118 protein-coding genes (1 of these 118 only partly in view) are annotated in these 115,343 nt (G+C 39.3%); 44 read left to right on the plus strand and 74 right to left on the minus strand.

Features of this window, described 5'->3' with window-relative positions:
- Positions 1-53 precede the first annotated feature (53 nt).
- Positions 54-773 (plus strand): TerC family protein, encoded by a 720-nt coding sequence (locus T8I65_RS14650; protein ID WP_322301295.1) that lies wholly within the window; start codon positions 54-56, stop codon positions 771-773.
- Here the strand turns inward: T8I65_RS14650 and T8I65_RS14655 are convergent.
- Genes T8I65_RS14655 through T8I65_RS14670 form a run of 4 tightly spaced genes read right to left on the minus strand, consistent with a single transcriptional unit; the run spans position 770 to position 3,192 of the window.
- Complete coding sequence (locus tag T8I65_RS14655) at positions 770-1,351, minus strand: urea carboxylase-associated family protein (protein ID WP_322301296.1); 582 nt, start codon at positions 1,349-1,351, stop codon at positions 770-772. The two genes, T8I65_RS14650 and T8I65_RS14655, sit on opposite strands and share 4 nt — an antisense overlap.
- Positions 1,348-1,968, minus strand: coding sequence for an FMN-binding negative transcriptional regulator (locus tag T8I65_RS14660; RefSeq protein ID WP_322301297.1), 621 nt, complete (start codon positions 1,966-1,968; stop codon positions 1,348-1,350). The genes T8I65_RS14655 and T8I65_RS14660 overlap by 4 nt, the downstream gene beginning before the upstream one ends.
- Before the next feature lie 11 nt (positions 1,969-1,979).
- Positions 1,980-2,663: a guanitoxin biosynthesis heme-dependent pre-guanitoxin N-hydroxylase GntA gene (gntA, locus tag T8I65_RS14665; protein WP_322301298.1), complete on the minus strand. Its 684-nt coding sequence runs from the start codon at positions 2,661-2,663 to the stop codon at positions 1,980-1,982.
- A gap of 7 nt (positions 2,664-2,670) precedes the next feature.
- Positions 2,671-3,192 carry a DUF421 domain-containing protein gene (locus tag T8I65_RS14670; protein WP_322301299.1) on the minus strand — a complete coding sequence of 174 codons (522 nt, stop codon included), beginning with the start codon at positions 3,190-3,192 and terminating at the stop codon, positions 2,671-2,673.
- A 202-nt stretch (positions 3,193-3,394) separates the two neighbouring features.
- Here T8I65_RS14670 and T8I65_RS14675 point away from each other — a divergent pair, with 202 nt between their 5' ends.
- Positions 3,395-4,108 (plus strand): glycerophosphodiester phosphodiesterase, encoded by a 714-nt coding sequence (locus T8I65_RS14675; protein WP_322301300.1) that lies wholly within the window; start codon positions 3,395-3,397, stop codon positions 4,106-4,108.
- Positions 4,109-4,150: 42 nt separating this feature from the next.
- On the plus strand, positions 4,151-5,362 hold the full coding sequence (locus T8I65_RS14680; RefSeq protein ID WP_322302807.1) for an NAD(P)/FAD-dependent oxidoreductase: 1,212 nt from the start codon (positions 4,151-4,153) through the stop codon (positions 5,360-5,362).
- On the opposite strand, the gene T8I65_RS14685 is transcribed toward T8I65_RS14680, so the two are convergent.
- Positions 5,352-5,831: a TspO/MBR family protein gene (locus tag T8I65_RS14685; RefSeq protein ID WP_322301301.1), complete on the minus strand. Its 480-nt coding sequence runs from the start codon at positions 5,829-5,831 to the stop codon at positions 5,352-5,354. The two genes, T8I65_RS14680 and T8I65_RS14685, sit on opposite strands and share 11 nt — an antisense overlap.
- Positions 5,832-5,927: 96 nt before the next feature.
- Between T8I65_RS14685 and T8I65_RS14690 the strand changes: the two genes are divergently transcribed.
- The 9 genes from T8I65_RS14690 to T8I65_RS14730 all read left to right on the plus strand — a co-directional run bounded on the left by T8I65_RS14690 (position 5,928) and on the right by T8I65_RS14730 (position 14,707).
- Entirely contained in the window at positions 5,928-7,010 is a 1,083-nt protein-coding gene (locus T8I65_RS14690) for a diphosphomevalonate decarboxylase (protein WP_322301302.1), read from the plus strand.
- A gap of 48 nt (positions 7,011-7,058) precedes the next feature.
- Positions 7,059-7,997, plus strand: coding sequence for a mevalonate kinase (locus T8I65_RS14695; protein ID WP_322301303.1), 939 nt, complete (start codon positions 7,059-7,061; stop codon positions 7,995-7,997).
- Positions 7,998-8,007: 10 nt separating this feature from the next.
- Positions 8,008-8,913: a geranylgeranylglycerol-phosphate geranylgeranyltransferase gene (locus T8I65_RS14700; RefSeq protein ID WP_322301304.1), complete on the plus strand. Its 906-nt coding sequence runs from the start codon at positions 8,008-8,010 to the stop codon at positions 8,911-8,913.
- An 80-nt stretch (positions 8,914-8,993) separates the two neighbouring features.
- The gene (locus tag T8I65_RS14705) at positions 8,994-9,833 is read left to right on the plus strand and encodes a pseudouridine synthase (protein WP_322301305.1); all 840 of its coding nucleotides are present in this window, start codon (positions 8,994-8,996) and stop codon (positions 9,831-9,833) included.
- Between the two features lie 277 nt (positions 9,834-10,110).
- Positions 10,111-11,514 carry an arginine decarboxylase gene (locus T8I65_RS14710; RefSeq protein WP_322301306.1) on the plus strand — a complete coding sequence of 468 codons (1,404 nt, stop codon included), beginning with the start codon at positions 10,111-10,113 and terminating at the stop codon, positions 11,512-11,514.
- A 52-nt stretch (positions 11,515-11,566) separates the two neighbouring features.
- A complete protein-coding gene (speB, locus tag T8I65_RS14715; RefSeq protein WP_322301307.1) occupies positions 11,567-12,442 on the plus strand; it encodes an agmatinase in 876 nt (291 codons plus the stop codon).
- The gene (locus tag T8I65_RS14720) at positions 12,435-13,406 is read left to right on the plus strand and encodes a deoxyhypusine synthase family protein (protein ID WP_141878965.1); all 972 of its coding nucleotides are present in this window, start codon (positions 12,435-12,437) and stop codon (positions 13,404-13,406) included. Before speB ends, T8I65_RS14720 begins: the two co-directional genes overlap by 8 nt.
- A gap of 82 nt (positions 13,407-13,488) precedes the next feature.
- Positions 13,489-14,067, plus strand: coding sequence for a hypothetical protein (locus T8I65_RS14725; protein WP_322301308.1), 579 nt, complete (start codon positions 13,489-13,491; stop codon positions 14,065-14,067).
- A 1-nt stretch (position 14,068) separates the two neighbouring features.
- Complete coding sequence (locus T8I65_RS14730; protein ID WP_322301309.1) at positions 14,069-14,707, plus strand: lipid-A-disaccharide synthase N-terminal domain-containing protein; 639 nt, start codon at positions 14,069-14,071, stop codon at positions 14,705-14,707.
- Here the strand turns inward: T8I65_RS14730 and T8I65_RS14735 are convergent.
- The 5 genes from T8I65_RS14735 to T8I65_RS14755 are packed head-to-tail and all read right to left on the minus strand — an operon-like array spanning position 14,682 to position 21,171.
- Positions 14,682-16,040: a mannosyltransferase gene (locus T8I65_RS14735; protein ID WP_322301310.1), complete on the minus strand. Its 1,359-nt coding sequence runs from the start codon at positions 16,038-16,040 to the stop codon at positions 14,682-14,684. The two genes, T8I65_RS14730 and T8I65_RS14735, sit on opposite strands and share 26 nt — an antisense overlap.
- A gap of 29 nt (positions 16,041-16,069) precedes the next feature.
- On the minus strand, positions 16,070-17,545 hold the full coding sequence (locus T8I65_RS14740) for a cellulose synthase family protein (RefSeq protein ID WP_322301311.1): 1,476 nt from the start codon (positions 17,543-17,545) through the stop codon (positions 16,070-16,072).
- Complete coding sequence (locus T8I65_RS14745; protein ID WP_322301312.1) at positions 17,542-18,234, minus strand: glycosyltransferase family 2 protein; 693 nt, start codon at positions 18,232-18,234, stop codon at positions 17,542-17,544. The genes T8I65_RS14740 and T8I65_RS14745 overlap by 4 nt, the downstream gene beginning before the upstream one ends.
- A gap of 55 nt (positions 18,235-18,289) precedes the next feature.
- Entirely contained in the window at positions 18,290-19,885 is a 1,596-nt protein-coding gene (locus T8I65_RS14750) for a 4Fe-4S binding protein (RefSeq protein WP_322301313.1), read from the minus strand.
- Complete coding sequence (locus T8I65_RS14755) at positions 19,885-21,171, minus strand: FAD/NAD(P)-binding oxidoreductase (RefSeq protein WP_322301314.1); 1,287 nt, start codon at positions 21,169-21,171, stop codon at positions 19,885-19,887. The genes T8I65_RS14750 and T8I65_RS14755 overlap by 1 nt, the downstream gene beginning before the upstream one ends.
- 137 nt (positions 21,172-21,308) lie before the next feature.
- Between T8I65_RS14755 and T8I65_RS14760 the strand changes: the two genes are divergently transcribed.
- Positions 21,309-22,295: a glycoside hydrolase family 113 gene (locus tag T8I65_RS14760; RefSeq protein ID WP_322301315.1), complete on the plus strand. Its 987-nt coding sequence runs from the start codon at positions 21,309-21,311 to the stop codon at positions 22,293-22,295.
- Here the strand turns inward: T8I65_RS14760 and T8I65_RS14765 are convergent.
- The 9 genes from T8I65_RS14765 to T8I65_RS14805 form a co-directional block, all read right to left on the minus strand.
- Complete coding sequence (locus T8I65_RS14765; protein ID WP_322301316.1) at positions 22,285-22,971, minus strand: TIGR04283 family arsenosugar biosynthesis glycosyltransferase; 687 nt, start codon at positions 22,969-22,971, stop codon at positions 22,285-22,287. The genes T8I65_RS14760 and T8I65_RS14765 overlap by 11 nt on opposite strands.
- Before the next feature lie 5 nt (positions 22,972-22,976).
- Complete coding sequence (locus T8I65_RS14770; RefSeq protein ID WP_322301317.1) at positions 22,977-23,765, minus strand: DUF547 domain-containing protein; 789 nt, start codon at positions 23,763-23,765, stop codon at positions 22,977-22,979.
- A gap of 16 nt (positions 23,766-23,781) precedes the next feature.
- Positions 23,782-24,750, minus strand: a complete 969-nt coding sequence (gene arsM, locus T8I65_RS14775) for an arsenosugar biosynthesis arsenite methyltransferase ArsM (protein WP_322301318.1) — start codon at positions 24,748-24,750, stop codon at positions 23,782-23,784.
- On the minus strand, positions 24,751-25,563 hold the full coding sequence (locus T8I65_RS14780; protein WP_322301319.1) for a purine-nucleoside phosphorylase: 813 nt from the start codon (positions 25,561-25,563) through the stop codon (positions 24,751-24,753).
- A complete protein-coding gene (locus T8I65_RS14785; protein ID WP_322301320.1) occupies positions 25,553-26,167 on the minus strand; it encodes a TIGR04282 family arsenosugar biosynthesis glycosyltransferase in 615 nt (204 codons plus the stop codon). The genes T8I65_RS14780 and T8I65_RS14785 overlap by 11 nt, the downstream gene beginning before the upstream one ends.
- Positions 26,168-26,665 (minus strand): rhodanese-like domain-containing protein, encoded by a 498-nt coding sequence (locus T8I65_RS14790; protein ID WP_322301321.1) that lies wholly within the window; start codon positions 26,663-26,665, stop codon positions 26,168-26,170.
- A 1-nt stretch (position 26,666) separates the two neighbouring features.
- A complete protein-coding gene (gene arsS, locus T8I65_RS14795; RefSeq protein WP_322301322.1) occupies positions 26,667-27,722 on the minus strand; it encodes an arsenosugar biosynthesis radical SAM (seleno)protein ArsS in 1,056 nt (351 codons plus the stop codon).
- Positions 27,723-27,766: 44 nt separating this feature from the next.
- Positions 27,767-28,102: an arsenosugar biosynthesis-associated peroxidase-like protein gene (locus T8I65_RS14800; protein ID WP_141878980.1), complete on the minus strand. Its 336-nt coding sequence runs from the start codon at positions 28,100-28,102 to the stop codon at positions 27,767-27,769.
- A gap of 63 nt (positions 28,103-28,165) precedes the next feature.
- A complete protein-coding gene (locus tag T8I65_RS14805; RefSeq protein ID WP_322301323.1) occupies positions 28,166-28,342 on the minus strand; it encodes a hypothetical protein in 177 nt (58 codons plus the stop codon).
- A 294-nt stretch (positions 28,343-28,636) separates the two neighbouring features.
- On the opposite strand from T8I65_RS14805, the gene T8I65_RS14810 reads away from it, so the two are divergent.
- Complete coding sequence (locus tag T8I65_RS14810) at positions 28,637-29,677, plus strand: AraC family transcriptional regulator (protein WP_322301324.1); 1,041 nt, start codon at positions 28,637-28,639, stop codon at positions 29,675-29,677.
- On the opposite strand, the gene T8I65_RS14815 is transcribed toward T8I65_RS14810, so the two are convergent.
- Positions 29,674-31,155 carry an SLC13 family permease gene (locus T8I65_RS14815; RefSeq protein ID WP_322301325.1) on the minus strand — a complete coding sequence of 494 codons (1,482 nt, stop codon included), beginning with the start codon at positions 31,153-31,155 and terminating at the stop codon, positions 29,674-29,676. The two genes, T8I65_RS14810 and T8I65_RS14815, sit on opposite strands and share 4 nt — an antisense overlap.
- A gap of 73 nt (positions 31,156-31,228) precedes the next feature.
- Between T8I65_RS14815 and T8I65_RS14820 the strand changes: the two genes are divergently transcribed.
- The gene (locus tag T8I65_RS14820) at positions 31,229-31,705 is read left to right on the plus strand and encodes an SRPBCC domain-containing protein (RefSeq protein ID WP_322301326.1); all 477 of its coding nucleotides are present in this window, start codon (positions 31,229-31,231) and stop codon (positions 31,703-31,705) included.
- 50 nt (positions 31,706-31,755) lie between these two features.
- Here the strand turns inward: T8I65_RS14820 and groL are convergent, their stop codons facing one another.
- The 7 genes from groL to miaB form a co-directional block, all read right to left on the minus strand.
- Positions 31,756-33,393, minus strand: coding sequence for a chaperonin GroEL (gene groL, locus T8I65_RS14825; protein WP_141878984.1), 1,638 nt, complete (start codon positions 33,391-33,393; stop codon positions 31,756-31,758).
- A 100-nt stretch (positions 33,394-33,493) separates the two neighbouring features.
- Positions 33,494-33,769, minus strand: coding sequence for a co-chaperone GroES (locus T8I65_RS14830; RefSeq protein ID WP_026913982.1), 276 nt, complete (start codon positions 33,767-33,769; stop codon positions 33,494-33,496).
- A gap of 150 nt (positions 33,770-33,919) precedes the next feature.
- The gene (gene secG / locus T8I65_RS14835; protein WP_141878986.1) at positions 33,920-34,252 is read right to left on the minus strand and encodes a preprotein translocase subunit SecG; all 333 of its coding nucleotides are present in this window, start codon (positions 34,250-34,252) and stop codon (positions 33,920-33,922) included.
- A gap of 2 nt (positions 34,253-34,254) precedes the next feature.
- The gene (locus tag T8I65_RS14840) at positions 34,255-35,130 is read right to left on the minus strand and encodes a hypothetical protein (protein WP_322301327.1); all 876 of its coding nucleotides are present in this window, start codon (positions 35,128-35,130) and stop codon (positions 34,255-34,257) included.
- The gene (locus T8I65_RS14845; protein ID WP_322301328.1) at positions 35,130-35,636 is read right to left on the minus strand and encodes an LptE family protein; all 507 of its coding nucleotides are present in this window, start codon (positions 35,634-35,636) and stop codon (positions 35,130-35,132) included. Before T8I65_RS14845 ends, T8I65_RS14840 begins: the two co-directional genes overlap by 1 nt.
- A 3-nt stretch (positions 35,637-35,639) precedes the next feature.
- Positions 35,640-36,905 carry a sigma-54 dependent transcriptional regulator gene (locus T8I65_RS14850; protein ID WP_322301329.1) on the minus strand — a complete coding sequence of 422 codons (1,266 nt, stop codon included), beginning with the start codon at positions 36,903-36,905 and terminating at the stop codon, positions 35,640-35,642.
- A 61-nt stretch (positions 36,906-36,966) separates the two neighbouring features.
- Positions 36,967-38,412 (minus strand): tRNA (N6-isopentenyl adenosine(37)-C2)-methylthiotransferase MiaB, encoded by a 1,446-nt coding sequence (gene miaB / locus T8I65_RS14855; RefSeq protein ID WP_322301330.1) that lies wholly within the window; start codon positions 38,410-38,412, stop codon positions 36,967-36,969.
- Between the two features lie 144 nt (positions 38,413-38,556).
- Between miaB and T8I65_RS14860 the strand changes: the two genes are divergently transcribed.
- A complete protein-coding gene (locus T8I65_RS14860) occupies positions 38,557-39,783 on the plus strand; it encodes a hypothetical protein (RefSeq protein WP_322301331.1) in 1,227 nt (408 codons plus the stop codon).
- A 67-nt stretch (positions 39,784-39,850) separates the two neighbouring features.
- On the opposite strand, the gene T8I65_RS14865 is transcribed toward T8I65_RS14860, so the two are convergent.
- The 4 genes from T8I65_RS14865 to T8I65_RS14880 form a co-directional block, all read right to left on the minus strand.
- On the minus strand, positions 39,851-40,144 hold the full coding sequence (locus T8I65_RS14865; RefSeq protein WP_322301332.1) for a TIGR03643 family protein: 294 nt from the start codon (positions 40,142-40,144) through the stop codon (positions 39,851-39,853).
- Positions 40,145-40,246: 102 nt separating this feature from the next.
- On the minus strand, positions 40,247-40,507 hold the full coding sequence (gene rpmA, locus T8I65_RS14870; protein WP_141878995.1) for a 50S ribosomal protein L27: 261 nt from the start codon (positions 40,505-40,507) through the stop codon (positions 40,247-40,249).
- A gap of 25 nt (positions 40,508-40,532) precedes the next feature.
- The gene (gene rplU / locus T8I65_RS14875; protein WP_322301333.1) at positions 40,533-41,024 is read right to left on the minus strand and encodes a 50S ribosomal protein L21; all 492 of its coding nucleotides are present in this window, start codon (positions 41,022-41,024) and stop codon (positions 40,533-40,535) included.
- 116 nt (positions 41,025-41,140) lie between these two features.
- Positions 41,141-41,605 carry a DUF4199 domain-containing protein gene (locus T8I65_RS14880; RefSeq protein WP_141878997.1) on the minus strand — a complete coding sequence of 155 codons (465 nt, stop codon included), beginning with the start codon at positions 41,603-41,605 and terminating at the stop codon, positions 41,141-41,143.
- Between the two features lie 166 nt (positions 41,606-41,771).
- Between T8I65_RS14880 and T8I65_RS14885 the strand changes: the two genes are divergently transcribed.
- Together T8I65_RS14885 and T8I65_RS14890 are read left to right on the plus strand one after the other, a co-directional pair.
- Positions 41,772-43,094 (plus strand): pitrilysin family protein, encoded by a 1,323-nt coding sequence (locus T8I65_RS14885; protein WP_322301334.1) that lies wholly within the window; start codon positions 41,772-41,774, stop codon positions 43,092-43,094.
- Between the two features lie 20 nt (positions 43,095-43,114).
- A complete protein-coding gene (locus tag T8I65_RS14890; protein WP_322301335.1) occupies positions 43,115-45,181 on the plus strand; it encodes a pitrilysin family protein in 2,067 nt (688 codons plus the stop codon).
- A 45-nt stretch (positions 45,182-45,226) separates the two neighbouring features.
- Here the strand turns inward: T8I65_RS14890 and T8I65_RS14895 are convergent, their stop codons facing one another.
- The 8 genes from T8I65_RS14895 to mutY form a co-directional block, all read right to left on the minus strand.
- Positions 45,227-46,123 (minus strand): DMT family transporter, encoded by an 897-nt coding sequence (locus T8I65_RS14895; protein WP_322301336.1) that lies wholly within the window; start codon positions 46,121-46,123, stop codon positions 45,227-45,229.
- A gap of 100 nt (positions 46,124-46,223) precedes the next feature.
- A complete protein-coding gene (locus tag T8I65_RS15775) occupies positions 46,224-46,670 on the minus strand; it encodes a RagB/SusD family nutrient uptake outer membrane protein (RefSeq protein WP_416173220.1) in 447 nt (148 codons plus the stop codon).
- Positions 46,592-47,005, minus strand: coding sequence for a pyocin activator PrtN family protein (locus tag T8I65_RS15780; protein ID WP_416173221.1), 414 nt, complete (start codon positions 47,003-47,005; stop codon positions 46,592-46,594). Before T8I65_RS15780 ends, T8I65_RS15775 begins: the two co-directional genes overlap by 79 nt.
- A 554-nt stretch (positions 47,006-47,559) precedes the next feature.
- The gene (locus T8I65_RS14905; protein WP_322301338.1) at positions 47,560-50,538 is read right to left on the minus strand and encodes a SusC/RagA family TonB-linked outer membrane protein; all 2,979 of its coding nucleotides are present in this window, start codon (positions 50,536-50,538) and stop codon (positions 47,560-47,562) included.
- Between the two features lie 87 nt (positions 50,539-50,625).
- Complete coding sequence (gene gldD / locus T8I65_RS14910) at positions 50,626-51,186, minus strand: gliding motility lipoprotein GldD (RefSeq protein WP_322301339.1); 561 nt, start codon at positions 51,184-51,186, stop codon at positions 50,626-50,628.
- Entirely contained in the window at positions 51,183-52,505 is a 1,323-nt protein-coding gene (locus tag T8I65_RS14915) for a gliding motility-associated protein GldE (protein ID WP_322301340.1), read from the minus strand. Before T8I65_RS14915 ends, gldD begins: the two co-directional genes overlap by 4 nt.
- Positions 52,506-52,526: 21 nt before the next feature.
- Positions 52,527-53,006 carry a single-stranded DNA-binding protein gene (locus T8I65_RS14920; RefSeq protein WP_322301341.1) on the minus strand — a complete coding sequence of 160 codons (480 nt, stop codon included), beginning with the start codon at positions 53,004-53,006 and terminating at the stop codon, positions 52,527-52,529.
- Between the two features lie 109 nt (positions 53,007-53,115).
- Entirely contained in the window at positions 53,116-54,168 is a 1,053-nt protein-coding gene (gene mutY / locus T8I65_RS14925) for an A/G-specific adenine glycosylase (RefSeq protein WP_322301342.1), read from the minus strand.
- Positions 54,169-54,308: 140 nt separating this feature from the next.
- On the opposite strand from mutY, the gene T8I65_RS14930 reads away from it, so the two are divergent.
- The 5 genes from T8I65_RS14930 to T8I65_RS14950 all read left to right on the plus strand — a co-directional run bounded on the left by T8I65_RS14930 (position 54,309) and on the right by T8I65_RS14950 (position 57,860).
- Positions 54,309-54,599, plus strand: coding sequence for an HU family DNA-binding protein (locus T8I65_RS14930; protein WP_026913962.1), 291 nt, complete (start codon positions 54,309-54,311; stop codon positions 54,597-54,599).
- A 320-nt stretch (positions 54,600-54,919) separates the two neighbouring features.
- Entirely contained in the window at positions 54,920-56,458 is a 1,539-nt protein-coding gene (locus T8I65_RS14935) for an Rne/Rng family ribonuclease (protein WP_141879263.1), read from the plus strand.
- A gap of 153 nt (positions 56,459-56,611) precedes the next feature.
- Positions 56,612-57,094 (plus strand): ferritin-like domain-containing protein, encoded by a 483-nt coding sequence (locus T8I65_RS14940; protein WP_322301343.1) that lies wholly within the window; start codon positions 56,612-56,614, stop codon positions 57,092-57,094.
- A gap of 102 nt (positions 57,095-57,196) precedes the next feature.
- On the plus strand, positions 57,197-57,397 hold the full coding sequence (locus T8I65_RS14945; protein WP_322301344.1) for a hypothetical protein: 201 nt from the start codon (positions 57,197-57,199) through the stop codon (positions 57,395-57,397).
- The gene (locus T8I65_RS14950; protein WP_322301345.1) at positions 57,387-57,860 is read left to right on the plus strand and encodes a regulatory protein RecX; all 474 of its coding nucleotides are present in this window, start codon (positions 57,387-57,389) and stop codon (positions 57,858-57,860) included. Before T8I65_RS14945 ends, T8I65_RS14950 begins: the two co-directional genes overlap by 11 nt.
- On the opposite strand, the gene T8I65_RS14955 is transcribed toward T8I65_RS14950, so the two are convergent.
- The 7 genes from T8I65_RS14955 to T8I65_RS14985 form a co-directional block, all read right to left on the minus strand.
- Positions 57,857-58,720: a cupin-like domain-containing protein gene (locus tag T8I65_RS14955; RefSeq protein ID WP_322301346.1), complete on the minus strand. Its 864-nt coding sequence runs from the start codon at positions 58,718-58,720 to the stop codon at positions 57,857-57,859. The genes T8I65_RS14950 and T8I65_RS14955 overlap by 4 nt on opposite strands.
- An 11-nt stretch (positions 58,721-58,731) precedes the next feature.
- Positions 58,732-59,601: a cupin-like domain-containing protein gene (locus T8I65_RS14960; RefSeq protein ID WP_322301347.1), complete on the minus strand. Its 870-nt coding sequence runs from the start codon at positions 59,599-59,601 to the stop codon at positions 58,732-58,734.
- Positions 59,602-59,615: 14 nt separating this feature from the next.
- Positions 59,616-60,707, minus strand: a complete 1,092-nt coding sequence (bioB, locus tag T8I65_RS14965; RefSeq protein WP_295177879.1) for a biotin synthase BioB — start codon at positions 60,705-60,707, stop codon at positions 59,616-59,618.
- 88 nt (positions 60,708-60,795) lie between these two features.
- Positions 60,796-61,947 carry a beta-ketoacyl synthase N-terminal-like domain-containing protein gene (locus T8I65_RS14970; protein WP_322301348.1) on the minus strand — a complete coding sequence of 384 codons (1,152 nt, stop codon included), beginning with the start codon at positions 61,945-61,947 and terminating at the stop codon, positions 60,796-60,798.
- 62 nt (positions 61,948-62,009) lie between these two features.
- Complete coding sequence (gene bioA / locus T8I65_RS14975) at positions 62,010-63,302, minus strand: adenosylmethionine--8-amino-7-oxononanoate transaminase (protein WP_322301349.1); 1,293 nt, start codon at positions 63,300-63,302, stop codon at positions 62,010-62,012.
- The gene (gene bioD, locus T8I65_RS14980; protein ID WP_322301350.1) at positions 63,290-63,913 is read right to left on the minus strand and encodes a dethiobiotin synthase; all 624 of its coding nucleotides are present in this window, start codon (positions 63,911-63,913) and stop codon (positions 63,290-63,292) included. Before bioD ends, bioA begins: the two co-directional genes overlap by 13 nt.
- Positions 63,913-65,070: an 8-amino-7-oxononanoate synthase gene (locus tag T8I65_RS14985; protein ID WP_322301351.1), complete on the minus strand. Its 1,158-nt coding sequence runs from the start codon at positions 65,068-65,070 to the stop codon at positions 63,913-63,915. The genes bioD and T8I65_RS14985 overlap by 1 nt, the downstream gene beginning before the upstream one ends.
- Positions 65,071-65,102: 32 nt before the next feature.
- Between T8I65_RS14985 and T8I65_RS14990 the strand changes: the two genes are divergently transcribed.
- Entirely contained in the window at positions 65,103-65,546 is a 444-nt protein-coding gene (locus tag T8I65_RS14990) for an MgtC/SapB family protein (protein WP_322301352.1), read from the plus strand.
- Between the two features lie 7 nt (positions 65,547-65,553).
- Here T8I65_RS14990 and mnhG read toward each other — a convergent pair whose 3' ends face one another.
- From mnhG to T8I65_RS15025, 7 genes are read right to left on the minus strand one after another with little or no spacing between them, the layout of a single operon-like run.
- A complete protein-coding gene (gene mnhG / locus T8I65_RS14995) occupies positions 65,554-65,964 on the minus strand; it encodes a monovalent cation/H(+) antiporter subunit G (protein ID WP_026913951.1) in 411 nt (136 codons plus the stop codon).
- Entirely contained in the window at positions 65,961-66,233 is a 273-nt protein-coding gene (locus T8I65_RS15000) for a monovalent cation/H+ antiporter complex subunit F (RefSeq protein WP_322301353.1), read from the minus strand. Before T8I65_RS15000 ends, mnhG begins: the two co-directional genes overlap by 4 nt.
- Positions 66,230-66,706 carry a Na+/H+ antiporter subunit E gene (locus T8I65_RS15005; RefSeq protein ID WP_322301354.1) on the minus strand — a complete coding sequence of 159 codons (477 nt, stop codon included), beginning with the start codon at positions 66,704-66,706 and terminating at the stop codon, positions 66,230-66,232. Before T8I65_RS15005 ends, T8I65_RS15000 begins: the two co-directional genes overlap by 4 nt.
- Positions 66,707-66,710: 4 nt before the next feature.
- Positions 66,711-68,225, minus strand: a complete 1,515-nt coding sequence (locus tag T8I65_RS15010) for a proton-conducting transporter membrane subunit (RefSeq protein ID WP_322301355.1) — start codon at positions 68,223-68,225, stop codon at positions 66,711-66,713.
- Positions 68,222-68,575 carry a Na+/H+ antiporter subunit C gene (locus T8I65_RS15015; RefSeq protein ID WP_141879020.1) on the minus strand — a complete coding sequence of 118 codons (354 nt, stop codon included), beginning with the start codon at positions 68,573-68,575 and terminating at the stop codon, positions 68,222-68,224. The genes T8I65_RS15010 and T8I65_RS15015 overlap by 4 nt, the downstream gene beginning before the upstream one ends.
- Position 68,576: 1 nt before the next feature.
- A complete protein-coding gene (locus T8I65_RS15020; RefSeq protein WP_322301356.1) occupies positions 68,577-68,993 on the minus strand; it encodes a Na+/H+ antiporter subunit B in 417 nt (138 codons plus the stop codon).
- Between the two features lies 1 nt (position 68,994).
- Positions 68,995-71,343: a putative monovalent cation/H+ antiporter subunit A gene (locus T8I65_RS15025; RefSeq protein ID WP_322301357.1), complete on the minus strand. Its 2,349-nt coding sequence runs from the start codon at positions 71,341-71,343 to the stop codon at positions 68,995-68,997.
- Positions 71,344-71,569: 226 nt separating this feature from the next.
- On the opposite strand from T8I65_RS15025, the gene T8I65_RS15030 reads away from it, so the two are divergent.
- The 5 genes from T8I65_RS15030 (at position 71,570) to T8I65_RS15050 (ending at position 75,182) form a co-directional block, all read left to right on the plus strand.
- Positions 71,570-71,887 carry a hypothetical protein gene (locus T8I65_RS15030; RefSeq protein ID WP_322301358.1) on the plus strand — a complete coding sequence of 106 codons (318 nt, stop codon included), beginning with the start codon at positions 71,570-71,572 and terminating at the stop codon, positions 71,885-71,887.
- 197 nt (positions 71,888-72,084) lie between these two features.
- On the plus strand, positions 72,085-72,621 hold the full coding sequence (locus T8I65_RS15035; RefSeq protein WP_322301359.1) for a DUF2975 domain-containing protein: 537 nt from the start codon (positions 72,085-72,087) through the stop codon (positions 72,619-72,621).
- Positions 72,622-72,632: 11 nt separating this feature from the next.
- The gene (locus tag T8I65_RS15040) at positions 72,633-73,148 is read left to right on the plus strand and encodes a DUF2975 domain-containing protein (RefSeq protein WP_322301360.1); all 516 of its coding nucleotides are present in this window, start codon (positions 72,633-72,635) and stop codon (positions 73,146-73,148) included.
- 2 nt (positions 73,149-73,150) lie between these two features.
- Positions 73,151-73,357: a helix-turn-helix transcriptional regulator gene (locus tag T8I65_RS15045; RefSeq protein WP_322301361.1), complete on the plus strand. Its 207-nt coding sequence runs from the start codon at positions 73,151-73,153 to the stop codon at positions 73,355-73,357.
- Positions 73,358-73,406: 49 nt separating this feature from the next.
- Positions 73,407-75,182, plus strand: coding sequence for a M61 family metallopeptidase (locus tag T8I65_RS15050; protein ID WP_322301362.1), 1,776 nt, complete (start codon positions 73,407-73,409; stop codon positions 75,180-75,182).
- 74 nt (positions 75,183-75,256) lie between these two features.
- On the opposite strand, the gene T8I65_RS15055 is transcribed toward T8I65_RS15050, so the two are convergent.
- The 5 genes from T8I65_RS15055 to T8I65_RS15075 form a co-directional block, all read right to left on the minus strand.
- Positions 75,257-75,553 carry a FoF1 ATP synthase subunit delta/epsilon gene (locus tag T8I65_RS15055; protein ID WP_322301363.1) on the minus strand — a complete coding sequence of 99 codons (297 nt, stop codon included), beginning with the start codon at positions 75,551-75,553 and terminating at the stop codon, positions 75,257-75,259.
- Positions 75,554-75,563: 10 nt separating this feature from the next.
- Entirely contained in the window at positions 75,564-77,075 is a 1,512-nt protein-coding gene (gene atpD / locus T8I65_RS15060) for a F0F1 ATP synthase subunit beta (protein ID WP_322301364.1), read from the minus strand.
- Positions 77,076-77,329: 254 nt separating this feature from the next.
- Positions 77,330-79,177 (minus strand): glutamine--fructose-6-phosphate transaminase (isomerizing), encoded by a 1,848-nt coding sequence (gene glmS, locus T8I65_RS15065; protein ID WP_322301365.1) that lies wholly within the window; start codon positions 79,175-79,177, stop codon positions 77,330-77,332.
- Positions 79,178-79,182: 5 nt separating this feature from the next.
- Positions 79,183-80,718 carry a DUF4270 domain-containing protein gene (locus T8I65_RS15070; protein ID WP_322301366.1) on the minus strand — a complete coding sequence of 512 codons (1,536 nt, stop codon included), beginning with the start codon at positions 80,716-80,718 and terminating at the stop codon, positions 79,183-79,185.
- Positions 80,719-80,765: 47 nt separating this feature from the next.
- Positions 80,766-81,581 carry a glycogen/starch synthase gene (locus tag T8I65_RS15075; protein ID WP_141879031.1) on the minus strand — a complete coding sequence of 272 codons (816 nt, stop codon included), beginning with the start codon at positions 81,579-81,581 and terminating at the stop codon, positions 80,766-80,768.
- Between the two features lie 110 nt (positions 81,582-81,691).
- Here T8I65_RS15075 and panC point away from each other — a divergent pair, with 110 nt between their 5' ends.
- From panC to T8I65_RS15105, 6 genes are read left to right on the plus strand one after another with little or no spacing between them, the layout of a single operon-like run.
- Positions 81,692-82,543 carry a pantoate--beta-alanine ligase gene (gene panC, locus T8I65_RS15080; protein WP_322301367.1) on the plus strand — a complete coding sequence of 284 codons (852 nt, stop codon included), beginning with the start codon at positions 81,692-81,694 and terminating at the stop codon, positions 82,541-82,543.
- Positions 82,544-82,549: 6 nt separating this feature from the next.
- On the plus strand, positions 82,550-82,900 hold the full coding sequence (gene panD, locus T8I65_RS15085; RefSeq protein WP_141879264.1) for an aspartate 1-decarboxylase: 351 nt from the start codon (positions 82,550-82,552) through the stop codon (positions 82,898-82,900).
- Between the two features lie 4 nt (positions 82,901-82,904).
- Positions 82,905-83,870, plus strand: a complete 966-nt coding sequence (locus T8I65_RS15090) for a lysylphosphatidylglycerol synthase transmembrane domain-containing protein (protein WP_322301368.1) — start codon at positions 82,905-82,907, stop codon at positions 83,868-83,870.
- A gap of 35 nt (positions 83,871-83,905) precedes the next feature.
- Positions 83,906-85,051 (plus strand): alpha/beta hydrolase, encoded by a 1,146-nt coding sequence (locus T8I65_RS15095; RefSeq protein WP_322301369.1) that lies wholly within the window; start codon positions 83,906-83,908, stop codon positions 85,049-85,051.
- 18 nt (positions 85,052-85,069) lie between these two features.
- A complete protein-coding gene (radA, locus tag T8I65_RS15100; RefSeq protein WP_322301370.1) occupies positions 85,070-86,434 on the plus strand; it encodes a DNA repair protein RadA in 1,365 nt (454 codons plus the stop codon).
- 42 nt (positions 86,435-86,476) lie between these two features.
- A complete protein-coding gene (locus T8I65_RS15105) occupies positions 86,477-87,601 on the plus strand; it encodes a peptidoglycan DD-metalloendopeptidase family protein (protein WP_322301371.1) in 1,125 nt (374 codons plus the stop codon).
- Here the strand turns inward: T8I65_RS15105 and T8I65_RS15110 are convergent.
- From T8I65_RS15110 to T8I65_RS15135, 6 genes are all read right to left on the minus strand, one after another.
- Positions 87,598-88,632, minus strand: a complete 1,035-nt coding sequence (locus T8I65_RS15110; RefSeq protein ID WP_322301372.1) for an NADP(H)-dependent aldo-keto reductase — start codon at positions 88,630-88,632, stop codon at positions 87,598-87,600. The two genes, T8I65_RS15105 and T8I65_RS15110, sit on opposite strands and share 4 nt — an antisense overlap.
- Before the next feature lie 4 nt (positions 88,633-88,636).
- The gene (locus T8I65_RS15115) at positions 88,637-89,599 is read right to left on the minus strand and encodes an OmpA/MotB family protein (RefSeq protein WP_322301373.1); all 963 of its coding nucleotides are present in this window, start codon (positions 89,597-89,599) and stop codon (positions 88,637-88,639) included.
- A 5-nt stretch (positions 89,600-89,604) separates the two neighbouring features.
- Entirely contained in the window at positions 89,605-90,369 is a 765-nt protein-coding gene (locus T8I65_RS15120; RefSeq protein ID WP_322301374.1) for an exodeoxyribonuclease III, read from the minus strand.
- Between the two features lie 81 nt (positions 90,370-90,450).
- Positions 90,451-93,447, minus strand: a complete 2,997-nt coding sequence (locus T8I65_RS15125) for a GEVED domain-containing protein (protein WP_322301375.1) — start codon at positions 93,445-93,447, stop codon at positions 90,451-90,453.
- A 120-nt stretch (positions 93,448-93,567) separates the two neighbouring features.
- Positions 93,568-95,112 carry a glycine--tRNA ligase gene (locus T8I65_RS15130; protein WP_322301376.1) on the minus strand — a complete coding sequence of 515 codons (1,545 nt, stop codon included), beginning with the start codon at positions 95,110-95,112 and terminating at the stop codon, positions 93,568-93,570.
- A 66-nt stretch (positions 95,113-95,178) separates the two neighbouring features.
- On the minus strand, positions 95,179-96,060 hold the full coding sequence (locus T8I65_RS15135) for a hypothetical protein (protein WP_322301377.1): 882 nt from the start codon (positions 96,058-96,060) through the stop codon (positions 95,179-95,181).
- Positions 96,061-96,122: 62 nt separating this feature from the next.
- Between T8I65_RS15135 and T8I65_RS15140 the strand changes: the two genes are divergently transcribed.
- Entirely contained in the window at positions 96,123-96,803 is a 681-nt protein-coding gene (locus tag T8I65_RS15140; protein WP_322301378.1) for a ComF family protein, read from the plus strand.
- A 57-nt stretch (positions 96,804-96,860) separates the two neighbouring features.
- Entirely contained in the window at positions 96,861-98,465 is a 1,605-nt protein-coding gene (locus T8I65_RS15145) for an Ig-like domain-containing protein (RefSeq protein ID WP_322301379.1), read from the plus strand.
- On the opposite strand, the gene T8I65_RS15150 is transcribed toward T8I65_RS15145, so the two are convergent.
- Complete coding sequence (locus T8I65_RS15150) at positions 98,452-99,231, minus strand: amidohydrolase (protein WP_322301380.1); 780 nt, start codon at positions 99,229-99,231, stop codon at positions 98,452-98,454. The genes T8I65_RS15145 and T8I65_RS15150 overlap by 14 nt on opposite strands.
- Before the next feature lie 103 nt (positions 99,232-99,334).
- Between T8I65_RS15150 and T8I65_RS15155 the strand changes: the two genes are divergently transcribed.
- Positions 99,335-99,844, plus strand: a complete 510-nt coding sequence (locus T8I65_RS15155; protein WP_141879046.1) for a DUF1440 domain-containing protein — start codon at positions 99,335-99,337, stop codon at positions 99,842-99,844.
- On the opposite strand, the gene T8I65_RS15160 is transcribed toward T8I65_RS15155, so the two are convergent.
- The 3 genes from T8I65_RS15160 to T8I65_RS15170 are packed head-to-tail and all read right to left on the minus strand — an operon-like array spanning position 99,841 to position 104,920.
- A complete protein-coding gene (locus T8I65_RS15160) occupies positions 99,841-102,309 on the minus strand; it encodes a ligase-associated DNA damage response DEXH box helicase (protein WP_322301381.1) in 2,469 nt (822 codons plus the stop codon). The two genes, T8I65_RS15155 and T8I65_RS15160, sit on opposite strands and share 4 nt — an antisense overlap.
- Positions 102,309-103,901, minus strand: coding sequence for an ATP-dependent DNA ligase (locus T8I65_RS15165; RefSeq protein ID WP_322301382.1), 1,593 nt, complete (start codon positions 103,899-103,901; stop codon positions 102,309-102,311). The genes T8I65_RS15160 and T8I65_RS15165 overlap by 1 nt, the downstream gene beginning before the upstream one ends.
- A complete protein-coding gene (locus T8I65_RS15170; RefSeq protein ID WP_322301383.1) occupies positions 103,898-104,920 on the minus strand; it encodes a ligase-associated DNA damage response exonuclease in 1,023 nt (340 codons plus the stop codon). Before T8I65_RS15170 ends, T8I65_RS15165 begins: the two co-directional genes overlap by 4 nt.
- Before the next feature lie 150 nt (positions 104,921-105,070).
- On the opposite strand from T8I65_RS15170, the gene T8I65_RS15175 reads away from it, so the two are divergent.
- The gene (locus T8I65_RS15175) at positions 105,071-105,502 is read left to right on the plus strand and encodes a TerB family tellurite resistance protein (protein ID WP_322301384.1); all 432 of its coding nucleotides are present in this window, start codon (positions 105,071-105,073) and stop codon (positions 105,500-105,502) included.
- On the opposite strand, the gene fbp is transcribed toward T8I65_RS15175, so the two are convergent.
- Positions 105,475-106,521, minus strand: coding sequence for a class 1 fructose-bisphosphatase (gene fbp, locus T8I65_RS15180; RefSeq protein WP_322301385.1), 1,047 nt, complete (start codon positions 106,519-106,521; stop codon positions 105,475-105,477). The two genes, T8I65_RS15175 and fbp, sit on opposite strands and share 28 nt — an antisense overlap.
- A 100-nt stretch (positions 106,522-106,621) precedes the next feature.
- Between fbp and T8I65_RS15185 the strand changes: the two genes are divergently transcribed.
- From T8I65_RS15185 to T8I65_RS15205, 5 genes are all read left to right on the plus strand, one after another.
- Positions 106,622-107,110 carry a GNAT family N-acetyltransferase gene (locus T8I65_RS15185; RefSeq protein WP_322301386.1) on the plus strand — a complete coding sequence of 163 codons (489 nt, stop codon included), beginning with the start codon at positions 106,622-106,624 and terminating at the stop codon, positions 107,108-107,110.
- A 55-nt stretch (positions 107,111-107,165) separates the two neighbouring features.
- Positions 107,166-107,639 (plus strand): GNAT family N-acetyltransferase, encoded by a 474-nt coding sequence (locus T8I65_RS15190; protein WP_322301387.1) that lies wholly within the window; start codon positions 107,166-107,168, stop codon positions 107,637-107,639.
- A gap of 2 nt (positions 107,640-107,641) precedes the next feature.
- Entirely contained in the window at positions 107,642-108,892 is a 1,251-nt protein-coding gene (locus tag T8I65_RS15195; RefSeq protein ID WP_322302808.1) for an aspartate kinase, read from the plus strand.
- A gap of 33 nt (positions 108,893-108,925) precedes the next feature.
- On the plus strand, positions 108,926-110,737 hold the full coding sequence (locus tag T8I65_RS15200; protein ID WP_322301388.1) for a lysophospholipid acyltransferase family protein: 1,812 nt from the start codon (positions 108,926-108,928) through the stop codon (positions 110,735-110,737).
- Positions 110,738-110,823: 86 nt separating this feature from the next.
- Positions 110,824-111,477 carry an SDR family oxidoreductase gene (locus T8I65_RS15205; protein WP_322301389.1) on the plus strand — a complete coding sequence of 218 codons (654 nt, stop codon included), beginning with the start codon at positions 110,824-110,826 and terminating at the stop codon, positions 111,475-111,477.
- A 47-nt stretch (positions 111,478-111,524) separates the two neighbouring features.
- Here the strand turns inward: T8I65_RS15205 and T8I65_RS15210 are convergent, their stop codons facing one another.
- The 5 genes from T8I65_RS15210 to T8I65_RS15230 form a co-directional block, all read right to left on the minus strand.
- Complete coding sequence (locus T8I65_RS15210; protein WP_322301390.1) at positions 111,525-111,935, minus strand: VOC family protein; 411 nt, start codon at positions 111,933-111,935, stop codon at positions 111,525-111,527.
- 75 nt (positions 111,936-112,010) lie between these two features.
- Positions 112,011-112,988, minus strand: a complete 978-nt coding sequence (locus T8I65_RS15215; protein ID WP_322301391.1) for a 2-hydroxyacid dehydrogenase — start codon at positions 112,986-112,988, stop codon at positions 112,011-112,013.
- A 101-nt stretch (positions 112,989-113,089) separates the two neighbouring features.
- Positions 113,090-114,442, minus strand: coding sequence for a magnesium transporter (gene mgtE / locus T8I65_RS15220; protein ID WP_322301392.1), 1,353 nt, complete (start codon positions 114,440-114,442; stop codon positions 113,090-113,092).
- Complete coding sequence (gene rsmA, locus T8I65_RS15225) at positions 114,423-115,244, minus strand: 16S rRNA (adenine(1518)-N(6)/adenine(1519)-N(6))-dimethyltransferase RsmA (protein WP_322301393.1); 822 nt, start codon at positions 115,242-115,244, stop codon at positions 114,423-114,425. Before rsmA ends, mgtE begins: the two co-directional genes overlap by 20 nt.
- Before the next feature lie 5 nt (positions 115,245-115,249).
- Positions 115,250-115,343 carry the 3' end of a DUF4286 family protein gene (locus T8I65_RS15230; RefSeq protein ID WP_322301394.1) on the minus strand. 227 nt of this gene lie beyond the right edge of the window, so 94 of the gene's 321 nt are visible here — the last part of the coding sequence; its start codon lies beyond the right edge, outside the window — the gene reads right to left on this strand; its stop codon occupies positions 115,250-115,252.

The raw sequence follows: 115,343 nt of genomic DNA on the forward strand, positions 1-115,343 counted from the left end.
ACTATGAGTAATTCATTTTTATCTAATTTTGACGCTGTACCAACCAATTGATCATGGAAATATTCTTGCAACCAGATACCTGGGTAGCTCTTCTAACTCTTACTTTCCTGGAAATCGTCCTGGGAATAGACAATATTATATTTATTTCTATAGTAGCGGGTAAAGTTCCCGAAGAGAGTCAGAAAAAAGCCAGAATTGGCGGCTTGTCCATTGCATTGATCATGCGAATTTTGTTGCTTTTGAGTATCACATGGATCATTGGGCTTACCGAACCGGTACTCACCGTGGCAGATTTTGAATTAAGCTGGCGTGATATTATTCTGGTCGCCGGTGGTATATTTCTACTTATTAAAAGTACACTTGAAATTCATCATAAGGTAGAAGGACAGGAGGAAAATAATACGACCGAAAAAGGTAAAAAGCCAACGATAAGTTTTAGCTCCGCGATCGTACAGATCGTACTTCTGGACATCGTTTTCTCCTTTGATTCCATATTAACTGCTGTAGGTTTAACAAATCAAATCATCCTCATGGTGATAGCGGTAATTGTTTCCATCATAGTGATGATGATCTTCGCCAAACCTGTAGGAGAATTTGTAAATAATCATCCAACAATTCAGATCCTGGCTTTATCATTCCTAATACTAATTGGAGTGATGCTTATCGTTGAAGGTGCACATTATCATGTTCCAAAAGGCTACATCTATTTTGCAGTATTCTTCTCTTTAGCGATAGAAATGTTGAATATGCGTTACCGTAGAAAGAATACTTAATCGATAATTTCGTAGTGAATTGGCTTAAAGCTTCCACCATTACTATCTTCAGCAGAGCATGCTGTTAAACCAACTATAAGGTCCATTTTAGCTTCGAATAAAACATAATCACCGGCTTTGCTTAAAGGCGGATCTACACTAAGTTTTCCATTAGTGTCGAATTGGACGTTCATAAAAATATTGAATGCGGTAGGAATGTCATCTGGCTGAATTTCGAACTTTTCCAGGTTGGTATAAAGATTCTCGAAACAACTCGGGTGATACTCGTTATTATTATACATGATCTGGAACGTTTCAGGACTGCACGGTGCAAGTAAAAAATCATTTCGACCGTTCGTATCTTCCAGGATCTCCATCATTTGATTGCTTCTGTTACTCCAAAGATGGTCACCCTGACTAATCAAAATACTTTCTTCAAAATCCAGAGTTTTCCCGGAAGAAATTTTTTCCCGGGTATCCTTCGCATTGAAAAGAACCATATCACTTACCTGTTCACCATTTGGATCGATTACTTTCAATTTCTGACCTTTTTTCAGTCTGAATGCAGCACCCGTTTGTCTTTTAATTACTTCGATCATTGTAGATTATGTTCGTTTTTAATGTCTTCTGAAATTTGATTTTTTATGGGATCTTCTGAAGCATCTAATTTGCTTACTACCCTTTTCACATCTTTAGAATGGTAAGACTGATGCAATTTTGCGATGCCTTCAACTTTCACCGGTTCGATCCAGAAACCCGTGATCTGTGGAAGGTGATCTTCCAGCATTTTCTTCGGAATATTATCGTAGTAAAGAGGATTTTCCTGCTCCTTTTCGAAATTAGCTACCAATTTTAAAAGAGATTCTCTTAGTTCTGACTCCGACTGAAGTTTAATTTTTCCATTTACATGCACCGCAGAATAATCCCAGGTGCTAATATCTGCTTCTTCGTACCAGGAAGAGGAAATATAAGAATGAGCACCCTGAAATATCAATAATACCTCAACATCTTCCTTCAGAAATTCTTTCTGTTCGTTATGGTTTGCGATATGAGAAAATAATCTCCACTTACCATCTTCAGATTCATCGATAAGTACAGGAATATGCGTAGCTAGAAGATGATCTCCCTTGAGAACAAATGTCCCAAATGGAAATTTCCGAAGAAATGGGAGAATAAATTCATCCTCATCTTTCCGGTATTTTTTTGGTCTGTACATTTCTTATTTTCCTAATGGAATGGGCATTTCCATTCCTTATCTACTTTACGCCCACTGTATTGTTTGGCTTCGCTGTTATTTCCAAAATCTTCCAGCATAGGGTTAATCGAGCCCTGCAAAGCTACGTCCCGATCACGAATTCTATCACGAACTTTTTGATAGGTTCCCATTTCCCTGAGTTTTTCGAACTGCCAGTGCAAGTTGAAGGTCAGGGTAGTATATGGACTCTGTCTCGCCTTTCTCGAAGAATTTGGATGTAAGCCCACTACATAGAAAGCCTTTCCTGCAATACTAAAACTAAAATTTTCATCCTTGGGATCATCACTTACCGTGGGATCCCATTGCTCACTATCCAGTTTATGAATATTGGATAATTGCTTCCATAGTAATTCTTCGAAGCTAATTTCAGAATATTCTGGAGAATTTGGAAATACTGCCAGGAATGTTTTAAAGTCATTGGACTCAAAATCGTAAGCTTCAATATATTCTTTTAGATCCTTTAATAATCTGGCAGAAGCCTCCATACTACCAAAGTCTTCATAAGTTTTGAGAGTAAACTGGTCCATGGCAAAAATTGTCTTGGCCATAATACACGGATGTTCATTCTCAAGAATAAATTCGGCATATTCTGCCTTTATCTGTTCATCTGAAACAGCTTTTAAGCTCTTCCGTTTTGTTCTTTCCTTTACCTGCATCTTCTTTCTATTTTGAAACGTCTTTGTATAAATAATCTTCCAGTTCCTCGTCGTCCTTATCGGTATGTAAAACCGAAATATCCCCGGTTGCTTCGAAAACCACAGCTCTAACTTCTTTCAGCCTGATCACATTCGCTTCTCTTAACTTAGAACGAAGATCTGCTTCAGTCACCCGAGCCTTTTTCAAATTTTTATGTAGAATTGTTTGTCCATCCATAAGCATCAAAGGACCATTATCTACAACATTCTGAACGATCTTAAACCTACGCAGGATCGCCACAAAGAGCTGTAGTACATAGATTGCTGCAATCCCAACTACACCTTCCCATAAACTCACGCTTTTACTTAGAACGGTAGTTGCAACCATGGACCCAAGAGCAACGGTCATGGCAAAGTCAAAACTGGACATTTTTGAAAAACTTCTTTTCCCGGCGATTCGGGTAAAGATGATAATTGCGATATAGATCCCTATTGCTGTTAGTATAATTGCAACAAAGGACGGAATGTCAAATGCGAACCACTTGTCCATTTAATTTAGATTTTTAAACCCGATGAATAAATTATAACCAAAATAATTACCTTGGAATACACCCGATTTTTGGTTGAAATTCAATTTACCCCGGCTTTTAATTAATTAAATGTTAAGCTGTCATAATCATTTCTAAATTCCCGAGTTTTGTAGTGAAACCGTTAAACTTTCAGGGAAAGTCATTAATTTCTAAATTCGAATAATGGAAAAGATCAATAAAATCGGCCACCGTGGTGCTAAAGCTCATCTCGCTGAAAATACACTGGAAAGTATAGAAAAAGCGATTAGTCTTGGAGTGGATATGATCGAGATCGATGTGCATCGATGTGCCACTGGCGAATTGTTCGTGATTCATGATTTTACCCTGGACAGAACTACTAATGCCAGCGGAGAAATCGCTAAAAAAAGCAGTACAGAAATGCAGTCATTTTTGATCGAAGAGCAGTTCAAAATTCCTACGCTAAACGAGGTGCTTGATCTTATCGAGAATAAATGCCAGATCAACATTGAGCTTAAGGGTCGGAATACTGCGAGAGCGGTTTCAGAAATCATTCAACATAAAGCTGAAAAGGAAAATTGGGAATATGGCAACTTTCTGGTTTCCAGTTTTCAGAAGAACGAATTGTTCGAAGTCAAAAAGATCAATTCCAGGATCCCGCTGGCAGTCCTAAGTAAAGCGAGTGTACCTGAAGCTATAGAACTTGGCAAGAAACTGGATGCGGTAGCGATTCACCCTTCCGTAGGAATTATTACAAGAGATAACACAAAACTCTGCCAGGATCATGGTTTTAAAGTAAACGTGTGGACCGTAAATGAAGCGAATGATATAATGAGAATGATCGATTTCGGGGTTGATGGTATTATCTCAGATTACCCGGATCGATTACAGAATCCTGTTAAATTGTTGCAAAACTAGATACTAGCTCTTAGTTGTTTACTTTTGCCATCAAAGAGCTCAATTTTGGAATATTTCGACAGGATCATAGTAGGTGGCGGTGCAGCAGGATTTTTTACAGCGATCAATATTGCTGAAAATAACAGGTCGCTGAAAGTCCTTATTCTTGAAAGAGGTAAAGACGTTTTGAACAAGGTTCGCATCTCAGGTGGTGGCCGGTGTAATGTCACTCATGCTGAATTTATTCCTGCCGAACTGGTTCGTAAATATCCCCGCGGAAGCAAAGAACTTCGAGGACCCTTTCACAAATTTATGACCGTAGACACCATTGGCTGGTTTGAAGACAGAGGAGTTTCCCTTAAAACTGAAGATGACGGACGAATGTTTCCCATAACAGATTCTTCGGAAACCATTATTGACTGCTTCAGGAAGGAATGTGATAAATTGAAGATCGAGGTCCGCACTGGTGAAAGTTTAAAAAATTTTTCTTCTGAAGGTGATTACTGGAAAATTGAAGTAGGCTCCAAAGAATATTCCTGTGAGAAACTGATGCTTGCAACCGGCAGCAATTCGAAGATCTGGAATCTTTTGAAAAGTAGCGGACATTCCATCGTTGAAGCCGTTCCATCCCTTTTCACGTTTAATATTGAAGATGACAGGATCAAGGATCTTCCCGGCATCGCGATGGATGCAGAAGTAGAGATTCCTGGAGCTAAACTTAGTAGCGATGGTCCATTACTTATAACCCACTGGGGTTTCAGTGGCCCTGCTATTTTAAAGCTTTCAGCATGGGGAGCCAGGGCTTTAAATGAACTTCAGTATAAATTCAGCATAAAAGTGAACTGGATTCCTGGTGAAAATGAACTGTCGATCCTCGAAACTTTAAAAGAGTTGAAACAGGAACATTCCAAACAACAGGTTTACAAAAGAGCTCAGTTCGATCTACCAAAAAGATTATGGCACAGCCTTGTTCTCGCTTCTGGCATTTCTCAGGATAATAAATGGGCAGACCTCAACAAACAGCAATTGTCGAATTTGGGTGTACAGCTTACAGCGGCCGAGTTTGAGGTAAATGGAAAAAGTACTTTTAAAGAAGAATTTGTAACCGCTGGAGGAATTGATCTAAAAGAAGTAGATTTTCAAACATTTGAAAGCAAACTTCACCCAAATCTATATTTTGCTGGAGAGATTTTGAATATTGACGCGATCACTGGAGGCTTTAATTTTCAAAATGCGTGGACAGGTGGATTTCTGGCTGCAAAAGCTATGAGTTAAGGCGCCAGATCTCAAAATTAAAAGCGAAGGCCAGAAGAATCCATACAGCATAAGGAATTAGCATATAAGCAGCTGTGTTACTTACTATCTTAAACCATTTTATGGTGAAAAGAGTAATAACGAACAGCAGTGCCAGATCAATTAAAGCCAGGACCGGTTTTTCAAGAGCAAAGAATAGCAGGAACCAGAAACCATTCAGCAATAACTGGAAACCAAAGTGGTAAAGTGCTGTTTTTACCCATTTGTGATAGAAACCTTTACTCCAAACGATACCAGCAGCGACTCCAAGTAGCACGTACATAAAAAGCCAGATGGAGCTTAAAATATCATCCTTTATGTAAAACCATGGTTTTTGCAGGCCTGTATACCAATCTGCCATTCCTGTTTGAATAGCGATCGCACCAAGAAGACCGAAGACAAGACAAATGCCTACCGCAAAAGTGCTTCTTATGAGAAGTTTTGTGGTCATATCTGGTTGGTTACTCTCACTAAAATAGCAATTTATTTAAAAGGAAACCTCTCGAGATCTTTACATAAAGTTTAACTTTGACAAAAATTTTTCAGAATGACGCATCAGGAATTTGTTCCCTCCATGTATTCCAATGAAATAAAGTCTGGCAAGGTAAGCTGGCAATCCCCAAGTAATATAGCACTGGTCAAATACTGGGGTAAAAAGGAACATCAAATCCCTGCAAATCCGTCTATTAGTTTTACGCTAAATCATTGCAGGTCAACTACTAGTCTGGAATTTCAGAAAAAAGAGGATAAATCTGACAGTTTTGAGTTCGATTTCTATTTCGAGGATAAACCTAAAGAAGATTTCAAACCCAAGATTCAGAAGTTTTTTGAGCGCATTCAGGAATATTGCCCATATCTAATTGATTACAAGTTTATTATAAGAAGTGAAAACAGCTTTCCTCACAGTAGCGGCATAGCGTCTTCTGCTTCAGGGATGAGCGCACTTGCCCTTTGTATTATGGATCTTGAAAGTCAGCTAAATCCTGATATAAGCGAAGAACACTTCCAGAGAAAAGCATCTTTCCTCGCAAGACTTGGTTCCGGGAGTGCCTCCAGAAGTATTCAGGGCGATCTTATGATCTGGGGAAAACATAATGATTTTGAGAGTTCATCAGATCTTTTTGCCATCAGTTATGAAGATAAATTACATGAGAACTTTCAGAATTTTCAAGATACTATTCTACTTGTGGATAAAGGTGAAAAGCAGGTTAGCAGCACGGTTGGCCATGATCTAATGCATGGGCATCCTTTTGCTGATGAGCGTTTTAAACAAGCTCATGACAATCTTAGCAAGCTTATTCCCGCATTAAAATCTGGTGATTATTCAGAATTCATAAAAATTGTGGAAAGCGAGGCATTGACACTTCACGCCATGATGATGAGTAGTCAGCCATATTTTATTCTTATGAAACCGAACACGCTTGAAATCATCAACAAGATCTGGAAGTTTAGAGAAGATACTGGTATACCCGCTTGTTTCACACTGGATGCTGGCGCCAACGTACATCTGCTATATCCTGAAGATCACGCTCCTAAAGTTTTAGAGTTCATTAAGAATGAGTTAGTTGCGTATTGTGAGAATGGACACTATATTTGCGACCAGGTTGGGAATGGCGCAAAAAAATTGTAATTTTAACAAGTTTGCAGCTACATTTCTGCCTATTGAACCTGAATGCTTATGAAAGGACCTTTATTTTACTCAAAAATTCTTCTCTTTGGAGAATACGGGATCATTAAAGATTCCAAGGGTTTATCGATTCCATATAACTTTTATAATGGTGCTTTGAAGTTGTCTGATAATGACACTGAACAGGCGAAAAAATCGAATACCAACCTGCGTAAATTTGCTGCTTACCTTGAAGCACTTCAGGAAAACAATCCAGAACTTGTAAAGTTTGATATCGAAGCTCTTAAGGCAGATATTTCCAGCGGAATGTATTTTGATTCAAGTATTCCTCAAGGTTATGGTGTTGGTAGTAGTGGTGCATTAGTTGCCGCAATTTACGATAAATATGCAAATGATAAGATCACCGTTCTTGAGAACCTTACCCGGGACAAATTATTAAAGCTGAAAAAGATCTTCGGAGAAATGGAATCATTTTTCCACGGAAAATCTTCAGGACTGGATCCGCTTAATTCATATTTGAGCATTCCTATTTTAATTAATTCCAAAGAAAATATTGAACCTGCAGGAATTCCTTCTCAAACCGAAAATGGAACCGGAGCAGTATTCTTGCTTGACAGCGGAATTACTGGAGATACTGCCCCAATGGTTAGTATTTTTATGGAAAATATGAAACAGGAGCCTTTCAGAAAAATGCTGAAGGACCAGTTCGTGACTCAAACAGATGCTTGTGTGGATGACTTTTTGAAAGGAGATGTAAAATCGCTTTTCAAGAACGTAAAGAAACTTTCTCATACCGTTCTGGATAACTTCAAACCAATGATTCCTGCGCAGTTCCATAAATTGTGGCAGAAAGGGATCGAAACCAATGATTACTACCTGAAACTTTGTGGGTCTGGTGGCGGAGGTTACATTCTTGGTTTTACCGAAGATATCGAAAAAGCAAGAAAATCACTTAAAGGATATAACCTGGAAGTAGTTTACAACTTCTAAACTCAATTTTATGCCAGGGATCGCGAAAAAGCGCCTGCTACTGAAAATACTCAGTTTATTTTCTGTAGTTAGGGGATACAATATATTGGTGGTCGTCCTAGCGCAGTATTTAACTTCAGCTTTTATACTTGCCCCAGATAAACCATTGCGGGAAGTATTTTTTGATGCGAACCTGTTTTTTTTGATCCTTGCTTCCTCTACCGTGATCGCTTCAGGTTATATTATCAACAACTTTTACGATAGCGAAAAAGATCTTATCAATCGTCCTAAGAAAACCATGCTCGACCGCGTGGTTAGTCAGCGTACAAAATTATCAGTTTATTTTATTCTGAATTTTGCCGCTATCTTTTTTGCCAGCTATGTATCATTTAAAGCAGTAGTGTTTTTCAGTATATATATTTTCGTAATCTGGCTATACTCACATCGCCTTAAAAAGATTTTGTTTCTCGGTAATCTTGTCGCTTCCGTTCTTGCGATCACTCCTTTTTTCGTGATCTTCGTTTATTATAGAAATTTTGAGACGGTCATATTTATTCATGCTGTATTTCTCTATTTGATGATCCTTATGCGGGAACTTGTCAAGGACCTGGAAAATATGCAGGGTGACCTCGCTCAGAATTATAGAACCATACCACTTGTTTTCGGTGAGCGGTGGAGTAAATTCTGTCTTGCTGTATGTGCCGTAGTTGCCATCATGCCCATTTACTTATTGATCACTCGATTTCAGACAGGTTACATGAATTATTATTTCTACACTTCACTGCTTTTACTCGGTGTTTTTCTTCTACTCTTATACTTCAGCAAAGCCAAGTGGCAATATCTCTTATTGCATAATATTTTGAAACTGATCATTGTCGTAGGCGTATTCAGCATTCTGCTTATTGATCTACAGGAAGTACTGAACCGGGTTTTTTAGGTAATCCCCTCATCTTAAAAGTTTTCTCAAATACTTAGCATCCTCATGCGGGATAACGTATCTTTGCAAAAATTTTGGCAATGAGCAGAAACGATAGATCTTCAGGCGGTAAGAATAGTGGCAGACAAGGTGGTGGTACCAGGAAAAAATCTCACGCACGTGGGAATGCACCGGTAAAACCTAAAATGGAGAAGAGTCCGCTTTCTAATTCCGAAGGTATTCGTCTTAATAAGTATATCGCAAACTCTGGAATTTGTTCACGGAGAGATGCAGATATGTACATTGCTGCTGGTAATGTTACTGTAAACGGGAAGTCTGTTACAGAGATGGGTTATAAAGTAAAACTTGAAGACGATGTTCGTTTTGATGGTCGCCGAATCAACCCGGAGAAACCACAATATATACTTCTGAATAAACCAGCTGGATTTTTTGTAACTGGAAATCCTGAAAAAGGTGGTAAAACTGTGATGGAGCTTGTTTCCAAAGTGACCGACGCCAGAGTAAGTCCTGTTGGGAAACTAGACAACCAGGCCAAGGGTCTGTTGCTATTTACCAATGATGGAACTCTTGCTAAGAAACTGGCCAAACCTAAGAATGGAATTCGCCAGATCTACCACGTAACGTTAAGTAAAGCTCTTTCTAAGGAAGATCTTGAATCTATCGAAAAAGGAGTTTTCCTTGAAGGCTCTAAAGTGATCGTGACGAGCATTAGCTTTATTGACGACAAACCTCATACTGAAGTTGGGATTGAACTTTACAGTATCAAGGAACATATTGTAACCAGGATCTTTAAGAGCATGGGCTACGATGTAGAAAGCCTGGATCGCGTTGTATTTGGAGGTCTAACCAAGAAAGATCTGTCTCGCGGGCGCACCAGAAACCTTACCGAACAGGAGGTTATCAACCTTGGGATGCACTAATTCATTTTTTAGCTTTTCCATTTTAATTTTTTAAATACATTTACCGCGTCAAAAGTCGGAGGATTTTCCCTGGCTTCCTGTCGATCAATAGGTAATTGAATAGAAACATCTTTTTATTAGCTGAAAAGCCTTCAGCATTGCAACTCCATGACGATCAGATAACTATCGTTACACAATGGAGCGAGTCAAACTCTTTTCTTAACATTAATTTATTAGTCGATCTTTTTGACCCTATCAATTATTATCTAATTTTTAGCCTTAAAATCATTTACGCAAATTGAATACAAAGTACAGCGATCTCATAGACCAGACTTATTACTTTCCACAGGAAGAATTTTCACTGGAAGGAACACAATTAAAATTTCATGATATTGACCTTATGAAGCTTGTGGAGCAGTATGGCGCTCCCCTCAAGTTTACATATTTGCCTAAAATATCACAGAACATCAACAGAGCAAAAGGCTGGTTTCAAGCCGCCTTGGAAAAACATGATTACAAAGGTTCCTATAATTACTGTTATTGCACTAAAAGCTCCCATTTTGAACATGTCCTCAAGGAAGCTTTAAGGAATGACATTCACATTGAAACTTCTTCAGCTTTTGATATCAATATTGTCGAAAAGCTTAAAGCTGCAGGAAAGATCTCCAACGATCATTGGGTAATTTGTAATGGCTTCAAAAGAGATCAATACGTTGAAAATATAAGCAGACTTATCAATAGCGGACACGAAAAGTGTATCCCGGTGATCGATAATTACGAAGAACTGGATCTACTTTCAGAAAAAGTGGACGGGAAATTCCAGGTAGGGATAAGAATTGCTTCGGAAGAAGAGCCAAAATTCGAATTTTATACTTCAAGGTTGGGGATTGGATACCAGAACATCGTTCCGTTTTTTCATAAACAACTGAAGGATAACGAGCAGGTAGACCTTAAAATGCTACATTTTTTCATTAACACCGGGATTCGCGATACAGCCTACTACTGGAACGAATTGAACAAGTGTTTGAAAGTATATACCAGTTTAAAGAAATTATGTCCAAGCCTGGATAGCTTGAACATTGGTGGTGGATTCCCTATCAAGAACTCACTGGCTTTTGATTATGACTATGCTTACATGGTAGATGAGATCATCAACCAGATCAAACTAACCTGTGAAGAAGCCGGAGTAGATGTTCCAAATATCTTTACGGAGTTTGGAAGTTTTACAGTTGGTGAAAGTGGCGGTGCGATCTACGAGGTTTTATACCAGAAACAGCAGAATGATCGTGAAAAATGGAATATGATCAACTCTTCGTTCATTACTACATTGCCAGATACCTGGGCGATCAGTAAAAAATTCGTTATGCTGGCAATAAACAGGTGGAATGATGAGTATGAAAGAGTTTTGCTGGGAGGTCTAACCTGCGACAGTGATGATTATTATAATTCTGAACAACATACTAACGCGATCTATCTTCCGAAGTTTAAAAAGGAAAAGCCTTTATATATTGGGTTCTTTAATACCGGTGCTTATCAGGATACCATTGGAGGTTTTGGCGGATTACAGCATTGTCTTATTCCGCAGCCCAAACATATTTTAATTGACCGGGACGAAGATGATAAGATCTCAACGAAACTTTTCAGCGAACAACAGAACTCTGAAGACATGTTAAGTATTCTTGGCTATGACAGAAATAATTAAAACGATACCTTTAACCAACTAATAAACAACTAACTAAATAATTCAATTAGCCATGAGCAAAAAGAATTACGCCGGGATACCCGATAAATATGCTCGTATAGACGAAGCAAAAGTGGTATTGATTCCTGTGCCGTATGATGGAACCAGTACCTGGCAGAAAGGTGCCGATAAAGGACCGGATGCATTTTTAGACGCTTCAGAAAATATGGAGCTGTATGATATCGAAACAAATACTGAGGTTTACAAAAAAGGAATTTATCTGGCACCACCGGTGACCGAGGATTCTTCTCCCGAAAAAATGGTTGAAGCGGTTTACAAAACCACGAAAAACTATATTAAACAGGAGAAATTCGTAACCCTTTTTGGAGGTGAACATTCAGTTTCTATTGGTAGCATCAAAGCTTTTAATGAATCTTTCTCAGACCTTACGGTAGTACAACTGGATGCTCATGCAGATCTAAGACCTGAATACGAAGGATCAACCTGTAATCATGCCTGTGCGCTTCATGAAGCCAGTAAGACCACGAATCTTGTTCAGGTAGGAATACGCTCCATGGACATTTCAGAAAAAGATCATATGGATGAAAACCAGGTGTATTTCGCCCATGATCTTTACGAAGACTGGCAGGAAGATGCGATTGGACAAATGACTCCAAACGTATTTATCACCATAGATCTTGACGCTTTTGACCCTAGCATCATGCCTTCAACCGGTACTCCGGAGCCAGGCGGATTATTCTGGTACGAGACATTGGAATTTCTCAAAATGATGTTCAAGAAAAAGAATGTGGTTGGCTTTGATATTGTAGAGCTTTGCCCGGATAAGAATGAAAAATCTTCAGACTTCCTGGCAGCAAAACTTTATTACAAAATGCTGAGCTACAAATTTAAATATCAAAATTTTACTGAAGAAGACGAAGATGAGTAAAGGACATATTTCCCAATTTATAGAAAAATATTATTTACATTTTAATGCTGCTGCACTAGTTGACGCTGCAAAAGATTACGAAAAGCAGCTTCAAGGCGGTTCAAAAATGCTTGTTTCCCTTGCTGGGGCAATGAGTACCGCAGAGATAGGAAAGATCTTTGCCGAAATGATTCGCCAGGATAAGGTGCATATCGTTTCCTGTACCGGGGCAAACCTGGAAGAGGACGTGATGAATCTTGTAGCGCATTCACATTACAAACGAGTTCCAAATTATCGTGACCTTACCGCTCAGGATGAGTGGGATCTATTAGAGAAAGGTTTAAACCGGGTTACAGATACCTGTATTCCTGAAGAAGAGGCTTTCCGTAGAATTCAGGATCATATTTTCAAGATCTGGAAAGATGCTGAAGAAAAAGGAGAACGTTATTTCCCGCATGAATTTCTGCATAAGTTATTGCTAAGTGGAGTTATGGAGGAGCATTACGAGATCGACTTAAAAGATTCCTGGATGTATGCCGCTGCGGAAAAGAACTTGCCAATGGTGGTACCTGGATGGGAAGATTCTACCTTGGGGAATATCTTCGCTTCATACGTGCTTAAAGGTGAACTGAAGGCCAGTACAATGAAATCTGGAATTGAATATATGACCTTCCTTGCCGACTGGTATACTGAAAATTCCAAAGATGGAATTGGATTTTTCCAGATTGGTGGTGGTATTGCCGGGGATTTCCCAATTTGTGTAGTACCAATGCTTTATCAGGATATGGAGCGTACAGATACTCCTTTCTGGAGCTATTTTTGTCAGATATCAGATTCTACAACCAGTTACGGTTCGTACTCCGGAGCTGTTCCAAATGAAAAGATCACTTGGGGGAAACTGGATATCAACACTCCTAAACATATTATTGAAAGTGATGCGACCATCGTTGCACCGCTGATCTTTGCTTATCTCCTGGATATGTAATTAACAAATAATTACCTTACATTGAAGCTGCTCAACAGGCGAAATTGCCTAATATTGAGCAGCTTTTTTGTTTTTATCATCCATGCAGAAACTTTTACTCTTTCTCCTCATCGCCATATCAATACAATCCTGTAATACACCCAGTTATATGTTTTCCAGTGTATCGCAAAAAACTTACAGTTTTCCTGAAGGCACCCACTTACTAAATATTATTGATGCCCCTGAAAGCGTTCGGCTTGAGTTGCGAGAGATGGTTTTTGACAAATTAGACGATTGTATCCCCAATGGCAAACTTGTGAGTATACAGGATACGCCGGTAACCTTAATAAACTCACGGCCTAGTTTCAATAGTTCAGCTGAAGATCTTGAGCAATTGGCTTCAAGAGCAAAAGGCTACGACTATTTCATTAATATCAAAGCTGAAAAACCTGCAGACGACCTTGGATCTATACAGATAGGGAATATCGATCCCAACGAAGCAAATGTGACTAAGGTATCTCTGGAGATCATTAATTTAAATGATAAAGTTAGTATCTATTACAGCCATGTAAAATCTGAATTAAAAGTTGATGATGATAGTAAGGATTTTGCATTCTCTGTCAGTGCGCAATCTATGATGAAAAACAGTTTAAAGAAGATCCTCAAAAGAATGAATAACTAAGATGGAGAACTGGCCAATATTCGCAATAGGTTTCTTAGCGCAGCTATTATTTAGTGCTAGATTGATAAGTCAATGGTTTCTTTCTGAAAAATCCAAGGAGGTTGAAACTCCAGTATTGTTCTGGAAACTCAGTTTACTGGCATCTATCCTATTATTTACCTATGGATACTTGCGGGATGATTTCGCCATCATGCTAGGACAATTTTTGATCTACGGAGTATACTGGAGAAATCTTTACTTAATGAATGAATGGAAAAATAGAAATATTTTTTTTAAAGCTCTGGTGATTATTTTCCCTTTTGCCATTGCGGCCTATATCACCTTTTTTGGAACTCAAACCTGGGATGATGTGTTTAGGTCTGAGAATATCGCTGGCTGGATTATTGCCTTGGGATTGGTTGCTCAAATCGTATATACCTCAAGATTTTTTTACCAGTGGTATTATTCTGAAGTAAATCAGGAATCTTCATTACCGCTGGGTTTCTGGATCCTTAGTTTAATTGGTTCCAGCTTGCTTTTTACCTACGGAATATTCCGTGAAGACCCGGTTCTCATGGCTGCACATTTCTTTGGCGCACTCATTTATATGCGTGATATCTATCTTCTGCGGAATTCTAATAAACCCGATCCAAAGGCTTAGAACTTTTCTGAAGGAATAGCTCATACAGAAAGTACCCAATTACTACCATATATTCTAAGGCTACCAGCCACAGGTTTTCATCATATTGAGCATTGGAATAAGCCGAATAACTTAGGATGACCAGCAATGACCAGAGAAGCACAAATCTGAATCTTGTAAACACACTTAGAAAAAGAGGAATTGCCAGATACCAGGGATGCACTGTTGTAGACAGAAGTAGATAAACAGAAATACCAAATAGCATACTCTTTATTAAGCTCTGAATTGCCCCATTCTTCCGTAGAAAAGTCAGAAGTAGAACCGCAACAAATGTGACTACGGGTAAGATCTTGCCAGCGGTCTCAATGATGTTATATCCTTTCACTTGGAAACCTATCCACCTCACCAGGTAATATACCGAAGCATTAAATTCAAACTTGCCAAACCATAATCCAACACTTGCCATAAAATTCGCCATTACCTCTTCGGAATAAAATGGAACAAACGAGATCAACAGCGTTAGGATTACCAGGCAGTGAAAACCGAGCAATTTCATGAAAGAAAGCTTTGGACTATTCAGAAAAAAACCAAGGAAGAGTGGCAGGAATAGCAGTGGTAAAAGCTTGACAGAAATGGACAAGCCAAGTACTATTGCAGAAGCTATCCAGCGTTTCTGTTGTAATAAATAAAGAGACCAAACCAGGAAAAACACCATGACCGACTCAAAATGCAGATTTCCTGTCATTTCTATGATGATGAAAGGATTGAGGATATAGAGAAAGATCCTGTCTCTGGATAGTCCAAGATTTGAAAGCAAACGCGCACCAAAAAAGAGTGTCCCGAGATCAGCGAGAATAATTAGTGATCTTAGAAACATCACATTAAGCAAATGGCTGGAATTTGCTAGAAACGAGGAAGCTGCAAATAGCAACTGATTAACCGGAGGATAGTTTGAATAATGTCCTGCGCTCAGGCTTCCCATTCCTTTTAATAAAACTTTGGTATTAGAAAAATCGAGCTCATTGGAAATTTCAGTAGGGATAAATTGATAAGGATTAATACCAGCATTAATGAGCTGGCCATCCCAAATAAATCTAAAGTAATCTTGTGAAAGTTCTGGAAGTGCGAACAGGAAGATCAATCTAAATATGATCGCGAGTATGACCAGGATTTTGAAATTGTGACGCAGTAACTGATAAAGCTTATAACTTAGGAAGCATAAGGCTGTATAAATCATCACCAGCCGACCAAAATCTTCCCGGGCTAATCCATATGCAAAACTCCAGTAAAAGGCTACACAGGAGAGCGCTATGAGAATTGGGAATTTGTAAAGCCTGAGCAGTTTTAGATCCATTCCGGTATAAGGATTTCCGACTAAGTTAGTTAAACTTCAGACTTTAAGCTTTGCACGAAAACGAAACCAAATCCGGCGAATAACATAAGGTGGAAAATGATGAGTCCAAATTCCTGAAGTCGGAAAGCGCTAAAAATGGCAAAGCCAAAATAAAGAAATAGTATCCCTTCAATGATGATATTTCTTGAAAACTTGCCAGATAGATATTTATTACCCTTCCATTTGTCACCACTCTCATTAATATTGAATTTTGGTGTTCTTATAAATTCTGAGCGTTTCCCGAGATGGCCTTCCAGAACAGCCAACGAATTATGAACTGAAAAGCCCATCGCTATTGAAAAAAAGGTTAAGAACATTCCAATAAACTTGAGAAATGATCTTAATCCTTTTCCATGAATTCTTGCCCAGGCGACATAGTAACACAGGAAAAAGATGAGCGTACTTAGAGCAAATACTGCTACCAGATTAAAATACCAGTTGAAAGCCGGATTGGAATTCTTGATGTAAAGCACCGGCAAACTGAGCACTGCAAGAAATAAAACGATCAAAAACATACTGGAGTTCAAAAGATGAAAGAACCCATGAAACTTGGTACTGAAGGACGCCGATTTATCTCTTAATAATTTACCGTAGTTCTTCCTGAAATTTTCGGCAGCGCCTTTGTTCCATCGAAATTGCTGGCTCCTTGCTGCACTAATCACCACGGGTAATTCGGCTGGAGTTTCTACGTTTTCAAGGTACTTGAATTCCCATTTTTTCATCTGGGCCCGGTAACTGAGATCAAGATCTTCTGTAAGCGTATCGCCACTCCAGTTCCCGGCATCAAGAATACATTCCTTTCGCCAGATTCCTGCTGTACCATTGAAATTAATAAAATTACGGCCAAAATTTCTTCCAGTTTGTTCAAGGATAAAATGAAAATCAAGCGCGAAAGCCTGAATCCTGGTAAGTAGCGAATAATCACGATTTAGATGTCCCCAACGGGTTTGCACCACACCAATTCTGGGGTTTTTAAAATATGGCAATGTTTGTTTCAGCCAATTTTTGCCAGGCACAAAATCTGAATCAAATACTGCGATAAACTCGCCACGAGCGATCTTCAAACCTTCCTTCAAAGCTCCGGCCTTATAACCAGTCCGTGTTTCTCTGCAAATGTGCTGTATATCCAATCCTTCCAGCCTCAGACTTTTAATAAGTTTAGAAGTAATATTTACAGAATCATCTGTAGAATCATCCAGGACCTGGATCTCAAGTTTTTCCCTTGGATATTCTATTCTGGCAATATTTTTCAGCAAACGCTCAACAACATATTCCTCGTTATAAAGCGGCAATTGTATGGTGACAAATGGATAATCATCGTTCGCTTCGAAGTTAAATTTTTCCGCAGTATCGGTAGTTTTTAAAGCTTTGAAGTAATTGATTAAAAGATGTAGCTGCGAGAGGCTGTAGATGAAGATAACCAGCAACGCAAGCGTGTATAGTATGATCACCAGCAGGTCTATCATTTAAAACTGTATTTGAAGATCCATCCTAATATTTTCACACCTGCAAAGATAGCACCTTTAAGGGTTCCTGAAACTTTGGAAACCCCTATCCGGTTTCGATAATGCACCGGGATCTCTGAATATTTTAACTTTTTCCGAAGTGCTTTTAATTGCATTTCTACCGTCCAGCCATAAGTTTTATCCTGCATCTCCAGCTGAAGTAATTTTTCATACTTGATCGCTCGAAAAGGTCCCAAATCTGTAAAAGTGGAGTTGAAAAATAATTTCATCAAACTTGTAGCCAGCCAGTTTCCAAAGATCTGCGGAAAGGTCATCGAACCAGTTTCCCGCCATTCCTTTACCCTCGCTCCTACAACGAAATCCTTGTTATCTTCAATGATAGGCTGAACGATCCTGACCAACTCTGAAGGATAATCTGAATAATCTCCATCTAGAAAAACTATGATATCTGGTTTATTAGACTGTTCAGAGATGTATTGCATTCCCTTTAGACAGGCATAGCCATAACCTTTTCTATTTTCCTGCAGTACAGTAGCACCGGCAGCAGCAGCATTTGCTTCCGTAGTATCTGTAGAATTATTGCTAACCACAATAACTTCTTCTACAATATCAGGAATAGCTGCGATCACCAAACCAATCGAATCTGCTTCGTTGTAGGCCGGAATGATCACTTTTATGGAAGATTGCATGGGCAGTTATTCGGTTCAGCTTAAGAAGTGCGAAAATAAGCGAACTCCTTACAATTTATAAGCTTTTCTGCTTCAGAAGATCCAAAAGATCTACATTATCTCCCACAACACCATCTTCTGCTGTGATCCGGTTATTGGTAGAACCATTCTCCAGTTTGAGTACACCTCTTGGACACACCGCTGAGCAGATTCCGCAGCCAACACAACTGGATCGCACGATATTTTCACCTTTTTGTGCGTATGCCCGTACATCGATACCCATTTCGCAATAGGTAGAACAATTTCCACAGGAAATACACTGGCCGCCGTTGGTCGTGATTCTGAATTTTGAGAATAGACGCTGCTGCATTCCTAAAATTGCCGCCATTGGGCACCCGAATCTACACCATACGCGATTCCCGAAAATGGGATAAAAACCGGTTCCAATGACACCGCTAAATATTGCGCCTATCAGGAAACCATAGGCCTGGCGAAGGCTTTCCGCATTAAATAAGAATAAGTTCTGCCCGCTGAAATAGTGAAAAGCGATTAATCCCAGGATGATTACGAGATATCCAATCGCACCATATTTCGCATCCTTCTGTAATTCTTCTCTTTTAAAATACCAGATCGCTGCAAACAGCAAGGTAAGAAATGTCCCAACACCAATCAGAAAGACATCGCGTGTAAGCCAGTATTTTGAAGAATCATAGCCAAGGTAACTGTAGATGACAGCGGTAGTCATTAAAACGACAAAAACAAGTACACTATGCACCACCCATCGCTCAACTTTCCAGGCAAAAAGACTCTTATCTGAAAGTTGGCGGTATGGATCACCAGCAGTTTCAGCGAGACCACCACAGCCACAAACCCAGCTGCAATACCATCTTTTCCCGTATTTATAAGTCAGAATCGGGGTGATCACGAAAATTGAAACTACACCGAAAATGAGCAATGCCAGGCCTATATTACCTGATGATAGAAAACCATCCACCCTGTATTGTTCAAAATTATAATAATTAAGCGGCCAGATATTCTTAAGATCGTAATATGGCAGGTTCATCCCATCGTCGTTAAGCCTGGACATAAATTCAGGAATAAGAAATGCGAATGTCAGCTGAAAGAACATCACACTAAAAGTTCTCAGTTTTTCATACCGATTATGCCGGTATTTCCACAGGAATTTCACTCCGAAGGCCAGAATAGCGATGGTATACAAAGTTCCATATACGAACCACTGGCTCGCAGGATTACCGCTTAAAAAATAACTCAGAGGATCAAAAAGAGCGATCAATCCAACGTTATCCCCTTCTGCCCTTAAACCAAGATATTGGGGATAGAAATAGAGTAATATATAGAATCCGGTCAATCCAACACCGGTAAGATAAGCAACGTAACCGCGGCTGGTCATGCTCTTAAACCATACTCCGTCATTTTTAATGCCTGCATGCGTTCCCGAATAGGTAGCCTGAGCGAACCACACAATTCCTGCAGTGATCGATCCTAGAGCAATACTTAGCCAAAGAACCTTGTTGGGGAAATTTAGATTGAAAGCAGCGAGACAAAGAATGATAAGTCCAGACATCCCAAGCAAGGTCGATATTTTCTGTCCTGTATTGAGAGATGCTGCAGCTTCGCCGGTTACCGACATATTTTGTTCAATTCTACTCATTAGGTGCTTTGTAAATTGTTTTTAAAACTTTTAAAGATCTCAGCTTCGTGATGCTCATAAAATTCGGGATCAAAATTGGCTGCTTTGAGGTTTGATAAAACATGGTTTATTGTTTTTCCTTCATTCAGCCATTTATCGAAAACCTCCTGTCGCATTCGTATTCCGAAGGTATTGATGCCCTTGAATTTTCCTGACTCAGTATCAAAAGCGATCGTGATCGCCTTTTCTCCACTTTCGTGCTGCCAGTGAAAATGCTGCTCATTTACACCAGGTTTATTAAACACCCAACCATAGGTTTGATATTCTATATCGAAGAATTTAGCCGAATTAAACCAGTTACCCGGTTGGTAGGGGGTTCGGTTTCCAGTAATCGTTCTGGCTACAGTTTCGCCCATGATCCTGCCGGTGTACCATACAGCCTCCACCGATTTTCGTTCTCCTATGGCTTTTCTCTGTTGTGCACAATCACCAATCGCGTAGACATCTGGAATACTGGTTTCGAGAAATTTGTTCACGAGAATGCCTTTTTCGGTTTCAATTTCCAGGTTTTCAAGAAAGTTGATATTAGGTTTTACACCTGCGCAAAGACCAACAAATTCGCAATTGATCTCTTCCCCAGATTTGGTTCTAATAGCGCGAACGTTGCCATGTTCATCCCCAAGAATTTCCTCAAGTTCTGTTTCGTGCCGAAGGTCTATTCCATGCGCCAGGATATGCTGAGATATCATCTTTGCATCCTGTGGTGGCAATACGCCGCTCCAAAAGCCTTTTTCTCTCACCAGTAAAGTCACCGGAATCTTTCGTGTATGCAGCATTTCTGCCAGTTCCACGCCAATGAGTCCGCCACCAATAACAACCGCCTGTTTGATACTGGAGGTTCTTTCCTCCAGTTTTTCCAGGTCTTGTTTGGTGACCATTCCCTGCACGCCATTGAGATTTTCTCCGAGCCAGCCAAAGCGGTTTGGTAAGGAACCGGTAGCCAGAATAAGCTTGTCGTAGTGCAATGTTTCTCCGGAAGAAAAAGTGAGTTCTTTATTTTGAAAATCGATGTGATCAACCCAGGCTTTCTTAAGTTCTATTCGATTCTTTTCCCAGAACCAGTCTTCATAAGGCTTTAGATGGCCCCATTTCATATGTCCCATATAGACATACATTAAAGCGGTACGTGAGAAAAAATAGTCAGATTCCCCGGAAATTACGGTGATCTTGCAGTCTGAAGCTTTTCTAATATGCCGGGCAGCAGTGATACCAGCAATTCCATTTCCAATGATAACGATATGCTCCATTTATTTTTATAATTTGCTACAGGCCAGAATATACTTAGTAAAGTAAGCTGAAAATAACTACAAACCCAATTATACTACTCAATAATCGCTCAATCATGCAGTGGAAATCGGCACTCCTCATAATTCAGATCTTTCTAATGGTCGGTTTACTAACAGCGTCCTGTCAAACAAATCAACGATCACCTAAAATGAATGGTATTAGCCTGGTGGCTTCACGAGACTCTATTCTTGATACTGAAGTTAACTATGTCGTTGAAACTGAAGCCAATTACATTGCCCTCATGCCCTTTGGTTTTCTACCGGACAGCCAAGAACCTCAACTAAAATTTAACATTAATCGGCAGTGGTTTGGAGAACGCAAGGAAGGTATTGAGCATACTATCTCAAAATTAAAAGAACGTAAGCTAAAGATCATGGTTAAGCCACAGATCTGGATTAGGAATGGTGCATTCACCGGGGATCTTGAATTTGAAACTGAAGAAGACTGGAAGCAATTTGAAGATTCTTATGCTAAATTTATTCTTTTATATGCTGAAATTTCAGAAGAACTCGATGTGGAGTTATTCTGTATTGGAACCGAACTTTTCAATTTTGTAAGCAACAGACCCGACTTCTGGAAAAACCTGATTTCCGAAGTAAGAAAAATATATAGCGGGCAGATCACTTATGCTGAAAACTGGGATAAATTTGATCAAACTACGATATGGGATGAACTGGATTATATTGGCGTGGACGCTTACTTTCCTCTAAGTGACGAAGCTTCACCCGATATTGATCAAATAAAAGAAGGCTGGGAACCTCATCTTAGTTCACTCGAATCTGTGTCTGATAAATTTCAGAAGCAGATAATTTTTACAGAATTTGGATATAGAAGTATTGACCATGCCTTAAAAACGCCATGGAATCCTGAACGGGAACATCCCGGTCTTAATTTAAAGTTACAGGCGAACGCATATAAAGTCCTTTTTGAACAGGTATGGTCTAGAGAATGGTTCGCAGGTGGTTTTCTTTGGAAATGGCATCAGTCCACGAAGAGTGGCGGACTCGAAAATTCCAGGTTTACACCGCAAAATAAACCGGCAGAAAAGGAGCTGAAAAGCTTTTATGGCAGCTTCAGGAATTAATCCGTTTGCAATAATGAGAGCGTAGATCTTCAGCAGTAGCACCAAATCTTCTTTTCCAGTAGATCTCGAGGAATAGCTTTTGTGTTTTCCAGACACCCATGCGCTCGTATAAACGTGCAGAAGTTGTAAGCCACTTCCGTATCACGGTAAATGATCCATGCGCATACAGGCGTTTTATAAATTCGTTGTCCTCGTAAACCGTATAACTTTCATCAAAACCGCTAAGGGAATAAAACAGATCTTTGGTTACGAACAGGGATTGATCTCCACCTCTACAGGATAGATGATTAAATTTTGTGAAATGCCCCATCAAGTTCAACCACCAGTGATCCTTGTCAAATCGCATTTGAAAACAACCACAATCAAATCCTTTCCGGACCACTTTCATTATATATTCATCAAAATTTTCTGGGGGGTAACTATCGGCATGCAGGAAATACAGCAGTTCACCATTTGCATTTTTTGCACCATAATTCATTTGAACTGCCCGGCCTTTATCAGAAAGATAATAGATAACCTTTGGGTTTTCGATGGCAAGACGGGAAGTTTCATCTGTACTTCCACCATCGACAACAAGAATTTCCCGTATATAAGTAGAAGAAGCAGTTTCCAGGTATTTTAGCAAAGCTGGAAGCTGCTTCTCTTCATTATAGACCGGGATAATTATACTTATCACAGAACTTATTTTGCTTCATTCAGGTTCCAGTCGTAGTTCTTATAGTCTACCTGGGCATTCGAGTTGATCTTTACTTCCGAATATTGATTTATGTATTCGATCAAAGATCCGTTTTCCATAAAATCATTCTTGTACCAATCAAAGATCGATGAAAGCTTCAGGCTGGAAGCGGAGATATCATTCTTATCTGAATTGATAAATTCATTTGTAGCCTTCTCCAGTTGTTTTTCAATATTCTCACTGGTATAAGCTTCATTGATAAGTTTTGGACAGCTTATAGACGCACAATTGATTGCAAAGTGTATCCTTGGCTCATCCATTTTTCGTAACAGACTATTTTCAATTCCACCCAATGAAATTTCCTTGTCTCCAATTTTGACAAACTCTTTTGTCCATGCTCCGGAAATATCCTTAATACTCTTCGTGGGATAATTCCGAAGAATAAGATCGACTGTATATGCATTATATAGATTTATATAATATGCCAGAAGTTGATCACGATTCCAGGTATCATCTGGCTGCATGGAAGAAAGCATCTTTAAATATTTATCAAGTGCTGGCCGGTCTTTCTGAAAACCTTTATAATCTACCATTCCGTCTTCATCCACATGTCTTTTCAATAGTTGATCCCAGCCAGAATGATCTACTTTGTCCTCTGCAGCTGCAGAAGTATTTGCAGAATCTGGTGTAGGCAATCCTTTACTATTGAAGCCTGCACTCGAAATAAGGTTACAGGATTGACAAATAAATGCCCCTGAGACCAGGATCAAAAAACTTAAAAATACCTTCTTCATAATTTTGTTTTTTTAACTAGCAACAGCCACCACCATCGTAATGCCAGGTGGACTCACTTATGTAAATATCATCTCTTTGAAGATCTGCCAGTGCACCTGCAGTTTTATCACAAATTGCAATTGGCTGATTCTTCAATAAAATATGCCCTTTTTGATCATCAAAATGATCTTCATCTCCATAATAGATCGCAGCTTTTCCAGTAAAGATGCACGGCCCATCTTCAGGCATAGGATCTTTGATCGCCGCTACTTCAATAGATTCGATATAGATCAATTCATCTGTAGGATAATTTTTGGGATCCAGAATTCTGTAAGGCTTTCTGGCTCTGATCTCGATAGTTCCAAAGCCGGCATCGGTTAATGCTTTTACGTAATCCTTGATGCTCAAGCTTCCGGAAAGACAAAGCGCTCTTAAGCGTTCGTCATTTCTTAGCTCATCGTTCATTTCCTGTTCACAGGTTGGATCACTCATTACAAGTCTTCCATGTGGCTTCAGTACCCGGTACATTTCCTTCAAAGCCTGAGTAAGCTCTTCAGTTTTAAAAATATTGAAAAGACAGTTCTGTGCGGCAACATCTATAGAGTTATCTTCAACCGGCAATGCCGTAGCATCTCCTTTTCTCAAATCAACAAATTCAGATTTGAACCATGGGTTCTGTACTTCTGCCTCCACGAAGTTCTTGCGGCTTGCTTCCAGCATTTCATCCACCACGTCTACTCCAACCACACCCGATTTCATTCGGGAAAAATAAGCGAACTGTAAAAGTTCCATTCCGCCACCTACACCCACATAGAGCGTACGCGGATTATTAGTCAGATCCCTGGCATGCACTGTGGAACCACAACCGTAATTCATCTCCTGCATGATCTTCGGAATCTTTAATCCCGGAAGTTCCCAGATCGGGTTCGTGGTGCAGCAAAGTCCCACATCTGGTGTAAGTGCAGCCTCACGGTAAACATCTTTAGTAATCTCTAGATAACTCATTTATAATTTCTTAAGTAATTCTTTAAATAGTTTGACCATGTCAGGTTCTGCTTTGGCAGCCATTGCCAGAATTTCCTGAATATCTACCTTATCAAGATTATCCGGATCTCCTTTATCGGTGATCACAGAAATTGCTGAAACAGGGATTCCTAAATGATTGGCAACGATCACTTCAGGCACTGTGCTCATTCCAACAGCATCTGCACCGATCGTCTTTAAATAACGGTACTCTGCTCTTGTTTCCAGCTGAGGCCCCAGTACCGAAGCATAAACTCCCTTATGTAAAGTAATATTTAGCTCTTTAGCAGTATTCTCGAATTGCTCGTTCATGGATCTGTCATAAGGTTCGCTCATGTCCACAAAACGTTCCCCTAGGTGTTCAACGCCATGAAAAGCCAGTGGCGAACCACCCTGAAGATTAATATGATCATCGATAAGCATTAACTCACCTTTATCGTAATCCAGATTGATCGCTCCGGAAGCATTGGAAACCAGCAAACGCTTCATCCCTAAACGCTTCATTACTCTTACCGGGAATGTAACATCAAAAAGACTGTAACCTTCGTACAGGTGGAATCTCCCCTGCATGATGACCACTTTCTTTCCTGCCAGGGTTCCAAAAATTAGTTTCCCCTTGTGAAATTCCACCGTGGCAGTTGGAAAATATGGGATATGATTATAACTGGCGGTTACTTCAATTTCTACATCGTCCAGCAGTTTACCTAAACCAGTACCCAGTATGATCCCAACCTCTGGTTCTCCGAATCCTTTGGATTTTAAATAATCTACCGATTCGTTTATTCTATCTGTCATTATTTATTATTTTTTGAAAAGCCGGATGATCTTGACTATCCTCCAGTGTATCTATATCGTTTTTTAATGGTAGCGCTTTATAAGTTCCCTCTTGCATATCCTGCACACTTTGCTCGAAAACACTTGATGTACTCCATGCTTTGTTAATGAATAAAGCCGAATTTAATGATTTCATTCCCAAGAGGTAATATCCACCATCTTCAGCGGGTCCAATTACATAATCGTGGGTTTCAAGTTCTTTGAAAGCTTCTTCAAGATCTGTTTCATTAAGATCGTAAAGATCACTACCAATGATGATAATTTTCTTGTAACCTTCGTCGAATCCAGCTTTAAAAGCAGCTTCCATCTTCTCTCCCAGATCTCCTTCTACCTGCAATCTTTTCTGAAAACCTCCATTATCCCAGATGTCATTTTCAGCAATATTCCAGGCGTAATAAACCTGCTTGTTTACCTTAAGCTTACTGGTTACATCCTTAGTATGCTTCAGCAGAAATTTATAAATCTCAAGAGCTTTTTTATCTCCTATTCCTTTCGCCAGCCTGGTTTTGACCTTTCCCTGAACAGGATTTTTTGTAAATATTATTAGTAAATTTTCTTTTGACACCTAGTAAATTTTTTCTCCGTTCTCAAGATATTTCGACCAGTGTTTTGAAAAAGTATGAACCTTTTCAGTTTCATTGCCTTTATTGTCATAAACAGGATAGCCGTTATTTTTCCATTCAAAAATACCTCCGTACAGATTTTTTACATTTATAAAACCCAGATCCTGAACCTTAAGAGCAATTTTCTCTGATCTAATCCCTACGGAACAGTATACTACGATCAGTTTATCCCTGGAAATTGAATCCAGAACAGTCAGATCAAGATTGTTATATCCTATAAATTTTGAATCCTTAAGATGGCTGGTTTTATATTCATTGATTTCCCTTGCATCCAGAATGATCACCTCATCATTTAACTGATTCATGCGCAATTGCTCTACGGAAGTGTATGCAACATCGCCAGAATTATATTTTTTTAATAGATCATCCAGCGCATTCTGACTGAACCCGGAAGTTCCAATAAATAAAATTAAGCTAAATATGACTCCCTTTAATTTCATCTTAAGTTACAGATCCCTGGCAACTACTCCCTGCTCCTGCAGTACAACCATAGCAATGTTGAGAAATGATAATATTTCGATCATTAAGAATGTCCTCATTATATTCACTAATATGCTGCACTTTTGAATTCACTTTTAATTCCAGCATCTGGTTGAAATCACAATCGTACAACCAGCCATCCCAACTAATGGAGATCGTATTGGTACACATCACGTTTTCAACGGCTGCAGGATTATAAGCTTCTACCAGCGCATACATATAATCTTCATAATTTTCAGAAGCTATAAGGTATTCCAGGAATCGGCTTATAGGTAAATTCGTAATTGCGAACAGACTGCCAAAATCGATATTAAAATCTTCTTTTAAAGCTTTTTTAAAATCCTGCTCCATCGCCTGTTGATCTGTAGGTAAAAATGCACCGGAAGGATTATAGACCAGATCCAGTTTTAATCCTGTGCCTTCCTGCGCGTAACCTACGGTGTTTAACATTTGAAGTGCCTTGATGGACTTGTCAAAAACACCACTACCTCGTTGCTTATCGGTTTTCTCTCTTTTGTAGAATGGCAGTGACGAAACTACGTGGACGTTATGTTTCTTAAAGAATTCCGGTAGGTCGTGATACTTCTTATTTGCGAGAATGATCGTTAGATTAGATCTAACAATGAAATCCTTTATCCCGGCCTTAGCTGCCTCTTCCACAAACCATCTAAAATTCGGATTCATTTCAGGGGCACCACCAGTAAGGTCCAGCGTATGGGCTCCGGTATTCTTGATGACTTCCAGACATTGCTTCATGGTTTCTACCGTCATGATCTCCTTACGATCGGGACCAGCATCTACATGGCAATGAGAACAAACCTGATTACACATGTAACCAAGATTCAGCTGTAAGATTTCGAGTTTTTTGGGTTTAAATGGCAGGTTGTGAGTTTCTGCGATCTTATCCCTGAAATAGGGGAGTTCGCCTTCTTCAAATATGCCTTCGCTTAAAAATTCTAACTGGTTCTTAGGGCTTGAAAGATCGTCCTTACGCGCCTTCAGGGATTTTGTGATCATATAGTTGTTTCTACGTATGTTTAGTTCTTTAATTCAGTAAAAACTTACATACTTAGCTTTTTGTATTTATTCATCATCTGCACACCATGTACAAGGGTAGCTCCACTTTCAATAGCTGCACCAGCATGAACGGCTTCCATCATCTCTTCCTTGGTAATACCACGTTGTAATCCATCCTTGGTATATGCATCGATACAATAAGGACATTTTACAACATGCGCTACTGCGAGCGCGATCAATGACTTTTCACGGGCAGAGAGAGCTCCTTCTTCGAACACTTTACCGTAGTAGTCAAAAAACTTGTTTCCAAGCTCTTCGCTCCATTCAGTAATCTCTCCAAATTTTCTAAGGTCTGCAGGATCATAATAGTTTTTAGCCATTTACTATTTTCTTATATGTGTTAATACTAATAATTACGAAAAAACCGAAGCTACAGTTTTAAACTATAGCACCCCGGTTATAGAAAGAATAATAAGTAAAAATAGGGCTACTATCGCGATTACTATCCATAACTTTGAACTGGAATTCTGAGTTCTGGTTTCTGTTGATTGATTTACTTTTTGTTCACTGTTACGATCTTCCTTAGGTACAGGCGATGATCTGTCTTTATCTTTATTCATATTGATAGTTTTACTGAAAAATAAAGCAAATTCTTAGCCTATTGAATCAGGCTTATATTTTTAACAAAGTTTTTCAATTTAACCAATTTCGCAAAATTAGTTTTGGTTTTACACTTTGCTTCTGGAACTACCTAGAACACTAACGTTTTTCGCATAACCATTATCTCTATTGACAGTTTCTCTATTCCAAATTCTTAATTTTTTCACACAAGCATTAATTTTACGAACGAAAATTTTAAGATTTTTATTTGTAAAAAGCTTATCTTATTAGGCGAAAAAATAAGTTGTATTAATATGAGAATTGATGTTCAAACGCTGCCAGTTAATGAGATTGTGCAAAATATAGCGCAATCGCTGGATGCAGATGTACAAAATCGTAGCGGCGAACTTCTAGTTGAAATCCCCTCAGACATCGGTGAAGGAATTATTCGAGGTATTAGTTTTGACTCCGGGATGGGCTATATTACCTACAATTGTAAATTTTCGCAGGATGTTGAAATTCATTTTTCTCTAAATACCGTACACCCTTTAAAATTTATTTTTTGTTCTGAAGGGAGTATTAGCCATTGCTTTCAACATAGCGATGATGAACATAGTATTGACACGTACCAGAATATCGTTGTGAGTAGCAGTGGTTATGACGGACATATATTATATTTCAAAAAAGATGTCCAAACTCATGTTTCAAGTCTGGAGATCATTAGATCTGTCTTTGCACATCGTTCCAATTATGATTTTAAAGATCTTGATCCAACCTTAAAGGAGCTATTTAAAGATGCAGTTTCGAAAAAGCAATTTTTCTACCAGGGGAATTATAGTATTAAGTCGGCAGACTTAATGGATGAGATTAATACTAAGGATTTTACCGGATTTCTTCGTAACCTGTTTCTGGAAGCCAAAGCATTTGAAATGCTTACCATACAGATAGACCAGTACCAGGATGACGAGAATGGCGAGAACCTGCCAAAAATCTTAAGAAAATCTGATATTGAAAAAGTGAACTATGTTGCTAAAAGAATACAGGGTGATCTTAGCACAAATCTTTCCGTAGAAACCCTTGCGAAAGAGGCTGGAACTAATGTGAATAAACTTCAGGAAGGCTTTAAGTATGTTTACGATCTTACGGTAAATAAATATATGCAGCATATTAAGTTAGAAGCTGCCAAAGAAATGCTGAAACTTTCAGAAAAGAACATCTCAGAAATTGTAACCTCCATCGGACTCAACAATCGTAGTTATTTCTCTAAAATCTTCAAAGAGAAGTATGGAGTGAGTCCTAAGTATTTCCTGCAAACAAAGGCAAGTATCAAAGAAGAAGAATTCGAAGAAAACTAAGATCTATCTCCTAAAAATTTCTGCGGAATCACCTCGGGATCAAAGTTCCATAAATACGGTAGTAGAAAATAGACTATCAGGCTTAGCAATACTATGCTGCCTATATTCATCCATATACCTGTTTTCATCATATCTGGAATCCTAAGATAACCTGACCCAAAAACCACGGCATTCGGGGGAGTTGCAACTGGTAGCATAAATGCACAGGAGGCAGACAGAGTAGCTCCAACCATCAAGAAATAGGGATGTAGTTCCAGCGCTATAGCCATAGATGCTAGAATGGGTAAAAGCATGGCAGTTGTCGCCAGGTTAGAAGTCACCTCGGTCAGAAAATTTACAGCAGCGATCAATACTACCACAAGTAACAATAATGGTAAATTTTCTAGATTCGTTAATTGCTCCCCTATCCAGATTGCAAGACCGCTTTGCCCAAAACCCTTTGCGAGTGCCATTCCTCCTCCAAATAATAAAATAATTCCCCAAGGAACTTTAACCGCTTCTTCCCATGTCACCAGTTTTCTACCACTTTTACCTGCAGGAATTAGAAACAGAGCTACTGCCGCGATCATCGCAATAATAGTGTCGTCTATAAATGGCAAAAAGGGCTGAATGATATAACTCCTGGTTATCCAGCAAAATGCGGTAATGGCAAAAACTGCTAAAACTCTTTTCTCCTGTATACTCATACTACCTAACTGGGCTTTGAGACGGTCGATCTCAGCCTTTCCTCCTGGAAACTCACTTTGTGTAAAACTAAAAGCTTTACTGGTAAGGTACTTCCAACAGATAAATAGCAAAATGATAGAAATAGGTAAGCCCAGAATGATCCATTTGGTAAAGCTAATTTCTATCCCATATATTTCTTCCACGATCCCGGCAAAAACCAGATTGGGTGGTGTACCAATTAATGTTGCAATTCCGCCAATAGAAGCACTGTAAGCAATAGCTAACATGAGCGCTTTTCCAAAAATCGTATTTTCATTTTCCTCACTTAATGGATTGTCTTTTAACTGGCTAATAATTGCAGTTCCAATGGGCAGCATCATTACAGATGTAGCAGTATTGCTGATCCACATGGAAAGAAATGCCGTAGCCACCATAAACCCCAAAATGATCATTTTAATATCTGCACCTATCAACTGAATGATACTTAGTGCGATCCTTCTATGTAAATCCCATCTTTCGATAGCTACCGCGAGTATGAATCCACCTAAATAAAGGAAGACATATTTATGGCCAAATGCCGCAGTTGTATCTTCTATACTCACTGCTCCGGTAAGTGGAAATAGGATAATTGGCAATAGAGCAGTTACCGCAATGGGAATTGCTTCAGAGACCCACCAGATCGCCATCCACAAAGTTATACATAGAACATCAAATGCTGCTTCGGGCATAGAATCGGGTCTACCTAACAGCTGCAGAATAAGAAAAAGAAGTGGCCCGGCTACGAGCGCTATTAATTTTAGTCTGGAATTCATATATTTCAAAAAGCTGAAGATATAGAATAATTCCTTTTAGCGAAATTCAAATAAGAAAGCCATTAATCAGTTTATGAAGAATCCAGAGAAGCTTAGAATTAGCACAAAGATCCAGGTCGCAAAAAGCAGGGAAGATGTATTCCAGACAATAACAGACAGGAAGAAATTGAACAAATTTTTTATTTCTGAAGCAAGTTCAGATCTCGAAGCTGGTAAGCGGACCACCTGGAAATTCCCGGAATTCAAATTCGTTGAGTTTTCTGTTGATGTGCTCAAAGTGGAATATCCCGAAATTATTGTACTAACATGGGAAGGTGCGGAAAATCATATTACCACGGTAACTTTTGAACTTACTGAAATTGAAAAAAATCAAACATTGGTTTCAATTGTAGAAGAAGGAATGCAAAATGACGATGAAGGTATTGCCTGGCTCGGCAGAAACTCGGAAGGTTGGGCAAATTTTCTGGCCTGTCTCAAAGCCTATCTTGAATATGGAATCAATCTAAGGGAAGGCGCTTTTGAATTCTTACGAAATGATCAAAAATCCTAAATAAAAAAACCCGGCAAATTGCCGGGTTTTCTAATTATATGAGTTGATGATTACATCATTCCTGGCATACCTCCGCCCATTCCTTGTGGCATTCCACCTCCAGCATTGTCTTCTGGAAGATCGATAAGCGCACACTCGGTTGTAAGGATCATACCAGCAACTGAAGCTGCATTTTCCAATGCTACTCTTGTTACTTTCTTAGGATCAATAATACCAGCTTTCAGCATATCTACGTAAGTATCTGTTTTGGCATCATAACCGAAGTCATTCTTACCTTCAAGTACTTTGTTAATCACTACTGAACCTTCACCACCAGCATTTTGCACGATAGTTCTCAATGGAGATTCGATAGCTTTAGAAACGATCTGTACTCCAGTTGCTTCATCAGCATTTTCAGTCTTGATCTTGCTTAGTACAGCCTGAGCTCTAACTAATGCAACACCACCACCAGCAACGATACCTTCTTCTACAGCCGCTCTGGTTGCGTGAAGTGCATCATCTACTCTGTCTTTCTTCTCTTTCATTTCAACTTCTGAAGCTGCACCTACATAAAGTACGGCAACACCACCAGCTAATTTAGCCAGACGCTCCTGAAGCTTTTCTCTATCATAATCTGAAGTAGTAGACTCGATCTGAGATTTGATCTGGTTCACTCTGCTCTGGATATCATCATTGTTTCCAGCGCCGTTTACGATCGTAGTATTATCCTTGTCTATCGCTACTTTTTCAGCAGTACCTAACATATCGATAGTAGCATTTTCTAAAGTGAATCCTCTTTCTTCAGAAATTACAGTACCACCAGTAAGGATAGCGATATCTTCTAACATTGCTTTTCTACGGTCACCAAATCCTGGAGCTTTCACTGCAGCGATCTTCAATGATCCACGAAGTTTATTAACTACCAGTGTAGCAAGAGCTTCACCATCAACATCTTCAGCAATAATCAATAAAGGCTTTCCAGACTGAGCAACTGGCTCTAATACAGGAAGTAGATCTTTCATTGAAGAGATCTTCTTGTCAAAAAGAAGAATATATGGATCTTCAAGATCTGCCGTCATTTTCTCAGAATTTGTCACGAAATAAGGAGATAAGTATCCTCTATCGAACTGCATTCCTTCCACAACATCAACATAAGTCTCTGTTCCTTTAGCTTCTTCTACAGTGATCACACCTTCTTTACCAACTTTTCCGAATGCCTGAGCGATCAAATCACCAATAACATCGTCATTGTTCGCAGAAATAGATGCAACCTGCTTGATTTTTTCTGAAGAGTCACCTACTTCTTTAGTTTGCTTAGCAAGATCTGCAGTAAGAGATTCAACAGCTTTATCGATACCACGTTTCAGATCCATTGGATTTGCACCAGCAGCAACGTTCTTCAAACCTTCCTGTACGATAGCCTGAGCAAGAACTGTAGCGGTAGTAGTACCGTCACCAGCAAGATCATTGGTTTTGGAAGCAACTTCCTTCACCATCTGAGCTCCCATATTTTCTAAAGGATCCTCAAGTTCAATTTCTTTTGCTACAGTTACACCATCTTTAGTTACAGTTGGTGCCCCAAAAGATTTACTAATAATTACGTTACGACCTTTAGGTCCTAAAGTTACTTTTACAGCGTTCGCTAATGCATCAACTCCACGTTTGATCCCATTACGAGCCTGAATGTCAAATTTTATATCTTTTGCCATCTTTATAATTTTTAATCTTCTATAGTAAGACTACAGAATAATTGGTTAATTAATTTTTCGATTATAAATTCCAGCGGCTGCTGGAAAATTGAAGTGAAACTTATACTATCGCTAGTATATCATCTTCCCGCATGATCAGGTAATCTGTTCCTTCCAGCTTTAGCTCTGTTCCGGCATATTTACCGTAAAGAACTGTATCACCTTCTTTAACTGTCATCTCATGATCTTTGGTACCTCCACCAACAGCTACAACTTTACCTTTTTGAGGTTTTTCTTTAGCTGTTTCAGGAATAATAATACCAGAAGCAGTTTTGTTTTCTGCAGCAACAGGCTCAATTACAACCCTGTCTGAAAGTGGCTTAATGTTTAGTCCCATTTTATTAATTTTTATTATTAGGTTAATTAATTTTTCAAATACGGGAGACATATTTCTAAAATTATGCCAGCTCTAATTCTCTGCCATAAGACAAAAAAAAATGCCAGCTTGTCATAAGCTGGCATTTTCAAATGTTGTTGAGTATCTTAACTACTGCTCATTGTCAGTTTGAGTTGCTGGTTGAGCTGCAGGCATTTCAGTATTTACAGGTTCGTCACTTTCGAAAACCCTTGTTCCAGCTTCGGCTGGTTTGTCCATAATAGCTACGTTAGAAAGCAGGATCAAAACAAGCAATAAAGTTGCAAGTGTCCAGGTACTTTTATCTAAAAAGTCTCCAGTTTTTTTAACCCCTCCAACTTGCTGACCTCCGCCACCAAAAGAAGAAGATAGTCCTCCACCCTTAGGGTTTTGAACCATGATCACAACTACCAGCAAAAATGCTACGATAATTATTAAAGCTAAAAATATAGTGAATGTGCTCATTCTTAATCGTTATTAGTGTCTTGTAATTTTTCTATTGCCCGAATTTGGTCTGCAAAGAAACCACTTTTTTCGGGATTTTTCAAAATTAATATTTTATATGCCTGAATGGCTTTTTTATAGTTCTTTTGTTCAAGGTAAACGCGCGCTAAAGTCTCTGTCATCAGCGACTCCTGGCTGGTCATAGAATCTTCAGCAAGATTATTTTTGGAAACAGATTTTACCGGTTTGATCTTAGGATTTTTAGCAATAAACTCTTCAATAAGATCAAATTTTCTCTGGCGATCTTCGTTTTCAGGTTCTTCTTCCTCGTTTTCTCTTTCTACAGGTTCTGCCTTGGTTAATTTTAACCATTCAGAAAATGAATGAGATTCCTTTTGGTCAAAGTCTAAAGGTTTTCCAATTTCCAGGTTATCTTCTTCGGAAGCTCCACTGGTATTCGCAGACCCTGAAGAATTATCTTTCAACTGCGCCCGTTCGAACAGTGCAGGATCCATTACACGTTCAGATTCAGACTGCTTCATTTTGATCGCATCATCCAGATCTATACTTCGCCTTCCATGAACTTCTTCATGTTCGTAGACCGTCATTTCCTTCAGTCGGTCTTCCTGCTGCCTGATTTGTCTGGCGATCGTGTTTTGATTAAATTCTTCAGAAGTAATAAAATCAAAAAGAATATCACGGTCTGTGGTATATGCGGCGGTTTTTTTTAATGCTGAATTGTAACTGAATTCCTGATGTTCTTTCAGTCCCTTCAGTCTTATAGCGCGAGCCGCCTGAAAATAAGGTGCTTTCTCCAGCAAAATTTCCAGTTCCCGCGTTTGTTCTTTAGTGATTTCCGCAGGAGAGTTCAGTAAGTCAATGAGTGCTTTCTTTTCCATTACCAGTCGGTAAGCGCCGCGTTAAAAATATCCTGCGTAATTCTCGTATAGATCTCATCCAGCGCGGTCTCCAGGTTTGCCCCTATCAATTGTTGCTGTGCCGGATAATCATAATAGAAAGAAAAACGCTTTTCAAAATCCTTTTCTGGTTCCAGTGTATTGTAATAACGAACGTTTACTGCAATGGTCAGTCTACTTTGAGCAGCGGTATCCTCAGCAGTGGCAGACATTGGCGATACGTAGAACTGCGTAATTTCACCTTCAAAGATCAAATCTCCATTGGTATTGGTAAGACTTAAACTTGTTTGATTTTGAATAAGGTCCTGCAAAGAGATCGTGAATGAACGGTCTATACCAGGTTCCACAAGATCTGCATTATTCTGGAAGAAATTTACCTGAAATGTTTCGGCATCTCCCGTATCTGCTCCCGTAAACGAATAGGACATACAGGAAGATAAACTCAAACTAACCAGTAATACCGTAATAATGCTAAGAATTCTCGTCATTTATTATAGATTGTATTGTTTGATCTTACGATATAAAGTTCGTTCACTTATTCCTAATTCTTCCGCCGCCGCCTTGCGCTTTCCACTGTGTCTTTCCAGCGACTTTTTGATAAGCTCCAACTCTTTATCCTGAAGCGAAAGTGTTTCTTCCTCTTCGATCTCTTCAGCAAAATAATACTTATCCTTTTCTTCCTGACTTGGTGATGAAGAATTTTGTTGCGGAATTTGAAGTACGTTCAACTCATCTTCATCAATATCTGCTTCATCAATATCATCACCGCTATTTCCGTAGATCTTTTCAATAAGACCTTCATTCTCATCCTGAACCTGTTGACTATCTCCTTCCTGCATTAACTTCAGTGTTAATTTCTTCAAATCGTTCAGGTCACTTTTCATATCGAATAAGACCTTATAAAGGATCTCTCTCTCATTGCTGAAATCTCCTTCTTTCTTTTTATCTGAAATTACTGCTGGTAAATTGCTGCCAATATCCGGAAGATATTGTCTTAATTCATCGCCGCTAATATTTCTCTTCTGTTCCAGAACGGAAACCTGCTCTGCAATATTTCGTAACTGCCGAATGTTTCCTCCCCAACGATATTTTAACAACAAAGCAACTGCTTCATCATCAAGCTTTATCGTAGGCATCTTATATTTTAATCCGAAATCTGACGCAAATTTCCTGAAAAGCAGATGAATATCACCTTTTCTTTCCCTTAATGGCGGCAATGCAATTTCCACCGTGCTCAAACGGTAATAAAGATCTTCCCGGAATTTATCCTTTTTGATGTTTTCGAACATATTAATATTCGTAGCAGCTACGATACGAACATCGGTTTTCTGAACTTTTGAAGAACCTACTTTTATAAATTCACCATTCTCAAGCACACGAAGCAGTCTTACCTGCGTTGGCAACGGTAACTCCCCTACCTCATCAAGAAATATGGTCCCACCATCGGCTACCTCGAAATAACCACTTCTGGTTTGAGTAGCACCGGTAAAAGCACCTTTTTCGTGTCCGAACAATTCACTATCGATAGTTCCTTCAGGAATTGCTCCACAGTTCACTGCGATGTACTTCCCATGTTTACGATGAGAAAGCGCGTGTATGATCTTCGGAATACTTTCCTTACCAACTCCACTTTCACCGGTAACAAGTACTGAAATATCTGTGGGCGCAACCTGAATTGCCTTTTCTACTGCACGATTAAGCTTTGGATCATCTCCAATAATTCCAAATCGCTGTTTAATTGCCTGAACTGATTCCATTTAAAACTTCAGTATTATTAGACATTCTTCAGTACAAGTGAGAAGAACGTCATTATTCTTGTTAATTATTATCACTATATCCTACTGGTTCTCCTATGAGAGTAGCACTGGTGCAGTCATTTATTTTTACGTTTACAAAATCACCTATCTTATAATCTTCCTTATCAAAAACCACAACGGTATTTTGTGAATTTCTACCACTCCAGTGTTTATCAGATTTTTTTGATTCTCTTTCGATCAGGACTTCGGTGATTTCACCTAAGAAACGTTTTGTTCGTTGTTTACTATGCTTCTGCTGAAGATCAACGATTTCCTGTAGGCGTCTTTTCTTCACCTCATGAGGCACATCATCTGCCAGCTTTCTCTCAGCCATAGTTCCGGGTCTTTCAGAATAGGCATACATATAACCGAAATCGTAAACAACTTTCTCCATTAAGGACAAGGTATCCTGGTGATCCTCTTCAGTTTCTGTTGGAAAGCCGGTGATCATATCCTGAGAAATCCCGCAGTTAGGAATCATCTCCCTGATATTTCGAATAAGCTCAAAATATTCTTCGCGGGTGTGCAACCTGTTCATCGCTTTTAAAATTCGGTTACTTCCAGATTGAACCGGCAAATGTATATAGTTACAGATATTAGGATATTTAGCCACCATTTTGATTACATCAAGCGTCATGTCCTGTGGATTGGAAGTTGAGAATCTTATTCTCATTTTAGGATGTGCTTCTGCAACAAGTTTCAGAAGCTGAGAGAAATCTGTCGCCGTCGCCTTCTGAATTTCAGTAGCATTTTTAAAGTCTTTTTTTAGTCCGCCACCGTACCATAGATAACTATCTACATTCTGACCTAATAAGGTGATCTCTTTAAAACCTTTATTTGCCAGATCGTTCACCTCTTCTAAAATACTTTGAGGATCACGACTGCGTTCACGACCGCGGGTAAACGGAACCACGCAAAAAGTACACATATTATCACAACCTCGGGTAATGGATACAAATGCTGAAACGCCATTACTTTGCAGGCGTACCGGAGAAATATCTCCGTAAGTCTCCTCCTTGCTTAGAAGTACGTTCATGGCACTTCTTCCTTCTTCTATTTCACTCACAAGGTTTGGAAGATCTTTATAAGCATCTGGCCCCACAACCATATCCACGATCTTCTCTTCTTCCAGGAATTTACTTTTAAGACGCTCTGCCATACAACCGAGCACTCCCACTTTCATTCCCGGGTTTATTCTTTTAACAGCATTATATTTTTCAAGTCTTTTTCTAACAGTTTGCTCCGCTTTATCACGAATCGAGCAGGTATTTACCAGAACAAGATCTGCCTCTTCTAACTTTTGCGTAGTATTAAAACCCTCTTTACTAAGAATGGAAGCAACTATTTCTGAATCACTGAAGTTCATTGCGCATCCAAAACTTTCAATAAAAAGTTTCCGGGTATTTTCAGCTTTAGGCTCCATGACTAAAGAGTTCCCTTGCTTTTTTTCGTCTATTGTCTTCTCCATAAATCTATACTAACCTCCGGGTTTTTAGAATCGCAAAGATAGAACTAAACAGGGTTCTGACAAAGTGACAGAAAAAATTTTCTTAAATCTTACGCAACCTTTTCGAAAGTATAGCATCTAACAGATACCTAACCACAATTACACATGAAAAATTTAATTTTTGTGTTACTACTATCACCACTTTTCCTCTTCACCTCTTGTGAGGAGGATAGTGATGATGAGTTCACTACAGTTGCAGTTCCCGTAACTCAGTCCATCGCTGATTTTCGTGCTTCCGTAGAAATTCAGGCTCCCCGGGAAATCAAGGAATCGGGAAAGATCTACGCCTGGCAGAATTATATATTCATCAACGACAAAAACGAAGGTGTTCACATCATCAACAATACCGACCCATTCAATCCCGTAAAAGTTCAGTTTTTAAAGATCCCACGAAATACAGATGTGGCCATTAGAAATAATATGCTATACGCAAATAATGGGATGGACCTGGTCGTTTTCGATCTTAGGGACATGAATGCTATTAAGGAGGCTGGCAGAGTCAAAGATATTTTTCCTAATTACTATCGCAATCCACCAGGACAGGTAAGTTTCGTCGACTTTGAAAATTTTGATCATACTACTGAAGTTATTATAGGCTATATAACTGAATCCAGGAAAATAGAGTATGCTAGAGGCGATCTGGTCAACGAGCCATTCTTTTCTGAAGCAGATGGAGGTGGATCTGGTACTGGTGGAAGTATGGCCAGGTTCACAATCAATGACGAATTATTATATATAGCTGAAGAAAGCGAACTCTCTGTAGTGGATATTAGTAATCCCTCTAATCCAGTTGAGCTAAGCAGCGAATATGCAGGATGGAACATAGAAACAATTTTCTATTATCAGGATCATCTATATCTGGGTAGTGCTACTGGAATGTATATCTATGACCTGAAGAATCCGCAGTCTCCCCAGCAGGTTTCTTTCCTTCAACATGTATTGGGCTGTGATCCTGTGGTTGTAAAAGATAACTACGCATACGTGACGATTCGTGGTGGGAACAATTGCGGACAAAATTTTAATCAATTGGATGTTGTGGATGTTTCAGACAAGAACAATCCAAGAATTGTAAATTCCTACGAAATGAATAATCCCTTTGGCTTAGGCGTAAAGGATGACTGGCTTTTTGTTTGCGACGGTGATGAAGGGCTGAAAATATTTGATACTAAAAACACCCCCGATCTTAGTCTTGTAGATCAATTTACAAACATTAACACCTATGATGTCATTCCTCTTGATGAGAAGCTGCTAATGATCGGGGATAATACACTATCCCAATATTCCTATAAGGGTAACGAGGTTAATTTAATTAGTACATTCTCTTTGAATTGATGACCCTTTTTTTGTTTGGTTTTTTGAAAAATCCCCGCTGCCCCGGGGATTTTTTGTTTCCTGTATTTTAATATTTCTTCTTGCTAATTCTATTACCAGTAATTTGACGCTGAGCTTTACTTTTGAATCTGCTTACATCATCACTTCTTAGCTTCTCATGTTTTGTCTTTCTACCCTGAACCCTCGCTCTCCATTTTCTCCAGTTTCTTGGATGCATTTGCTCACGCATGAACCTGATAACCTCCACCTCTTTTAAACCAAATTGAAATTCGATAGCTTCGAAGGTAGTTCTGTCCTCCCAGGCCATGGCGATTATTCGATCTATCTGCCTCTCGTCTAATTCATATTCTTCTGCGATCATAATTATGTTTATTGTTTACACTTCAAAGTTAAACAATTTATTTGCAGGAAATAAAAAACCCTCTACATTTCTGAAGAGGGTTCTTATATAATTTGAATCTAACTATGCCTGAAATGGCTCGATAGAAACATAAGATTTATCATCTTTCTTCTTAGTGAATTTCACTAGTCCGTCAACTTTAGCATGTAAAGTATGATCTTTTCCAGCGTATACGTTATCACCTGGACGGTGAGCAGTACCTCTTTGTCTTACGATAATATTTCCCGCAACAGCAGCTTGTCCACCAAAGATCTTCACGCCTAAACGTTTCGATTCTGATTCTCTACCGTTCTTGGAACTACCAACTCCTTTTTTATGTGCCATCTTATTTCGTTTTTAGTAGTTTAAACTAGCTTAATGCAGCAATTAATTCTGCTTTTTTCATTGAAGAATATCCTTCAACGCCTTTTTCTTTAGCCATTTCTCTCAGTTCTGCAACTGTATTCTGACTTAGATCGTTTGAAGATTCTTCTTTTTTAGTTTCCTTCTTAGGCTCTTCTTTCTTAGCTGAAGTGGATTTTGATCCACCTTTAAGATCGATACCTTCGATAAGAATTTCAGTAAGTGCCTGTCTGTGACCATTTTTGGTTCTGTAACCCTTACGTCTTTTCTTCTTGAAAACGATTACTTTGTCTCCTTTAAGGTGACGGTTGATCTTTGCTCCAACCAAAGCTCCTTCTATAGCCGGGGCGCCAACAGTAATGCTATCTCCATCTGCAGTAAGAAGTACCTTATCGAAAGAGATACTGTCTCCTTCTTTACCTGCTAGGCGATTAACATAAACTCTCTGGTCTTTTGCAACTTTAAATTGCTGCCCTGCTATCTCTACAATTGCGTACATAGCGTATAATTAGTTATATAAATACTTAATAAAATCACTTCCGTTTTCACGCAAGCGGGTGCAAATATAATTCTAATTAATTAATTGACAAAGGTTTTTGTCTATTTCAGAATTGATTATAGCGTGTGCTTCTTCGCTTCCTTCGTATTCCATGAATCTTTGAACAATTGCATGTATGCCAGGGTTAGAACCAAACTCGTAGCAAATCCCATTACAGCTACAACAAATAACACCACACCAATACTGGTGTTGTAATCTGTAATCCAAACCGTAATTAGATCATCTAAAAAACCGGGATTAATTTCCGTAGAATAAACTCCGAAGAAGATCGTGAATATAATAGTTGCATTAAAGCCCGTTAGCAAACTGGCCATAAAGCCTTTTTGATATTTAAATTTATTTCCTTTATGAAGTCTATAATGCTTAACAGCCTCAAACATCCCGTAAGCCATGATCACCCCATTGAATAAGCTATAAATTGGCTGATTGTGAGCATCGAATAATGAGAGAATTAGAAAATAAGCAATAAGACCGGCGGCAACAGCGACACCGTATTTAATAGGAATACTGAATTTACCCATAGCAAAGTTGGTTTTAGACGTAAATTTCCTAAAATTACAGCGTTTATTGCCTTAATAGCTTGTTAATTTTAACACATTTCACATAATCTCGATAATAAGCTGATTTTAATGTAACATTTTCAGAGCTGTACAAACTAATAATGGCAATTGAAAAAAACCTTAAAAAATGATTAACAAACTAGGACTGTTATTCTGCTTTTTCCTGATTGGAATCGTAGGATTTGCTCAGGAAGTAGAATTCACTGAGTATGATTTAGACAATGGGCTGCACGTGATCCTGCATAAGGATAACTCTGCTCCTGTTGTGACCACATCTGTTATGTACCATGTGGGTGGAAAAGACCGTGAAGACGGAAGAACCGGGATGGCTCACTTTTTTGAGCACCTTTTATTTGAAGGAACCGAGAACATTCCAAATGGAAAGTGGTTCGAAATCGTTAGCTCAAATGGTGGTAGCAACAATGCTAATACCAGCCAGGACAGAACTTATTACTACGAAGTATTCCCTTCAAACAACCTTGAATTAGGATTATGGATGGAATCTGAAAGAATGCTACACCCAATTATAGGTCAGAAAGGGGTGGATACTCAGAATGAAGTGGTAAAAGAGGAAAGAAGACTACGTATGGATAATTCTCCTTATGGTAACTTATTACCAGCTATGCAGGAGAATATGTTCGAAAATCATCCTTACAAGGATCCGAACATTGGCTATATGGAAGATCTTGATGCGGCTACCTTAGATGAATTCAAAGCTTACTTCGATAAATATTACGTGCCTAACAATGCTGTATTGGTAGTTGCTGGTGATATTAAGATAGATGAGACCAAGAAAATGATCCAGGATTACTTTGGTCCAATTCCTTCAGGAGATGAAGTAACCAGAAATTTCCCGAAAGAAGAACCCATTACAGAGCAGATCAATGCGAAGTCTTATGACTCAAACATCCAGATCCCGGCTTCAGTAATTGGATACAGAACTCCGGCTTTTACTGAAAAGGATTCTTATGTACTAAACATGATCTCTGACTACCTTAGTGATGGTAACAGCTCGAAACTTTACAAGAAACTGGTAGATGAGCAGAAGCAGGCACTTCAGGTTGGAGCCTTCAACCTGGAGCAGGAAGATTACGGGATGTACCTTATCTTCAGTATTCCGCAGGGAGAAACAGAACTTGAGACTTTAAACACAGAGATTGAGGAAGAGATCGCTAAATTGAGAAGTGAGCTTATTACTGAAAAAGATTTTCAGAAGCTACAGAACAAAGCAGAGAACAACTTTGTCAACTCAAATTCCAGTATTGCAGGTATTGCAAACTCTCTTGCAAGAAACTACCTTCTTTATGGAGATACTGATCTTATCAACGATCAAATCGATATTTACAGAAATATCACCAGAGAAGACATCAAAAGAGTTGCTTCAGAATACTTAAAGCCTAACCAAAGAGTAGTGCTTGAGTATTTACCAGCCAGCGAACAGCCGGAATAATAATTAAAAAATTGAAAACAATGAGAAAAAATATACTAACTCTAGCAGCGTTTGCAACGCTAACAGTTGGAGTTTCAGCTCAGATCGACCGCAGTCAGATGCCCGAACCGGGTCCTGCCCCAAAAGTAAATGTGGACGAACCTGAAACCTTCAAGCTTGATAATGGAATGCAGGTAATGATCGTGGAAAATAATAAATTACCACGAGTTGCCATGTCTCTTAGATTTGACAATGCTCCTCATGCTGAAGGTGCCAAAGCGGGTGTTTCCGGAATTACCGGTGACCTGATTGGAACCGGAACCAAGAACATGTCTAAAGATGAATTCAATGAGAAAGTTGATTTCCTTGGTGCACGTCTAAATTTTTACGCTGGTGGAGCTAATGCAAATACACTATCCAAATACTTTCCTGATGTGCTTGCTTTAATGGCAGACGGAATGATCAACGCAGAATTTACCCAGGAAGAGTTCGACAAGTCTAAAGCAAGAACTATCGACGGACTTAAAAGCAGCGAAAAGGATGTTTCTTACAACGCACGTAGAGTTCGCTCTGCCTTAGCTTATGGTAAAGATCACCCTTACGGTGAATTCTCTACGGAAGAAACTGTAAATGCAGTAACCCTGGAGGATGTGAAATCTTACTACAAAACATGGTTCTCTCCAAAAAATGCCTACCTGGTAGTTGTTGGAGACGTAGATGAAGATGAAGTAAAAGATCTTGTAAAAAAGAACTTTTCTTCATGGACAGGCAAAGCGACTCCAGAAGCTAAAATGCCTGCAGTTTCCAATGTAGAGCAAACAGAGATCAACTTTATTGATATGCCAAACGCTGTACAGTCTGAAATCGCTCTTGTAAATACCATCAATCTTAAGAAAAAGGATGATGATTACTTCCCGGTTCTTGTAGCTAACAAGATTCTTGGTGGAGGTGGTGAAGCAAGATTATTCCTTAACCTTCGTGAGGACAAAGGTTATACTTATGGAGCTTACTCAAGCACCGGGAATGATAAATATGCTTCAACTTTTGTAGCCAGTGCAAGTGTAAGAAATGAAGTTACAGATAGCTCTGTAGTAGCATTCCTGGACGAGGTTTACAAAATGAGAAACGAAATGGTGACAGATCAGGAACTGGCGAATGCCAAGGCTAAGATCACTGGAGATTTCGTTCTTTCATTAGAGCAACCTTCAACTATCGCGAATTTCGCCATGGAAATAGAAACCGAAGATCTAAATGATGATTTCTACGAAGAGTATCTAGAGAGAATCGACAAGGTTACTAAAGAAGACGTTCAACGTGTTGCAAAGAAGTATTTCCTTGCAGATAATTCAAGAATCGTGATCGCAGGTAAAGGTGCAGATGTATTGGAGAATCTTGAGAAGATGACCTATAATGGCAAAACTTACCCGATCAATTACTATAATAGATTTGGGGAGAAGACTGAAAAGCCAGAGCAAAAGCAAGTCGATGCTAATATGAGCGTTGAGAAGGTATACAACAAGTATATTGATGCTATTGGTGGTCGTGAGGCAGTTGAAGGCATCGAAACTGTAAAAATGATCGCCAGTGCAAATGTTCAGGGTAGAGAACTTGGACTTGACATGACTAGAACTGCTGCTGGAAAATTAAGCCAGGAAGTAACTATGGGTGGTCAGGTTGTAAGCAAGCAGGTATTCAATGGTGAGAAAGGTTTCGTAATGCAGATGGGACAGAAAATGCCATACAACGAAGACCAGATCAAAGTTGCCAAGACAGATGCAAATGCATTTCCTGAGCTTACTGTTGGTGATGCGAAGATCGAAGGGATCGAGCAGGTAGACGGTAAAGATGCTTACGTAGTAAGTGCAGATGATACTACAAAAAATTACTATGCTGTAGACAGCGGACTAAAAGTACAGTCTGTAAAGACAGTTAGCCAGGGAGGTCAGACAATGAGCATTCCGACTGGGTATAGTGATTATCAGGAAGTAAAAGGAGTAAAATTCCCTTTCACTATCTCACAAAGTATGGGACCACAATCTTTTGAATTTAAAGTTTCAGAAATTATGGTGAACGAAGGAGTAGAAGATGCAGATTTCTCTGTAGAATAATTATTTCTTCTGAAGAATATGAAAGCCCCGGAAACGGGGCTTTTTTTATATGTTGCTATTTCTTCTTCTGATAATATTTCTTGAGCGATTCACAATGAATACACCCAGCAGTATCACCATTGCTGAAACTAACTGCCAGAAACTAAAGACCTCTCCATCCAACATTCCCCATCCAACAGCAACTACCGGAATGGTATAAGTAACCGATGTAGTAAATACAGGATCTGAGATCTGTATCAATTTATTGAAAATGATCATTGCCACCCCGGTTCCAATGACGCCCAGTATTCCTACGTAAACGAGCGATAATTCAACTATAGTAGTAATAGGCTCCTGTTCAAAAAATCCTGAAAAATACAGGATCAAAAGTGCTGGAAATAAGAGCACAAAAAAGTTCCCTGCGGTAATTCCAAGCGGACTTATATCACTCATCTTAGTCTTGAGAATATTTACGTTTACAGCGTAACATGCCGTTGCCATAATCACCAGCAGACTATAAAAGTAATTCTGATCTGGATTGATACTCGCCCCGCTAAGGATGAGTCCGAAGGTTCCTAGCAGGCCAATAATCACGCCGGTGATCTTATTCTGTGTAACTACAGCCCGAAAGAAAGCAGCTCCTACGATCAAAGTCAATAAGGGAGTGGTCGCATTCAGTATGGAAGCGATGGCACTATCGATTTCGGTTTCAGCAAAGGCGAAGAAATATACCGGAAAGAATGAACCGAGAAATCCTGAAATTACGATCCATTTCCATTGTTTCCCATTCAGTTTCATCAAACTTCGGAAACCTACAAATATTAAAAACAGTGCTGCAAATATGATTCTGAAAGACCCAACCTGCAAAGGACTCAATCCTACAAGGGCTTTTTTAATAAGAATAAAGGAACTACCCCAAACAATAGAAAGGATTATAAGATAGATCCACTTGCTGTTTTTCAAACCTGAAATTTTAGTCCGGCGAAGATAATTTTTAAATCTTATGAAAACACAAAAAAACCATCCCGCAGTGCGGGATGGTCTATATCTAAAATAAGCAATATTACTGGTTTTCTGTAAGCGGAATCGGAAATTGCTCAAATACATCATCCCCTTCCCTATCGGTAGGTAATTCATCCAGACGATCATACCTGCGTACATCCAGCCAGCGATGACCTTCAGCAAACAACGAATATCTTCTTTGCATAAGCATCTCATCAATAAGAGAAGCTTCAGAAGTATCACCATCATAATCATCCAGTCCTGCTGAATCCCTTATTAGATTCAAAGCTTCTACAGCTTCAGAAGGATTTTGATAAATATTCGCTTCCGCATAAAGAAGTATTAGTTCCTCATTTCTTATGATTGGAATCGCATCAATATTGGAAGTATATCTGAAAACCGCATAATCTCCTGTTAGAAAATCGAAGGTTAAAGGTTCACTTCGCTGGGCAACTTTACTAAGCCGCTCATCTCCATCCTCAGCATCGGTAACGAAATCTGGCTGCACGATCCTTGCTCCTGCAGTAGTCGCTTCGACAGGAAAGAATAATGGATTAAGGATATCTGTTTGATCTGCACTAAAGTTGTAGTAAATACCCTCATCAAGCATGGAAGCATCCAAAGTGAGAAAACTATCTTCCAAGTAATCCAGTACTGCAGGAAAATCTTCCTGGTATGCCGCCACCCTCGCTGCAATTGCTTTGTTTGCTTCCAGGAAAGATTGAGGAGTACTGAAGCCTGAAAATCCAGATGTGAGCGTAAATGGATAGGAATCCCCGCCATTCTGGAGATCTCCAGCCGCCTCATCAAGTAAAGCTCTAATTGCAGTAAGCGCTGCATCATAACCTAAGAATGGTCCCAGATTATTTTCATCTGCTACATCAATTCTAATTCCATTTTGATAGGTTAGATTCAAATTCAGCAGTAATTCATAGGCTTTTACCGTCTTTAAAAAACCTTTGGTGGCGTTAATCTCTGAGTCTGAAAATTGAGCTGAAACGTCCTGACCTTCAATAAATTCAAGGATCAAATTCACATTTTTGACTGTTCTGTACCTGGCTGCCCATGGATTGGTAATATAAAAGGTATTATTATCCAGTACCGCGTTCTCTTTTCCAAGAAGATCTGCAGTAAACCGAGGATCTGAACTGGAAAATCTCCAGTATTCACGGCCTATTACACCAAGATCATCATAGTAAGTACCAAGTCTCACGCGCATACTGTAAAGCACACCGCCAACCAGATCCTGAAGATCTCCTCTGGTTAGATTATCACGGAAAGCGTCTACCTCCGGATTATTAAGATCTGAAAACTCTTCTACATCGCAAGCTTGAAAACCGCTAATCAAAAAGAAGAGTATGAATATTTTAGTTAATGTATTTTTCATCATCTACGTATTAAAAATTAACTGCTAAGTGAAAAAGAAATCTCTTTGAAGAAGGGAACGGAGTTACATCAACCCCGGTAAAAATTCCGTTTGCTCCAAAGTTGGACACTTCAGGATCATAACTGTTATAATCAAAAATGTTGATTAGGTTAGTACCCGAGAATCCAAGTTTGATATTATCTATAGTGCCATTCAGGAAATCGTCATAAACTTCCGCAGGAATATTATAGTATAAACCAAGCTCACGCATTCTCAAATAAGAGGCATCTTCTACAAAAACCTCAGCAGATGATCCTAACTGACTCACCCGGTAAGGTCCGTTTCCAACCTGACCGTCTGGATCCAAATCTACGGTATCATAATCGTGACTGGTTCCATTAAGGTCGGTCAATAAGGTCGTAAGATTCACATTTTCACCACCATTTTTCCATTGCCAAACAAAGGAGAGGTCGAAGTTTTTATAAATCAATTGAGAGTTGAAACCCATTTGAAAATCTGGTTCGGCATCTCCGAACTTCTGAAATCCGTTCTCTCCAGGGTTTGGTCCAATCCCAACGATTTGTGTAGCGCTTGATCCTTCTTCTATTCTGAAGGTTCCTAAGGTTGCTCCAAAAGCTCCAATATTAAAAGGATCTACATCAAGCCTGGTAATTTCTGAAGTATTCTTGTAGAAATTTACTCCCAGATTCCAGGTAAAATCTTCCGTAGCAACAGGAACCGCATCAAGCGTTAATTCTATACCACGGTTTCTTAACTCTCCGGCATTCACGAATTCACTGGTAAATCCTGAAGAAGGCTCCAAAGCTGCCTGAAGAATTAGATTTTCAATGGTTTTGATATAATAGGTAGCAGAGAAATTAAGTCTGTTGTTAAAGAAGCTTACGTCTGTACCAAATTCAAGTTCTTTCTGTCTTTCAGATTCAAGATTACGATCTCCACGAACTCCAATTAAACTAATTCCAAGTAACCCATCTGTGGAAAAGGTATTATAGGAAGTGAAAAGTGCTCCAAATGGTGGGAAATTACCAGCCTCTCCGTATGCTGCTCTTAATTTAAACTGACTCCACGGACTGTTTTCATTCCAGAATCCGAATTCGTTAAGATTTACCGCTACAGATGCTTTTGGATAATAATACAATTCGTTCGCATCACCATTATTAGAAGATTTATCACCTCTAAGACCTACAGTTGCAATTACCTTATCCTGAAAATTCACTTCCTCCTGAACAAAGAAACCAGAATCTTCCTGAAGCAATCTCGTTTGGTTAACACCAGTGTTCGCTGCCTGATCTACATTGGTTTCAGAAGCAACAAGGCCGGTGGCAGAAATTAATTGAGTATTCCTGTCGAAATTTTCTCTGGTCACCCCAGCCTGAGTACGGAAGTTGAGATCGTTTCCGGTAAAATAATTATGCACCAGAAAAGCTGAAAGGTTATAGTTCTTATTTTGAGTATCACCCTGAACCGCAACCCCATTCAATCCACCATTTGATGGTTTTTGAAATTGTAAGGATTTAGGAAATATTGCTCTGGTTTTGAGTCCGTAGAAATCCAGACCTCCACGAAGGATCAATTCAAGGTTAGAACTTTCAGCTTTATAAATATCAATATTAGCGGTTCCACCTACAATGAACCTGTTCACGGTTTCATTATTTCGAACCTGATCTCTGGTTTGTAAAGGATTGGAAGCCCCGGCAGGATTATCTGGATAAACCCCATCCTCATTGGGGAAAAGTTCAAGCCACGGCGTAGTTCCGGTAAGTGTCACCCCAATCGTAGTTCCTGAATTGTCATTATTGAAGAATCCCCTGTTCGCAGATGAATGTGCGTAACTGGAACTCAGTCCAAGCTTAATAAAGTCGGTTGGTCTGTGATCAAGATTCAATCTCAGGGACGTTTTCTTATAACCTGTTCCCTTAACTATACCTTCCTCGTCATTATGAGTAATCCCGGTATAAAAACGAGTTTTTTCACTACCTCCGCTCATACTGAAGTTCGTGATACTTATAAGTCCTTTTTCTCCAAATATTTCTTTTTCATAATCCACGAGCCTTCCTTCCTGTTGAGCTTCCAGAAAACTTGCCGCTGCATCATCGCCAAAGCTATCACGCACACGCTGCTCGTTATAGTCACGAAGACCTAAAAGATTATTTACTTCTGTCCATCCGGTAGCCTGAGAGAAATTGAAAATAGTTTCTCCTGCCTTACCTTTTTTAGTAGTGATGATAACTACCCCGGCAGCTGCCCTGGAACCATAGATGGCTGCGGCAGATGCACCTTTAAGTATTTCGATATTAGCAATATCTTCAGGGTTAATATCTGCAATCCTGTTGGATGGGTTATCCTGGTTGGATGCACTACCACCTGCCGCTGCTGCAGATACTACATTAAGCCCGGCTGCAATCGAACTATTATCTATATAAACACCATCAATAATGTAAAGGGGTTGCGTATTACCCTGAATTGAGGTTGCACCTCGAAGTTTCACCGACAGACCACCACCAGGCGCTCCGGAATTTGCACTTACCGTTGCTCCCGCGAATTTACCATACAGTGCACCATCAAGTGTGGGAGGAGGCGTTCTACCTGATATTTCGCTTGCAGAAAGGGATGACACAGCGTTTGCCGCATTAGCGCGTTTTACAGAAGTAGCCAAACCTGTAACCACCACTTCATCAAGAGTAGCTGAAGATTCAACAAACTGAACAGTCATAGGTGAATTTGAGGTCACCCTGATTTCCTGTGTCTCAAAGCCCAGGTAAGAAAAGACTAAAGTAGTAGGCAGAGATTCTACACTAAGACTATAGTTACCATCAAAATCACTCGTGGTCCCGTTAGTGGTTCCTTTCTCGATCACATTAACGAAAGGTACCACCTCACCAGTGGCTTCATTAATTGTCTTACCCTCCAGCACTTCCTGTGCACACATAATTGTTGGGGTAAGCAGAAAGAGAATTAATCTGAGAGATACCAAATAAAATTGCCTCATAATTAATGTATTTATAGTTACATTAACAATATAGGCTATTTTTAACTATATTATTAGAGATTTTTCTAATGAAATCTTAATAAAGCATTAGTTCCACTGAAGACTTTCCATTAAATGTCTGATATCCTGTTTAAGGTAATTGGCAGCAGGAACAATGGAGTCATAATTTGGTAAACTATTGAAATATACAGAACCAGTAATAAAATGATCTGTACTATCTGTTAGATAAAACTGCGCCTGCGAGGCGGCATTACCTTCTACTTTATATAACATTCCGTAGGTTTTATGCAGGTCGTTCGTATACACATCCCCTTCTATGGCATCTGCTTTTACAGTATGCTGTAAAGGTAGTTTTTGAGCATCGGTAAGTAGTGAATCCAGATTATCACTAACAGGCTGATATGTAAGAAAAATCACCCCGTTCATAGCATCGTAATTAATGTTGATCCAGCACGGAATTTTATTTCTTGAAGGCGAAATTCGAGCATTGGTGTTTTTCTCAAATATGTACGGGCAACCAATATTCACCTGTTCGTAGTGTGCTTCTGGATATTCCAGCGCCAGGAAAGCTTTTGGTTTTGGTTGCACGTCGTCCTTACAGGAACTAAATGAAAACAATAAGCCTAGTATAAAGATCAATTTTCTCATACAGGAGCAATATTCAGCTTGATTTGCTTGATCCTTTTATCATCGATCACTTCTATTGAGAACGTATAATTCAAAAATATTATTTCATCATTTTTCTTCGGAAAACCTCCCGAGATCTCAAGTAAGAATCCAGCCAAAGTATCTGCCTCTCCTTTTTGATCTTCAAAAACCGTAGGATCTTCGATTTTGGTGATCTTGTAGAAATCTTTAAGCGGAGTTTTCCCTTCAAATACGAAGTTATTTTCGTCGAGTTTTGAATAGATCAGGTCTTCGTCATCAAATTCATCGCTAATATCACCAACAATCTCTTCTATAATATCCTCCAGGGAAATAAGTCCGCTGGTTCCGCCATACTCATCCACTACAATGGCGAGATGATTCTTCTTGTTTTTGAAATCGTTCAAAAGATCATCCAGTTTTTTATTCTCAGGAACAAAATAAGGTTCACGAAGCAAACTCGTCCAGACGAATTTCTTGTCATTTAAATAAGGTAACAGATCTTTGATATACAGAATCCCAATAACATTATCCACGTTTTCACGAAAGACCGGAATCCTGGAATAACCGTTTTCAATGATCTCAGGAATTATTTCGTCGTATGGACTATCTTCATTAAGTGCGAAAATATCCATCCTCGGACGCATCACCTGCTTAGTGTCTGTATTTCCGAAACTAACGATCCCTTGCAGGATTTTTTGTTCTTCCCGGGTTGTATCTTCTTCGCTGGTAAGTTCCAGCGCCTGGGAAAGATGATCAATACTTATAAAAGAACGTTGCTTCCCGAATTTATCATGAAAATAGAGGGTAACGGCTCGCATTGGAGTACTTAAAGGCGAAAAGAGCGTATCCAGAACATTGATAGGATAAGCCATAAAATTGGAGAATTGCACCTTGTTTCTACTGGCATATACCTTCGGAAGGATCTCTCCAAATAATAAAATCAGGAATGTTACCAGACCTACTTCAAATATAAATCGCAGATCAATGCCAAAGTATGTAGTATTCATCCTTCCGAAGATATCATCGGTAAGACTATCGAAAAGAAGGACAATGGCAATATTGATGAAATTATTAGCTACAAGAATCGTAGCCAGTAATTTTTTAGGTTTTTCAAGAAGACTGATGACTATATTCTGTGTCTTCGACCTCTTCCCATCTTCAGTAATGAAATTCGCGGGAGTAAGTGAAAAAAATGCAACTTCTGCTCCAGAGATCAATGCAGAACATAACAATAGCACGAATAATGTTATCAGGCTAATAAGCTGGGTAATTCCCATTGAGGCTAGAAACAAAAGCAAACTGGGAGGTTCCGAATCCAAAGGCTGAAATTTTAGTTAAACTTAGAAGGGTAAATCGTCCTCTTCTTCTGTCTGGTTATAAGGTTCATTTCTACTTCCGGGACTTTGTGTCGCTGGTTGTTGTTGCGCAGGTCTATTCTGACCCATTTGCTGATTTCCGGTAGATGGCTCTGCAGAACTTTCATTCTTAGGTGTCAGAAATGTGAATTCTGTACAATGAATTTCTGTAGAATATCGCTCGCTTCCAGAGTCATCCTGCCATTTACGGGTCTTTATACGACCTTCGATATAAACCTTGTCTCCTTTTTTCAGGTATTTTTCACAGATCTCTGCAGCTTTATTCCTAACTACCACGTTGTGCCATTCAGTATTGGTCACTCGCTCACCAGTTGTTTTATTGGTGTAGCTTTCATTAGTAGCAATCGGGAAACGCCCCAGCGATCCTCCACCTTCAAAATAATGCATTTTCACGTCATCCCCTGTATGTCCAATCAACATTACCTTGTTCAATGTACCTGTCATTTCAGTATAATTTTGAAGCCAATAAAGGCTTAGTAAGACTAAATTTATTCTAAAATACTAATTTTTTTTCGCCACAATGTCAAAAACGAGCAAAGATATAAACAAGCATCTATTTATAATCCTCCGGAAGGAACTCATTTAAAAAATTTTCTATAAGCACCGGTACTGGATAATTCTGCAGCTCATTAAAATTAATGGATTCGAGGCTTTCAGCATCAATATTCACGGTCCAGAAGGTTGTATGCAAATGCTGATGGGATAGTTTATGTACAACCTCCTTCTCATTATATATATGTAGTTCAAAATTTTGATCACCTACGAGTTCCTGAAAGTTCTCTGTATCAATAAGCTCTGCTTCACCAACTGGCTTATTGGTCTCTATCAACGGAAATTGATAAAGTCCTGACCAGATGCCCTTTCCTGTTCGTTCTTCAAGAATGGTTTGCTCATCCCTGTAATGAGGGACTACATAATTAAAGTATCGATGCCTGATCTTTGTCTTCTTAATCTTTACAGGCAGCTCCTTGATTTGATCATTCTTCAGAGCCAGACATACATCATTAAAAGGACAGGTCTCACACAAAGGATTTTGAGGCTTGCATTGAATGGCGCCAAATTCCATGATCGCCTGGTTGAAAGTAGCCGGATCTTTATGATCTATGAGTTCCTGTGCGAATGCTTTAAACTCTTTGATTCCCGGAGTACTATTAATAGGAGTTTCTACCCCAAAAATCCTGGACAGAACACGGTAAACATTACCATCAACGACCGCAACCGGTTCATTAAAGCAGAAAGAAGCGATAGCACTGGCTGTATAATCACCAATGCCTTTTAAGGTCTTAAGTTCTTTATAATTATCTGGAAAGATCCCCTCAAGCTCCTCGGAAACCTTTATCGCTGTGGTGTGCAGGTTTCTCGCTCTTGAGTAGTAACCCAATCCCTGCCATAATTTTAGCACGTCCTGCTCGGGAGCATTCGCCAGGGCATGAACGTCGGGATACGCTTCAATAAAACGCAGATAATAAGGCAGGCCCTGTTCCACCCGTGTCTGTTGCATTATTATTTCGCTAAGCCAGATTTTATAAGGATCCTGAGTAGATCTCCATGGTAAGTCGCGTTTGTTTTGCAAATACCATTGCTTCAGTCTTTTGGAAAAAACCATAGTAATTTAAGAATCTCCGCAATAATAGAGGTTTATTCCGTTATTATTAGTGAATTAGGTTTGAAATATTGCAGATTTAATTCTTATATTTGCCCCCTTGAAAAATTGAACCCCAATAATTAAATTTAAATAGCACGAAAATGACGAAAGCAGATATTGTAGCAAACATTTCAGAAAAACTGGGAATGGAAAAGGCAGACGTACAAGCTACTATAGAATCTTTTATGGATGAGGTTAAAACATCGCTAGAAAGTGGAGATAACGTGTATCTTCGTGGTTTTGGAAGTTTTGTCGTAAAGACCAGAGCTGAAAAAACTGGAAGAAACATTTCCAAGAACACAACCATTAAAATTCCTGCTCACAACATTCCTGCATTTAAACCTGCAAAGATTTTTGTAGAAGGAGTTAAATCAAATGTTGAGGTAAAGTAAATTGAAACACCGGACGACCCGGTCTTTCCAAGAAATAAGTATTAATTTAAATGACATTGCACTATGCCAAGTGGTAAAAAAAGAAAAAGACATAAGGTGGCTACGCACAAGCGTAAGAAGAGAAGAAGAGCTAATCGCCACAAGAAAAAGTAGTGTGACAACTACTTTTTTTATTTAATTACAATCGTTCTTTGAAATTGAAACCTTCAGCAAACGAGTTTTGCTAAAAAGGTTTCTTCAGGATTCAAAACCTGTGAAAAATAATGTTTAATCCATCTGTGTCTGTAAGTATTACAGGTATGGATATAAAATCTGGAAGTGTGGACAAAGAATTAATTATCCGGTCCGAACCTTCTGCTGTAGATTTTGCCTTATTAAAAGATGGAAAACTTATTGAACTTAACAAAGAAGAGGACAGCACCAAATTCAATGTTGGAGATATTTATATTGCCAAAATTCGAAAAGCTGTCCCTGGGTTAAATGCCGCATTTGTAAATGTTGGCTATGAGAAAGATGGTTTTTTACACTATCATGATCTGGGACCTCAGATTTCTTCTCTAGTAAAGTTCATCAAACGTGTAAGCACAGGTAAACTAAAAGATTATTCTTTAAAGAATTTTTCTATTGAAAAGGATATAGACAAAAACGGCTCTATTGCCGATGTCTTAAAATCCAATCAATCGCTACTGGTTCAAATAGTTAAGGAACCAATCTCCACGAAAGGCCCCAGGATTAGCTCAGAGCTATCCCTGCCGGGGCGCTATATCGTTCTTGTACCTTTTTCAAACAGGGTTTCAGTTTCTCAAAAAATTGAAAGCAAAGAAGAAAAGGAACGTTTAAAGAGACTGGTAAAAAGCATCAAACCTAAAGGATTTGGTGTAATTGTTAGAACCGTAGCTGAAGGCAAGAAAGTAGCAGAACTGGACAGAGACCTACAGAATTTAGTTGGTCGCTGGACAGGAATGTGTAAAAAATTGTATAAACCTCATCACCCGTCGAAAGTACTGGGAGAATTGAACAGAGCCTCTTCACTGTTAAGAGATATATTCAATGATTCGTTTACTTCGATTTGCGTGGATGATGAAACACTTTATACGCAAATCAAAGATTATGTGAGCGAAATCGCTCCTGAAAAAGAATCAATCGTAAAGTTGCATCAATCCAATCAACCCATTTTCGAAAAACACGGTATCGAGAGACAAATAAAAACTTCCTTTGGGCGCACCGTATCTATGAGTAAAGGCGCCTATCTGGTAATAGAACATACTGAAGCCATGCACGTCGTTGACGTAAACTCCGGTAACCGTTCCAATAAATCCAAAAACCAGGAAGACACTGCGTTAGAGGTTAACATGATAAGTGCCACAGAAATTGCCCGGCAGTTACGCTTGCGTGACATGGGTGGTATCATTGTAGTGGACTTTATAGACATGAACAAAGCCGAAAACAGAAAGAAACTCTACGATCACCTGCGTAACGAAATGAGTGATGACCGTGCCAAGCACAAGATTCTACCTCCGAGTAAATTCGGATTGATACAAATTACCAGACAACGCGTAAGGCCTGAAATGAATATCAAGACCCGTGAGGACAATCCGAACGGAAACGGCGAGATCGAGGCACCAATTAGTTTGGTGAATAAGATCAAAGTCGATCTTGAAAAGCTTATCAAGAAAGATCATAAAAAGATCACCCTTAGCGCACACCCCTTTATTGCAGCCTTTTTAACTAAAGGCTTTCCATCTCCCCGCTCCAAGTGGTTTGTAGACCACAAAAGGTGGGTGAAAATTTTACCTCGCGATGCTTACACGTATTTAGAGTACCACTTTCACGATAATGACGGGAAAGTGATCCAATAACAAGAACGCCTTTCAAGCAATTGGAAGGCGTTTTTTTATACCCTATTCTGAAATTGCCAATTGGCATTTGAGCAACAATTCTTTGGCATTGGTTTAACTACAGCCATGTATTCTTCCGCTTAATTTTATGGTATTAACCATTTAAAATTAATCATGAAGAATTTAAAGGACCTATTCGAACACCAGCTGAAGGATCTCTACAGCGCAGAAACCCAATTATTAAAAGCTCTTCCTGAGATGGCTGAAAATGCTACCGATGCTAAGCTGAAGAAAACATTTGAAGCACACCTTGAAGAAACCAAGGAACACCAACAACGCCTGGAAGAAATTTGCAAAGAACTGGAAATTAAACCAACCGGTGAAACCTGCAAAGCCATGAAAGGTCTTATTGCTGAAGCTGAAGCATTTCTAAAAGAAGATGCTGAAAAAGAAGTGCGTGATGCCGGTCTAATCGCAGATGCTCAAAGAATAGAGCATTACGAGATCTCAGGATATGGAACCGTAGTTCGTTACGCCAAGGAACTAGGCTACAACAGCATCGCAAAAAAACTACAAAAAACGCTCGACGAAGAATATAAAGCAGACGAGAAACTGGATAAGCTAGCAGAAGGCCGACTGAATAAAAAAGCTAAATAGAACCTTGATTTAAGTATTTAAAACCTTCCTTTCAGGAAGGTTTTTTTATGTTTGAACTTCTAATTTTTCAGCAATTAGAATTCAAAATTCTATATTTGGAACATGAGGAAATTCCCACTTCTTGTAAGTAGTATTACCCTAATTCTGGGATTCACATTTTACGGCGAACTAATCACATTCAGCCTATATGACACCTATTATTTGATTCCTGCGGAAGTTGTTCTATTTTCCATCTGGTTTTTGATCACTGTTATTTACTGGGCGTTCCAGTTGAAAAGATACTTATCCCGAAATGAAGCATAAATTCAAATCTTATAGTGTAGAGGAAGCTTTACAGAAGCTGATGCATTTCTGCGCTTACAGAGATCGTTCTCAGAAGGAAGTAGAAGACAAATTGAATGAAATGCATATGATTGATGCAGCAAAGGAAAAGATCATCATAGAACTCATGCAAGAAGGTTTTCTGAATGAAGAACGTTTTGCCAGAAGCTTTGTAAGAGGGAAATTCAGAATAAAAAAATGGGGACGTATTAAGATCACCCAAGAATTGAAGAAAAGAGGAATATCGTCACCTATTATCAAAATGGGACTTACCGAGATCAAAGAATCTGATTATCGTTCTACTCTGTTCGAACTTGCTGAAAAGAAACTTCAGAAGATCAACGAACCAAATGAATACAAAAGAAAAGGTAAGCTGGCAGATCATCTAATGCGCAAAGGCTATGAATCTTCACTTGTTTTTGACTCTATCCAGGAAATACTTTAGTCGATCTTATTCTTGCTATGCGTATTTTTAATAGCCTGCTGATTCTTGTAATCTATCCATTTTTGTCCGCGTAATTTTCGCATATAATTATCAAAATGCCTCATAAAAACAAGGTTGTATATAGCCTTGGAAAAGTTGGTAAGCGTTCTTGGAGTTGCCCGTAAACTCATGGAAAAACCGGCAGTAAGATAAGTCATATGATGCCAGTAACCTTCAGGCATATACAAAGTCTCACCGTGTTTAAGTTCTGTAACGAAGCCTGTGGCTTCTTTAAGCGCAGGAAATTTGCCATAATCTGGATTCGTAAAATCTATATCCTCTCGGCTTATCAAGGCATGAGGTACCTTGTATAGATATTTACTTTCAGAAGGTGGAAATAAGATACAACGCTTTTTTCCGTGGAAATGAAAATGGAGAATGTTCGCATAGTCTATGTCATAATGCATAAACACCTTACTGTTTTCTCCACCAAAAAAAAGCATAGGTAACTGCTTTAAAAAACGCAGACCCATATCTGGAAATTTAAAATCTTTTTGCAGTGCAGGAACTTCCTTCATTAGATGATATAGAAATATACGGTAATTCGTAGGTTCAAACTTTAGAAGATCCACATAATCCCGCATTTTCATCTTTGTATGCGGCTCATTGAATTTAAATTCTGAACTAATTGGGCGATCATCATACAAAGGCACTTCCTTTTCGCCGGCAATATCTCTTATATATTGAAGATTCCATTTTTCGTAAGCAGGCCAATCCTCGATCAAACGTTCGATCACTACTGGTTTTTGCGGTCGAACATAATCTTTTACAAAATCTGCTTTTGAAATGGTTTTAACCTTCGGTATGTTCTCAAGTCTCATAAATTCATCCTTCAATTAATACCGGCATAGCGATTCGTGCGCTCAATTGCCTTGCGGTTTTTGTAGTCTATCCATTTCTGACCCTTCAATTTACGCATCAAATTATCATAATTCCGCATAAAAAGAAGATTAGATATAACCTCTCCCAGATCTGATGGTTTTGTGGGCAGCGATCTAAGCGTGAGTGACAAACTTGGAGTTTCATATTTCACCCAGTGCCACCAGTGACTGGGAATATACAAAGCATCTCCGTGTTCTAAAATGCATTCAAAACCTCGGGCTTTTGCTAAAGCAGGATATTTTTGTAGATCTGGATCATCCATATCAATGATTTCCATACTTACTATAGAATAGGGCACCTTGTATAAAAAACCTGTTTGATCTGGTGGATACAGGATAATACGCTTTTTGCCTGCAAAATTGAAATGGAAATTATTTGCAAGATCCATATCGTAATGCATAACGACCTTAGAACCTTCTCCTCCAACGAATAATACCGGGAGTTTCTTAAAAAACTTGATTCCCAGTTCCGGATACTCAAAGTCTTCAATAAGTTCCGGGCAGTTCTGAAGTAAATTAAAGAAGAACATCCGCAGATCTGTAGGACCATTCTCTAGGATATCTATATAGTCTTTGAAAGGTATTTTTTGAGCAGGACCATGAGAATTAGAATGACCGCTGGCAGGTTTGCCGTCATACAATGGAACGATAATCTCTCCTGCTTTCTCTTTGAAATAATCAAAATTCCACTTTTTGAGAGCAGGCCAATCCTGGCTAAGATCTTCAATAATAACCGGTCTTCTGGGTTCAAAATATTCCCGGAGAAAATCTTCTTTTGAAAGATTGCTTCGCCTGGGAATATTTTGGAGATCCAGTTTCAATAGATATTCGTTAATTAAACCTTCGTTTTTGCCTTTTGCTGAGCTTCAAGGTTACGCTCGATCTTATGTCCTGGCCGGGACCATTTTGGTTTTTCGTTCTGACTCTGAAATTGAGAATTTTCAGCTGCAACACTTTCAGGCTGAGATTTCTTAACGAAAGGTTTTTGCGGATTTAAACCAAGCATTTTAAACATTTCCATATCCTCATTTACATCAGGATTTGGAGTTGTAAGCAATTTATCTCCAGCAAAAATGGAATTTGCTCCGGCAAAGAAGCACATTGCCTGTCCTTCCCTGCTCATCTGAGTTCTTCCAGCAGAAAGTCTCACCTGTGTTTCTGGCATTACGATCCTGGTTGTTGCCACCATCCTGATCATATCCCAGATTGGCACTGGCTCCTGTTCTTCCATGGGCGTTCCTTCTACAGGAACAAGCGCATTGATTGGAACAGATTCCGGCTGTGGATTAAGAGTCGCGAGCGCAACCAGCATTCCTGCACGGTCGGCAGGACTCTCTCCCATTCCTATGATCCCGCCACTACAAACTGTCACATTCGTTTTACGAACATTATCGATCGTAGCAAGTCTATCATCAAAACCACGGGTAGAAATCACTTCTTTATAGTAATCTTCAGATGTATCCAGGTTGTGATTGTAAGCATAAAGTCCGGCTTCTGCCAGTCTTGCCGCCTGGTTTTCAGTAAGCATTCCCAGCGTACAGCAAACCTCCATATCAAGTTTATTGATACTTCTTACCATTTCCAGAACATTGTCGAACTCTTCCCCATCCTTTACATTTCTCCAGGCTGCACCCATACAAACTCTGGAACTTCCAGAAGCTTTAGCGCGCAATGCCTGGGCTTTCACCTGGTTTACACTCATAAGATCATTACCTTCAAGATCTGTATGGTAACGGGCCGCCTGCGGACAGTATCCGCAATCTTCAGGACAACCGCCGGTCTTTATAGAAAGTAAAGTTGAAACCTGTACTGTATTTGGATCATGATGCTCGCGGTGAATGCTTGCAGCTTCATAAAGCAGATCCATAAATGGTTTGTTATATATATCGAGGATCTCTTCCTTCGTCCAGTCGTGTTTAAGTGCCATGTAATTCGATTTGTATTCAAAAATAAAGAAAACTAAGCTTTAAAGGGTAAAGCTGCAATAAGTTTTATGAACGCGATTCCTAACAATATTAATTTGCAGAAATTAGCAGGGAAACCGCATTCCCACCAAAACCGACAGAATTCACCAGAATGTTTTTTAATTGTGTAGGTTTCTTCTGAAATTTTGAAAAGGGAACAGTTATAAACTGTTGATGCTGAATCATTAATATCGCCATTTGTATATTCAGAATTCCGGAAGTCGCAAAACTATGACCGGTCTTCCATTTGTTGGAGGTTATTGCTGGTTGATCATCGCCAAAGATCGCTTTCACCGCATTTACTTCAGCCAGATCACCGCCAATGGTTCCCGGAGCGTGCATAACGATCGCATCAATTTCTTCGGAAGCGTCTTTAATTGCCATTTTCATACTCTTCTGAAGACAGAAACCTTCCCGGGATAATGAAGCTCCGTGTTTTAATTCTTCATTGGCATACCCAATCCCGCGAATAATAGCTTGCGATTTTTCTGAAGGGTTCTTGCTTAAAGATAATAATCCTGCAGCTTCACTCAAGATCATGCTATTCTTTTGCTTCTCCATGTTCAGCGATTTACATGGATATTCATCGTCACTTTGCGCATAGATCTTCATGGCATCCATTTGAGCGAGTGTAAAACCTGTAAGAGGTGCTTCGCTGCCACCGGCAATAAAGTTGTCTCGCATTCCACTTTCCAGCCAGGCGATCGCATTTAAAATTGAATGCATTCCTGTAGAACAGGTAATACTATGCGAAAACTCTGGGCCTTCCAGTTGCAGATCCTGCGCAGTCCAGGAGGAAATATTTCCCAAAGTGGTAGTTGGAGAACTATAGGTAGATGCCTTTCCGGTCTCTACAAATTCTTTGTGATACTTTTCAAAAAGTTCTGTTGCACCACGACTACTTCCTATGTTCAGTCCGGAATTACGATTATTGAAACCCAGTTCATTTTTCAGTTTCCGACCGGTGAGAATTGCCATTAAAACCGAACGGTCCAGATGGCGATACCTGGAATCTTCCTGCTGAAGCTCTAGTAGTTCATTATTGAGATATTCCGATAATTCTCCTGCCCACCAGGATTTTTCAGTAGTAGTTTTTTTACTAAAACGATGGGAGTCATGGAGATAATTACTCCAGATCTCTTCGGCAGAACTTCCTAATGGTGAAATACTGGCAATGGCGTCTATGGAAATTGGGTTTTTCAAGGACTTATTTTAAAGCAAAAATAGTATTGATAGTTCTTTTGGATACTTCATCAAGCGTTAATTTACGCCTGAAATTGATCTATGCATTCCTGAAGTAATTTATAAATCGATGTCATCTGCTCTTCAGGAGTTACATACGGCGGCACGATATAGATCGTATTCCCAAGCGGACGTAAAAACAGCCCATTATCCATAAAAAACCTGAAAAGCTTGTCTCTCAAATTCCCGTAGCGCTCCATTTCCACATGAAGTTCAAAAGCGAGGATCACACCCATAGAGCGAGCGTTGAGAACCTGCTGATTTTGCTTCAATTCGCGAACGAAATTCTGGTTAGTATTAGAAATTCTGTGAATTTTCTGTTGAATTTCTTCGGAAGTTAGTAATTCTATTCCTGCAAGAGCTGCTGTACATGCGAGTGGATTCGCAGTATAGGTATGCCCGTGAAAAAGACCTTTTGCAATTTCTTCTGAATAAAAAGCATCATAGACCTTTTGATTACAGGAGGTTAGTCCCATAGGCAGCAAGCCTGCCGTTAGAGCTTTGGACATGCAGATCACATCTGGTTTTTCTTCAATATAATCTGAAGCAAAATAAGTTCCGGTTTTACCAAAACCGGTCATGACCTCATCTGCCACCAGGAGAACTTCATGTTGACGACAAAGTTTCAATATTGCATTCAGGCCCTCAGCATCGTGGAACTTCATTGCTGCAGCCCCCTGAATTAGTGGCTCATAAATAAATCCAGCAATATTTTCCTTGCTGAGTATAGATTTTAATTGATCAAGAATTGCCTTGTTGTTAGTTCCATCTGGAACCGGAATACGTTCTACACGTATAAAATGATCTTCAAAAGCTCCATTATAAACTGAGAGTCCGGAGACTGACATTGCGCCAAAAGTATCTCCATGGAATCCATTTTCGAAAGCCAGCATCACTTTTCGATCATTTCCAAGGTTATGATGATACTGCAAAGCCATTTTGATCCCGATCTCGGTCGCTGTGGAGCCATTATCATTGAAAAACAGTTTTTGCTGCCCTTCAGGTAGAATTTTTATCAATGCTTCAGATAGCTCTATGGCAGGTTTATGTGTAAATCCGCTGAAAACCACCTGATCCAGATTCTGCATCTGCGCAGCGACCTTATTTGTGATATAGGGATTACAATGCCCATATACTGCAGTGTACCAGGATGAGATTCCGTCGATATAATCACGACCTTCATCATCAGTAAGTATAACTCCGCTCGCTTTTGAAATTGGCAGCATTTCTGAAGAAACTTTATGCTGTGTAAGCGGATGCCATAAATGCTTGCTGTCTCTTTCTTTAAGATTTGATGTAATGTCTACTTCTTGCATAATTTCTCCCTCCATTTTTCAGCATATTCCAGTACTACATTTTTATCAAAGTATGGCTCCTGCTCTATTCTTCCCAGTACTTCAATACCACTATGATCCTGGATCGCCTGCTCAGTACTTCTATGCTCATTCCCGCTGAAAATGATCTTAATATTTTCTATCCCTCGCGACCTGAGCATTTGAATACTTAACAAAGTGTGATTTATACTTCCCAGATAATGCCTTGAAACTAGAATAACGCAATCATCTTTTCCAATAAGATCCAAAATTGTGCTTTTATTGTTTAAAGGCACAAGTAATCCACCAGCTCCTTCAATAACGAGATCGCGATTGGTTTTAGGCCTTTTAATCTTCTTTATATCGATCTTTATTGAATCAATTTCAGCAGCAGCATGCGGACTCATGGGACTATTCAAAGCATAGCTATTCTTATGAAAGGTCGTCATGGAATTGCTAATCAAACGTTCAACCTTGTGAGTATCTGAATTATTTAGATCACCTGCCTGTACAGGTTTCCAGTAATCGGCTTCCAGTGCTTCAGTGATCATAGCAGCCGCGATGCTTTTTCCAACATCTGTGCTAATTCCGGTAATAAAATAATGAGAAGGCATTAATTTGATTTTTGCACAAAGTTAGCCAGCCTTTCCAAGACCTCCGAAATTTCTTGCTTCGAATTATAGGCATGCAGACAAAATCTCAATCTTTCCTGTCCCACCGGAACCGTTGGCGATAATATAGGTTTTACCACGAAGCCATTTTCCTGTAACTGCAAAGCAATTGACTTGACCCTATCATTACCTGATACGATACAACTCTGTATAGCAGAATCACTATTTGTAAATCTTTTTGCCAGCACGTTCTTACCAAGTTCCGCTTTAAAGAAATTAATATTTGCGCGAAGTTTTGTGATATTCTCAACATCCCATTGTAGATTTTCATAAACTGCAATAATCGTAGCAAGGGTATGTGGTGGTAGTGCAGTGGTATAAATAAAGCTTCTTGCAAAATTTATCAAATAATTTTTCAGCTTATTACTTCCCAGGATAGCAGCGCCATGGCTCCCAATCGCCTTCCCGAAGGTCTGAATTCTTGCAAACACATTTTCTTCGAGACCAAGTTGCTGCACCAAACCAACACCATTTTCTCCAAATACGCCGGTAGCATGAGCTTCATCTATAACTAGTAAGGCATTATACTGCTTGGAAAGTCTAGTTATTCCTTCTAGATCTGGAATATCTCCATCCATAGAGAATACAGATTCGGTCACTATATAAACCTGGAAATCATTCGATGAATGATCGAATTTTCTCAGTTTCGCTTCAAGATCCTGCAGGTTGTTATGAATAAATTTATAAGATTTCGCCAGGCTCATTCTAATACCATCCCGGATAGAAGCGTGACTCAACTCATCATAGAATATAAAATCACCCTTCTGAGGTACTGCGGAAAAAAAACCCAGATTGGCATCGTAACCAGAATTAAAGATAAGAGCAGATTCAGCATCATGAAATTCAGCAATCATCTTTTCAGCTTTACTGAATAATGGATGATTACCAGAAAGAAGTCTGGAACCGGTAGCTCCATTTTGATAAGCTTGTGTCTCCATTATCTCTGAAGTTCTCTTTCTAATAACTTCCGAAGAAGAGAAACCAAGATAATCGTTAGAGAAAAAATCTACACCTTCAATTGCTAAAGGAAGACTTCTCAAGGAATTATCATTTTTCCTTTTTTCAAGTCTTTTCTCTAATTTTAATGGAAGCTTTTGCATAAGGCAAACTTAAGCAATGAATTTTATAAAATATGAACTGGGAACTATTTGCTCTTAGAGTCGTACTTGCAACAATCGCCGGACTTGTGATTGGCTATGAAAGGGAAATCCAGGGCAAAGGTGCGGGATTAAAAACCAACGCTCTGGTAGCTCTAGGCTCTGCGATCTTTATATTAATGGCTCTAAGGTTTCAGAATGAAGAGTCGGTGGATATCACTCGGGTGCTTGGCCAGATCGTTGTTGGTATTGGCTTCATTGGTGCAGGAACAATTCTGGAAAAGAAGCGGAAAATTCAGGGTCTTACTACCGCGGCTACAGTCTGGTGTAGTGCTGCTACCGGATGTCTTGCAGGTTTCGGGATGTATACAGAACTAGGGATAATAAGCGGACTTATTTTGATAATAAATCTCGTTTTTGGATACGTTGAACACGAAATGATCAAAAAGGATAAACAGGATGAGGAGAAAAAGGATTAACTGCTAATTACTTATCGGCATCATCCATTTTGCTGTGATCTACGTTATCTTCAGGAGTATCGTCTACCTTACTTTTTAGGATATGAGTGTTCTTTTGATATTTACCTTGCAATTCATCCATTACCGATTTATCCCAGAGTTTAACTCCTATGAAATAAGAAGCTCGGCCAATGAGGTGTGCACTTACAGGGGCCGTTAAGAACAGGAATAGAATAATAACAAATGCCTGTGAAGTCACATCTGCATTGCTGAAAAATATGGTAGAACTAAGTAATAAGAGGCCAACACCGAGAGTGGCCGCTTTGGTAGTTACCGATATACGAAGATAAGTGTCTGGCATACGAACGATCCCGATCGCTGCTAAAAGAACGAAAAGGGCTCCCAGTGTTGCTATGGCGGCTATTATGATATCTATCATTTCCTTTTACGTTTTTCAAGATAAAATGAAAGCGCTACTGTGCTCAAAAATGCGATCAATGCCAGAATTAGAGCAGTATCCATCAAGGTTGATTGGTTGTAAATGATACTGTATATCGCAATGATCCCGATCCCGGTGGTAATGAGAAGGTCAAGCGAAACAATTTTATCTGCGATGCTTGGCCCTTTCATAAACCTCCACAGTATCAAAACTGCAGAGATCACCAACACAGGTAATATGATATAATGTAAATATTCAACTAACGTCATGACAGCACTTCCAAAATTCTACGTTCAAATCCATCCTTGATTCCGCGAATGAATTTCTCTCTATCCTTCAGGTACATGGCATGTACAAAAAGAACCTTTTTATCATTAGATACATCGATGCTCAAAGTACCCGGCGTGAGGGATATCATATTCGCGAGAACAGTAATCCCGATATCAGACTTAACATCCAGTGGCACCATAATTATACCCGGCGTCACATTAAGTCTTGGCGTGATCACTTCATACGCAACTTCCAGGTTGGCTTTTACCAGTTCGTAAAGAAAATTCAGCAACAACAAAATGATCTTCGGAACAATAAGAAAATAACGACTTCGCTTTCTCCCAACAGTGATGATCCATAGAATATGAAAATTCAGAAAGAATCCAAACAGGTAGTTTTCGAATGAAAAATCACCCGTAAGGGCAACCCAAACGAACGTTAGCAATATGTTTGAAAGAAATTTATTCTTCATCTTCTTAATTCTTCGTCTTTAAAACTGCCTCAATGTACCCTTCACTATTTACCAGTTCATCAGCAATTCTTGCAGATAGCTCCTGAATATATTCTGCTCCAAAACCAATATACAAAGATACAATACTAAGCATAGCTACTGGCACGATAAATTGCGAGCGTTTTAGATTGGTCATCTTATGATAATAACCAAAATATTTTCTTTCTGGCATTTCCTTAGCATCTTTCCAGAAAACTTCAGCCCACATTTTCGCAATAATCACTAATGTTATAAAGCTGGCAAAAATGATCGCAGCTACGGTGATATAATTACCTCCCGTAAATCCTGCTTTAATTAGATTGATCTTTGGCCAGAAACCAGATAATGGCGGAATCCCAACCAGGGAAAATAACGGGATAAAGAGCAATAAACTTATTTTCGGGTATTTGGCATAAATACCTCCAAGATCACGCATGCTGTTAGTTCCTGTGATTCTATAGACCACCCCGCTTAGCATGAAAAGATTGGTTTTAACGATAATATCATGAATAAGGTAGAAGATCGCACCTGCAATAGCAATTTCTGTAAACATCCCAATTCCTGCAATCATATAACCAATATGACAGATAATAAGATATGAAAATACCTTTCTCATATTATTCTGGACCAATGCGCCAATCCCACCACTCACTAAAGTAAGTATAGCAATGACCATAATGATATTATTCAGGAAGGGTTCGTTGACAAATATTAGAGTGAAAACTCTAATGAGGGCATAAACACCTACTTTGGTCAGTAATCCTCCAAAAATCGCCGACACGGCAAACGGAGGCGTATGATAAGAAGCCGGTAACCAGAAATACAGCGGAAAAACTCCCGCTTTGATCCCGAAACCTATTAAGAATAATATTGCGGTGATTTGAACGAGTCCGCGATTTTCCACAGCAGCAACCTGACCTGCAAGATCTGCCATATTTAAGCTTCCGGTAATTCCGTAAAGTACGGCGATCGCCGTAAGGAAGATCATAGAAGCCAAGATGTTTAGTGTGAAATATTTTACAGCACCTTCTAGCTGAGCCTTTTCACCACCAATGGTTATTAATACGAACGAACTAATAATAATGATCTCAAACCATACATAGAGGTTAAAGATGTCCCCAGTTAAAAAAGCTCCATTCAAACCTAGTAGCAGGAAATGAAATATGGGAAAGTAGCCAAACCTTAGCCGGTCCCTTAATACTGAACCTGCGGAAAATATGGAGACTGCAAGTCCTGAAATCGCCGTTAATAGTACAAGCGTAGCCGCCAGCGAATCTGCAACAAATGTGATTCCGAAGGGAGCTTCCCAGTTTCCGGCCTGGATAGTTTGAGTTCCATTTTGCCATATATAGCTGAAAAGCACGATCGCCAGAATTACGCTCAGCGTACTACCAAAGATGCTGAAGATCTTCTGAAAACGAATCCTGGACCAGCCGAACATCAGGATAATACTGATGGCCATCTGTAAGAAAAGCGGGTATAATATTAATTGCTGTGTCATGAATCTTCGTCGGTTGCGTTCATTTCATCCAAATCATCAGTTCTTACTACGGTATGCGCCCTTTTTACCAGAACGATGGCAAAAGACTGCAAACCAAAACTAATTACAATGGCAGTAAGGATCAATGCCTGCGGTACAGGATCGGCAAAGGCTTCTACGAAAACCTTGGAATCACCAGGTATAATTGGCGGGGCTCCTTTGGTTATTCTTCCGAGGAGAAAAATAAGCAGGTTTGCGCCGTTACCGAGTAATATGATCCCTATAATAAGTTTCACCATACTTCGGCGAAGCATCATATAAATACCAGTTCCGTATAGAATACCTACCATTAATGCTAAAAGTATCTCCATATCAGGCCGATTCAGAAATTGTAAAGATTATTGTAAGAGTTACTCCATTTACCACAAGGTAAACACCAATATCGAAAAACAGGGCAGAACCTACGCTGCCAAGTATAGCAACTGTATCGTGTGACCAAAGCCCGGTCATAAATGGCAGATCAAAAAATATTACCGGAGCCAGACCAGCCATAAACGAAATAGCGAGTCCTACGGGTAATAAAAATCCCGGATGCACGATTAAAAGCTCTTTCGTCTTTTCGAGTCCGTTGGCGAATGAATGCAAAATAAATGCAATAGATGCAATAAGACCGCCAACAAACCCACCACCAGGCAGGTAGTGCCCACGGAGAAGGATAAAGACCGAAAACACCAACAATACCGGTAAAAGGTAATTAGAAGCTGTTTTTAATATAATGGTTGTCCGCATATTATTGTTCCTTATTTACCTGTTTTAGACTTGTATCTGCGTATCGTTTTCTATCCTTCATCTTAAGTCTTAATTTCATCAAGCCGAATACTCCTACTGCTGCTATGGATAATACTGAAACTTCTATTAGTGTATCTGCACCACGGAAGTCCACCAGAATCACGTTCACCACATTTTTACCATGAGCTTCTACATATGAGTTTGCAGCATAGAACTCCCCAACCTGCTTACTTACAGGTTCAGAAAGTACTTCAAGTGCTAAAATGGTAATTATAAGTCCGAAAACACTGGATAAAATACCATCTCTCATTCGTGTTTTATAATCTGAAAGCTTCAGATACTTCGGTAATTTATATAATACAAGAACGAACAGGATCACCGTTAGTGTATCAATTGAGAACTGGGTCATAGCCAAATCTGGTGCCGAGTAGAATACGAAGATCAGACAAATTGAAAGACCAACAACACCCATTGCTGCAACTGCTGCCAGACGACTATCAGTAAAAACAGTATAGAAAATTCCCGCAATCAGGATCAAAGTAGTGGTGATCTCATAGACTGTGATTTTAGATAACGAATTATAATCGATCACAAAACGAGTATTCCCAATCATGATGTACCCAACTAATACCACCAGAAAGAGAATAATGATGGAAATATAGTTTCTTAAGTATCCATTCTGAAAGAAATTCGTCCAGAAGTTAGAGAATTGCACAAAACCTTTATTTAGAAGATTCAGAATATTTTCCGGAGATATTGCATTAAATTTTGCTGCAGATGCCACCAGTTTTTCAGAAGGTTTGATAATAAAATATAAAGTAGTTCCAACACCTATTGTGATCAAACTAAGAATAAAAATAAGATTAAATCCGTGCCATAACGCCAGATGAATTTCAGAAGCATCACCACCAAGAGCCGTAACTACAGGTTTAATTAAAGCACCTTCAATTAAAAATGGAGCAATTCCAAAAACAAGACCTAATGTTGCCAGTAACACCGGCGGAATCCACATGATTGAACCAGGAGCTTTCACGTTTTTGTGTTCTTCAGGCAGTTTCCCGGTGAATGGCTTGATTCCCGCTACAAAACCTGCATATAGCAAGAGAATCTTAGTAAGAACTATCGCGATCATTGAAATGATGATAATCGTGTCTGAATGATATGTAGCTTCGTAGGTAAGTTCCTTCCCAAGAAAACCTATAGTTGGAGGAATCCCGGCACTGGAAATTGCCGCCAGAATCCCGGCGATCCCAACTGGAAGCATAATTTTGTTCAGTCCCGCAAGTCTGGTGACATCACGGGTATGTGTTTGATGATCTATGATTCCCGTTACCAGGAACAATGTTGCTTTGTACAAGGCATGAACAATGATAAATACTGCTGCAGCCAGGAATGCTTCTTCGGTTCCCAGACCAATTAGAAACACCAGAATACCTAAGGCCGATATTGTTGAATAGGCCAGAATGCCTTTAAGATCTGTTCTGAACAAGGTATGAATCGCAGAATATAGCATGGTAATTCCCCCAACGACGATCAGCGTATAATTCCAGATATTTTCACCTCCAAGAATAGGAGTGAAACGCATTAATAAATAGATTCCTGCTTTTACCATTGTGGCAGAATGCAGGTAGGTAGACACAGGTGTTGGAGCCTTCATTGCTCCAGGTAACCAGAAGTGAAATGGGAATTGAGCCGATTTTGTGAAAGCTGCACCAAACAACAATATGACAGCAACGGCATAGAATTCGTTTCCACGAATAGCTTCACTCATACTCAGCATTTCTGTAATGCTGTAAGTGCCCGTAATATTATTTAGTAGTAAAGCTGAAGCAAGAAGCAACAATCCTCCTATTCCGGTAATACCCAAAGCGGTCATTGCCGATTTTCGAGAAGCCGGATTAGTATTATTGAAGCCGATTAGAAAGAAAGAACTAATACTTGTAAGTTCCCAGAACACAAACAAAGTGATCATGTTATCAGAAAGTACCAGTCCAAGCATCGCACCCATGAACGCAGCTAGATAGCCATAAAATCTGTCCAGGTACTCGTGTCCTTTTAAGTAAGAAGAGGTATATGCAAAGACAAGGAAACCTATCCCCGTGATCATTAAAGAAAATAGCAATGACAGACCATCCAGCTTAAAACCAAGATCTACACCAAAGGATGGAATCCATTGAAAAGATCTGGTAATTACTTCACCATCTGCAATTGGAGCTATAAACTGGAAAAAATATAAAAAGAGCCCAAGTGGTACTACGGAAGCTAGTATCGAGAGCTTACCTTTAAAAAACTTCCCTACAAAAACCAAGAGAATAGAAAATATAAATCCTGTAAGAATTGCGGTAAGCATACTTAGTAAATCTGTTTGTCGCAAATATAATAGTTATTATTGAAGAATAGTTTTAGCGCAATCAATAATCCTGGAGATAAACGTGATTTCTACATTAAATACTCTCTATTTAATTCACATTCAATTCCTATCGATTTTACTTGATACTTAGAAATATTTACAAATTAAATTATTGATAATCGATAATTTATTTTATGTTTGTTATCGTAAAACGATAATTATATCAATGAAACTTGTAATTTGGTTACGGAATATTTTCAGTACAGCGTATTATTTGACCATCATTATATTAATGGTAGTCTTAGGATTAATGATTTTTGCTATAGTTGCCGACTCTGAAATGGTAAGGGAATTTGTAGACAGATCACCAAATCTTATTGTTAAATCAAAATCAGCCTTATTTGCTGCATTATCTTTTACTTTCATTTCTGGAGCATTCTGGATTTATATACTTAGACTACTTAGAAATCTAACCTGGAATCTTTCTATCAGGGATTTATTTTCAGATATCAAATATCCACTTTCAAGCTATCAGGACAGTTAATAATTATTGTGACTGTTCTAGATTACATTACGAAATTTATTTTTGAAGCATTATTCAATGAAAAATTAAAAAGTTTCGATCTCTTCGATTTTATCCTTGCCATTGGAATTGGATTATTCCTAATTCTATTATCGCAAGTTTTTCAAAAAGCTAAGAATCTGAAAGATGAAATGAATTAACCGTTTATAAATTATTTAATGAAGCCCATATCCCTCCTCAAATACTCTTTAAATGTTTTCCTAATATCACTCCTGGCAATAAACTTATTAAAGCTATTAATTGTATTATTTTATTTTTTCAATCCAGACCATGATTTTTTTGGAGGCTTTTCAATTCTTCCAGATGAGATAAACAATCAGCCAATTACCAAAAATTATAACTGGACAACTACACTTTTTGGTATTGACATTATCAGTTCTATCTTATTTATTTATTTGATTTTAAAGTTCAAAAATCTCGTTTCTCTTTTGAATACTACCGATCTCTTTAATTTTCAGCAACAAAAGCTTTTTAAAAACATAGGTATTTTGTTAATAATTTATGCTGGAATAAAATGGATATCTCTTTTTATCTATAAAAATTTTCTTGAATCCTCTCCAAGAACTGTGACTTACGATTTTGATGGCACCGGTTCTTTCTGGTTTGTTTTGATTCTTGGACTATTATTTACTTACATCTCCTACGCTTTCAAGGAAGCACGATTTCACAGGGAAGAAAATGAATTAACCGTTTAACATAAAACTATATGAAGCCACCAATTTTACTTAAAACTATTTTAGATATATGCTTCTTCATCCTATTGATTAGTTTAATTGCTTCGATGGGTATTATACTATCTCATCTATTTTTAACATCAGAGGGTATGCCCATATATTTAAATGACCATATTATTGGCGAAATAACAATGCCGAAAATAATTTTACTAATACTAGCAATTTTCCAAGCTGGTATTTTTTTATTTTCTGTATATACTTTAAGAAAAGTAGTACATAACTTTTTTAAAAAAAGATTATTTACCTCTATACAAATAACGGGATTAAATTTAGCTGGAAGATTAATTGTTTTGGCTAGTATTTTAGATGCTATTGTGAGTTTTTCATCGAATCTTATTCTGGAATCAAATCTGAAACTTCGTTTTGGAATCGAATCTACTTTTGGTTCATTTTGGCTACAATTAGCTATGGGACTTTTTCTAATTCTGTTATCCAAATCTTTTGAAAAAGCCAAGAGCTTTAAGGAAGAAAACAAACTAACCGTTTAAGTATGGCCATTATCATAAATCTCGATCAGATTCTGGAAGAAAGAGGCATGAAAAGTAATGAACTGGCTGAAATGGTTGGGATTACCACCGCAAACCTGTCTATCCTTAAAACCGGGAAAGCCAAAGCTGTTCGGTTTTCCACACTTGAAGCTATTTGCCAGGCTCTGGATTGCCAACCCGGGGATATTCTGGAATATTTGCCAGATTAGAAAAATTCCGACTTATTCTCTTAAATTTAGCTACCTAAAATTTCAATTTATGCGATCATTATTAATGTTACTGCTATTAACTTCCATGGCAGCAACTTCACAGGTAAACACTTATAAAATTTCCTTCAGCAATGCTGTTCATCATGAAGCAAAAATAGAAGTAACATTTCCGAAGATAAAATCACAAGAACTAACTGTACGAATGAGCCGTACTTCTCCTGGTAGATACGCCCTGCATGAATTTGCTAAAAACGTGTACGGCTTCAAAGCTTTCAATAGCGAGGGAAAAGAATTAGAAATTACTAGAGAGAATCCTTATTCCTGGACGGTAAAGAATACAGATGGCAACGTTAACATAGAGTATATACTCTACGCAAATCGCGGAGATGGCACTTATTCTCAGGTTGATGCCAGCCATGCTCATTTAAATATTCCAGCCACCTTCATGTATTCCGAAGAATTGAAAGATCGTGATATTGAGTTACAGATCGATCTTCAGGATCAACCAGACTGGAAGATCGCTACGCAGCTTGAGAAGATCAATGAGAATACATTTAAAGCGCCAGATCTGTATTATTTTATGGATAGCCCGATAGAGATCAGCGATCATCAAGTCAAAAGTTTCGAGCATGATGGTCAGAAAATTGAATTTGTGCTGCATCATCAGGGAACTGAAGCTGAACTTGAGCAATATTTTGAGCAGGTTAAAGCGATCGTAGAACAGGAAGCAGCCGTTTTCGGCGAATTACCAGATTATGATTATGGACGATATACTTTCCTGGCTTGCTATATGCCAAATGCCAGCGGCGACGGAATGGAACATCGCAACAGTACGATTCTTACAAAGACAGATGCTCTGGCAGATGGTGGAATGAAAGGTAATATTGGCACCGTTGCTCATGAATTTTTTCATGGATGGAATGTGGAGCGTATTCGCCCTGCGGATCTGGAACCTTTCAGTTTTTCTGAAGTAAATATGAGTCGAAACTTGTGGTTTGCTGAAGGTTTCACCAGTTATTATACCGGATTAATCCTGCATCGTGCAGGCATCACTTCAGAAAAAGAATATATAGAAGGGCTTTCCGGAACTTTCAATTATGTCTGGAATTCACCAGCTACCCAGTATTTTAATCCTATGGAAATGAGCATGCAGGCACCATTTGTAGATGCAGCCAAGTCTGTAGATCCTGTAAATCGTGAAAACACTTTTATCTCCTATTATTCCTACGGAAGTATCCTTGGTCTCGCACTGGATCTTTCTCTAAGAGAAAAAGATCTGAATCTCGATAATTTCATGAAAATGATGTGGCAGAAGTATGGCAAGAATGAAGTTGCTTACGATACGGAGGATATTGAAAATACACTTACAGCATATGCGGGCAAAGAATTTTCAAATAATTTCTTTGCAAAGCATATTAGAACTGGTGGACAACCGGAATATAAGGAGTTGTTCGATCAAGTTGGTGTTAGCATTACACAGGAGGTCGAAAAGAATCATTTTGGAGCTAGTTTTCGGGAAACTGAGAATGGACTGGAAATTAGTCGAAATACTGTAATAGGAAGTCCTGCTTACGTAGCTGGCCTGGACGAAGGAGATTTGATTACTTCAGTAAATGGAACTCCAGTAAATACTTCAAAAGCAATGGAGGAAATGATAGCCGGTACTGCTGAAGGTAAAAAGATAAAGCTCGCGTATCAGCGATTTGGAGAGACTGAAACTACTTCTGTAGAACTTTCAGCAGATCCTGAATACAAGATCACATTATCTGAAAATGCTTCGAAAGAACAATTAGAGAACCGAAAGAAATGGCTGGAATCTAAATAATTAACAGGTCAAAAATGCTCATAAAAAAAGCCTTTCAGAAATGAAAGGCTTTTAATTTTATAAGAATGAGAATATTAATCAGCTAAAATAATAGCTTTATTATCCTTCATTTCAAGAACTCCACCTTTAATGGTGTAGTACAAAACTTCAGTATTGTTTCCTTCCGTTCTAAAAGCCGACTGATCCTTAGCTTTGATCTCGTTCGTGCTTCCGGCTGCAAGGTCGATTTTTACATCGCCTTCAGTAAGAACAGATACGATAGGTGCGTGATTGTTCAGCATTTGAAATTCACCATCATTTCCTGGAACTTTCACAGCATCTACTTTAGCTCTGAATACTACCGCCTCTGGAGTAACTATCTCTAAATACATTTAACTAATTTTAGTTTTCAGCAAGCATTTTCTCACCAGTTTCGATCGCTTCCTCTATGGTTCCTTTAAGGTTAAAGGCCGCTTCCGGATACTTATCAAGCTCTCCATCCATGATCATGTTGAAACCTTTGATAGTATCTTTAATATCTACAAGCACACCTTTAAGACCAGTAAACTGCTCTGCTACGTGGAATGGCTGAGAAAGAAAACGTTGAACACGTCTTGCTCTGGATACTGCAAGCTTATCTTCTTCGGAAAGTTCTTCCATACCAAGAATAGCAATAATATCCTGAAGCTCTTTATATCTCTGTAAAAGCTCCTTTACTCTCTGTGCACAGTCATAATGCTCATTTCCTAAGATATCTGGAGTAAGGATTCTTGAAGTAGAATCTAAAGGATCTACCGCAGGATAAATACCTAGCTCAGCAATCTTACGAGAAAGTACCGTTGTAGCATCCAGGTGGGCAAATGTTGTTGCCGGTGCTGGATCGGTAAGGTCATCTGCAGGTACATAAACCGCCTGTACAGATGTAATAGATCCGTTTTTAGTAGAAGTAATTCGCTCCTGCATCGCACCCATCTCGGTTGCTAGCGTTGGCTGATATCCTACCGCTGACGGCATACGTCCAAGAAGTGCAGACACCTCTGAACCAGCCTGAGTAAAACGGAAAATATTATCTACGAAGAAAAGAACATCTTTCCCCTGACCTTCTCCAGCTCCATCACGGAAATATTCCGCAATTGTAAGACCAGATAGGGCAACACGCGCACGTGCTCCAGGTGGTTCGTTCATTTGTCCGAATACGAAGGTTGCTTTAGAATCCTTCATGATTTCTTTATCTACCTTTTGAAGATCCCATCCGCCTTCTTCCATAGAATGCATGAAATCGTCACCGTACTTTATAATTCCAGATTCCAACATCTCTCTAAGAAGGTCATTCCCTTCACGAGTACGTTCACCAACTCCTGCAAATACAGAAAGTCCACCATGACCTTTCGCGATGTTATTAATTAATTCCTGAATAAGTACCGTTTTTCCAACTCCTGCACCTCCAAAAAGTCCAATCTTACCACCTTTAGAATAAGGCTCGATAAGGTCAATTACTTTAATTCCTGTAAACAGAACTTCAGTAGACACAGATAAATCTTCAAATTTTGGCGCCTGGCGGTGAATTGGTAATCCATCTGCTCCTGCTTTTGGCAAGTTTCCAAGACCGTCAATCGCATCACCAATAACGTTGAAAAGACGTCCGTAAACATCTTTACCAACTGGCATTTGAATAGGATTTCCGGTATTAAGAACCTCAACACCACGGCTAAGACCGTCAGTAGAGTCCATAGAGATCGTTCTTACAGTATCTTCTCCAATATGTGATTGTACTTCAAGAACTAAAGTAGAACCATCTTTTCTGGCGATTTCCAAAGAATCGTAGATCTTTGGCAGTTCAGCGTTTTCTGAGTCGAACACAACGTCAACTACAGGACCAATAATCTGGGCAACTTTACCTGTGACTTTAGACATTTATCTAATTCTTTTAATTTTATTACGTAAAATTCAAATACCTACTTGCTTGATTTCAAAATTGATAAATCAGAAATAGGTCATTTTCAGGGTGCAAAGATAAATTTTTCTCTGAAAAAACAGATTGAAATAAAGAGAAGTTTTTAATGTTTTAAAAATGCCTGAATTTCCAAGGTTAAGCCACGATAAAAATCTTATTAAAACGAAATAGCCTCTTCGATCGAAGAGGCTATTTTATCTAATATGTCAAACAATTATTCTACCGTAACAGACTTTGCAAGGTTTCGTGGTTGATCCACATTTTTTCCAAGCATTACTGCAATATGATAGGATAATAACTGTAATGGGATCGTTGTAAGTAAAGGAGTAAGTGATTCCATAGTTTCCGGAACTTCAATTACATAATCTGCAAGATCTCTAACTTCTTCATCTCCCTTAGTAACGATACCAATGATCTTTCCTTTTCTGGATTTAATCTCCTGTATGTTACTCACTACTTTTTCGTAATGTCCTTTCTTTGTAGCAATCACTACCACTGGCATTTGCTCATCGATCAATGCGATTGGTCCATGCTTCATCTCTGCCGCAGGATAACCTTCAGCATGGATATAAGAAATCTCTTTTAGTTTTAAAGCACCCTCAAGCGCTACAGGGAAATTATACCCTCTACCTAAATAAAGACAGTTTGGAGCATCTTTATATTTAGCCGCAACCTCCTGAATTAGTTCATCAGACTTAAGTGCTTCTTTAACTTTCTCTGGAATTCGCTCCAATTCCTGTAAATGGAATTGGAAATCGCTATGAGAAATGGTCCCTTTAAACTTTCCAAGCTTGAGAGCCATTAATGTAAGCACTGTTATTTGAGTTGTAAACGCTTTTGTGGAAGCAACACCAATTTCTGGCCCAGCATGTGTATAAGCTCCTGCGTGAGTTTCTCTTGAAATTGAAGATCCTACAACGTTACAAACTCCAAAAGTGAAAGCTCCCTTTTCTTTGGCTAGCTTGATTGCCGCCATAGTATCTGCAGTTTCACCACTCTGGGATATGGAAATAACCACATCGTTTTCTGAGATCACTGGATTTCTATATCTAAATTCTGAAGCGTATTCTACTTCTACAGGAATTCTTGCGATATCTTCAAAAATATATTCTGCTACCAGACCTGCATGCCATGATGTACCACAAGCAACAATAATAATACGTTTTGCATTCGCAATACGCTCCATATTATCATCTACCCCGGCCATTCTAATGATGCCTTGATCTACCAGCATTCTACCTCTATAGGTATCGCTAATTGCATTTGGCTGCTCATGAATTTCCTTCAGCATAAAATGCTCGTAACCACCTTTTTCGATCTGCTCCAGGTTCATTTGCAATTCCTGCACATAAGGATCTACTAGTGAATCATCATGAATCTTTCTCACTTTTACATCCTTATCTCTACGAATAACTGCCATCTCTCCGTCTTCCAGATAGATCGCGTTATTAGTAAATTCTAGAAATGGTGATGCATCTGATGCTACGAAAAACTCATCTTCTCCCACTCCAATAGCTAACGGACTTCCAAGTCTCGCTACTACAATTTCGTCTGGCTTCGTTTTATTAAACACAGCAATCGCATAGGCACCTATTGTCTGGTTCAAAGCAATCTGAACTGCCTTACCTAATTTCACTTTTTCGTTTATGATCACATCTTCGATAAGATTTACCAATACTTCAGTATCGGTATCACTTTTAAAAGTGTAACCACGTTTTTTCAATTCCTTTTTCAAAGAATCATAATTCTCAATAATCCCGTTATGTATAATAACTAGGTCACCGGAATTTGAATAGTGAGGATGAGAGTTTATATCATTCGGCTCACCGTGAGTTGCCCATCTGGTATGACCAATTCCTACAGTTCCATTTGTAGTAACTTCCTCCTCGAATTTCTGCTTTAGATCGGCTACCTTACCTTTCGTTTTACACATCTTCAGCTCTTCACCATCGTATAGAGCGATACCGGCACTATCGTAACCACGATATTCCAGTCTTTGTAATCCTTTTAAAACAATAGGGTAAGCTTCTCTATGCCCTATGTATCCAACAATTCCACACATATTTCTTAATTATAGTTGGTATAATATATTCTCAATTTCAATCTCTTATTTTCATCTGCGGAATTGCTACCGTGCAATACGGTTCCTTCCGGAGTTAATACAGAACCCGTAGGAATTCTGGTAAGCTCTTCTGAATTTCTTACTGCAGAATTTAAAGAACCTGCAATTACTCCCTGACTTGACCTTGATACCACCGTATTAATATTAGGCACTGCTACAAGTCCTAGTTTCACATTATCTCCATCATTATTCAGAATGTTGGATAAATGGTTAGTGATTCTTAAAGTATAATAATAACCATCTTCTCCTTCTTCAACCTGCAACGGACTAGAAAAAGTCGTCAAACTCGCTGATGGATCTGCCGCATTTAGCGTAAGATCTATCGCGTAATCGCCAAGAAAAGCATTATTAGTAAAGTCATACAAATATAGTCTATCTGGATTTTCACCTTCATAAACATCACGATTTACAAAAAATTCCAGGGTAGCTTCATTGATCAATAGATCTTGTGATCTTAGATCGTCAAGCACCAATGTATCTGGAAATAGCTCAATAATCGCCATACTTCCTTGCTGTCCTTTAATATAAAGATTTTCAGCACCGGTTTCTGAAGATTGCGACTCAATTTCCTGTAAAATATCAGATGGATATGCTCCCTCCAATAGATTCACTCTGTTTCCAGAAGCAAAATTCAAGGTATAACTCCCACGAACACCCTCTTCAAGCTCATCATCTACCTCGCGATCACTACGATAATACAGAGTGATCTTAGCATCCTGATTATTCAGATTAAAGAAGATCTGTGATCCTTCGGTTCCATTCTCCTCAGCTTTGATATATAAATTTCTGAAGTAGTTTTTGAAATCGGTATTCGAAGATAATTCAGAAGAACCTTCCTTATCAATGATTTTGGCCTCAAAGTAATCCACCGGGAGTTTTATCCTGAAAGATGGTGTATTGGCGATAGTATCGGTCCCATCTTCCCCGACTTCGTAAGAATCGAAAGCCAAAGGAGAAGGAACGAAATTCTCTTCTTCATAGATGGCCGGCCCTACAATATTCTGTTCGAATAGTTGCTTTTGATCTGAATAATATCTCTGAGCCGATTCAAAACCAGCATCAGGATCGAGATCATTCAGCAAAAAGTTCGTCTCGAAGATGGATAATTTGAAAGAACCATTTCCATAAATGGAATCCAGCTCGTATGTTACCTCATCATCATCTGAAGTAGCTGCTTCCGAAGAATAATAGGGGATCTTAAGCACCACACTATCAAGTTCTATGTTGTCGCCAAAATCTGGATCCAAAGTAGATAATCTCAACTCGCTAACTATACTAGCGACAGATTTACCGTACAGATCGTGATTAGTAACACCCAGAAAGAAATTGGACGAGTTATTGGTTTGTACTGAATTAAGCTTTTTAGTGTAGGCATTCACGTTGAACTCCCGAACTTCAACATTCGAAGGATTGGTTATGATCTCTCCTCCTATTTCTGAAAAGTCTTCATCACACCCTACAAAAGCGGAAATAACAGCCATAAAGACTGTTATTCTGTATAAATTATTTAATCTCATTTAAATTTTTCTTACGATTCTGACAATACTTTAGTGTCATAAAATTCCTGATACGCGTGAGAGAAATTTTCTTTTTCGGTATAAGGAAGAACCGGTTTATTAAGCTTCTTAATGTAATCCTGCAACTCTTCAGGCACATCATCACCACCCATTACTACAGCATCTGAATTATCTACTGCCGTCTTCAAAATATTTACGAAGTTTGGAGTTTTTAGATGCTTTACGTTAGCATTTTCAAAACCATCAAACAAAATTTTCTCACGTAGTTCTTCATCTAACGTTCCATCGAAACTTTGATTGTAAACAGAGGTCACAATTTTTGCATCACGGAATAATGGCTCATTCCCGTAATAATTTCTTAAATAAAGTGGTAAAAGAGAAGATAACCATCCATGTACATGAATGATATCTGGAGACCAGTTCAGTTTTTTTACTGTTTCGATCACCCCTTTTGCAAAAAATATTGCTCTTTCGTCATTATCAGAAAAGAGATTTCCATCTTCATCTGTCAAAGTTGCCTTCCTTTTAAAATAATCTTCATTATCAATAAAATAAACCTGCATTCTCTCCTTTGGGATGGAAGCAACTTTAATGATTAGAGGCATATCAAGATCGTTGATCACCAGGTTCATCCCGGATAATCGAATCACTTCATGTAATTGATGCCTTCTTTCATTTATATTTCCGAATCTTGGCATAAAGATCCTTATCTGTCCGCCTAGGTTATTAACCATTTTTGCAGCTTCAAAGGAAGTAGATGAGATATCGGTTTCAGGTAAGTACGGTATAACTTCAGACGAGACGTATAACACTCTCTTATCTTTCATATATTCTTTGCTTTAGTTACGTTTCCGAATAAAAAACACGCAAAATTACAAAATTTTATGCAGATTGCCACAGATATATTAAGTTTGCACGCTGTTAATTTTAAAATAAAATGCAGGTTTTTAGGGAGAAAGGACGTTTACTTGAGGCTATTCGCGAGAAGAAATCTGAAGAAAAGAGCATCGGACTGGTGCCAACCATGGGTGCTTTACATGAAGGTCATCTATCCCTGGTTCAATTCGCCACACAACAAACAGATCAGGTTGTTGTATCCATATTTGTAAATCCAACTCAATTTGATGACCCGGATGATCTGGAAAAATACCCTAGAAATCTCGAGCAGGATATCGCATTATTAAAGACTAAATTCGAAAATTTATGGATTTTTAGCCCTAATGCGACTGAACTCTATGACGGCAAGATCGTTTCCCAGCAATTTGATTTTGGTGGCTTGGAGAATGTCATGGAAGGAAAATTTAGAAATGGACATTTTAATGGTGTTGGCACCGTAGTGAAAAAATTGTTCGAAGCCACGGAACCTGATAAAGCTTTTTTCGGTGAAAAGGATTTTCAGCAATTACAGATTATTCGCAAACTTACAGATCTCACAAAACTACCAGTGGAAATCATTGGCTGCCCAATTTTAAGAGAGGATAGCGGACTTGCAAGGTCGTCACGAAATGAACGTCTAACTGATGCAAACAGGCAGAAAGCAGCTTTTATTTATAAAACGCTACAAACTGCCAGTGAGCTATTTGGCACAAAAAGTGCTAAAGAAGTGACAGACTGGGTTGAGGCGGCATTTCAAGATCAGGATGTTCTGGAACTGGAATATTTTATGATTGCTGAAGCTAATAGTCTTCAAAAAATTGAAACCAAAGAAAAAGAAAAACAATACAGGGCGTTCATCGCAGTATATGCAGACGATATTCGTCTCATCGATAACATCGCTCTGAACAATTAATTCATGATGCAGATTCACGTAGTAAAATCCAAAATTCACAGAGTTAAAGTAACCGGTGCAGATCTAAATTATATTGGTAGTATCACTATCGATGAAGATTTAATGGAAGCGGCGAATATCATTGAAGGTGAAAAGGTACAGATCGTTAATAATAATAACGGTGAACGTCTTGAAACTTACGTAATTCCAGGCCCTAGAAATTCAGGTGAGATCACTTTAAACGGTGCGGCAGCAAGAAAAGTTGCCAAGGACGATATTTTGATCATTATCGCGTATGGAATTATGGAAATAGAAGAAGCTAAAAACTTTAAACCCTCATTGGTATTTCCTGATGAAGAAACCAATCTTTTGAAATAAGGCGTTGAGCAAAAAATTCAAAAAGTTTTTAAAAATTAGTATCCCCTTATTTCTGGGGATTTTTTTAGTATGGTATTCATTACAGAGTTCTACTGCCCAGGAACGTGCAAGCCTGTGGCAGAGTATTGTTGATGCCAACAAATTCTGGATTGCAATTTCTTTTGTTCTTGGAACGCTTTCACATCTTTCCAGGGCTTATCGTTGGAAGTTTATGCTGGAACCAATGGGTTATACCACCCGGCTTCCAAATCGTTTCATGGCAGTAATGGTCGCCTATCTTGCTAACTTCGGAATTCCAAGATCTGGTGAAGTTTTGCGTGCTGCCACGCTAACTACTTATGAAAAGGTTCCTTTTGAAAAAGGTTTCGGAACCATTATTTCTGAAAGAGTTGCTGATCTACTTATTCTAATGCTCATCATTGGCGTTGCGCTTATTTTGCAAACCGACGATCTTTTAGGATACCTGCATGATCAGAACATTAAACCCATGAATACCCTACTCATTTTTCTGGGACTGGTAGTACTCGGAGTTTTAGGCCTTACAGTTATTAAAAGATCGAACTGGGGACCTTTTAAAAAAATAAAAAAACTCGCAAAAGGCCTGCTGGAAGGGATGCGAAGTATCCTGAACATGCGCCAGAAATGGGCTTTTATAGGACATACCATCTTTATCTGGTCAATGTACCTATGCATGTTCTTCGTAATAAAACTAAGCGTTCCAGAGACTGCAGATGCTACTCCAGGCACCATTCTGGCTGCATTCGTTGTGGGAAGTTTTGCAGTTTCAGCAACTAATGGTGGCATAGGAGTCTATCCATTAGCCGTAGGCGGAATCCTGATGTTCTTTGGGATCGAATCACATGCTGCTGAAGCGCTTGGCTGGATCTCCTGGGCAACTCAAACCGCTGTGGTTCTGTTATTTGGCGGACTATCATTTATACTGTTACCGCTTTTTAATAACAGGAAATAATACTTACCTTTCCTGTCCGAATCAATACTACACCTATGAAACGTTTATCAACCATGCTATTGGCACTCATTCTGCCTTTAGTAAGCTGGTCGCAGATCTTGCACGAGACCGTCAACTCTCAAAAGTTAGGAGAACAAAGAGAAATTAAAATTCAACTTCCCAGAAATTACGAACAGAATTCAGAGAAGAGATACCCTGTTGTGGTCGTTCTGGATGGAGACTACCTGTTCGAACCCGTAGCTGGTATGGTAGATTATTATTCTTACTGGAAAGATATTCCTGAAATGATCGTTGTGGGAATCAATCAGGATGGAATTCGTATGGAAGACACAGCCTATGGAGAAAACTCTCTTCCTGCAGATAAAGGCGCTAAGTTTTTTGAATTTATAGGTATGGAATTACTCGCCAGTCTCGATCAAAAATACAGAACTTCAAATTTCCGTATGATCGTAGGGCATGATTTTACGGCTAATTTTATCAATTATTATCTCCTTAAACAGGAGCCTATTTTCAAAGGTTATATTAATCTTAGTCCTGATCTGGCTCCAGAAGTAGCGAACTGGGTTACGGATGCATTAGAATCTTCAGAATCCAAAAAATGGTTCTATCTGGCAACTTCAAACGAGGATATTCCTGCACTAAAATCTGGTATTGCCAGTTTTGATAATCAATTGAAAGGCATCAACAATAAGCTGGTTTCTTATAAATTTGAAGAATTTACGGGTGAATCTCACTACTCGCTGGTCGGTAAGGCCATACCATCTGCAATTTCAAGCATGTTTGAGATCTACCGCCCTATTTCAACCAAAGATTATAATGAAATCCTTCTGCAAACTTCCATATCTCCTACCCAATATCTTACCGAGAAATATGAGTCGATCGAAGAACTTTATGGTCTTAAAAGACAAATAAGCATCAACGATTTTATGGCTGTTCATAACGCTATTGAAAAAACACGAAACTGGGAAGCCTATAAGGATCTTTACAAACTTGCTTTTGATCATTATCCGGGAACCATGTTGGGAACATTCTTCGAAGCCCGACATGAAGAAGAAACCGGGAATCCCAAAAAGGCAATGCGTATGTATCAAAATGCCTACGGACAAAAAAGTATCGCGTTCCTGGATGCAGATTATATGCTGGAGAAGGCAGATGCAATCAAAAAAGATTTCGGTTATTAGCAGAATATAATTTAGAAGATGGCAAAGGTAAAGACAACATTCTATTGTCAGAAATGTGGTGCACAATACGCAAAATGGCAGGGGAAATGCAACAGTTGCGGCGACTGGAATACGATAGTAGAAGAGCTTGTTGCTAAACCTGAAAAAAAGGACTGGAAAACCAGTGCCAGTAAGGAAGCCAAAAAATTAGCCAGGCCGTTGCTCATTGCTGAAATTGAAACTACACCACACGACCGTCTGAATACTGGAAACAATGAACTAAATCGTGTACTTGGAGGTGGGCTCGTTCCGGGGTCGCTTACTTTGCTCGGTGGTGAACCAGGAATTGGGAAAAGTACGCTACTACTTCAGATCAGTCTGCAACTAAAATACAAGGTATTATACGTTTCCGGAGAAGAAAGTCAGCAGCAAATAAAAATGCGCGCTGAACGTATCGACCCTAATCCTGCCAACTGTTTTATCCTTACCGAAACTAAGACTCAGAATATCTTCCGTCAGGTAGAAGAGATCGAGCCTGAAGTGGTTATTATCGATTCGATCCAGACCTTGCATAGTGATTATATTGAAAGCGCTCCGGGAAGCATTTCGCAGATAAGGGAATGCACTGCCGAGCTTATAAAATTTGCTAAGGAAAGTAATACTCCGGTCATTTTGATAGGGCATATCACGAAAGAAGGAAGTATCGCTGGCCCGAAGGTTCTTGAGCATATGGTCGATACCGTTTTGCAGTTTGAAGGAGATCGAAACCATGTATACAGGATCCTTAGAGCGCATAAAAATCGCTTCGGAAGCACACATGAATTAGGCATCTATGAGATGCAGGGCAGCGGACTCCGGGAAGTCAACAATCCTTCAGAAATACTTATTTCCAAGAATGATGAAGATCTAAGTGGAACAGCCATCGCTTCTACACTGGAAGGAATGCGACCATTAATGATCGAGATCCAGGCTTTGGTAAGCACCGCTGTCTACGGGACACCACAGCGCTCTACCACCGGTTATAATGCCAAAAGACTGAATATGTTATTGGCAGTTCTCGAGAAAAGAGCTGGATTCAGGCTGGGAGCGAAAGATGTTTTCCTGAATGTTACTGGCGGTATTAGTGTGGATGACCCGGCGATAGACCTCGCGGTTGTTGCTGCAATTCTGTCTTCAAACGAAGATATTGCCCTTCCAAAAGATATCTGTTTTGCTGCTGAAATTGGCCTCGCTGGTGAGGTGAGACCTGTAACCAGGGTCGAGCAAAGAATTCTTGAGGCCGAGAAACTTGGTTTTGCCAGCATTATGGTCTCTAAACAGAATAAATTCCCGAAATCTGAATATCATATCAGGGTCATTAAAGTTTCCAAAATTGAAGATGTTGTAAGTCATCTTTTTGAATAGACTGGCACAATTGCTGCGTATATTTAGCTCGATATGAAGCAAATGCGCAACCTTAGGTATATTTTTATTTTCTTGCTTATTTCTGGCTGTTCTCAGCTGGAAAAGGCTGAAGATCTTATTTCAGGTCTTTCTGAAAAAGAGAAATATCAACGGGATCAGGATATTTCAGATGAATTATTTAGTCTTTGGGAATCCAGGATTCAGAAAGCTTTAAACGATAGTATTGAAGTTGAAATGCCCTATACCGAAGCAGGAAACTTGAAACCTAAAAGCTTCCATATTTATTCTTACCAGGCGTATTTAAAACCAGGTGAGATCCTGAACACAAATTTTAAAACCGACTCCTCCTCCACCCTTATTTTTACTGAAATATATCGTCGTAACAATCAAACTAAAAAGTTTGAACAGGTTTTAAAACCTAAACCTGATGGTTCTATCTCCTACGAAGTAGAAGAAAACGGACTCTATAAAGTGATCTTTCAGCCGGAAATTGAAGCTCATACACCGTTTACAATTCAACTTGCCATACTACCGGCTTATCAATTTCCAGTTTCTGGCGGGGAAAATGCAGATATTGGTAGTTACTGGGGAGATATTCGGGATGGTGGCAGCCGGGACCATGAGGGTATAGATATTTTTGCAGATCGGGGAACGCCGGTGATCGCAACAACTTCAGGAAGAATAGGTTTTTCAGGAGAGAAAGGCCTTGGTGGAAAACAGGTCTGGCTGCGTGATTCTAAACGATCTCAATCTCTATATTATGCTCACCTGGATAGTATAGTACCAAATTTAAATTCGGTCAAAACTGGCGATACTCTTGGCTTTGTTGGCAATACCGGAAATGCAAAAACCACACCTCCACATTTACACTTCGGAATATATCGCAGGAATACTGGAGCGATTGATCCGCTGGGATTTGTTTATAAAACTGAAACCCTGGAAAGTGCTATTCCGAAGGAAAATGAAATAGCGCGACAACTTAGAGTAAATTCGAACAAAGCAAATCTTAGGAATAAAGCAGCGGCCAGTAATTCTAAAATAATGAAAACTGCCAGAAATGGCGAATTGTTGTTCGTACAAGGTAAAACGGCCGATTGGTATCATGTTCGTGATAGCCTCGATCGTTCTATGTATGTGCATGAGAGCCTGGTAAGACCAAGTATTTAGGGTGCAGGATTCGGAATTTGTTGATGGATCTCATCGATCTCTTTCAAAATTTCATCGCTAAGAACGATATCAACACTTTCAATATTTTCCTTTAGTTGCTCCATGGTCGTAGCACCAATAATATTGCTGGTTACGAATTTTTGCTGATTCACAAAAGCTAAAGCGAGATGGGTTAAACTAAGATCATGCTTATCTGCAAGATCTTTGTATTTCCTGGTTGCTTCGACTGCCAGATCGTTTGAATATCTCTTATACTGCGGAAACAGATCTAAACGGGAGTTCTTTTGAATACCATTTAAATGCTTTCCACTAAGCGTTCCCATTCCAAGCGGTGAATACGGAAATAAGCCTACATTCTCCCGATGAAGTATTTCTGTTAATCCAACCTCGTCTTTTCGATTCAGCAGACTGTATGGATTTTGAACGGTCACTACTTTCGGCAGTTTATCTCCTGCAGCCTGAAGGAATTTCATGAGTCCGTACGGAGTTTCGTTACTCAAACCTATATGACCTATTTTCCCTTGCTGAACAAACTCCTGCAAAGATTCCAGGATCTCCTGAAAGTTTTCTTCCCAGGCTTCAGATTCATCATGCTTATAATCCAGTTTTCCGAAGAAATTGGTATTACGTTCCGGCCAGTGCAACTGGTAAAGATCGATGTAACCTGTTTGCAATCTCTTTAAGGAATTATGCAATGCATCCTGGATGGCCTCTTTATGAAAACCAAGATTTTCGCGAATATGCGAAACCATATCTCCGGGACCAGCCACTTTGCTGGCGATCACCACATCATCTCTTCTTCCGGTTTTCTTCAACCAGGACCCGATCACTTTTTCTGTACTTCCCTGAGTTTCTGCCTTCGTTGGGATCGAGTACATTTCAGCAGTATCAATAAAGTTCACACCTTTATCCAGGGCGTAATCTATTTGCTCGTGACCTTCAGCCTCTGTATTCTGCTCGCCCCAGGTCATGGAACCAAGACAGATCTTACTAACTTTAATATTGGTATTTGGTAGATTGTTGTATTTCATCTAATTATTCAATTTCATTAAGAACGCGAGTGATTTCATCCAGTTTTGGAGTAAGAATCACTTCAATTCTACGGTTTTTGGCTTTTCCTGCTTCAGAATCATTATTGGCGATTGGTGCATATTCACCTCTACCAGCAGCGGTAAGACTTTGAGGGTCAATCTGGTTGTTTTCGCGTAGGATCTGCACTATAGACGTCGCTCTTTTAGTAGAAAGATCCCAGTTGTCTTTTAACTGACCGCTACCACCATAAGGCACATTATCTGTATGTCCTTCAATTAGAACTGCGATATCGGGATTTTGGGCAAGTACGCTTCCCAGCTGTTTAACTGCTTTTCTTCCTTCCTGGTTCACTGCCCAGCTACCAGAATCGAACAGCAATTTATTTTCCATGGAAACATATACTTTTCCATCTTTTTGCTCAACGCTTAATCCCTTACCCTCAAATTTTGTAAGAGCATTTGATACTGCATTCTTAAGAGCGTTCATCTTGGCGTCTTTAGCTGCAATAACAGACTCCAGTTCATCGATTCTCTGAGAACGGAGATTGAGGTCTTTTTGAAGCTTTTCCAGTCGGTTCTTTTCAGTAATCAGGTCGGCTTCTTTTTCGTCTAATTGCGCGAGTAACTCTCTATTTTGACGGGAATTCTCCAAAATGGCTGCTGAACTGTTTTGCTCCAGCGCATCATAGGATTCCTCCAGGCTGGAATAGTTCTTCTGCAACGCAGCAAATTTCTGCATAAGATCATTTCGCTCTGTGGTAGCAGCATCGTACTCTTTTTGTAAGCTGGCAAGATCATTGCCAAGCTTTTCCGAATTACTTCGGAAGGAATTGAGGTCCTCAGTCATGCTTCTATTCTCACGCTGAAGGTCTGCATTTCTACCTTCCAGATCATTGTATTTTTTCGATGAAACACAGGATGTTCCCAATGCCAGAAGTGTTAAAATTGTAAGAATTTTAAGTTTCATATTTTTTATTTTTCGATTTCTACTAGAACGGGACAATGGTCACTATGGTATGCTTCCGGCAGGATTACTGCTCTTTTCAAGCGATCTTTAAGTGGCGCTGCCACCAGGTTATAATCGATCCTCCATCCCTTATTGTTATTTCGTGCATTGGCTCTGTAACTCCACCAGGAATACTGATCTGGCTCTTCATTAAAATGACGAAAGCTATCTATAAAGCCACTTTGCATCAACCTATCGATCCACTGTCGTTCTTCAGGAAGAAATCCGGAAGTGTTTTTTAATCTCACCGGATCGTGAATATCGATGGCTTCGTGACAAATGTTATAATCCCCGCCAATGATCAAATTAGGTCTGGACTTTTTAAGTTCATCTATATAATACTGGAAGTCCTCCATAAATTTGAACTTAAAATCGAGCCTTGCAGTATTGGTACCCGATGGCAAATAGAGACTCATGACTGAAAGTTCTCCAAAATCTGCCCGAATTACCCGGCCTTCATAATCCATATAATCTATTCCGGTCCCATACTCTACATGATCTGGTTTGGTTTTACTCAAAATTGCCACGCCGCTATAACCCTTTTTAGTTGCGGGATACCAGTATTGATATGGATACCCAGCTTTTTCAAAGACTCCCAGATCAAGTTGTTCTGGAGTAGCTTTAATTTCCTGAATAAGAACCACATCTGGATCTGCCTGTTGTAACCAGTCAAGAAAACCTTTCTTGATCGCAGCCCTGATGCCGTTTACATTATATGAGATAATAGTCATAGAATTCGATTTTGCACAAAAATAACGCTATCTGAACTTTTCGTGGTCCCGGATAGCGTTATGATTTATTTAAAATGATTGTTATTTGACGATAAAGCGTTTTACTTTTCCAACTTTTCTTGTACCTACGCGAACCAGGTAAACTCCCCTTGCAGCGTATGACATATCCAAATCGTAGATATAACCATCCCCTTCATTCAGGATCAGGTTTTCCAGAAGCAATTGTCCGCTAATATCATGAACCGTGAGACGTAGTGGTTCATTAAAGCTTGTTTCCATTACTACCCTGTAAAGTCCTTCTATGGTTGGATTTGAAACCACGATCAATTCGGCTTCATTTAGGATGAAGTCTTCAATATCTAAAGTACTGTCAATGATATTTACTGAATAATCATGTGTTGTTCCATAGGCCATTACTGAACATGGATCATTTAGATCTCCATCAAAACTGGTATCGCCAGCTCTAATTCTCAGTAAGTGTTGTCCCAATTTGGCATCTTCAGGTAAACTGAAATTATAGGTAAAAGGCGTATTAATTTCCGGAATCACTTCCGAAGTAATTAGTCTTTCAGAATCTTCAAAAACCGCATTATCATTTAGATCGATCCACATGGAAAACTTCTCCACATCATCATCTGCAAAATTGGTTTGAACAGTTACGCTATAATCGTTGATTGATCGATCAAGATTCGTAGTACCTCCAATAAAATCAAGATATCCTGTAGTACATGGAATTCTTTCATTTACAAAATCATTGATCTCGAAATAAAATATACCATCCCCCTGGGAACAATCTGAACCTTCTGGAATACAATCTAGATTGGCAACCGATGTCCTTTCTGAATCATTCGATGGATCAAAATCGTTTGCCAGTCTGGTTCTGGCTGTAATCGTATATCTCCCGGAACTTGAGAAATTAGAAGTTTGATTAAAAGTATAAGTTTCAAGACCTCCGACTTCAAGGGCTCCAGTGAAAACTTCAGAAACAGTAGCATTATTTCCAATTTGGTAAGAAACCGGGATATTGCTTTGCGGCTCTCCCCCAAAGTTCTCGATCGTGACAGTCACCTGCTCAGAAGCACTCAGATTCTCTCCAGACTCCGGCGCGTCGATAGAAGTAACTCCAACATCATTAGGTGGTAAGTTCTTCACCTCAGCTTCGATACTATCATTTCCGGGATTAACATCACCTTCAAGATTGGTAGAAATAACCAGTGTATAGATCTGGCCTACTTCGGAAAGATCTGCGAGTTCAGAAAAATTAAATTCAGCAACACTTTCCGCAGGAATGGTTTCAGTATAGGTTTGAGTTACAGTTTCACCTCCATTTATGGTATAGCTGATCTCAAAATTAGATTGAGGATTAAGTCCGAAATTTCTAAGCCTGATGCTAATTTGTTCTGAAGCTGTTAAACTTGCATCTTCGGGACTTTCCAGGCTAATCACTCCAATATCGTTGAGTTCGGTTGCAGAAAATCTAAAAACGCCCACTTTATTAAGACGTCTTGTTCCTTCAAAATATTCCGCATTATGCCAGAAGGTTAGATCATCTACCGGGTCTATACTTAGATGCGCATAATCTCCATAGCGTCCAAAAGGACTGGGCTGCGGACTCAATCCCTCCACAATGCTTTGCTCTTCGATGCTCATGATTCCCAATGCATCATTTACGTACCTGCCGGTATAACGAATGGAAGGGAAAATTGGATCTACAGGATTATCATCCAGAATCGTAAAACCGAGAGCTATGTTTCCCCGGGCATCTATCCCTATGCTTCCGCTAAATCTATCACTAGGGTCCGGGGCATACGTACCTTCCTGGTAAACACTCCAGGCTGCTCCATCGTTTGCCTGTCTTAGTTCATACCAGCGAATGCCCGCATGTTCAGCAGGACTAGCATCCACATCTACCACAAAGTTCATAACGACCGAATTGTGATCTTCAAACCTGCGATACTGGGTCATGTACATCATGGCACCTTGCAGGGCATCAATATCTGTATCACTCCCTGGCTGAGCAAGATTTTTAAAGCTACCACCATCAAATGTTGCTATAAACGGTGATACACCATCAGTAAGCTCCTGACTTAACCTTATGCTGGAAGATGAAAGGTCCTCCCAGTTTACATCCATAAGCCAGATCTTTAAGTGATCTTCATTAACCCCAGCCCATTGATCGTCCTGTAAATAAATAATTGGCGCATCTCCTGCAGGTGGAAGATCTGATCCCATCACACTGAAACCTGCCGGACTGTAGAATCCATTATTCTGAATTCCCGGTAAAGGAAAACCCAGTATTCTAACATCATTTGCACCTGCCAGCATTCTATCACGCTCCAGAACATAAACAATTTCTTTACCCTGTGGTTCTAAGGCATCCTTGTTGGTAGTGATATAATAACCGTCGCTCCAAAGTGAAATTTTTGGATAATCTGGCAATGATTCCAGGTCAAATCTATAGGTATACCATCCACTGTTTACAGGATCGGGACCCTGAGAAACTGCGAAAAGCAATGCCGCAGGAGAATTACTTGTACCTCTTGGTGCAAGGTCATCACTAAATTGCATGACCACGAACCTATCTGCCGACTCATCGTAGAAAACGATAGGATCCCCATCAGTTTCATCATTGAAAGCACCACCAATACTGGCGAGCGAGGAACCTGGGATTAAAACATTTCCCTGCTTATCCCAGATCGCAAATTCAGAATTCCATGCGTTCACATAATGATTTCGACCTACGGCACCTGTTGGATCTGAAGGAGTTGATCTCGTATCTGCTCCATCAAAAGTGAATATTGGCGCTTTCGCCGGGATCTCACCTTTTTTCTTTTGTACAGTAGGATCATCCCTTTTTGGCAGGCCTTTCCCTGGAACGATCTTATTGATCCCCCTGTTTCTCGGATTATAAAGCTTTTGCTTTTTGGTAGAAGGTATCAATCGTTTCTTTGAAAGTGCTCCCGATTTAATTACGCTGGCAGAATCTATGAATGCAGGTCCCATTCTTTCTTTTTCCTGGGAAAAAACGTTCAGCTGAAAAAGAAATAAAAGTGGAAGTAATAGTATATATTTTTTCATCGCGAATGCATCAACTTCAATAATGACTAAAAATAGACATTATCAAATTTAATCAATATAAAAAAGGCAATTAATCGCTTAATTGCCTTTATATCGGGACTATACCAAAAATGAATATGTCTATGCGAAATCTTTCATCCAGGTTTTAAAGTCGGTTTCTTTTCTAATCAATGCATTGAGTTCAGAGATTTTCACTCTTTTCTGCTCCATGGTATCGCGAAATCTCACAGTTACTGAATCATCTTCCAGTGAGTCATGATCTACCGTAATACAAAGCGGAGTTCCGGCAGCATCCTGTCTTCTATATCTACGCCCAATGGCATCTTTCTCATCATACTGTACTCTAAAATCCCATTGAAGTTCATCAATGATCTTATGGGCAAGTTCCGGCAAGCCGTCTTTCTTCACCAGTGGCAATACTGCGGCTTTTGTTGGAGCCAGTACCGCAGGAAGTTTTAATACCGTACGGGTATTCCCATCTTCCAGTTGTTCTTCTTTTAACGAAGATGAAAGAACTGCCAGGAACATGCGATCAAGACCTATCGAGGTTTCGATCACATAAGGCACATAATTTTCTTTAAGCTCAGGATCGTAGAACCTCAGCTTTTTACCAGAATGTTCTTCATGAGCTTTAAGGTCAAAATCTGTTCTCGAATGAATTCCTTCAAGTTCCTTAAATCCAAATGGGAAATCAAATTCAATATCTGCCGCTGCATTTGCGTAATGCGCTAATTTTTCATGATCATGGAATCTGTAATTCTCTTCACCCAGACCTAATGATCTATGCCAGTTTAATCGTACTTCTTTCCATTTCTCGTACCACTCAAGTTCTTCACCCGGTCGTACAAAAAATTGCATTTCCATTTGTTCAAATTCTCTCATTCTGAAAATGAACTGTCTGGCTACGATCTCATTTCTGAAGGCTTTACCAATCTGTGCTATCCCGAAAGGAATTTTCATTCTTCCTGTTTTCTGAACATTCAGAAAGTTTACAAAGATACCCTGAGCAGTTTCTGGTCTCAGGTATAGATCTGTAGCAGAATCGGCTGAAGCTCCTAGTTTAGTTCCAAACATAAGGTTGAACTGTCTAACTTCAGTCCAGTTCTTGGAACCTGTATCGGGATCTGCGATTTCAAGTTCTTCTATCAACTTTTTGACATCATCAAGATCCTCATTGGTAAGCGAGCGAGCCAGTCTTTCCAGGATCTCTTTACGATCACCTAAATATCTTTGCACTCTTGGATTGGTCTGCCTGTACATTTCTTCATCGAAATCTTCACCAAACCTTTTCTTTGCTTTTGCTATTTCCTTTTCTGCTTTCTGAAGTAGCTTTTCAGCATAATCCTCTACCAGAACATCTGCGCGATATCTCTTTTTAGAATCTTTATTGTCAATAAGAGGATCATTAAAGGCATCGACGTGGCCAGAAGCCTTCCAGGTGGTGGGATGCATTAAGATTGAAGCATCTATCCCAACAATATTCTGGTGTAACTGCGTCATACTTCTCCACCAGTATTCCTTAATGTTTTTCTTCAGCTCAGCTCCATTCTGGCCATAGTCATATACAGCACTCAGGCCATCATAGATCTCACTGGATTGAAATATATACCCATACTCCTTGGCATGGGAAATCACGTTCTTAAAAAGGTCTTCTTGTTTTGCCATGGAACAAAAATAAAAAAACCGCCCTGAATAAGCTTCAAGGCGGTCTGTATTTTATATTTTAATAATCTACTTCAGGCTAAAACTTCCGTTTGCAAGAAGAACAGCGTCATTATAAACATAGACCTTATAAGTTCCTTCCAGTAGTTTATCCTCATCTGTATTCGAAAGAATACAAACATCCAGTTCATCTTTTTCATAGAATACTTTCGAAGATGCACTATAAACCATCGCTCCACCCTCATGTTGCACCACGATCTGGTCACCTACCAGTTCATTTTCAGGATTATAAACCTGTACGTACATGGTTTTCTCACCTGTATCTGCAAGATCATTGGCCGTTAAAGTAAAACAGGTTCTAATCTGGTCAATACGTCCTGTTCTATCATTTTCAACAAGTTTCCCGCTATTTCTAACGATTACACCTTCTCCTTTTAAACCGGTGATTTTAAGTCGTGATGCCTTGTCAACCTTTGTAGAAAGACTTTGATTCGTATTCCGTAAAGAATCTGAAAATCTTGTTCTTTCCTGCAAAGCAACGCTTGTACTATCCAGAGAAGTACTCAATTGTTGATTCTGCGCACTTAAACTATCTACCACGCGAAATAGTCTGTCTTTCTCAGCTTTTAAATTACCGATCTCTCTTCTATATCTCGAGATCATAACCAGATTCGCTTCATTATCTTTTACTGAATCTAATAATCTAGTAATTCGATCACGCGCATTTACGAGGTCCTGATCCATCACCTCATTCTCATCGATCGCCTCATCGTATTTAATGATAAGTTCGTTCAATTCATCTTCTATAACTGTTTTTTCCTTCTGAAGGATCTCTTTATTCTCCTTTTCTTCGTTATAGAATTTAATGGTGTAAATACTCAGGGCAATAAGCGCCACGGCAAGTACACCCGTAAGAACTTTTAATGCAGTATTGCTTTTATTTTCTGTCATTATGAATCAATTTAGTTTGTAAATTTATACGTTTAACCAAGTCTGGTACAAGCCATTAACAAATGTTTCACGATTTCATTAATCTTCTTTATCCGGCTTCCTGTCACATTTGTCAGGCAGAACTTGTGAAAAATGAGCATATACTTTGTACCAGTTGCCTGCATGATCTTCCGGTTACCAGATATCATTTAGATAACGACAATCCGGTCAAAAAAATTTTCCAGGGCAGGGTAAAGATAGACAAAGCAACCGCATTATTACATTTCAGAAAAAAATCTGGGGTACAACAGCTTATCCATGATCTGAAATATCGCGGACACCAGGAAATTGGAAAATATCTTGGTACATGGCTGGGAGAAGAGCTATCGGCTATAGATGATTACAGGAAAATTGACCTTGTTCTTCCTGTTCCTTTGCATAAATCCAGATTAAAAGAACGCGGTTACAACCAGGTAGAAGCTTTTGGAATCGAGATCGCTAACAAGCTGGATGCTGAGTATAGATCTGATCTTATTTTGAAAGTAAACGCCATGCAAACACAAACCAAAAAAGGCAGGATCTCCCGTTGGGGCAAGATTGAGCAAACGCTCCAAATTCAGAAGCCCGATGAATTGAAGGGAAAGAATGTGTTGCTGGTTGATGATCTGGTTACAACCGGAGCGACTCTGGAAGCCTGTGCTCATAAATTACTTGAAATAGAAAATATCAGCATATCTATCGCTACCATGGCAATTACACACTAAGCATTACGTTGTAATTCAAAATAATTGTTTCTTTGCTAAAAGAATTCCCTTTCATTCATGAAGAAAAGAGTACCCGGTTTTATTCTCGTTTTGATACTTCTGTTCACCACAGTACAGTGTGCAAAGAAAGGAATGCCCGAGGGCGGACCGGTAGATGAAGATCCGCCAAAATTCTTGAGAGCAAACCCAGAAAATTTTACTACTAATTTCGACAAAGAGGAAATCCGAATTTACTTCGATGAATATATTAAGCTGGACAAACCTTCCCAGCAGATCATTATTTCTCCTCCCATGGTCCCGAAACCGAACATCATGCCTCTGGGAACTGCGAGAAAAGATATAAAGATAGAGATCACTGATACTCTGGAAGAGAATACTACCTATGCCATTAACTTCGGAAAATCTATCGTAGACAACAATGAGGGGAATCCCTATGATTATTTCAAATATGTATTTTCAACAGGAGATTACATAGATTCACTAGCAGTTTCAGGTATTGTTAGAGACGCTAAGCTGAAAGAACCTTCAGAAGTAATTTCTGTAATGCTTTATGAAGCCGATACATCTTACACAGACTCCATAGTTTTCAAGGAAACTCCAAGGTATATCACTTACTCCCAGGATAGCACTTTTAATTTCAGTCTTGAAAATCTTAAGGCAGGTACCTACAGAATGGTTGCACTTATGGATAGCAACGATAATTACCTGTATAATCCTAAAAAGGAAAAAATTGGTTTCGTAGAAGGTGATATTACGATTCCTACTGAAGAAACCTTTGAGCTTACAGTTTTCAAGGAACAGCTCGAATTCGAACCTAAAAAGCCCAATCATTTTAAAGGGAACCAGATCATTTTTGGTTATGAAGGATATGCAGATCCCGATAGTATTAAAATCGATTTGCTTTCCGCCAGGCCTGAAGGTTTCCGCTCGAGAATAATAAAGGACCCTGTAAAAGACACCTTATATTACTGGTATAATACCAGTCCGGAACTGGATACCCTCATGTTTGCGGTGAATTCACCAAAGACGCAGGATACTTTAATTGCGAGAATGGGTAATCTGGAACGTGACTCCTTAATGGTTTCAACTGAAAATGGCGATTTGATCAAAGATTTTAAGTTAAAAGCCAATACACCAATCGTTAGTTATGCTGCAGACCAGATCAGGATCATGGACATGGATTCTGCCGATGTTCCTTTTGAAGCTGAATTTGATCCCTTACTGAATGAAGTGAGACTGAAATTCGAGAAAAAGCCCTCAAATAATTATAATATCACTGCATTTCCTGGTGCAATCACAGACCTTTTTGAAGACACCAATGACACGATCTATAAGAACATTACCACTAAAGATCTTTCAGCATTTGGTACTATCATCATAGATCTTCAGAATATTCAGCAATTTCCAGTGATCGTACAGTTAACGAATATTAAAGGTGAAATTCTCGCTGAGCAATATTCAGAAGACCGGTCGAATTTCACTTTCAATTATCTTAATCCCGGGGATATCCTGGTGCGTGTTATTTTTGATAGCAACGCTAACCAAAAGTGGGACACCGGTAATTTCCTCAAAAAGGTTCAGCCGGAAAGGATTCAGTATCTAAGAGACACTTTGGAAGTTCGCGCTAACTGGGATCAACCGTATACATTTAGTCTAGACTAAAAGAATCACGATCCTGTAAGAATTTCAATTTCTCACGGGTTTCCAGCATTTCCTTTTTAGATAGTTCGAATTCCTCCACGAATTCTTCAGATCTATTCAGGCCGGTGATCGCATTACCTAAAACATCGTAAGCAGCAGAATGCCCGTTGTAAACATAGCCATCTCCATCCTCACCGGTTCTATTCAATCCAATGCAGTAGCTCATATTTTCGATAGCACGCGCTTTCAGTAATGCATCCCACGCGTTCACACGTTTTTCTGGCCAGTTAGCTACATAGATTAATACATCATAATCTTCAGTATTTCTAGCCCATACCGGGAATCGAAGGTCATAGCATACCAGCGGACAAATCTTCCATCCTTTGTAGTCTACGATCAACCTGTCTTTTCCGGCAGTATACGTAAGATGTTCCTTTGCCAGAGTGAAAGTGTGTCGTTTATCATAAATTTTATAATCCCCATCAGGAAATACAAAAAAGAGTCGGTTATAATATTCGCCATGATCTTTAATGATCACACTTCCGGTAATTGCTGAGTTTTTATGTTTAGCCGTTTGGATCATCCATCTAAGTGTCTTTCCATCTGTTTCTTCAGCAAGATTTTCAGCATTCATACTGAAACCTGTCGTGAACATTTCCGGCAATACAATAAGTTCTGTCTTATCGCTGATCGCTTCTATCTTTTCGGAAAACATCTGCAGATTCGCATCAGAATTTTCCCATTCCAGCTTAGCCTGAATTATGGCTACTTGTAATTTATCATCCATACTCAAAAATATAAAATTCGTGTAAAGCTGTGCCAAAGCAGTGTTAAATCATTGTGCAACGCCTGCTTTATAAATAGTTTTATTCCACATTAAAATCAAAATCATGAGTGTAGCAAATTTCTTTCAGAAGGATTCATATGTTTCTAATACAAGTCGTAGCGTAATTTCAGGTTTTATTGGTGGTCTTGCCGGGACTGCAGTTAAAACCCTTATCGAGCAGGTTCTTCCGGTTAGAGAAATTGACCAGAAGTCCTCCCAAATGAAAATAGTAGACGACCTTTCGACTAAGATCACAGGTAGCCCGGTAAGCACTCACAACGAAGCACTGGCAGAACAGTTAGTGAACATTCCAATGGGTGGTTCTCTTGGAGCCGCTTATGGATATGGTAAAAAGAATCGTTTTGGTCTTAAACCTATGGATGGGATCATTTTTGGTGCTACGACCTGGGCTTCTACCCACGAGACTTCTTTACCAATATTAGGTCTTGAGCCTAAACCTACAGATGTACCAGTAAGAATGCAAATCAATGAGCTTTTTGCCCATGTTGCATTTGGCGTAACTACAGAGCTAGTAAGACATTATATCGATAAGCAAATGAGAGAGAGCAACTAAGCCTCTAATTGCTTCAACATTCTTTTAATTCTGTCTTCAAGTTTTTCTGAAGATAATTTTTCACGCATTCTATCTGTAATGATTGGAAATGAGAAGGGTGTTGGTTTCGCACATTTTTTCCAGACGATCGTTTGTTTCGAAATTCTATCAAGGGAGATTCTTAATCTCCCTTCTTCCAATTGATGTTCAAAAGTCTCCTGAAAGGCTTGCTGATACAGTAAATTATCCTCTTCATAATCTCTAAAAACACTGAATAATAGTTGAGAATTCGACTGAAGGTGTTTGCTTTTGATCAGCTTATTAGGATAGCCGGTAAATACCAATCCAGCAATTACTGCTATATCGCGGAATTTTCTACGGGCCATTTCCGTAGCATTCAGACTTTTATAGAGATCATCCATTAAAAAATCTGCAGAAAACAGATTGTTATCCAATACTTGCTGCATATCGATCTCCTGGTCTGAAAGTAATTCGAATCCGTAATCATTAAATGCGATTGAAAAGCTTATAGGAACTAGCAAACTGATACGGTAAGCAAGTAAACTACCCAGAGCTTCATGCACAAATCTCCCGTCAAAAGGATAGAAAACGGCATGATAACCTTCCCGGGTTTTAAAAGTTTCTATTAAAAACTCATCTGCCTTTGGAATGATTGAATCTCTTTGCTGTCTCTTGAAAATAGGCTTTAATGCTTCAAATTCAGGACTGGTCTTCTCATCCTGCTCTAGTGCTGAAGCTTCATACATTTCATCACGTAATAATTCACTCATTTGAGCTGAGAAAGTCATTCTTCCACCAGACCAACTGGGTACTTTGGCCGTTTTCTTTTTTGATTTTCTAACCAGCACCTGCATGTTCTTAATTCGAACGAGTTCCAGGTTTCTACCGGCAAACGTGAAAACATCACCGGGTTTTAATTTGGATATAAAGAACTCTTCCATAGTTCCTATATAACCACCCTTAATATATTTTACACTCAGTACGGCGTCGCTTACGATCGTTCCAATTTGAAGTCGGTGACGCATGGCAACTCCCCGGTTATTGATCTTAAACTTTCCATCTTCCTCGATCTCGACTTTTTTGTATTCATCGTAAGACTGAAGACTCTGGCTCCCTTTGGTAATAAAATTCAGGATCCATCGCCATTGATCTTCGGTGATACCCTGGAAGCAAAACGTACTGGCGATTTCTGGAAAGATCTCTTTTGGGAAGAAACCGTTGGAGACTGCCAGCGTATTTAAATATTGAACCAGAACGTCAAAACTCATCAGGTAAGGCACTCGATCCTCTACCGCCTTTTTTACTACGGCCTTTTGTAAAGCTGAAGCCTCGATCAACTCTATAGCATGTGTTGGTAGAAAGTAGATCAAACTTACCTTCCCAGGCTGGTGACCACTTCTACCCGCCCTTTGTAAAAATCTCGCTACACCTTTGGGCCCGCCAATTTGCACGATAGTTTCTACTGGTGCGAAATCTACTCCAAGGTCAAGACTCGAAGTACAGACCACAGCTTTCAAACTTTCATTTCTTATCGCCTGCTCGACCCAGAGCCTGGTCTCTTTATTGATACTCCCATGATGCATGGCCACTTCACCGGCAAACTCTGGGTATTTACTTAGTAATTTCTGAAACCAAAGTTCACATTGTGACCTGGTATTTGTGAAAAGCAGCGTGGTTCTGGATTCCTTGATAATAGGCACGACCTCATCCAGCAAATGCAGACCTAGATGTCCACGCCAGGGGAATTTCTCCATTTTCTTCGGAATAATAGATCGAACATCGATCTTCTTTTTCAGGAATGCTCTTACCAAAACCGAATTTTCATAGGCTTTGGATTCTGGTCCTAGCAACACTTCCCTTGCCTGATCAAGATTCCCAATAGTGGCAGAAATACCCCAGATCCTTAGATCTTTGGAGATAGTTTTCAATCGGGAAAGGCCTAATTCTACCTGTACACCTCTTTTGGTCCCCAGCAGTTCATGCCACTCATCGATCACGATCGCCTGCAGATCCTTGAATGTCTTATCGTAGTTCTTAGAAGCCAATAGTAATTGCAGACTTTCAGGAGTCGTAATGAGTAGATCTGGCATGGAGCGTTTCTGCGCGGCCCGGTCCTTCTGGGAAGTATCTCCAGTCCTGATACCCACGGTAAATTGAGTTCCCATTTCTTCCGCAAAGCGTGAAGCGGCTTGCTCGATCTCAACACTTAGTGCTCTAAGCGGAGTGATCCATATCGCCTTTAGACCTTTCTTGTGTTTTGTTTTATAATCCGGATTTTTACGAATATAGTCCAGTACTATTGGCACCCACAGTGCGTAAGTTTTCCCACTGCCCGTAGGCGCATTCAATAATCCGTTTTTCTTCTGAAGATAGGCTGTCCAGGTATCCTTTTGAAATTTAAAGGGTTTCCAGTCCTGTCCCGCAAACCAGTCATCTGCCAGTCCTATGAGTTCTGCGCGCTTCATTATGGTATAAGCGCTTTTAGATCATCCAGCGTATTGGCTTCTTCGATCTTTTTGTCTAATCTCCAGCGAAGTATCCTGGGGAACCTTGTTGCGACACCACTTTTATGTCTTTTAGATTCCGCAATGCCTTCAAATGCAATCTCGAATACGTAATGTGGAGTTACACTTCTAACCGGGCCAAAGCGGTCTAGCGTATTTCTTTTGATCCAGGCATCCAGCTTTCTGAATTCCTTGTCGGTAAGACCGGAATAAGCCTTTGCGAAAGTGACCAGTTCTTTTTTTTCCTCATCCCAAAGCCCGAATGTGTAATCTGTAAATAAATTACTTCTCCTTCCATGACCTCGCATGGCGTAGGTAAGAACAGCATCTATCGTAAGCGGATCAACTTTCCATTTCCACCAGTCGCCTTTTTTCCTCCCTACGAGATACGGGGAATCAAGCCTTTTCAGCATTAATCCTTCCGACTTTACTTCTCTCGAATTTTCGCGCTCTACAGCGGCTTCTTCCCAAGTTTTAAATCTTATACTTTCTGAAAGATGTAATGGCAGCTCTTCGCTTCGAACTTCGTGATATAGCTTTTCCAGGATCTCACGTCTCTCTCCAAATGCTGTATCCCGAATGTCCTCACCTTCCCATTCCAGAATATCATAGGCTTTTAGAATCACCGGTGTTTTTTCCAGAAGCTTCTTACCAACATTCTTACGTCCAATCCGTGTTTGCAGGTCATTAAAAGTTCCAATTTCACCATCTGGAAATGGCAGAATTTCTCCATCGATGACCGTTCCGTTGGGTACAACGCCAACCAAAGCTTCAAATTCGGGGTATTTATCGGTTACCAGTTCTTCTCCTCGTGACCAAACAAATAACTGGTCATTTCTAATAATTACCTGCGAACGTATACCATCCCATTTATGCTCTGCGCTCCATTCTGAAACATCTCCAAGTGCATCAGGTTCATCTTCAATGGCGTAAGCCAGATAAAATGGATATGGTTTTGAAAGAAAATCCTCTTCATTTTCCTCGAGAATAAGCTTGTTATAGGTAATCTTTGAAGGTTCCCAGTTACCCATTAATTTATAAGCGAGGATATCTTCATCGATTTCGGTAGCTTTCGCCAGGGCACGAGTCATCAATTTCTGACTTACTCCAATTCTAAAACTTCCGGTTATAAGCTTGGTGAATACGAATCGTTCGTAATAATTCAGATTTAACCAGTTGTCAAAAAGATATTCCTTTTTTACTTCTTCTGGCTTTTTCTTCAATTCAAGGATCTCCTGTAAAAATTGATTCAAACTCTTTTCCGTAGAACTATCGCTCTTCGGAATAACAAGTGCAATGGTTTCAGCCAGATCCCCAACAATATGATAGGACTCTTCAAATAGCCAGAGCGGGATATTCGCTAATTCTGAAGCCCATTCCCGCATGAGTGTGGTATTTACCGGTCGGGGTGGTCTTCGATGACTCAAGATCGCGATAGTCCAAACCTTGTCCTTGTCTTCAGCATTTTTAAAATACTCGGTAAGAGCTTCAACTTTCAAGGTAGTTTTATTGGTACTATCCAGGGTTTTGATCAAATCTGCAAATGCTCTCATTCCGAATCCTTTTCTTTATCGCTTTCCAGTTGCCCGGTCTCACTTTCGTATTGAGTTTCTTCCGTTCGTGCATCATAACCCTGTTCGCGAAGATATTTCGAAAATATATCGGTATATCCATGAGTACAGATCACTTTTTCGCAACCAGTTTCTTTTATCGACGATAGCAAACCCTGCCAGTCACAATGATCACTGAGCACAAAACCTTTATCGATCGCCCGTCTTCTTCTGGCACCACGAAAAGTCATCCATCCACTGGCTGAAGCAGTTACATATGGCACCATTTTCCTGATCCAGGTACTTCCATGAGCACTTCCCGGGGCAAGTACAATATTACCTTTTAGTTCTTCTTTCGTAGTTTCTCTTGTCACTCTTGTAGTTTCATGAAAATCCATTTGAGAACGTAAAACTTCAGTCATATTTTCGATCGCTCCATGAGTATAAATCTTTCCAATCGATGGATCTAAATGCTTCAGTAATCGCTGGGCTTTTCCGAGGGAATAACCGAAGAGTACAGAAGTTCTTCCATCTGACTGGTTTTGATCCCACCAGTTATTTATTTCAGCAAAAACCTGCTTCTGTGGGGTCCATTTAAAAGCGGGCAGTCCAAAGGTACATTCAGTAATAAAAGTATGGCATTTTACAGGTTCATAAGGCACCGCAACACCATCATCCTCGGTCTTATAATCTCCGGTAAAAACCCAGATTTCACCTTTATATTCCACCCTGATCTGGGAAGAACCAATAATATGACCCGCCGGATGCAACGAAAATTTCACTCCGTTGATCGTAAAGCTTTCATTCCATTTCTTGCCGGTGACATTTATTTCTCCCAGCCGGTGACTAATGATAGGCACATTGCTATGATGCGTGATATATTTCTTGTGACCATACCTGCTATGATCTGCATGACCATGAGAAATAATCGCCTTATCCACAGGTTTCCACGGATCCAGATATACATCTGCAGCAGCACAGTAAATTCCTTTGTCGTTAAAAGCCAGTAGCGGTGTTTCCATAAATTCTGAAGAAAATTGAATTTAAATAATACTGGATTCAAACGGAAAGGATTAAGAAAAGATTAGCGAACGACTAGCAAGAATAATGCTGGCTTTGCGTAATTAAAGTGCGGGATATCTTTATATTTGTAAGACTAAATTATATTACAAATGTCCTTTTCAGATTTATTTGGCTCAGGAGAGCATCTAAGAAACTTAAGTCATTTTGCATCGATTGTAAACCTTGCAGCCATTGACGGCGAGATTAACGATAGAGAAGAGAAATTGCTTCAAAGATTTGCCCGTAAACTGGATATTAACGAAGAAGAATATGCGAAGGTTATAGAAAACCCAAAAGCATTTCCTCTTACGGGATCCAATAGTGTGGAAAGAAGACTAGAGCGCCTGCACGATCTTTTCAAGATCATCTTTGCAGATAATGAGATCGACGAAGAAGAAACTGAACTTATCAAGCGCTACGCGATTGGCCTTGGTTTTTCCAGCCAGGCTTCTGAAGGAATTATCGAGCGTTCTATCCAGATCTTTAGCGGACAGTTAAATTTCGATGATTATCGTTATTTGCTAGAAAAAGATAATGACTGAGACTGATCTTTAGTTTCTGCTTTTCGCATAAATTCTTCAGCTTTTTCCACCATTTTCCTGCTTCCGCAGAAGAAGGGAACACGTTCGTGAAGCTCAGTAGGTTTTATATCCATAATTCTCTGGAAACCATCACTGGCTTTACCTCCCGCCTGTTCTGTTAAATATGCGAATGGATTGCACTCATAAAGCAGTCTCAATTTACCATTATTGGCTTTGGAACTCTTCGGGTACATAAAAATTCCACCTTTGATCATATTCCGGTGAATGTCTGATACCATCGAACCAATATACCTGGAAGTATAAGGACGATCTCCCTGTTCTTCCTGGCAGTATTTGATATAATCCTTTACTCCCTGCGGGAAATGTATGTAATTCCCTTCATTAATTGAATAGATTCTTCCATCTTCAGGAAATTTCATATCTGGATGCGAAAGATACCAGGATCCTAAAGCAGGATTTAATGTAAATCCATTCACACCATGCCCTGTGGTATATACCAGCATCGTTGAAGTTCCGTAAATAATATACCCTGCCGCAACCTGCATATTTCCGGGTTGAAGAAAATCTTCTTTCTGAACCGGAGTCCCAATAGGTGTGACTCTTTGATAGATCGAGAAAATAGTTCCAACAGACACGTTTACGTCTATATTCGAACTGCCATCCAAAGGATCCATCAATACGACATATTTGTTTTTATGATCGCGTTTATGCCCTTCGATCCGGATAAAATCATCATTTTCTTCGGAAGCGATCCCACAAACGATTTCGCGATTTGTCAAAGTCTGAATGAATTTATTATTCGCATAGACATCCAGCTTTTGCTGGTCTTCACCCTGAATATTAGTCTCACCATATGCGCCTATGATATCCACTAGTCCGGCTTTGTTCACCTCGTGATTTACTACTTTGGCAGCTAGCCGAATAGAATTTATAAGTCTGGATAATTCTCCGGAAGATCCCGGGAAATCTGACTGGTTTTCGATAATAAATTCTCCGAGAGTTTGATTTGGCTTAGACATGAAATTGGGTTTCTGGCCGCTAAAGTATTAAATTTTGATCTTACTATAACGATTTCGCTGGCAATACTACTATTGTTTAAATTTGTAGAAAAGTATTTATATGGAAATTAACATTAGAAAGGCGGAAGCCCGGGACATGCAGGACGTGCTTGGCCTTATCAAAGAACTCGCAATCTTCGAAAAAGAGCCAGACGCGGTGATTATTTCTGAAGAAAATCTTATAAGAGATGGTTTTGGGGAGCATCCTCTTTTTACCTGTTTTGTTGCTGAAGTTGAAGGGAAGATCCACGGAATGGCGCTTATATATTTCAGGTATTCCACATGGAAAGGAAAAACTGTTCATCTTGAGGATCTGGTAGTTCGGGAAAGCTACAGAGGCAAAGGACTGGGATCTGCTCTCTATAGCCGGGTGATCAAATTTGCTTCCGAAGAAAAGGTAAAAAGAACAGAATGGGTGGTACTAAACTGGAATAAAAATGCTGCCGATTTTTACCGCAGAAGTGGCGCTAATGTCATGCAGGACTGGGATACGGTACAAATGGATGCAGATGGCATGCACGCCTATCTCCAAAATAAAAATATGCTTTAATATGGCTTTAATAGACTTATCATCTACAATCCCTACTTTTGTTAAAATTTGACTTATGGAATATACAATTAGAGAGGCCAGACGTGAAGATATGCGGGATGTTCTGGAACTTATAAAAGAACTTGCCGCACATGAAAACCATCTCGATGATGTAGAGGTAGACGTTGCTGCACTGGAAAAAGAAGGTTTTGAACATGAAAATTTTAAATGTTTTGTAGCCGATGTTTCCGGAAATATTGAAGGAATGGCGCTGGTATACTTCAGGTTTTCTACCTGGAAAGGAAGAACCGTACACCTTGAAGATCTTATCGTTCGTGAGAGTATGCGTGGAACAGGTCTTGGCGGAGCTTTATACCAGCAAGTTGTAAAATATGGTCATGAACATGGCGTTAAACGTATAGAATGGGTCGTTTCAGAAGGAAATAGAAATGCGATCGAATTTTATGAAAACACAGGTGCACAGATAAAGGAGAGCTGGAAGACCGTACATATGGAAGAAAGTGGCATCCATAAAAATGTGAAAAAGTAGTGATCAAAGTATTTAAGTTTGGTGGTGCTTCCGTAAAAGATGCTGAGGGCGTACGTAACCTTTTAAAGGTTCTTGAAGTTACAGGAACTGCAGAAAAACTGATCGTAATTTCAGCGATGGGTAAAACAACGAATGCTCTAGAGTTTGTTGTTCAAGAATACCTGCAAAATTCCAGAGTTTCAAATACGCTGGAGGAGGTGAAAACCTATCATCTGGAGATTATGCATGAGCTTTTTCCAGATACAAGAGCACAGGTTTTTACTAAAATTCAAAGGCTCTTCACCGAACTCGAAAACTTTTTAGACCATAATAAATCAATACAATACGATTTCGTTTACGACCAGGTGGTGAGCTTTGGTGAATTGCTTTCTACCACTATCGTTAGCGAATACCTTAATAGTCACAATATTACCTCAAAATGGCTGGATGCACGACAATTTATTAAAACCGATAGTACCAATCGGGAAGCTCAGGTAAACTGGAGTAAAACTCAGGACCTCGTACTCAGCCACATCGACACTTCAAAACTTAATATCACTCAGGGTTTTATTGCTTCAGATGCGAACAATTTTACAACGACATTGGGTCGTGAAGGTTCAGATTATTCAGCAGCGATCCTGGCCTATTGTCTTAATGCGGAAAATGTAACGATCTGGAAAGATGTTCCCGGAGTTCTGAATGCAGACCCACGGCACTTTACCGAAACTCATTTGCTCAACCAGATCTCCTACGAGGAGGCTATAGAACTTGCGTTTTACGGTGCTTCGGTGATACATCCAAAAACACTACAGCCATTACAAAGAAAGGAAATTCCGCTTTATGTACGCTCTTTTATTAATCCTGCGGAAGAAGGCACTGCTGTAAGTAAAGGCAGGACTATTTTTCCTGAAGTACCCTGCTTCATCGTGAAAAAGAATCAGGTTTTGATCTCATTGTCATCACTGGATTTCAGCTTTATGGTGGAGAAGAATATTTCTGAAATATTCCGACTTTTTCACAAATATCAAATGAAGGTGGATCTTATTCAGAATTCGGCTATTAGTTTTAAAGTTTGTGTAGATAATAAATTCAACCAGCTTGAAAAACTGATTCAACATCTTAAGGCGCGATTTAAAGTTGATTACAAAACCGGTGTTTCTCTTTATACCATAAGGCATTTCAATGCTGAAGCGATCGCTAGCCTGGAAAAGGATAAAAACGTACTTTTAAAACAATTGACCCAAAACACCGTTCAACTGGTAGCTGAAGTTTGATTCTAGGTCAAAAACTAACCAAACCAGTCAATTATGGGAATTGTAAGTGCAAGAGAAGTAGCCCAAGTGATGAATCTTTGCAAATTTGGTTTTCTTGGCAACAGCATAGGTTGGTTGATCCTCAAAACCACGAAACTTTCTCGCATTAATCGAGAATACGATAAACGCAAAAACCTAAATGGGATTGATTTTATAGATTCTATTCTAAATGAATTTGAAATCGATTTTGATATTCCGGAAAAAGACCTGAAAAGAATTCCAAAGGATGGTGCTTTTATTACCGTTTCCAATCATCCTCTTGGAGGAATTGATGGAATGATCCTGATGAAGCTGGTTCTGGAAAAAAGACCCGATTACAAGGTCATTGCAAACTTTCTTTTGCACCGTCTTGATCCGCTCAAACCTTATATCCTGCCGGTAAATCCTTTTGAAGACCATAAGGATGCGAAGTCCAGTCTGGGAGGAATGAAAAGATCGATCGCACATCTTAAAGCCGGGAATGCCCTCGGAATTTTTCCTGCCGGGGAAGTTTCAACAAGCAGGGACAAGCATTTGATCGTAGATAAACCCTGGGAACCTTCAGCCATGAAACTTATTCAGAAATCGAAAGTTCCAGTGCTTCCTATCTATTTCCATGCTAAGAATAGCGTATTTTTCTATCGCCTGGCTAGTATGAGCGATGTGCTGCGTACTGCAAAATTGCCCAGTGAAATGCTTTCCCAGAAACGTAGAAAAATAAAGGTTAGAATAGGTCATCCAATTTCAGTAGAAGATCAGAAAGAGCACACAAATCTGGAAGCGTATACTGCATTTATACGACGAAAAACATATATGCTTGCCAATGTTTTTGAGAAAAAAAATTTACTGTCTAAACTTCCCAGAACATTAAAGATTCCCAGATCTCCAAAAGACGTTGCTGAAGAAACCAATTCAGAATTAATGAGTCTTGAAGTGGAGAATTGCAGAAGAATGGATAAAAGGCTACTGCAAAGTAAAAACTACGAGGTGTTTCTGGCAAAACGTGAAGTGATCCCAAACATCCTGAATGAAATTGGCAGATTAAGGGAGATCACATTTCGGGAAGTGGGAGAAGGCACCAACAAAAGTGTGGACCTTGACAAATTTGATGATCATTATCACCATTTGTTCCTATGGGATCGAGAAGCTGAAAAGATCGCCGGCGCTTACAGAATGGGAATGGGAAATGAGATTTTTGCAGCTCATGGAATCGATGGTTTCTACCTGCAGGACCTGTTTGGTTTTGAATCAGAACTTTACAAAATGATGAGCGAGAGCATCGAAATGGGTCGGGCGTTTATAATCAAAGAATACCAGCTAAAGCCCATGCCTTTGTTCTTATTATGGAAAGGAATTGTGCATTGTACATTAAGGTTTCCTGAACATAAATATCTTATTGGCGGAGTCACCATAAGTGACAAATTCAGTAATTTTTCAAAATCTCTCATGATCGAGTTTATGAAGTCCAATTATTACGATCCATATGTTGCCCAGTATGTTCACCCCAAGAAAGAATTTAAAGTAAAACTTGTCGATGCCGATAAAGATCTTGTTTTCGATGAAAGTGAAGCTGATCTTAACAAATTTGACCGCATCATTGATGAGCTGGAACCAGAAAACCTCAGACTTCCGGTGCTTATAAAAAAATATATCAAGCAAAACGCTAAGGTGGTTGCTTTTAACGTAGACCCTTTGTTTAATGATGCGATAGACGGACTTATGTATATAAGGATCGCTGATCTACCGGAGAGCACGGTCAAACCGGTGATGGAAGAGTTTCAGAAAGAACTTGAAGAGCGGGCGGCGGCAACTGCAAAAGATAAATAAGCTGCTGTTAAGATACTGTTATTCTGATGTTTTTACTGGACATTGGAAAGCCTGATTCTTAACTTGCAAATCTAAACGCTAACAACATGGAAAATATATTAATAGCCGGTGCAACCGGTGCTACAGGAAAAAGAGTAATCGAAATCCTGAACAACTCTGAAAGTTTCAATCCGCTGGCACTTATTCGAAAAGAAGAGCAAAGACAGCAGTTTGAAGATATGGACGTAGAAGCTGTGATGGGAGATCTTGAAGGAGATGTAAGTCACACCATGAAAGGAATTGATAAAGTGATCTTCGCCGCAGGATCTGGTGGAGGAACCAGTGAGGAAAAAACCATTGCCGTAGACCAGGAAGGTGCTAAAAAACTTATTGATGCAGCGAAAAATTCCAACGTTCAGAAATTTGTAATGTTGAGCGCAATGGCAGCAGATGAACCATCAAAAAATGAAGATCTTAAGCATTATCTAGAAGCGAAAAAAGAAGCTGACGACTATCTTCGTGCAAGTGGATTGAATTATACGATCGTTAGACCAGGTGCGTTGACCGATGATCTTGGCCTTGCTAAAGTTGAAGTTGCAGAAGGTTCACTTGGAAAAAGAGGAGAGATTTCCAGAGATGATGTAGCATTTTTACTGGTAATGTCACTGGCAGATCCATTGGTGAAGAATATGACTTTTGAGGCAATTGAAGGTACGCAATCTATAAAAGAAGCTTTATTAGATCTTACCACTAAAGCTTAAATAAAAGATTAAATCAGGAAAAAAGCCATGCGATGCATGGCTTTTTTTTATTCGTTGTCTTTTTCTTTCTCTTCGAGGAAAACCTGATCTACAGGCTCCCATAATTCGATCTTGTTTCCTTCAGGATCCAGGATCCAGCCAAACTTACCATAGTCATAATTTTCCATTTCGCCTACAACTTCTACTCCTTCAATTTTCAAAACCTTCAGTAATTCTTCCAGGTTCTCTACCCTGAAATTCATCATGAATTGTTTTTCCGAAGGTTGAAAATATTCAGTTTTATGATCCATAGGGCTCCATTGCGTTGAACAATCATTTCCCTGTTTATCCTTCCACCAGAAAGTACAACCGTATTGATCAGTATTCAAACCTAGATGCTGATTGTACCAGCTTTTTGTAGCATCAGGATCTTTCGCTTTGAAAAAGAAACCGCCTAAACCTGTAACCCTGTTTTTCATAATGATTCGAATTTAAAGTTCTATTACTTGTTTAAAGGGAATTGAGATCTTTAATGTTCTAAAGTGAAGCTCTTGCTATTTCTTCTCATCTCCAAAGCTTCCAATGATCTTATCTGCAATCACCGTGGCTAGTTTTTCATGAGATTCTCTAGTCCAGCCTGCAACATGCGGACTCAATAGTGTATGTGGCATGAACATTAGTTCTCTTAAAGCCTCCGGAATAGAATCTGCCGCACTTATGCTTACATTCTTCTTATTCCCGAAAAGACTTTCAAAACTGGATTTTTCATATTCCAGTACATCCAGTCCTGCTCCAAGGATCTTTCCCTCTTTTAATGCGCCAACAAGATCTTCTGTCACCGCACTTTTTCCTCTCGCGGTATTGATGAACCAGATAGGTTTCTTAAAGTTAGCAATAAATTCCTTATTGATCATTTGATGGGTCTTCTCTGTTAATGGAGTATGTAAACTCACGACATCCGCCTTTTCAAAAAATTCATCGTAGGTAACCTGTCTTGCATTCTCATCTGCAATCCCATCTTTTAGATCATAAAAGATAACATCAACATCAAAACCTCTAAGCTTTTTTGCAAAACTCTTTCCCATATTTCCGTAGCCTATTAAACCAACGGTTTTCCCGTCCAGTTCCACGCCACGATTTTCTTCACGATGCCATAATCCTTCGCGAACCTCGCGATCTGCTTTGTTGAGCCGGTTAAAGAGTGATAAGAGCATTCCAAGAGCATGTTCCCCAACGGCATTCGCATTTCCTTCCGGCGCAGAAAATAGTTTGATTCCGCGTTCCTGAGCATATTCCACGTCAATGCTTTCGAGTCCGGCGCCAACCCGGGCGATAAATTTCAAATTTGGCGCAGCATCAATAAATTCTTTATCAATCTTATACCTGCTTCTTATGACGATACCATCATATAAATGTTGATTTTGCAGGGTTTCTTCACGGCTTTGTTCGAAGCCTTCCACATTATGATGACCAGCTTCAGCCAGTTTTTGCATTAATATTGGATGGTTGGTATCTGCGTGTAGGATGATCATGTCTTTCTTATTTGAATTTAGCAATTTTCACAGTTTCAGTAATCTACTGAAAATGCCTGCTGCAAAGTTAAGAATGATTTGGCAGAAGCCGTAGAACAGTCCTAGAAACCTAAGATCGCCTTGGCGATTAGAAAGTAAGTAAGGATCCCGAAAACATCGTTACTGGTAGTGATAAATGGTCCGGTAGCAACAGCAGGATCAATATTATTTTTATTCAGAATAATGGGGATAAAAGTACCAATAAGTGCGGCTAATACAATCACAGAGATCAAGGCCACCCCAATACTGATCGATTCCTGAATAGTGGTTCCGAAGAAATATGAACTAATAGCGAAAACTATAATGGCTATAGAAGTTCCATTTATAAGTGCGAGACCAAATTCCTTTAGTAATCTGGATAGAATATTCCCTCTAAGACTATCATTCGCGAGTCCTTGTACGATGATCGCGCTGGACTGTACTCCAACGTTCCCGGCAGTTGCCTGGATAAGCGGCACAAATACCAGTAAGTTTGGATACGTTGTTAGTATGGTTTCAAAACCAGAAATAATACTGGCAGCTCCAAGACCACCGAACATCCCGATCATTAGCCAGGGTAATCTTGCCCTGGTTTGTTTGAAAATATTATCATCGGCCTCCACATCTTCAGAGATACCTGCGGCCATCTGGTAATCCTTTTCAGCTTCTTCCCTTACAAAATCAAGAATATCATCAACGGTAATTCTTCCTACAAGGCGATTCATTTCATCCACTACGGGAATCGCTTCAAGGTCATACTTTTGCATGATCCTCGCTACCTCATCACCTTCAGTGTGCACATTTACATAGTCCACCTGCGGAATATAAACATCGCTGATATTGGCATTGCTGGAAGCAGTTAGTAGATCTTTAAGGGAAAGTCTTCCTTTTAGTTTATTCTTGGAATCGACTACATAAATTGAATGAACACGGGTCACGTTCTCAGCCTGCTTTCGCATCTCGGCCATACAGCCGGTAACACTCCAGTTCTCATTAACCTTCACGAGCTCTTTTGCCATAAGACCACCGGCAGAATCTTCGTCATAACGAAGCAGTTCCACGATATGATCTGCATGCTCCTCATCTTCAATCTCAGCGATCACATTTTGCTGAAGTTCCGGTGACAGTTCAGAAATAATATCTGCTGCATCATCGGTATCCATTTCGTTCAGCTCTGAAGCGATCTCGCTTGGAGAGAGATTTTCAAGAATACGTTCCCGAACATTCTCTTCCAGCTCCATAAGAGCTTCAGCAGTTTTCTCACTATCCAGAAGCCTCACGATATACGTGGCTTCTTCCAGGTTTATTTCGGTAAGAATTTCAGCAATATCAGCGTGATGCACGTCTTCAAGGTGCAACAACAATTCCTCATCGTTTCCTTGTTCGATGAGGTACTGGATCTTGTCAATTAATTCTTCACTTATTTGAAACTGCATACGGCTCTATTTTTTGCGTCAGTTCAATAAACTGCTGGAAACCGAGTTGTTCCGGTCGAGATCCAAATATAGTATCTTCCCTTAAATTATCTGGAAGATTAAGACTTTTTAAAGAGTTACGAAGTGTTTTTCTACGTTGGTTAAAAGAAGTTTTCACCACGGTGAAAAACAGCTTTTCATTACAGGGAAGACTATAGTTTTCCTTACGTTTTAAACGTAGAACTCCGCTATCCACTTTAGGTGGTGGATTGAAAACTGTTGGGGGCACCGTAAACAGATATTCTGCTTCATAAAATGCCTGAACAAGTACGCTCAAAATCCCGTAAGCTTTACTTCCTTCCTTTTCACAAATTCGTTTAGCCACTTCTTTCTGAAACATTCCAGAAAATTCTGGGATCTGGTCACGCATTTGCAAAACCTTAAAAACTATCTGTGTAGAAATATTATAGGGAAAATTACCAATTACGGCGAACTGTTCCTCTCTAAAGATACTTCCAAGGTCATGTTTTAAGAAGTCTTTTTCATGAATACGACCACGTAAATGCAGGTAATGACTTTCCAGATATTCCACACTTTCTGAATCGATCTCGATTACGTGAACTTCAGTATCTTTTTCAAGAAGATACTTGGTAAGCACACCCATCCCTGGACCTATCTCCAAAGTTTTCCTATATCCGGAATAATCGAGGGTATCCGCGATTTTCCTGGCGATATTCTCATCGGTCAAAAAATGCTGACCCAAATGTTTCTTTGCGCGAACATCTGTATTGGAGTCCTGTTTTGGTGGCCTGTTATTCTTCATGATAATTATTCTGGGGAAGTATATTCACCAATTAGTTCAAGTTCGGTTCTAAAAGCTACAAATTTACCTTCGAAAGCTTTGGAACTTGCCCGCATTTTA

Source organism: Christiangramia sp. OXR-203, from assembly GCF_034372165.1.
Classification (GTDB): domain Bacteria; phylum Bacteroidota; class Bacteroidia; order Flavobacteriales; family Flavobacteriaceae; genus Christiangramia.

Excerpts from the sequence above, each read along its gene's own strand:
- T8I65_RS14650 (WP_322301295.1), top strand. The coding sequence starts at position 54 with ATGGAAATATTCTTGCAACCAGATACCTGGGTAGCTCTTCTAACTCTT.
- T8I65_RS14655 (WP_322301296.1), bottom strand. The coding sequence starts at position 1,351 with ATGATCGAAGTAATTAAAAGACAAACGGGTGCTGCATTCAGACTGAAA.
- T8I65_RS14660 (WP_322301297.1), bottom strand. The coding sequence starts at position 1,968 with ATGTACAGACCAAAAAAATACCGGAAAGATGAGGATGAATTTATTCTC.
- gntA (WP_322301298.1), bottom strand. The coding sequence starts at position 2,663 with ATGCAGGTAAAGGAAAGAACAAAACGGAAGAGCTTAAAAGCTGTTTCA.
- T8I65_RS14670 (WP_322301299.1), bottom strand. The coding sequence starts at position 3,192 with ATGGACAAGTGGTTCGCATTTGACATTCCGTCCTTTGTTGCAATTATA.
- T8I65_RS14675 (WP_322301300.1), top strand. The coding sequence starts at position 3,395 with ATGGAAAAGATCAATAAAATCGGCCACCGTGGTGCTAAAGCTCATCTC.
- T8I65_RS14685 (WP_322301301.1), bottom strand. The coding sequence starts at position 5,831 with ATGACCACAAAACTTCTCATAAGAAGCACTTTTGCGGTAGGCATTTGT.
- T8I65_RS14690 (WP_322301302.1), top strand. The coding sequence starts at position 5,928 with ATGACGCATCAGGAATTTGTTCCCTCCATGTATTCCAATGAAATAAAG.
- T8I65_RS14695 (WP_322301303.1), top strand. The coding sequence starts at position 7,059 with ATGAAAGGACCTTTATTTTACTCAAAAATTCTTCTCTTTGGAGAATAC.
- T8I65_RS14700 (WP_322301304.1), top strand. The coding sequence starts at position 8,008 with ATGCCAGGGATCGCGAAAAAGCGCCTGCTACTGAAAATACTCAGTTTA.
- T8I65_RS14705 (WP_322301305.1), top strand. The coding sequence starts at position 8,994 with ATGAGCAGAAACGATAGATCTTCAGGCGGTAAGAATAGTGGCAGACAA.
- speB (WP_322301307.1), top strand. The coding sequence starts at position 11,567 with ATGAGCAAAAAGAATTACGCCGGGATACCCGATAAATATGCTCGTATA.
- T8I65_RS14720 (WP_141878965.1), top strand. The coding sequence starts at position 12,435 with ATGAGTAAAGGACATATTTCCCAATTTATAGAAAAATATTATTTACAT.
- T8I65_RS14725 (WP_322301308.1), top strand. The coding sequence starts at position 13,489 with ATGCAGAAACTTTTACTCTTTCTCCTCATCGCCATATCAATACAATCC.
- T8I65_RS14730 (WP_322301309.1), top strand. The coding sequence starts at position 14,069 with ATGGAGAACTGGCCAATATTCGCAATAGGTTTCTTAGCGCAGCTATTA.
- T8I65_RS14735 (WP_322301310.1), bottom strand. The coding sequence starts at position 16,040 with ATGGATCTAAAACTGCTCAGGCTTTACAAATTCCCAATTCTCATAGCG.
- T8I65_RS14740 (WP_322301311.1), bottom strand. The coding sequence starts at position 17,545 with ATGATAGACCTGCTGGTGATCATACTATACACGCTTGCGTTGCTGGTT.
- T8I65_RS14745 (WP_322301312.1), bottom strand. The coding sequence starts at position 18,234 with ATGCAATCTTCCATAAAAGTGATCATTCCGGCCTACAACGAAGCAGAT.
- T8I65_RS14750 (WP_322301313.1), bottom strand. The coding sequence starts at position 19,885 with ATGAGTAGAATTGAACAAAATATGTCGGTAACCGGCGAAGCTGCAGCA.
- T8I65_RS14755 (WP_322301314.1), bottom strand. The coding sequence starts at position 21,171 with ATGGAGCATATCGTTATCATTGGAAATGGAATTGCTGGTATCACTGCT.
- T8I65_RS14760 (WP_322301315.1), top strand. The coding sequence starts at position 21,309 with ATGGTCGGTTTACTAACAGCGTCCTGTCAAACAAATCAACGATCACCT.
- T8I65_RS14770 (WP_322301317.1), bottom strand. The coding sequence starts at position 23,765 with ATGAAGAAGGTATTTTTAAGTTTTTTGATCCTGGTCTCAGGGGCATTT.
- arsM (WP_322301318.1), bottom strand. The coding sequence starts at position 24,750 with ATGAGTTATCTAGAGATTACTAAAGATGTTTACCGTGAGGCTGCACTT.
- T8I65_RS14780 (WP_322301319.1), bottom strand. The coding sequence starts at position 25,563 with ATGACAGATAGAATAAACGAATCGGTAGATTATTTAAAATCCAAAGGA.
- T8I65_RS14790 (WP_322301321.1), bottom strand. The coding sequence starts at position 26,665 with ATGAAATTAAAGGGAGTCATATTTAGCTTAATTTTATTTATTGGAACT.
- arsS (WP_322301322.1), bottom strand. The coding sequence starts at position 27,722 with ATGATCACAAAATCCCTGAAGGCGCGTAAGGACGATCTTTCAAGCCCT.
- T8I65_RS14800 (WP_141878980.1), bottom strand. The coding sequence starts at position 28,102 with ATGGCTAAAAACTATTATGATCCTGCAGACCTTAGAAAATTTGGAGAG.
- T8I65_RS14805 (WP_322301323.1), bottom strand. The coding sequence starts at position 28,342 with ATGAATAAAGATAAAGACAGATCATCGCCTGTACCTAAGGAAGATCGT.
- T8I65_RS14810 (WP_322301324.1), top strand. The coding sequence starts at position 28,637 with ATGAGAATTGATGTTCAAACGCTGCCAGTTAATGAGATTGTGCAAAAT.
- T8I65_RS14815 (WP_322301325.1), bottom strand. The coding sequence starts at position 31,155 with ATGAATTCCAGACTAAAATTAATAGCGCTCGTAGCCGGGCCACTTCTT.
- T8I65_RS14820 (WP_322301326.1), top strand. The coding sequence starts at position 31,229 with ATGAAGAATCCAGAGAAGCTTAGAATTAGCACAAAGATCCAGGTCGCA.
- groL (WP_141878984.1), bottom strand. The coding sequence starts at position 33,393 with ATGGCAAAAGATATAAAATTTGACATTCAGGCTCGTAATGGGATCAAA.
- T8I65_RS14830 (WP_026913982.1), bottom strand. The coding sequence starts at position 33,769 with ATGGGACTAAACATTAAGCCACTTTCAGACAGGGTTGTAATTGAGCCT.
- secG (WP_141878986.1), bottom strand. The coding sequence starts at position 34,252 with ATGAGCACATTCACTATATTTTTAGCTTTAATAATTATCGTAGCATTT.
- T8I65_RS14840 (WP_322301327.1), bottom strand. The coding sequence starts at position 35,130 with ATGGAAAAGAAAGCACTCATTGACTTACTGAACTCTCCTGCGGAAATC.
- T8I65_RS14845 (WP_322301328.1), bottom strand. The coding sequence starts at position 35,636 with ATGACGAGAATTCTTAGCATTATTACGGTATTACTGGTTAGTTTGAGT.
- T8I65_RS14850 (WP_322301329.1), bottom strand. The coding sequence starts at position 36,905 with ATGGAATCAGTTCAGGCAATTAAACAGCGATTTGGAATTATTGGAGAT.
- miaB (WP_322301330.1), bottom strand. The coding sequence starts at position 38,412 with ATGGAGAAGACAATAGACGAAAAAAAGCAAGGGAACTCTTTAGTCATG.
- T8I65_RS14860 (WP_322301331.1), top strand. The coding sequence starts at position 38,557 with ATGAAAAATTTAATTTTTGTGTTACTACTATCACCACTTTTCCTCTTC.
- T8I65_RS14865 (WP_322301332.1), bottom strand. The coding sequence starts at position 40,144 with ATGATCGCAGAAGAATATGAATTAGACGAGAGGCAGATAGATCGAATA.
- rpmA (WP_141878995.1), bottom strand. The coding sequence starts at position 40,507 with ATGGCACATAAAAAAGGAGTTGGTAGTTCCAAGAACGGTAGAGAATCA.
- rplU (WP_322301333.1), bottom strand. The coding sequence starts at position 41,024 with ATGTACGCAATTGTAGAGATAGCAGGGCAGCAATTTAAAGTTGCAAAA.
- T8I65_RS14880 (WP_141878997.1), bottom strand. The coding sequence starts at position 41,605 with ATGGGTAAATTCAGTATTCCTATTAAATACGGTGTCGCTGTTGCCGCC.
- T8I65_RS14885 (WP_322301334.1), top strand. The coding sequence starts at position 41,772 with ATGATTAACAAACTAGGACTGTTATTCTGCTTTTTCCTGATTGGAATC.
- T8I65_RS14890 (WP_322301335.1), top strand. The coding sequence starts at position 43,115 with ATGAGAAAAAATATACTAACTCTAGCAGCGTTTGCAACGCTAACAGTT.
- T8I65_RS15780 (WP_416173221.1), bottom strand. The coding sequence starts at position 47,005 with ATGATGCAGCGCTTACTGCAATTAGAGCTTTACTTGATGAGGCGGCTG.
- T8I65_RS14905 (WP_322301338.1), bottom strand. The coding sequence starts at position 50,538 with ATGAGGCAATTTTATTTGGTATCTCTCAGATTAATTCTCTTTCTGCTT.
- gldD (WP_322301339.1), bottom strand. The coding sequence starts at position 51,186 with ATGAGAAAATTGATCTTTATACTAGGCTTATTGTTTTCATTTAGTTCC.
- T8I65_RS14920 (WP_322301341.1), bottom strand. The coding sequence starts at position 53,006 with ATGACAGGTACATTGAACAAGGTAATGTTGATTGGACATACAGGGGAT.
- mutY (WP_322301342.1), bottom strand. The coding sequence starts at position 54,168 with ATGGTTTTTTCCAAAAGACTGAAGCAATGGTATTTGCAAAACAAACGC.
- T8I65_RS14930 (WP_026913962.1), top strand. The coding sequence starts at position 54,309 with ATGACGAAAGCAGATATTGTAGCAAACATTTCAGAAAAACTGGGAATG.
- T8I65_RS14940 (WP_322301343.1), top strand. The coding sequence starts at position 56,612 with ATGAAGAATTTAAAGGACCTATTCGAACACCAGCTGAAGGATCTCTAC.
- T8I65_RS14945 (WP_322301344.1), top strand. The coding sequence starts at position 57,197 with ATGAGGAAATTCCCACTTCTTGTAAGTAGTATTACCCTAATTCTGGGA.
- T8I65_RS14950 (WP_322301345.1), top strand. The coding sequence starts at position 57,387 with ATGAAGCATAAATTCAAATCTTATAGTGTAGAGGAAGCTTTACAGAAG.
- T8I65_RS14955 (WP_322301346.1), bottom strand. The coding sequence starts at position 58,720 with ATGAGACTTGAGAACATACCGAAGGTTAAAACCATTTCAAAAGCAGAT.
- bioB (WP_295177879.1), bottom strand. The coding sequence starts at position 60,707 with ATGGCACTTAAACACGACTGGACGAAGGAAGAGATCCTCGATATATAT.
- bioA (WP_322301349.1), bottom strand. The coding sequence starts at position 63,302 with ATGCAAGAAGTAGACATTACATCAAATCTTAAAGAAAGAGACAGCAAG.
- bioD (WP_322301350.1), bottom strand. The coding sequence starts at position 63,913 with ATGCCTTCTCATTATTTTATTACCGGAATTAGCACAGATGTTGGAAAA.
- T8I65_RS14985 (WP_322301351.1), bottom strand. The coding sequence starts at position 65,070 with ATGCAAAAGCTTCCATTAAAATTAGAGAAAAGACTTGAAAAAAGGAAA.
- T8I65_RS14990 (WP_322301352.1), top strand. The coding sequence starts at position 65,103 with ATGAACTGGGAACTATTTGCTCTTAGAGTCGTACTTGCAACAATCGCC.
- mnhG (WP_026913951.1), bottom strand. The coding sequence starts at position 65,964 with ATGATAGATATCATAATAGCCGCCATAGCAACACTGGGAGCCCTTTTC.
- T8I65_RS15000 (WP_322301353.1), bottom strand. The coding sequence starts at position 66,233 with ATGACGTTAGTTGAATATTTACATTATATCATATTACCTGTGTTGGTG.
- T8I65_RS15005 (WP_322301354.1), bottom strand. The coding sequence starts at position 66,706 with ATGAAGAATAAATTTCTTTCAAACATATTGCTAACGTTCGTTTGGGTT.
- T8I65_RS15010 (WP_322301355.1), bottom strand. The coding sequence starts at position 68,225 with ATGACACAGCAATTAATATTATACCCGCTTTTCTTACAGATGGCCATC.
- T8I65_RS15015 (WP_141879020.1), bottom strand. The coding sequence starts at position 68,575 with ATGGAGATACTTTTAGCATTAATGGTAGGTATTCTATACGGAACTGGT.
- T8I65_RS15020 (WP_322301356.1), bottom strand. The coding sequence starts at position 68,993 with ATGCGGACAACCATTATATTAAAAACAGCTTCTAATTACCTTTTACCG.
- T8I65_RS15025 (WP_322301357.1), bottom strand. The coding sequence starts at position 71,343 with ATGCTTACCGCAATTCTTACAGGATTTATATTTTCTATTCTCTTGGTT.
- T8I65_RS15030 (WP_322301358.1), top strand. The coding sequence starts at position 71,570 with ATGAAACTTGTAATTTGGTTACGGAATATTTTCAGTACAGCGTATTAT.
- T8I65_RS15035 (WP_322301359.1), top strand. The coding sequence starts at position 72,085 with ATGAAGCCCATATCCCTCCTCAAATACTCTTTAAATGTTTTCCTAATA.
- T8I65_RS15040 (WP_322301360.1), top strand. The coding sequence starts at position 72,633 with ATGAAGCCACCAATTTTACTTAAAACTATTTTAGATATATGCTTCTTC.
- T8I65_RS15045 (WP_322301361.1), top strand. The coding sequence starts at position 73,151 with ATGGCCATTATCATAAATCTCGATCAGATTCTGGAAGAAAGAGGCATG.
- T8I65_RS15050 (WP_322301362.1), top strand. The coding sequence starts at position 73,407 with ATGCGATCATTATTAATGTTACTGCTATTAACTTCCATGGCAGCAACT.
- T8I65_RS15055 (WP_322301363.1), bottom strand. The coding sequence starts at position 75,553 with ATGTATTTAGAGATAGTTACTCCAGAGGCGGTAGTATTCAGAGCTAAA.
- atpD (WP_322301364.1), bottom strand. The coding sequence starts at position 77,075 with ATGTCTAAAGTCACAGGTAAAGTTGCCCAGATTATTGGTCCTGTAGTT.
- glmS (WP_322301365.1), bottom strand. The coding sequence starts at position 79,177 with ATGTGTGGAATTGTTGGATACATAGGGCATAGAGAAGCTTACCCTATT.
- T8I65_RS15070 (WP_322301366.1), bottom strand. The coding sequence starts at position 80,718 with ATGGCTGTTATTTCCGCTTTTGTAGGGTGTGATGAAGACTTTTCAGAA.
- T8I65_RS15075 (WP_141879031.1), bottom strand. The coding sequence starts at position 81,581 with ATGAAAGATAAGAGAGTGTTATACGTCTCGTCTGAAGTTATACCGTAC.
- panC (WP_322301367.1), top strand. The coding sequence starts at position 81,692 with ATGCAGGTTTTTAGGGAGAAAGGACGTTTACTTGAGGCTATTCGCGAG.
- panD (WP_141879264.1), top strand. The coding sequence starts at position 82,550 with ATGCAGATTCACGTAGTAAAATCCAAAATTCACAGAGTTAAAGTAACC.
- T8I65_RS15095 (WP_322301369.1), top strand. The coding sequence starts at position 83,906 with ATGAAACGTTTATCAACCATGCTATTGGCACTCATTCTGCCTTTAGTA.
- radA (WP_322301370.1), top strand. The coding sequence starts at position 85,070 with ATGGCAAAGGTAAAGACAACATTCTATTGTCAGAAATGTGGTGCACAA.
- T8I65_RS15105 (WP_322301371.1), top strand. The coding sequence starts at position 86,477 with ATGCGCAACCTTAGGTATATTTTTATTTTCTTGCTTATTTCTGGCTGT.
- T8I65_RS15110 (WP_322301372.1), bottom strand. The coding sequence starts at position 88,632 with ATGAAATACAACAATCTACCAAATACCAATATTAAAGTTAGTAAGATC.
- T8I65_RS15115 (WP_322301373.1), bottom strand. The coding sequence starts at position 89,599 with ATGAAACTTAAAATTCTTACAATTTTAACACTTCTGGCATTGGGAACA.
- T8I65_RS15120 (WP_322301374.1), bottom strand. The coding sequence starts at position 90,369 with ATGACTATTATCTCATATAATGTAAACGGCATCAGGGCTGCGATCAAG.
- T8I65_RS15125 (WP_322301375.1), bottom strand. The coding sequence starts at position 93,447 with ATGAAAAAATATATACTATTACTTCCACTTTTATTTCTTTTTCAGCTG.
- T8I65_RS15130 (WP_322301376.1), bottom strand. The coding sequence starts at position 95,112 with ATGGCAAAACAAGAAGACCTTTTTAAGAACGTGATTTCCCATGCCAAG.
- T8I65_RS15135 (WP_322301377.1), bottom strand. The coding sequence starts at position 96,060 with ATGACAGAAAATAAAAGCAATACTGCATTAAAAGTTCTTACGGGTGTA.
- T8I65_RS15140 (WP_322301378.1), top strand. The coding sequence starts at position 96,123 with ATGTTTCACGATTTCATTAATCTTCTTTATCCGGCTTCCTGTCACATT.
- T8I65_RS15145 (WP_322301379.1), top strand. The coding sequence starts at position 96,861 with ATGAAGAAAAGAGTACCCGGTTTTATTCTCGTTTTGATACTTCTGTTC.
- T8I65_RS15150 (WP_322301380.1), bottom strand. The coding sequence starts at position 99,231 with ATGGATGATAAATTACAAGTAGCCATAATTCAGGCTAAGCTGGAATGG.
- T8I65_RS15155 (WP_141879046.1), top strand. The coding sequence starts at position 99,335 with ATGAGTGTAGCAAATTTCTTTCAGAAGGATTCATATGTTTCTAATACA.
- T8I65_RS15160 (WP_322301381.1), bottom strand. The coding sequence starts at position 102,309 with ATGAAGCGCGCAGAACTCATAGGACTGGCAGATGACTGGTTTGCGGGA.
- T8I65_RS15165 (WP_322301382.1), bottom strand. The coding sequence starts at position 103,901 with ATGAGAGCATTTGCAGATTTGATCAAAACCCTGGATAGTACCAATAAA.
- T8I65_RS15170 (WP_322301383.1), bottom strand. The coding sequence starts at position 104,920 with ATGGAAACACCGCTACTGGCTTTTAACGACAAAGGAATTTACTGTGCT.
- T8I65_RS15175 (WP_322301384.1), top strand. The coding sequence starts at position 105,071 with ATGTCCTTTTCAGATTTATTTGGCTCAGGAGAGCATCTAAGAAACTTA.
- fbp (WP_322301385.1), bottom strand. The coding sequence starts at position 106,521 with ATGTCTAAGCCAAATCAAACTCTCGGAGAATTTATTATCGAAAACCAG.
- T8I65_RS15185 (WP_322301386.1), top strand. The coding sequence starts at position 106,622 with ATGGAAATTAACATTAGAAAGGCGGAAGCCCGGGACATGCAGGACGTG.
- T8I65_RS15190 (WP_322301387.1), top strand. The coding sequence starts at position 107,166 with ATGGAATATACAATTAGAGAGGCCAGACGTGAAGATATGCGGGATGTT.
- T8I65_RS15200 (WP_322301388.1), top strand. The coding sequence starts at position 108,926 with ATGGGAATTGTAAGTGCAAGAGAAGTAGCCCAAGTGATGAATCTTTGC.
- T8I65_RS15205 (WP_322301389.1), top strand. The coding sequence starts at position 110,824 with ATGGAAAATATATTAATAGCCGGTGCAACCGGTGCTACAGGAAAAAGA.
- T8I65_RS15210 (WP_322301390.1), bottom strand. The coding sequence starts at position 111,935 with ATGAAAAACAGGGTTACAGGTTTAGGCGGTTTCTTTTTCAAAGCGAAA.
- T8I65_RS15215 (WP_322301391.1), bottom strand. The coding sequence starts at position 112,988 with ATGATCATCCTACACGCAGATACCAACCATCCAATATTAATGCAAAAA.
- mgtE (WP_322301392.1), bottom strand. The coding sequence starts at position 114,442 with ATGCAGTTTCAAATAAGTGAAGAATTAATTGACAAGATCCAGTACCTC.
- rsmA (WP_322301393.1), bottom strand. The coding sequence starts at position 115,244 with ATGAAGAATAACAGGCCACCAAAACAGGACTCCAATACAGATGTTCGC.